Source organism: Bartonella florencae (genome assembly GCF_000312525.1).
Taxonomy (GTDB): Bacteria; Pseudomonadota; Alphaproteobacteria; order Rhizobiales; family Rhizobiaceae; genus Bartonella; species Bartonella florencae.
The window spans coordinates 414,779-511,159 of record NZ_HE997452.1 but is presented as its reverse complement, the minus strand read 5'-3'; the positions used below and the strand labels follow the sequence as shown (position 1 = coordinate 511,159).

The following is a 96,381-nucleotide window of genomic DNA, read 5'->3' as shown; positions in this document are numbered from 1 at the left end:
AGCCTTCTCTGCCGCACCACCTGCAGCTTTATTGACGGCATCAGCAGCCTTCTCCGCTGCACCATTTGCAGCTTTATTCACCGCATCAGCAGCCTTCTCTGCCGCACCATTTGCAGCTTTATTCACCGCATCAGAGGCCTTCTCTGCCGCACCAGAATTCGTATCATCCTTAGTATATTGTGCAAACCACCGCGCACCACTTTGAACAGAAGAAGTAGAACAGGCTACAAGAAGGGCCATGTAAAAGGCTGTTCTCCAATTTTTTTTAAGACATATCGACATATTTTCCTCCCCTAAAGAGTTCATTTTTAATAATTGTTCATGTTATTTCAATGTTGTAACAGCACGTCGATTTTGATTCCAACAGGAAATATCATCACATACTGCTACAGGTCTTTCTTTCCCATAAGAAATCGTTTGAATCCGTTGTAGAGACACACCAAGAGACGCCAAATAGTCACGCACAGCAACAGCACGACGTTGTCCCAGTGCCAAATTATATTCACGTGTTCCCCGCTCATCAGCATGTCCTTCAATCATAATAGAATAGTGAGGATAACGCAGCAACCATTCTGCTTGGCGCATAAGAATAGCTTCAGCATCAGAATTAAGAGAAGAAGAATCGAGACTAAAGAACACGCGGTCTCCAACATTCACAGTAAATTCTTGTCCCGATCCTGGTGCCACTTGATTAAATCCAGCATGATTTAAATAATCGCTATTCAATCCAGCACCATGCCTTTTGCCACAACCAACCAAAGACAATGAGAACAACAAGATCATCACTAAGGGATGAAGGATAATATTTGGGATAGAGCGCATGTATTGATTCTCCTTGAACGAGTAAACAGAACAATTGAAAAGATAGATTCTTTCAAAAGCGCTTCAAGAATAGTTGCAAATTCCTAACGAAGAAAAAACTTTTCCTAACATTTTTATTATTACCCTTCATTTTTAAGCCTTGATAACCTAGCCTTTCAGCACGCAGAAACAATAGCCTTTAGCATTGTTAAGTATCTTTTTCTGCATCATCATCCTGACAGCTTTTTTGTAGCGCATTGAGTTTTGCAAAAACTTTATCGGCATCAAAACTCTTATTAGGATCATCTTCCAGCGGCTCTTCGTGAAGATCAGCATTTTCTGTGACTGACGCAGGAAGCAAAGATCTATCTTCTTCCATAGCAATGGGACGATTTTTTGCCGCACGCTGGAGTTCAAAATCCAAATCGATTTGTGAACAGAGCCCCAATCCTACGGGATCCAAAGGCACCAAATTCGCACTATTCCAATGGGTTCTAAGGCGAATTTGTTCAATGGTTGCTTTAGTTGTCCCAATTAATCGTGCAATCTGTGCATCTTTCAACTCAGGATGATTGGTCACCAACCACAAGATACCATTTGGGCGATCTTGACGCCGAGACAGCGGGATATAGCGTGCTCCTTTACGTTTTTTTTCAGGAATGCGCACCTTTGACTCAGAAATTTTCAAGCGCGCATTTTTATCAGCTTCCACACGAGCGATTTCACTCCGTGTCAATTGTCCAGAATTAATGGGATTGAGACCTTTAATACCATGGGCAGCTTCACCATCAGCAATAGCTTTCACTTCTAACACATGTAATTTACAAAACTCTGCAATCTGATCAAAAGAAAGAGCAGTGTTATCAACCAGCCAAACAGCTGTGGCTTTTGGCATCAAAAGTTGCGTTGCCATCTCTATACTATCCTCTCACTTCGCCTCTCTTAATTTATTTGAGGCAGGTTATTGCCCACTCTTGAGCACTGGAGCCTTTATTCATATCTATACATTAGGTTCTCTTCACCCACTGTTATATTAAAGTGAGGGATGAAACAAACCACTTTTGCCATGAAATTATATTCCTTTATAGCCTGTTTTTTGTTGAACGACAAGATATCTCTCTTTTAATGATCTTTAAATAGAATATCTTTACCTTTAAAGTGAATTTTTTTATTAAAGGACTTATTTGATCACCTCATCTTGATATTTGGGCACATTTATTCTAGTGAAATACGTGTTTCATCCCCTAAAATGAGGGGTACGGCAACCGGAAAAAGCCCTCAAACTGGAAAGAAAACTATGGCAGGTCATTCACAATTTAAAAATATTATGCACCGTAAAGGACGCCAAGATGCAGTGCGTTCGAAAATATTTTCTAAACTTGCACGTGAAATTACCGTTGCAGCCAAACAAGGTGCCCCTGATCCAGCCATGAATCCGCGCTTAAGGCTTGCTGTTCAAAATGCCAAAGCACAATCGATGCCAAAAGACAATATTGAGCGTGCCATTAAGAAAGCTTCAGGGGGTGATGTCGAAAATTATGATGAAGTCCGCTATGAAGGCTATGGACCAGGGGGTGTTGCCGTCATTGTTGAGGCTTTAACAGATAACCGTAACCGTACCGCTTCAAATGTGCGTGCTGCTTTTACCAAATCCGGTGGAGCATTAGGTGAAACAGGCTCTGTCAGCTTCATGTTTAACCGTATTGGTGAAATCGTCTATAAACCAGAAGCAGGGACAGCAGACCACATCATGGATGCCGCCATCGAAGCAGGTGCAGACGATGTACAATCAGAAGAGACTGGACATCACATTACCTGTGCCTTTGAAGATATTGGTGAAGTTTCTAAAATGCTAGAAGCCAAACTTGGCGAAGCAGAATCGATTAAAACGATTTGGAAAGCCACCACCCTTGCCCCCATAGATGAAGAAAAAGCTTTATCCGTTTTACGGCTCATTTCGACACTAGAAGAAGATGATGACGTGCAAAATGTCTATGCCAACTTCGACGTCAGCGATGAGATTTTAGCAAAATTATCAAGTTAATTTTTCAGTAACCATCACTGCGCGCGCTCTTCCCATGAGAGCGCCACGCAACTGCCAAAATAGCAGTACCATCGTCTCCCATTTTTTCCCCAACAAAGACAAAACTCCGCTAAACAAAGTAAGGCATTCCACAGAGATTTTAGAATATTTTCCACAAAAATCATAAAGACTCTCTAGGAAATCTTTTCACAAGCATCTCTGCCCCAAGACCCAATACTCCCCTTAAAACCCAATTCTCTTATCAAATCTCACCAATGGCAAAACCAAGGAAAATGAGAAATCTTACTACAATTTCCGCTCAACCAATTATAAAGCAAAAAACCATCTCTCTCGAAATCGTAGAGGTGATCCTTATGCATAAGAACAACTGCCCTTTCCCATTGTTTGTTATTCTTGATCGCATCGCCTTTATTGCCTGTTGAGCAATGGCGACCACGCAGGATCAGAAGCATCATTGGGGGTCGGCAATTGACGTTCATTACGTCCCGTAATATCGATTGTATAAAGTTTAGGACCCATACCTGGATTTTTGCGAAAAAACATTAGGACACGTCCATTTGGCGCCCAAGTTGGTCCTTCATTGTGAAAACCCGTGGTTAAAATCCGTTCTCCTTTTCCATCAGGGTGCATGACACCAATAGAGAATTGTCCCTCTGATTGCTTTGTAAAGGCGATATAATCTCCACGTGGCGACCAAATAGGTGTAGAATAGCTTCCCTCATTTGAAGAAATACGCCGGATATTGTTCCCATCTGCATCCATTATATAAATTTGTGGCTTTCCACTGCGATCTGATGAAAAGACGATTTGTGTTCCATCAGGCGAATAAGAAGCGGATGTATCAATAGCAGAGGTTGTTGTAAGCCTTGTCATTGTGCGGGTTCGTAAATCCATAGTGTAAAGATTTGCACTTCCGTCATTTTGCAACAAACTCATGATCACTTTTTGTCCATCAGAGGAAAAACGCGGCGCAATGGTCATATTTTCAAAGGTCCCAATCAGTTCCCTTTGTCCCATTTCAATTTGTTGCAAATAAACATGAGGTATTTGCTTATCCTCATAAGCCATATAGGTAATTTCTTGCCGTATGGGTGAAAAGCGAGGGGTCAAAATCAATTCACTACCATCGGACATATAGATCAAATTTGCTCCATCTTGATCCATAATTGCTAAGCGTTTAACACGTGCATTTTGAGGACCTGTTTCATCTATAAAAACAATTCGTGTATCAAAATAGCCACTTTCTCCTGTCATTTCACTGTAGATCTCATCGGCGATCATATGCGCAACCCGTCTCCAATGTTCTGTAGCGGTATAAAAACGCCGTCCTTTAAGTTGTCGCTGTCCAAAAACATCCCATAAACGAAAATCAACTCTCAATCGCCCATCGGTTTCTCTTATCACTTGTCCGGTAATCAAACCTTGTGCTTTTATTTTTTGCCAACGAGCAAAAGACGGTGGCCGATTGGGATTAGAGATTTTTTCAAAAAAGCTTTCCTTATCAAGCGGTAAAAAAAGCCCTGACCGTTCAAGATCGGCTGTAATAACAGCGGCTATTTTTAAACCTATCGAATCATTAGAAATAAAATCAGTAATTGCAATGGGAATAGGATTAAAGTCAGCACTAGAAATCGTGCCCTTCAGTTGTGCATGAACCGATGAAAAACTCGCAAACCACAAACCGCAAGTGACAATAAACCAAGAAAAAAAATTATGTCTCGTCATAATCATCATGGCATGTATCCTTTATATATTTTGAGGGCTATTGAGAAAAAATATATTTTCATCTCATCGTGTTATTTCTTGAAGGGGATCAACATTAAAATCAAAGCCTTGGCCCCACAAATCATATTGATCGCGTGGCAGATCCCCGTAAGGCTGGCATGAAAAAACGGCTGCATAGACCTGCCTTATCATAATAGCCTGTTGGCTTTCTGCACCACTTAAGGGCTCAATGACCGGCTCTCCCATAACCATTCCTTCACGATTGAGAGTAAATCGCAACCGTACAACCGGACGGCTCTTTAAATCACCACCAAGTGCCACAAGTTTAAGCTTTTGTTGAATACACCCCCCAACAATAGTGACCAATGTTTGTGCCATTTTTGTGGTATCGTCAATATTTTTTTTGCCCCCAAAGCTGCTTGTGTACTGGAACGTTTTGCTCCTCCTCCTTGTGTACGTGCACGATTTAAGAGATTATTTTCTTCCATTGCCAAAATATCTTCAATGGTCTTATGATTCATTTGTTGATTTTTTTTATTGTGTGCTTGCGCAATTTGTATTTTTGTGTCTTTGGCAGGTTTTGGTTTCAACTGTGGCAGCAGAGGTTTTTCTGGCAAGACAATTTGGCGTTCCTGCGAATGTTTTGTTGCTTGCTCTACAGGCACTTTGTTGACCATCGGAGCCAATTTTTGTGGCGATATCACTTCTTCATTTTTGCGCACCTCTAAAGGATTCTCTCGCGGCTTCTCCGCTACTGCCTCCCTTTTCTCCCCTGACACCTCTCGCGGCTTCTCCGCTACTGCCTCCCTTTTCTCCTCTGGCACCTCTAGCGGCTTCTCTGCTACTGCCTCCCTCTTCTCCCCTAACACCTCTAGCGGCTTCTCCGCTACTGCCTCCCTTTTCTCCCCTAACACCTCTAGCGGCTTCTCCGCTACTGCCTCCCTCTTCTCCTCTGACACCTCTAGCGGCTTCTCCGCTACTGCCTCCCTTGTCTCCTCTAACACCTCTCGCGGCTTCTCCGCTACTGCCTCCCTTTTCTCCTCTGGCACCTCTCGCGGCTTCTCCGCTACTGCCTCCCTTGTCTCCTCTGGCACCTCTCGCGGCTTCTCCGCTACTGCCTCCCTCTTCTCCTCTGACACCTCTAGCGGCTTCTCCGCTACTGCCTCCCTTTTCTCCTCTGGCACCTCTCGCGGCTTCTCCGCTACTGCCTCCCTTGTCTCCTCTGGCACCTCTCGCGGCTTCTCCGCCACTGCCTCCCTTGTCTCCTCTGGCACCTCTCGCGGCTTCTCCGCCACTGCCTCCCTTTTCTCCCCTAACACCTCTAGCGGCTTCTCCGCCACTGCCTCCCTTTTCTCCTCTGGCACCTCTAAAGGTGGCTCTGTTTTTGTTTCCTCCTGTTCTGATAGCGAAGATGCTGTCTCAATGAGCCGAGGTTTTTCTTTTTCTTTAAAAGGCATAAGACTGTCTATTTTTCCTTCTCCAACATAGCGTGCATCTTCTTTTTCCTGTGGTTTAATAGTGGGTTTGACAGCAGGAATTGCCTGCACAGGTGCATCTACAGCACCCTTTTGAGAGGAAAGCTCGTCATCCACAGGTGCAAGAGTAATGGGAATGACTTCCAATTGTTGTGGTAAAGAGACGGGATTGATGAAAGTAACAGCCCCCCAGCTAAGAAAAATAACATGAATGACAAGGGATAAAGCCAAGCCTCGTTTCATGCTATGATAAGAGTCTTTGTTCATCTCCATGCTTTGCATTTTTTATTTTTAATCACTCTCTATTGTTTTGCATACAACATGTGACGGATTATCATCAATCTTTATTGTGCAAGACTTGCTAAAGCAACTTGTGAAAAACCTGCTTTTTGAATATCAGCAAGCAGCTTTAACACCTGTTGATATTCAACAGTTTTAGCAGCACGTACAAAAATACGTTGTTTTTTTTGTGCAGGCTCTTTTTCGAATTGGCTTTTAAGTTGTGCAATCAAAGCTTCCGACGTGTCGTAATAATCTTGATTAATGGCAAAACGCCCCTGCGCATCGAGTGAAACGGTAAGTGGAGGTTGCTGCGTTTGCACAGGACCGGCTTGACTATGTGGCAAATCGAGGGGAACCCCATTAACCAAAAGTGGCGCAGAGACCATAAAAATAATGAGCAACACCAACATAACATCCACAAAGGGTGTGACATTAATCTCGCTCATCAATTGACCGCGCGAATAGTGCCGTCTGCGTGTTTTTTTTCCAGAAGAAGCAACAGAAACGCCCATAAATACTCCCCTTATGATGCTGAATTAGCTGTACGTGTTTCATCAATACGCCGTGAGACAATTGTTGAAAATTCATCGGCAAAATTTTCTATTTGTGCAATAATTCGTGCACTTTCATTGATCAATTTGTTATAGGCAATAACGGCAGGAATTGCTGCAAACAAACCGATAGCGGTTGCCAAAAGTGCTTCGGCAATACCTGGCGCGACAATTGCCAGCGAAGTATTTTGAGAAGCTGAAATAGAAAGGAACGACCCCATAATACCAACAACTGTACCGAAAAGACCGATAAAAGGTCCAGCCGATCCAAGGGTTGCAAGGAAGCTTAGCTTTGATTCTATTTTTTCGCCCTCCCGCCCCAAGGTCAAATCCATTGCTTTATCAATTCTACTTTGCAAACTTGTTGATGTATGAATTCCTTTTTCAAGGGATTTTTTCCACTCCGCCATAGCAGCCATAAAAACGGCTGATATACTATTGGTACGCTGGCTTTTACATTCTGCGTAAAGATCTTCTAGCGCCTTTCCAGACCAAAAGGTGCGTTCAAATTTTTTTATTTCACGCCGTATTCTCCGATAGGTAAAGATTTTATCAAAAATAATTGCCCAGCTCCATACAGAGGCCAGTAGCAACAAAATCATCACAATTTTAACGACGAAACCCGCCTGCATAAACAAATGCAATATTCCAATTATCTCTGGATTTGTGAGTTCTACCTGCGGCATAATTTGGTTCCTCTAAACGACAAGGTTTATTTATTAAATGGAATAAAACAGATTGTTTTATAGTTTCTAAATTTACAAAAATAATTTCATCCTCTCTTTAACCAAAACGTCCATACAATATTATTCTTTTAACGAAAGTACAAATTTTAAAGCTTTAAAGCGCAATTGCTGAAAAAAGTCCTTTGGGCAAACGGCGCGGTTTTCCTGTTTCATTAATGAGAGCAATTTCCACTTTTGCTGTTACCAATACCCTCTCCTCATGGAGAATATATTGCTCCATAACAAAACGTGCCCCTTGGACACGATTGATACGTGTTCTAATTGTTAACAGATGATCGATTTGTGCTGGTCGTGAAAAATTGATATCCATGTTACGAACAACAAAAAACAATTTTTCGCCCTCCACACCTGATGCCAACATCTTGTTATTAAAACCTGTATTGCGTAAAAACTCTGAACGTCCACGTTCAAAAAACTCCAGATAGCGTGCATGATACACCACCCCAGAAAAATCTGTATCGGCCACATAAACCCGCAGTTGCAAATCATGAAAACCATTTGTATGGTTGTATTTAGAAGAGTTTGTTCCAGTCATCTGCCCATCCTATAAAATTGTTTAAAGTCTAAAGTTATCTATCGAGCAGTTGACAGCGCCTTTGTGGTAAAAGAGTGGAAGTGACAGCATAAAGTTCTCACTACCCCAAATTTTTTCTGTAGAGCTTTGCTTATAGACATCTCCTCATTACAGATATAAATCTCCCCATTTTAAAGAGATGAAGCTATTTTACGGTTTGTGTTTAAAAGAAGATATTTTAATCCTCTTCCCCATCCCATAAAGTTGCCTGAGTTGAATTTTCCTTTACATCAAACAATTGTGCACGTTTTTGTGGTGCAATCTGAGCAGGAGGAGGAGCAAGTGCTAGATGGCTCCAAGCTTTTTCTGTCAGCATTCGCCCACGGGCGGTACGCTGTATAAAACCTTGTTGGAGAAGATAGGGTTCAACAATATCTTCAAGAGCATCACGCGGTTCTGAGAGAGCAGCAGCCATGGTTTCAATGCCCACGGGTCCGCCTAAAAAAGTTTCGGCAATGAGCAACAAATAGCGACGATCAAGTGGATCGAGACCAAGATGATCCACTTCAAGGCGCGAAAGTGCTTCATCGGCGACTTTACAGTCAATTTTTTCTGCCCGTCTCACCAGTGCAAAATCGCACACCCGCCGTAAAAGTCGTCCGGCAATTCGCGGCGTCCCGCGTGCTCGGCGGGCAATTTCATGGGCACCATCCTCACTAATCTGTACGGAAAAAAGCCGCGCATTGCGTTGAACGATATATTCCAATTCTTCTATAGTATAAAAATTGAGACGGATTGGAATGCCAAAACGGTCCCGCAATGGTGTGGTTAAAAGCCCCAAACGTGTGGTTGCAGCAACCAAGGTAAATTTTGCAAGATCAATTTTCACCGAGCGCGCGGCAGGTCCCTCCCCAATGATGAGGTCCAGTTGATAATCCTCCATAGCTGGATAAAGAATTTCTTCAATTGCCGGATTTAAGCGATGAATTTCATCAATAAAAAGCACATCGCGTTCTTCTAAATTGGTCAAAAGAGCTGCTAAATCTCCTGCTTTGGCAATAACCGGTCCTGAGGTAGAGCGAAAATTAACCCCTAATTCTTTGGCCATAATTTGTGAGAGCGTGGTTTTTCCTAAACCGGGTGGTCCAACAAACAAAACATGATCGAGTGCTTCTTGGCGTGCTTTAGCAGCTTCAATAAATATTTTTAAATTGGCCCGCGCTGCCTCTTGCCCAATAAAGTCATCGAGCACTTGTGGTCTTAAGGAACGATCTGGATCGTTCGGCAAGGAAGCGGCACCCAAAAGGCGTTGATCTTCATCTTTATGCATTGTAACCTTTTATTCAAGTAGGAGGAGAAAGCAATTTAAGACTATGGCGAATAAGCAGTGCGGAAGAGACCGTTTCCCCTTCAAGAGCGTTCATAGCCAAAGCAAGAGCACGCGCTGCTTGTTCTCGTTCAAAACCAAGTTTGAGCAAAGCAGAAAGTGCTTCATTTGTAGGTTGATTGCTCACCTCCAAAGGAGGAAGTGCAGGACTCCGAAGTGCATTTTCATTAAAAGGCAAAGCTTTGCTTTTCAGTTCGCGGACAATTCTCTCACTGACTTTTTTACCAACGCCTGGAGCACGACTCATCATGGCAACATCATTGAGGGCAATTGCTTGTGCCAGTTCATCTGGCGATAAAGTGCCCAAAATTGCCAAAGCCACCTTAGCACCGACCCCAGGAACATTTTGCAGCATGCAAAACCACTCTTGTTCAGCTCTTGTTGCAAAACCAAAAAGGCGAAGAGCATCTTCACGCACATGGGTTTCGATAAAAAGGCTCAACGGCTCGCCAACAGCTGGTAAAGAAGAATGCAACCGATTTGACACAAAAACCACATAGCCCACCCCATGAACATCCACAAGGATATGATCATTAAAGATATGTTCAAGGGTACCTTTTAATTTTCCAATCATGCTGTAATCCCGATCATATCGCAACCTTTATACATAATAAGATTTATTGGTGCTCCCACCATGCACACGTGGACAGAGAACAAGTGCCAAAGCATTCACCCCATCACGGTTATAAAATTCAGCCCATAGCAGCAAAGTTTTTACCATCATAATAGAGAGCTTGCAAAGTTGTATTGAAAAAGACTTTGTAATGTGCCACTCATGCCATGACCTTTAAACGATGAGAAAGACTGGTGCGATGCATACTGTGGCATAAAGCAAGTGCCAAAGCATCTGCTGCATCGCTGCTATCAAATTCAGCGCGTGGCAGTAGAACTTTTACCATCATGTGAATTTGTTCTTTATCGCCGTGTCCAACCCCAATAACCGATTTTTTGACTTTATTGGGAGCATATTCAAAAACGGGGAGATTTGCTTGTGCAGGAACCAGCAGAGCGATAGCGCGCGCTTGTCCAAGTTTGAGAGTTGCCGTAGCATCTTTATTGACAAACACATGTTCCACAGCGGCTTCATGGGGCATAAATTGATGGACAATCTCTGAAAGTCCACTGTAAAGCTGGCATAATCTGGAAGCAAGGTCACGGCGTACATCAGAAGGAACCGTCCCTGCAGCAACGAATTGAAAGCGATTACCGGAGAGATCGATAACGCCCCACCCTGTACGCCGTAGTCCCGGATCAATGCCTATAATACGAATCGTCTCTGCCATAATTTCCAGTCTATAGAGTTTTTCCGTGCTTTAAAAGAGATGAAAAGGCAAAGAGAACAAAGCCGCCAGCCAGCAAAAGGAAGCAAAAATGGATGAAAGTGCCTCTCAAGAAATGCGCACATAGCAAAGAAATGACCAAGAGGCAGACAAATTTTCCCAACAAATTTTCCCAAAAAACTTCTTAAGAACGCTTAAATGCTGTATTGAGCAATTCGATTTGTTTGCCCACCGGATTACCTTCTTCCAAAACATCAGCATCATCATCTGGCTTGCCGATGCGCATATATTGTATACGCGCTTCCAGACGAAGAGAACGCGCAACAAAGTAGCGGAAAACTTCTGGCAACTCTTGCCAATGAGGATTTTCTAATTGCAAAGTTGGTGTATGGAGCGATATTTTGGCGATTTCTTTTTTTATTTGTTCTGGTGTCATTTCACCTTCACGCTCTGCACGAAGAAGGAGCAATTGAGAAGCGATTTGCATCAATCTTGTACTTAAATACATAGCTTCTTTTGCATAGATTGCAGAAATTTCTGTTGAGAGAGAACGGGCAGTATATTTGCCTTCTGTATCGATATAATGAGCTGTTTCTTCAATCAACGCCATTGTTTCTTCATAAAGGCGGTTAAAAGCATTTTCAAAAGCATCATGCTCGATCATGATAATGGGTTCATCATAGGGACGTTTATGTACGCTCACGCTTTTATACTCCAATACTCCAAATATCAGCATAAAGATTACGACATTCAACGAAATGACAATTAAAAAGTTTCTTGATCTCAAAAAGTTTCTTTAATCTCGTTGTATAGAATGCTTTTTTTACACTGAGTACCTCTTTTAAAACTTTCGTGCAACGCGCTTCTGATACTAAGGTTAACGTCTCAAAAGCATAAGCGTTAAGAACAGAAAGATCTGCTTGAAGAAAGCCGCTGCACAGTTCGACGCCTTTCCCAATAATAGGCGATACCAAATTGCAGAGCAATACCACTTATGATCAAGAGGCTATCGGAAAAAAAGGTTGCTGTCATCACTGTTTTTAAAATTTGTCCAAACATAGCGAAAACAGTGCCTGTTACAAAGACGGGAAGACTATGTTTGCCTAAAATTGCTAAGGGATTTTTCTTGGAGACATAAAACCAATTATGTAAGCGCGGCAAACAAAGGATAACGGTTGCCAATGCAAGAATATGGAACAAGCGTGGCAAACTCAAAAAGCTTTTATTAAAATTCAGCAACGGAGAAGACCAGCCAAGCCAGCCCAAAACGCCCCACCAATTCAAACGCACCCACAACAAGGACAACACAAGATAGAAAGCTGCCAAAACAACGAAAAAAGTCTGAAAAGGGATAGTTTTTCCTTGTTTGAGAGATAAAGTGGAAATCAACCCTATGACAAACAACAATTGCCAAGACAAAGGATTTAAAAACCACTGTCCCTGTATGGGATAAGAAGGGGGCGCAATTTCATAAAATCCGCAGATCAGATAGAGCATAAACGACCCCAAAAACAGTAATCCTTTATGTTTACAGCTGCAATAAAGGGCAAAAGGTGCAAACAGCATCAAAACCATATAAAGCGGCAGAATATTATTATAGCCCAATTGGTGCCCCAAACTTAAAGTGCTAAAAAATGCTGTGAGCGGCTGTGTAACAAAGAGCCTTATATTGTTCATCGATAACAGTGTTTCTGTTCTCCATAATAAAAAGGCGGTAAAAAAAAGGCTTAAAGTAACAAAGGTGGTAAAAAGATATGCGCTATAAAGCTGAAAGGCTCTATACCAAAGTTTACGCACAATGAAGGGAAAAGACTTCTGCTGTAAACGCGCATGAAAAATAAGCCCAAGAGAAATTCCTGAAAGCAAAACAAACACTTCTGCTGAATCAGAAAAGCCGAAATTTCTATGGGTAATAAACTCATAGAGCGTTCCAGGAATATGGTTGATGAAAATCGTCAACAAGGCTAAAGCACGAAAAACATCAATACGTGTATCACGATAAGAGGAATGCATATTATGGTTAGCGATGCTCTGAAATCCCATAAATAAAGCCCTATAAATCATAAAAACAGCCATTTATTTTAGTAAAAAACCCTTATAAGATGAAGCTTTAATTATAAGAGTCAAATTTCTTTCTTGAAGAATTGAGGATTTTTGCATGACAAAACAAGAGAACAAATCGGTTGATCGGCTTTCTTTTCCTCAATTGGTTTTAACATTAGACGTTCGGCGTGCTGTCACCCTGCCTTTTTTACAGCAAATTTTACAAACAAAGTCTTTTGCATGCGTGATTGTTTATGACTCTAAAGAGAATGAAGCTTTTTTACAAAAACAAGCGCAAATTTATGCGCAAGAGATTCAAAACAATGGCGCTGCTCTACTCATTGCTGGTGACAGCCGCATTGTTGGGCGCATTAAAGCCGATGGCTTACATATAGAGGGTGATCTTAACGCTCTTGAACAATTATACAATCAAAAAAAGGACCAAAAGATCATTGGCTTTGGCAATATTCGCAATCGCCATAGTGCCATGGTGGCGGGAGAAGCTGGTATTGACTATCTGCTATTTGGCAAACTCGGCGCTGATAAAAAGCCCCATGCCCACCCGCGCAATTTGCAACTGGCAAGTTGGTGGGCAGAGATCATGGAAATCCCTGCCATTGTTCAAGCAGGCAGCGACTTTGCAAGTTTTGATGAGGTGCTAAAGACCGCCTGTGAATTTATCGCCGTGGAAGAAGTCGTCTTTGCAACCGACAACCCCTTGTCTCTTCTTAAAAAAATGCACGAAAAATGTGCAAGCGCGCCCTTATAATATGGAGAAAGTAATAGAGGGGGCAGAATTCATAAATAAAGCATTAATAAAAATCCACACACACCGCTATATGATCTATAGAGAACACACAATGACAGACATAAGGGGATGAAAAAACAAGCACTTTTTTACATAAGAGAGAGAGAGAAGAACCATAAAAACTTTCTAGTTCAATGTTTTATAACAAAGAAGCCATTATGATTGGGGAAACTCATCATTGTTCATATTGGTCATGAATACCAACAACAAATGATAGAGATATGAAGGGGACATAAAAATGGATACAGAGGAACGTTCGAAGAACTTAAAAATATAATTTACAAATGTGTATATCAAAGCATAGAAGCCAAACCTCTACCACATAAATCCCCTAGAACATATGAGATCAAAACCACTACTGGATGTAGCATTAATTGGTATGAAAAAACAGGAAACATTGTCTTTCAAGGCAAAAAAAATATAAAACAAAAGCTCATAGAAGATTTAACTCCATATTTAGGAGAAACATCAACGACTCCTGCCCAAATAATTCTTTCCAGCATTCCCAAAACATCTTCTAATGTCTCAGAATCCCCCCCTAAAAAATTTTTATCGTTCACGTCCATGATCATATTGCCCTAGATCAACTTGAATTTATTCTTCGGAAGTTTTGGCTCGAACCATACCTTTTACAAAATACTAGCGGTAATGGTTTAACGATCATTGAGGCTTTGGAAAAAGAAATCTGTAAGCCAACCAGTTCTATAGGATTTGGTATTGTACTGCTTACTCCCGATGATATGGGCTATTTCAAAACTGCCAGTGCAAAAACGGCATAACCTGTGCACGACAAAATGTCATTCTCGAAATGGGCATGTTAATCACCGCGCTTTCTCGCAAAAATGCCGCTGGTTTTACTATTGATGGAGAGAAACTCGCTGATGTATTAAATTAAATTTACATAACCCTTATCTCTAGTCTCTAAACACACACCGTTTGCCTATAATTTTCTTGAGCAAACGATATGCAATGTGCAAAACAACAAGGTACATCCCAAAAATTCTGGGAGATTTTGCCATGTCCAAGTGCTCTCTAGCGCTAAAAGCAAAATGCTGATTTGAGTTCAGTTTTAGACTCTGGGAATACTCATGCGAGGGCTCTCGCAACCAGCGGAAGGGGGAAATGCAAACCAACAATCTTAATATTGATCTTTTTGTCGGCAAAAAAAATCGCTTCAGGCGAAACATGCTAAAAATGTCTCAAAAAAATTAGGGCAATCGCTAGGGGTAAGCTTTCAACAAATTCAAAAATATGAAAAAAGCTTAAACCGTGTCAGTGCAGGGCGTTTAATGGAAATTTTCGATATCCTCAATGTTCCGATTTCCTTGTTTTATGCCGATATTTCCACAAAACAACATGCCCCCGCCCTTCATGATGAAATCATCTCCAGCAGAAAAGAATATCTACTGCTTAAAGGATTTCGCGTCCTCACCACGCTAAAACGCAAAGCAATTTTACAATTGCTCTGTGAGCAAAATGAAAGCTTTTAACAGCATGCACGCCCCACAGGCTCTGTGCATTTGCAATCATTACACATTCTTGAAAAGCATCCCCCAAAAGCAACGCTTAAAAAATTTATTGGGTCAATCAGGAAAAGCCCCTCACACATTATTTTATTTTGTCTGTTAAACATAAACTTTAAGTAGCATGAAAGATGAGGGCAATTTTTCAAACAATGCATAAATATTGATGAATAAACATTTACTTAGATACCACTCTGCGGTAGTACAGTTATAGAAAAGTGGTTTTTCTTATCTTGTGTGAGAGCTTCCCAAAAGAAAGTACATCAGAGAAGGTAAAAATTAAAAGGGGAATGAAAATGTTAAAATATCTATTTTTGCCACCGCTTGTGTTGGCTGCTGGTTGCACATCTGTAGGGATTTATTCATCAAATTATGTTGGTCAAGGTATTACGAAGAATACTGCAAAATTCATTGCTAATGATTATCTTAGCGGTATCAAAAAACGTTTTCCACCAGCGACAACAACAATTCTTATAAAGAAAAGTAATACAGCAGACAACTTTACACCTTTATTTGTCGATTTGTTGCGGCGAACTGGATATAAGGTGATTTATACAGATCAACCCCAAAAGCATAAAGACATGGGAGTGGCTTTGTTTTACTCACTAACACCAAAGGATGATGGACGTATAAGTTCTATTCTTCAGTATGATTGGCTTGGAGAGCCAAGTTATTATCTACGTATTTATCAGAATAAATAAACCCGCTCTTTAAATAGGGGCATTCTCTCTATTTTAAACGTAAAGACTTAAAAGTTTTTGCGAAAGACAAAGAGATTTGTACCTCGTTTTAACGGCTTGAAAAAGTGCTCTACTACACCTGAAATGTGGAGAGCATTTAGCCTTTAAAAGGCATACTCTTGAAGGTAAGGCTACTATTCTCTATAGGTGAATAGAAATTGGCATGTTCCTTTTCGCTTTATAGGAACAGATCTGAAGCTTGCTAATGATCAAGACAACCATTGAGAAAAGCAACAAAAACAAAAGATGCATAATCCTGCGTATCTGAGCGAAATTCTAAAAGGAGCTCTCTTGGAAGAAATGGAGCTAACAATACAAAAGTGAGCCGATCATCTCCATATGACGAAGAGCTTCTCTCTCAAGAGTAATGAACGAACATGCCTCTATGAGGACTAAGCTTGCAGTTAAATGAGAATTCGCTGATTTTAGTAAAGCGTAATTTTGTTTGGATATGCAAACGAACCATAATGTCTGGCAAACAATACAACAGTCCCGCTATTTTTCCTCTAATTTCTGCTTCATCTCAAACACCGCTTGAATTTCATTCATCATTTTACCCATTGGCCCTCACCTGCTGCCACCCATTGCCCTCACCTTGCTCTGCCACCCATTACCCTCACCTGCTGCCACCCATTGGCCCTCACCTGCTGCCACCCCTTTGCTCTCACCTGCTGCCACCCCTTTGCCCTCACTTTTTATAGCTTTTAGAAATGCTTCTATTGCGAGGTATTTTTATCGGCTGTTTTAGTACAAAAGCGATACCATTTTACCTTCCTTCACCTTATTCAATAAGCACAGCAGCAAACAGAGATGATAAAAGCCTCACATTTGTTCAAAGGCAAAGCAATTTTATCCCCCTTGATGAGAGAATAAAGCCAGATGTCCATTTATGGTCTTTTTTCATAGGGATAACCCTTTGATCCTGCTTGAAATGATAAAAGAAAAATGTGAAACTTCTTAAAGTTATGATGAGGAGAAGACATCCATGATACAAAAAAGCATGAGACTGCTTATCGTGGGAGTGGTTTGCTTTGCAAGTGTCATCACTAACGCAAATTCCACCAAAATGGCTGAAGAATCCTCAGAACTTGAACGCTCTTTGAATACGATTCAACCCCCTTCAAACAAGCAAGAACCTTTCCACCCCTTACAAGCTGGAGAATATGATCAAGCCTATGACTATTACATCCAAGGCTATTATTTGAAAGCTTTTCGTGAAGCACTCCGGCGCGCTGAACAAAATGACCCCTTTGCCCAAACGCTGCTTGCGCGCATTTACATAGAAGGATGTGCCGTTCCCACAGATGGTGCACGCGCCGCTTTGTGGTTTGGGCGTGCCGCAAAACAAGGTGAACCCCAAGCACAACTGCGCTATGGACTGATGTTATTTGATGGCAATTTTATTTCCCAAAACCAAGAATTGGGGGAAGAATTTATTCGTAAAGCTGCAAATGCTGGCGTAAAAGAAGCCCATTTTTATTATGGGGAATTGCTGCTTTATAAAGCTGCACGGGAAAAGCAAGTTCTTGCTGGTGTTAGCGCACCAGATCGTGAAAATGAAGCAATCGAACAAGCCTTAAAATGGTTTTTAAAAGGTGCTGCCCTAGGTGATTCCGAAGCGGCCTTTTCTGCAGCAAAAATTCTCTCATTAGGAACCCTAACACGACCAAGGGACGATCACAACGCACGCAAACTGATAGAAGTTGCTGCCCAAAACAAACATTCCCCAGCACAAATTTTGTTAGCACAATGGCTTGTACAAGGTCGTGGTGGAGAAAAGGATTTTCCACGTGCATTTCAGTTACTTCTCAGCAATGCCAACAATATGGTAGCACCAGCACAAGTTTCTCTTGCCAGACTTTATCGCGATGGCATGGGCACAAAGGGCGATATGATCAAAGCAGCAGCATGGTATATGCTTGCAAAGCAGGCAAAACTACAAGCCCCCGATCTTGAACTCATGCTTGAAGGAATGGATAAAAAACAATTGGAACAAGCACGCAAACAAGCAGCAAATCTTCTTGCGGTTTTTTAAAAAAACACTCTACCAGAACAAATTTCCCTTACAACATTTTATCAGACACGACATCAAGAAAGCAGAGACACAACAAACAAGAGGATAAAGGGAGGCACACTGATATATGCTTACACAGCAAGAAAACAGGCAAGTGCCTAATCTTGATGTTTGCAGAATAAGACAAAATATCATTGGCAAAAGCGAGCAAAGAAGCAGACATGCTATCCTTTGCTTTTAAAGAAGTAAAATTCTCCAAACTCTCAAAAAAATCCCCAAAAAATCTTTACGAAAATTTTTAAAAAGCTTGCGTCTTGGTGCTTTTTATGGTCTTGCAAAGAATTGAAAAGCAAAAATCTACAAAGACTCTTTTTTTGCGATACTGACCTAGGCTTTTTTTCGGCAAAGCTTTTGAGAAAGCGCCTCTAGACAGAGCCAAGAGCAATGAAAGAGCATGAAAAAACCATAAAGGGGCAAAAACAACAAAAGAGCACGCAAGCAAGGATAACAAGGGATCATTAGGGGAACAAACAGAGAGCTCTTTTTGCAGGAATAGAATTGGATAGAAACGATGAAAATTAATGGCAATGAAATTCGTCCTGGGAATGTAATTGAACATCAAGGCAGCCTCTGGGTTGCTGTCAAATGCAACGCTGTAAAACCAGGAAAAGGTGGTGCATTTAACCAAGTTGAAATGAAAAATTTGCTTGATGGTACAAAACTCAATGAACGCTTTCGTGCTGCTGAAACGGTAGAGCGCGTACGCCTTGAACAAAAAGATTTTACCTTTCTTTATCAACAAGGTGATGCTTTGGTCTTTATGGATTCAGAATCTTATGAACAATTGGAATTGCAAAAGGATTTTGTTGGAGAACGCGCTGCTTTTCTCCAAGATGGGATGACTGTCACGGTTGAACTTTATCAAGAAAAGCCTATTGGCATCTCACTTCCTGATCAGGTGACGCTAACAATTTCTGAAGCGGATCCTGCCATTAAAGGGCAAACGGTTACCTCTTCTTATAAACCTGCCATTCTTGAAAACGGCATTCGTATTCTTGTACCACCTTTTATAAATGCCGGTGAACGTGTCATTGTTGATACCAACGAGTTGATTTATTTGCGTCGTGCAAATGATAAAGGATAAATAAAGGAAGAAAACATGGCCCATTCTGCAATCATGAATGTCATGGTGCAAGCTGCAATGAAAGCAGGACGCTCGCTTGTGCGTGATTACGGTGAAGTGCAAAATTTGCAAGTGTCTTTGAAAGGGCCGGCTGATTATGTAAGCCAAGCAGATCGTAAAGCGGAAAAAATTATTTTCAATGAGTTAAGCAAAGCGCGCCCCAAATTTGGTTTTCTAATGGAAGAATCTGAAGAGATCATTGGCGAAGATTCTCAACATCGTTTTATTGTCGACCCTTTAGATGGCACCACCAATTTTCTCCATGGCATTCCTTTTTTTGCTGTTTCCATTGCTTTAGAAAGCCAAGGCAAAATCGTTGCTGGTGTGATTTATAATCCCGTGGGTGATGAACTCTTTACCGCTGAACGTGGTGGTGGTGCTTTTTTTAATGACCGACGCTGCCGCGTTTCTGCGCGACGCAGATTAGAAGATTGTGTCATAGCCACGGGCATGCCGCATTTTGGTCGCCCAGATCATGGAACCTATCTCATTGAACTGCGCAATATGATGATCGAGGTTGCTGGACTTCGCCGTTTTGGTGCAGCAGCCCTTGATTTAGCCTATGTCGCGGCAGGCCGAACCGATGGCTATTGGGAAGACAACCTGCAAATTTGGGATATGGCTGCTGGAATCTTGATGGTTCGTGAAGCCGGTGGTTTTGTCACCGACAAAGAAGGTGGTGATGACATATTCCGCAAAAAAAATATCCTCGCCGGCAATGAACACATTCGCACTAAGCTAGAAAAAACTCTTAAAAAAGGCATTTAAACCTTATAGCCTTTTAAAAAGCCCATAGGGCTTAAACAAAGCCCCTTAAGACCAGTCCCCCTCCTTAAAGTTTTATAGAATCTGAAAAAAAGCAATCTGGAGGGAGGCTTTTCAACTTTCTTTACAGACACAACAGAAAACAACGCACGAGACAATGACAAAACACCATCACCAACCATCAAGCCACCCATACCCCCTAAAGATGCAATGACAGCTTAGCCAATATTATGAATGCTGCTTTTCTGCTCAATTCCCCTACAAACAAGCTAGCAAACGAAACAAAAAGCACCATCACAACAAACCGCTCTAGGAAACACCAACCATACCAGAAACAAGGCCCCCTACTTCTTTTAAGAGATCATCCCTACACAGTGCCAAAAGATTGGCTCCAAACACCTCTCTCCTCTGCTAAAAACTGTCACCTGTGCCTCTCAAGAGTTTTCACCCTTACAGAAGCAATAGAAACTTCAGTAAATTCATTGCAGGGCCCCCTTCATTTAATCGTCTTGTAAATAGCCTATGAAAGACGCACGGGATTTGTAATAACGGCAACTCTTTATTTTTAATAATTGCAGCCTGTATTTGATTTTCAAACTGTTCTTGATCTTCTTTAACAGCCTCTTCTATTCTCTTTCGCTGTTTCTCACCGAAGATAATTTTTAATTTTCTTGTGAATTGCTTATTCCAAGAAGCTTTTCCCAAAAAATCAACCGGTTATCATATTTCTCATTTGCTGCTTGCATCCATTCTCTGACACCTAATTTGTAAGCTTTTTCAAATGTTGGAGTCTTATAAATACAACAATTTGTATTTAGTTATACTGATTTCATCATTTATGCATTTTCAAAATAAGCCCTCAAAATGCATAATCCTGATATATTGGTTTTCAAAACAATAAAAAACTTATCCCCCGCAAACAGTAACACAGGCTTTCTGCTCTATTCGCCCTATTTATAACATCAACAAAAAGCGCATCTCTGCCCATTTATCAGCAGTTCTTCTTCAGCTTTTACAATAGAACTTTGCGCAGCATTGGGCGTCTTTAACTTGGCATCGTTTTATCTTTATACAGACAGGATATTCTGGGCACAAAGGAAGCGTTTTTATAAAAAATGCTCCATCTCACAGAGCAACAGAACAGCCAGAATTCAAAAAGAAAAACACCTAAAATTCCTGCTGTTCTTTTTCGCCTTAATTCTTTCCGCTTTTTTTCCCTGAGCCCTTAAAACTGGTAAGCATGGCTGTAAAGGGTGCTGTATGCTCTTAAAAGTACTGGTCTTGTATCAAGATTCCCTTATTCGGGTGAAAATTGCAATTTGGCGAGATAAGCATAAATCCCATTTTTTGCCACAAGTTCTGCATGGGTTCCTTCTTCCACAAGAACGCCTTTATCCATTACAAGAATACGATCGGCTTTTAAAATTGTTGCCAAACGGTGAGCGATCACCAATGTTGTGCGGTTTTGCATCAACCCTTCTAAGGCTTTTTGCACCAATTTTTCACTTTTTGCGTCTAAAGCAGATGTTGCTTCATCCAGCAGCAACAGGGGAGCATTTCTTAAAATTGCCCGAGCAATACCAACGCGTTGCTTTTGCCCACCAGAAAGCATGGTACCGCGTTCTCCTACTGGTGTATCCAAACCGTTTGGCAAGGCCTCAATAAATTCAAGGGCATTGGCTGCTTTAGCAGCGGCAATAATTTCCTTTTCCGTAATATTTTCAGTTCCAAAAGCAATATTATCGCGCAATGAGCCATCAAAAATGGCAACATCTTGGGAAACATAAGAGATTGCACCACGTAAATCTTGCAGAGTAAGGCGATTAATCTCCACGCCATCAAGCCGAACTTCCCCACTTGTTGGATCATAAAAACGAAGGATCAAAGAAAAAAGTGTACTTTTCCCGGCCCCTGAAGCACCAACAAAAGCAACTGTTTCACCTGCTTTGATAGAAAAGGAAAGCGCGTGTAAAATCTTTTTTTGTGGTCTAGAGGGATAGGTAAAATCAACCTTGTCAAAAATAAGCGCACCTTGAACAGGTTTTGCCAAAGAGACAGGATTTTTGGGTACTAAAATCATGGGCTGTTCTTGCAACAATTCGCCAAGCCGTTCAGCGGCACCTGCTGCTTGGATTAATTCAGCCCCCAATTCTGATAATTGCGCAAAAGTTGAAGCTCCAAAAACGGCATAGAGAACAAATTGACCTAAGGTTCCCGCTGTCATGATACCATTCAAAACATCTCGAGAGCCAATCCATAAAACAGCAACCACACTGCCAAAAACCAAAAAAATTGCAAAGCCGGTAAAAAAGGAACGCAAGATCACAGAAGCACGCGCTGTTTGAAAAGCACGCTCAATCAACTGTGAAAAACGTTTTACAACAAGTTTTTCAGCTGTAAAAGCTTGCACTGTGCGAATAGCGCTGACCTGTTCGGTTGCCAAAGCATTGGCATCTGCAACACAGTCTTGTGCCGCACGTGTACGTGTACGAACCTTGCGCCCAAAAATCACTAAGGGAAGTGCCACAAAGGGGATAGCAAGCAACACCAGAGCAGATAATTTGGCATTGGTAATCACCATCATTACGATTGCACCGATCACCACAATCAGATGACGCAAAGCCGTAGAGGCGGTTGAACCAACGGCTAGTTTTATTTGCGTTGTATCGGTGAGAAGCCTTGAAACAAGTTCACCAGAATGAGATTTATCAAAAAAAGCGGGTGAAAGTTTCATAATATGGATAAAAACATCACGCCGTAAATCGGCAACAATCCGTTCTCCCAAGGTGATAACACAATAATAACGGCACGCCGAAGCAAGTGCGAGCAGCAAGGCCAAAAGAAACAAAATAAAGAAATAAAAATTGATATAACCATGACTTGCAGATGAAAAACCATAATCAAACATTTTGCCGATAGCAACAGGCAAAATCAATGTGACAAGAGCAGCAACAGTCAAAGCAACAAAGGCAAAGATAAACAACCAGCGATAACGCACAAGATAAGGGCCAAAAGTTTTAAACGAAGAGAATGAAGATTTTTTTGCCAAAGATTTTGTAGATTGTTCTGAATGATTGAGGGGATTCATAAAGTTTCGCTCACTATATTAGGTTGTCTATAACACTTGATACAATGATGCATCTTGGACACTTGTTTTTTGATGCGTGCTAAGTTATAGAACAGAGTACTTTAATCAATTTATCAAAAAGACAAAGGAAGCGCACTTAAAAAAGTGAAAAAGTGCTATTTTATTCTATATATGTAAAAGGTTTAACGCATGAAAGCGAATATTCATCCCGACTATCATAAAATTACCGTCGTTATGACGGATGGTAGCCAATATACCACGCGCTCCACTTGGGGAAAAGAAGGGGATATCCTTAATTTGGATATTGATCCAAGAACCCATCCAGCGTGGACAGGTGGCTCTCAAACACTTGTAGACCGTGGTGGTCGTGTTTCTAAATTTAAAAATCGTTTTGGTAATCTTGGTATGTAAGAGTCTCTTTTTGCTTATAAAAAGCAAAAAGTGCCAATAATACTATTGAAGCATTCAAAAGAATAAAACAGCTTTAAATTGTAAAAAACACATAGTTTAGCAGTTTTGATCATTGGCTTTATCAAAAGCGCTGCTAAAGTTACCAAACCAATGAGATTGCCCCGCTTTACAGTGGGGTTTTTTGTCTGTCGGCCCATGCCTTTAAGGCAACCGCTTGCAGTGCGTGCCCATAAGAAAAGGTCAATTTCCAAGGCAATGTCCCCAAAGCATTCATAGCAAATAAATGGGGCAGACAAATGCGCTGTTGTTTCCTGATCAGATTGCCCTCGTGACAAGGAAAGCAATTCCTAGAACAGCAACAGGAACAGTCTGTTTAAGCACTTAGAATATCTTTTTCGCCACCTCGCCAACAGAAGCCTTGCGCGCATCTTTTCCGTCAATCACCCCACTGGCACCCCACTGGCTTCCCACTTGGCTCCCCACTTGGCGCCCTATTAGGCTTTAAAATCATTCCCTCCAAAACCACACGCGGCTCTCAAACAATTCTTGCCCCCTCAAAACAGCCTGCCTCACCTCAAAGCAGCGAGCAATTGAATGCGCCACGCGCCACCCCCGTGAAGGGCCATGCATCAGTGCTCCCAGTTCAACAATGGGCAAGCCCCTCACTTGCTTAGAGAAATCTGTGCTGACAAAATCGGTTGTTTTTAAGCCCAAGATTGCTCATGCTCTTTTGTCCAATGCCCCAAGGCAGCCAAATGGTTCATGCGAGCACGATGATGAAAAGCTTTTTGGGCAATAGGGATATTTTCACCTCTACCAGCCCATGCCTTTAAGGCAGCTGCTTGCAATGCGCGCCCATAAGAAAAGGTCAATTTCCAAGGCAATGTCCCCAAAGCATTCATAGCAGACAAATGCGCTGTTGCTTCCTGATCAGATTGCCCTCCAGAAAGGAAAGCAATTCCTGGAACAGCAGCAGGAACAGTCTGTTTAAGCACCTGAACTGTCTTTTCCGCCACCTCGCCAACAGAAGCCTTGCGCGCATCTTTTCCGTCAATCACCATATTGGGCTTTAAAATCATTCCCTCCAAAACCACACGCGCTTCAAACAATTCTTGAAATACCGCTGTTAAAACAGCCCGTGTCACCTCAAAGCAGCGGGCAATTGAATGCGCAGATGAAGGGCCATCCATCAGCACTTCTGGTTCAACAATGGGCACAATCTTGAGCTCCTGACACAATGCAGCATAACGCGCGAGAGCCTGTGCATTTTGCGTAATCGCCCCTCTTGTTGGCAGCGTATGTGCATCAATAGCAATCACCGCACGCCATTTAGCAAAACGTGCTCCCAAAGCATAATAGTCTTTTAACCGCTCACGCAGTCCATCCAATCCTTCGGTAATTGTTTCGCCAGGAAAAGCCGCCAAAGGTTTGGCACCGGTATCGACTTTAATTCCTGGCAAAGGACCTGCTTCACGGATAATATCTGTCAACATTTGCCCTGTTGATGCCTTTTGACGAATGGTTTCATCAAATAAGATGACACCAGAAATGGCAGTTTCCATAGCTTCTTTTGCACTAAAAAGCATCTCACGATAAGCACGGCGATTATCCTCATGACATTCAACACCAATGCTTGCAAAACGCTTACCAATGGTCGCGGTACTTTCATCTGCTGCCAAAATACCCTTACCGGCATACACCAGCGCAAGTGCTATATCTTCAAGACGTTCATTCATAAAAAATTCCTCTTTATTTTTTCTTATTTCCAAAACGAGCACTATGGCCACCCCATCTTACAAAACCCATGACCATACAATAAACTTTTCCTTTAAATAAAGCCTTTAAGCCTGCATGAGGGCGAAAATACCAGGAAGCACCTTGCCTTCCATCCATTCTAAAAAAGCCCCTCCTGCAGTGGAAAGGTAAGTAAAATCATCCGCAACACCAGCATGGTTAAGGGCAAAAACCGTATCTCCCCCGCCAGCAATTGAAACCAAATTTCCTGCCCGACTGCACTTTGCGGCATAGCGTGCTACTGCTGTTGTTCCCTGATCAAAGGGAGGCATTTCAAAAATACCAAGGGGGCCATTCCAGACAAGGGTAGCAGCTTTATCGATAACCGCATTGATATGAACAATAGAGCGTGTACCAATATCCAGAATCATCGCCTCCTCCGGAATATCTCCAATATCATAGAGACGATGCGGAGCATTTTTTTCAAAGCGAAATCCAACGATTGCATCCACAGGAAGCAAAATCTCACATTGGCACGCCCATGCTTTTTCGATAATCTTTTTGACCGTTTCTATCAGCGTATGTTCGCATAATGACTTACCAATTTGGATACCTTGCGCAGCCAAAAAACTGTTGGCCATGCCCCCACCAATCACCAAATAATCGACCTTTTCAACCAAATGATTGAGCACAAAAAGCTTACTAGAAACCTTTGCGCCTCCAACAAGAGCAACCACTGGATGCATTGGATTGCCAAGCCCTTTTTCTAATGTCTGCAATTCTCCCTGCATAGAGCGCCCCGCATAAGAAGGCAACAAATGCGTTATTCCCTCTACCGAAGCATGAGCACGATGAGAAACGGAAAAAGCATCATTAACATAGAGATCACCATTATGGGCGAGAGCCTCAGCAAAAGCACAATCATTTTTTTCCTCACCGAGATGAAAACGAACATTTTCAAGCAGCAAAACATCACCATTTTGCAAGTTATCAACCGCTGTCTGCGCTGTCCCACCAATACAATCTGCTGCAAAAGCCACTGGCTGATTGATGATTTTTTCCAGCACTTGTGCAACAGGGCGGAGTGAAAATTCTGGCTCCACTTTCCCCTTAGGGCGCCCACAATGGGAAAGAAGAATAAGCTTAGCACCACGCTTTTGCAATTCAACAAGTGTTTCTTTATGTCGTTTAAGACGCGTTTCATCACAAACTTTACCCAGCGCCATGGGTACGTTAAAATCCACCCGCACAAGGACATGTTTGCCCGAAACATCAACATCATCAAGTGTACGAAATCCCATAATTGCTCTCTTTTCACTTTCTGTTGTTTTAAATAAAAGGCACCACACTGCTTAATTTATCGTAGGCAATCCCTTCAAAGAAAGCCTTTCTGCACTTTCTCAACCATGAGACAAAAACACCTCATCTAAGCCCCAGCACCATCAATTCTCATATAAAACCCATCGCTGTTATCTCTTTGTTGTTTAAAACAAAACACATTGCTCTCACTCCCCCTTCACGTAACCTTTCCCACTTTTAAGCAAAAAAGAAACATACGACTGCATTTTCTCAAACGCTTTTACTTTTTCAAGCTTTGTCTCAATCAAAAGCACACTCTTGCAAATTTTACTCTTTCATGTAGCTTTCAAAAACACATCTCTCTGTATTAATGCACAACATATCATTAGGCACGCAAAGGTAGCTTTTCTTCCATTGCATAAAGAGCAATCATTAGATATTTTTACAGAACACGCTTTTATTTTTTATCATAAAACTTGACTTTTTAATATAAAAAAGGACCCGAAGGCCCTCATTTAGAGTGTTTTTGCAAAAGCCACTGCCGTATCACTCATGCGGTTTGAAAAACCCCATTCATTATCGTACCAAACCAAAACACGACAGAGCTGACCATCAATCACCTTCGTTTGATCATTATGAAAAATAGCGGAATGCGGATTATGATTAAAATCACAACTCACAAGCTTTTCCTCTGTGTAATCTAAAATTCCCTTGAGAGAACCTCTCGCAGCAGTACAAATGGCGCTATTAATTTCTTCAACTGTTGTGGAACGCTTAGCAGTAAATGTCAAATCCACTACGGAAACATTTGGCGTTGGAACGCGAATGGACACCCCATCGAGCAGCCCTTTTAATTCTGGCAAAACCAAACCCACGGCTTTTGCTGCCCCTGTTGAGGTAGGGATCATAGAAAGAGCTGCCGCGCGAGCCCGATAAAGATCACGATGCATAGTATCTAGCACCGGTTGATCACCGGTATAAGAATGGATTGTTGTCATAAAGCCTTTTTCAATGCCCACCGTATTATGCAAAACTTGTGCAACAGGTGCCAAACAGTTGGTTGTACAAGAAGCATTGGAAACCACGAGATGTTCTTTGTTTAACGTGTGATGGTTAACCCCATAAACCACGGTAAGATCTGCACCTTCAGAAGGCGCGGAAACAAGAACACGTTTTGCTCCCGCATCCAAATGGACACTTGCTTTTTCTCGTGCTGTAAAAATGCCGGTACATTCCAAAGCAATATCGATATCTAAAGCTTTCCATGGCAACTGTGCTGGATCACGCTCTGCCAACACCTTGATCAAACTGCCCCCAACATCGATGGCATCACCCACCACCTTAACATCACTTGGAAAACGCCCATGAACGGAATCATAGCGCAGCAAATGAGCATTGGTTTCCACCGATCCAAGATCATTAAGTGCGACAACTTCAATATCCTTTCGTTCACTCTCCACGAGTGCGCGTAAGATATTGCGGCCAATACGACCAAACCCATTAATTGCAACACGAACTGTCATTTTATATCCTTATCGTTTCAAAGCACAACACATGGGCACGTGTTCCCATCACCCCCCAAAATATCAACACCCATATCCGCAATCAACCCTTTCCTGAACAGTTGAGCACAAAATATTGTAGTCAATATGACCACCTCCATTCCTTGTAAAGTACAAGAGTTATTTTTCCCCTTTGATTTTTTCAAGTTCTTTTTCGACGGTAGCAATCACATTCTCACAAGTGATACCGAAATGTGCATAGAGTGCATCAATTGTTCCACTCGCCCCAAAGCCATCCATACCCATAAAAATACCATCACAACCAATAAAGCGCTCCCACCCTTGGGCAACAGCTGCTTCAAGAGCAATTTTAATGGGCGCATCACCGATGAGAGCACGTTGATAGGAGCGAGATTGTTGATCAAAGAGTTCAAAACAAGGCACAGAAACCACACGGGTTGGAATACCCTTTTCTTCTAACAACGCATGCGCTTGCACTGCAATTTGCAATTCTGAGCCAGAAGCAAACAGGGTCACCTTTGCATCATCACTGGCTGTGAGCAATTCATAAGCACCAAGCATACAGAGGTTTTCTTCTTCATACTCTTGACGCAACAGCGGTAAATTTTGTCGGCTCAAAGCCAAAGTAGAAGGCGTTCCACGTGCTTTCAAAGCCAATTGCCAACATTCGACTGTCTCCATAGCATCAGCGGGGCGGAACACGAAATGGTTGGGCATTGCGCGTAAAGAAGCCAAATGCTCGACGGGCTGATGCGTTGGTCCATCTTCCCCAAGACCAATAGAATCATGGGTCATGACATAAATCACCCGCAATCCCATAAGAGAAGAGAGGCGCATAGCAGGACGCATATAGTCAGAAAAGCATAAAAAGGTTCCCCCATAAGGAATAAAACCGCCATGAAGTGCAAGACCATTCATCACGGCTCCCATAGCATGTTCGCGAATTCCATAATGCAGATAGCGCCCTGAAAAATCTTCAGCAGAGATCGCTTTCATCTGGCTGCTTTTCGTATTATTAGAGCTGGTCAAATCAGCAGAGCCACCAATAGTCTCCACAACGACCTCGTTGATCACCTCAAGAGCCATTTCCGAAGCCTTACGGGTAGCAACCACAGGGTGCTCTTCAACGAGCTTCTGTTTATAAGCATCGATAGCACCGTCAAATCCACCCAACAGATCACCACGCATCAACCTTTCAAACTCCACGCGTTCTGACACGGGAAGCTCTGCCAATTTTGCTTCCCACTTTTGGCGCTTTTTAGCAGCATTAAGACTAGCCAAGCGCCAATTATCGAGAATATCAGCAGGAATAACGAAAGGCTGCGCCTCCCACCCTAAAGCGATACGGGTTTCCGTAATTTCCCGTGCTCCCAAAGGGGATCCATGAACTTTATTGCTTCCCGCTTTATTTGGTGCTCCAAAGCCAATGGTTGTTTTACAAGCGATCAACGTCGGTTTATCAGAATTTTGAGCCTCTTCAATAGCATGTGCAATTGCTTTTTGGTTATGTCCATCGATTTTATGTGTATTCCAACCAGATGCCTTAAAACGCGCTATCTGATCTGTACTATCAGCGAGGGAAATTTCACCATCGATAGAAATATTATTATCATCCCACAGCACAATAAGCTTATTGAGTTTCAAATGGCCAGCCAAGGAAAGTGCTTCCTGAGAAATTCCTTCCATCAAGCACCCATCGCCAACCAACGCATAAGTATAATGATTAATGAGATCACCAAAACGGGCATTTTGTAGGCGCTCAGCAATTGCCATTCCCACAGCATTTGCTAAACCTTGTCCGAGGGGTCCAGTGGTTGTTTCAATACCGGCAGCGTGTCCATATTCTGGATGTCCAGCAAGCTTTGACCCCAATTGGCGAAAATTTTTGAGATCTTCAAGAGAGATTTCTTCATAACCGGAAAGATAAAGCAAGGCGTAAAGCAACATCGACCCATGCCCTGCTGATAACACAAAGCGATCACGATCTGGCCAATGCGGATGTTTCGGATCATGGGCAAGGAACTTTGTATAAAGAACGGTAGCAATATCGGCAGCGCCCATTGGCAAACCAGGATGCCCAGAATTTGCTTTTTCAATCGCATCAATGGCAAGAAAACGAATAGCATTAGCCATCTGATTCTGTTGTTCAGTATTTGTCATAAATGATAGACCATTTCGTTAAACAGGTTATTTTATTGCTTTTTACGTATTCTTTTATAACTTTGAGAAAGATTTTTTCATCCTCAAGGTCAGACTTTTTCATCACGTAAGTAATTAATACATTCCCCTCACGCATCTTTTTAGACATAATCATTTATGCCAATACTCTCAAAAAATCCAGCTTTTAATTAACTTTTAATTAATGTGTATTTTCTGCCTTGCTTGCTAAAATATTCTACATACTTAAAAATAAAATTCACGCAAGAAAAGAAAATGAGTGATTCGTTTTTGTATAAAAAACTGTTATAAAGAGGCAATCACCCAAGGGATAGGAATATTATGAATCAAGAAACTACGGTTCTCCCCCATGCTTTGGAGCAATTAGAAAAAGCATTAAGAACCTTAGAAATCACCATTATAAACCGCAATGCCGTTATCGATAAAAACAACGAATGGGAAGAAGAAATACAAAGAACGAACGCTGATCGTAGCCATCTTGCCCAAGCGCTTGATAAAACAGAAGCCCAAGTTGAGCGTCTAGAGGCAGCAAACAAAGAAGTTTCCAAACGTTTAATTAAAGCGATGGAAACGATTCGTGTCGTCATTGATAGATAGAAGGTTTGAATATATGGAAACTGTTTCTGTCACCATTGATGGCAAAGTTTATCGCATGGCTTGCAATAAAGGACAAGAGGAGCATCTTATTGAACTTGCGGGGCGCTTAGACCAATATATCGCACATTTAAAGAAAAATTTTGGTGAAATTGGCGACCATCGTCTATCCGTCATGGCCGGTATTATGATTATCGATGAAATGGAAGAAATACAACGAGAAAATAAAAAACTCCAAGAAGATTACCAAGCTCTTTTGCGGCTACACAATGAAAGAGATCGCACTATGGGGAGAATTATACGAAACACCACAGAACGCATTGAAAAACTCACCAATCAATTGCTTCAGGACAACCAAACCAGCTTTGATGTTGAAGAACAAGAAAATTCATAAAGAGACATCAATTCTGATCTGCAATTGACCAGCGACACAAATCTTAAAAAGATCAGCATACCGAGAAAATGGTAAAAGCCTCGTGCACATTGCAAGAGCAGCAAATAAAAAATATTCTCCCCCTCAAAAAGCCCCTCTCATAAGTGGGATGAGGCAAAATTCATCCTTCCCACTTTACATACAATGAACAGCAACAGCAGCATCATGCTTTTGAGCTCTTGTCAATTTTGCTTCCCACACAGATGTAGCTCTAAATCAAAACCAAACACTGTGCGGTTTACACGAGAGGTAATAAGATATAATGAGGCCTATCTTTACGTTCCGGTAAAGCACACCCCCAGACTTCCTAAAGCGGTGCAAGCAACGATAGCGGCGAGCATCTGTTTCAGCGATCTATCACGCAAGCAAGAAAAATGACATACATTCGCGTCGACTCTGGAAAAGGAACCCAAACCTGAGCCGCATAGGTGTGATCTTATGCGATGTAGAGACAAATAGAGGATCGATCATCAGCCCACCTACTTAAGAACAAAGAGCGGCAGCGGATCCAGCAGACAATATCAGTGCACCATAACAGCAGCACTGAGCGCATAAAGGGTTTTTAAACATCAAAAAACTCTGCCTATCTCAAACAGCTGACAAATACAATGCAACGCAAAACATAAAGAAGTCCATGCCGAAACGTTTCTGTTAAAGCCCCTTTGTTCCATCTTGAGAAACTGTAGCAATACGCAAAAGATTTGTTGCACCAGGCGTACCAAGGGGCACACCTGCTGTTACAAGGAATTGGTCTCCTGCTTGGCAAAAGCCTTCTTGAAAAGCAATTGCTGCGGCACGATCAACCATATCCTCCAAATCGCGTGCATCTTCAGTTACCACACAATGCAGCCCCCAAACCAAAGCCAAACGCCGTGCTGTTTCAACAATAGGTGATAAAGCAATAATAGGTCTATTGGGACGCTCCCGTGAAGCACGCACACCCGTGGTGCCTGAAGTGGTGTAAGCAACAATAACTGCCAATGCAAGGGTTTCAGCAATTTGTCGTGCCGCCAGAGAAATGGCATCGGTTCCTGTTGTCTGGGGAGCAGGATGCGCTGCTCCAATCTGAGTCGCATAGGTGTGATCTTGTTCGATGTGCCGCGCAATACGATCCATCATCAACACGGCTTCTTCAGGATAAAGACCAGCAGCAGACTCAGCAGACAACATCACAGCATCACTGCCTGCATACACCGCTGTAGCAACATCCGAAACTTCTGCACGCGTTGGCACAGGAGAGCTAATCATAGATTCGAGCATTTGTGTTGCCACCACCACCGGTTTTCCTGCTAAACGACAGGCTCTGATCAATTCTATCTGCAGTGCAGGAATCTTTTCCAATGGCATTTCCACACCAAGATCTCCCCGTGCAATCATAATACCATCACAGATATCAATAATTTTTTCTATATGCTCTAAGGCTTGAGGTTTTTCAATTTTAGCCATCAACGACACTTTATTTTTCGTCAATTGGCGCACTGCCATAATATCTTCTGGGCGTTGAATAAAAGAAAGGGCTACCCAATCCACAGGTTGTTGCAAAACAGCCTGAAGATCAGTCTTATCCTTTTGTGTTATCGAACCAAAAGGTAAAACGGTATCGGGAAAACTCACACCTTTTCGATCAGAAATACGGGTTCCAGCAACCACGCGACACTCAACCAAATTCCCCTTACACAGCTGTGCACGCAGTTCCAACTTTCCATCATCAACCAAAAGCCGATCCCCTGGTTTCACAGCCGCTAAAACATCCTTATGTGGAAAATAAACGCGCTGTGCATCACCTGGCACATCACGATCATCCAAGGTAAAGCTTTGCCCAACACGCAAATCCTCATATCCTTTAGTAAAATGTCCGATACGCAATTTTGGTCCTTGCAAATCTACCAAAATACCGATGGGGCGTTGAACGATTTTTTCCACTTCGCGGATATGCCTGACCAACTCCCCCATTTTTTCTCGGTCCGTGTGGCTCATATTTAAGCGAAAAACATCTGCTCCCGCCCTAAAAAGCTTTTCGATCATAGCAAGAGAAAAAGAAGAAGGACCAAGAGTAGCAATAACTTTTACTTTACGAGCACGCTTCAAGGCTGCGTCCCTCCTGAAAAAGAAGAAGAAGAATTGATAACCGAATCATTTAACAAAGACTCATCCGTTAACTGTATCATCCAACTGGTTTGATTACCTGTATCAATTTCCTTAAACTCAGCCTTTTGATAGCCTCGAGGAAAACAATCATGAACCCCTTGAATAGTAAATTGGCTATCTTGCACACACATGGTTATAGAACCTGACCAGTTGCTTTTTTTCTGTGCACCTTCGGCATAAAAATAATAAAACCGTGAAGAAAGTGGCCCCTCAATTAAAGTTTTACACCCTGCCTCTGGTAGCACCCACCATCCCTCACTCACCCAACCTGCAAGCGTAGGATAGCCAAGAGCAACACCAACGGACTGTTGAGTGTTATTACAAACTCTAAAATCAGCTTTTGCAAAAACCACAAATGAGCACGACAGCAAAATGCTCACGAGAAAAACTTTTAGTTTCCCTCCTCTCCATTTTTGTTTTTTGACAACCACAAGACCTCCTTTATCATGCAAGTGATGAAAACAAAGCACACAGCCCTTTTCTTTTTTAAAAACCTTTCAATCTATAGAGGTGTATTTTTATCCTTTTTTACTTCTGAGTGTCTTTTTATCAATGCATAATTTTAAAATTTTACAAAATATTTAAAGTCAATTTGTAAAAAAACGATACAGCTTGATTAACTTTGTGTTTTTCAAGTTTTTCCAACAAAAATTTATCGCTGACAAAAACAGCTTACAATATAAAGTCCGGAGAAAAATGCAATGAACACAGTAACTGATGAAACACATGCTATATCCGTAAACCAATTGCGCGCTTTTATCGAGCGTATTGAACGATTAGAAGAAGAAAAAAAACCATTTCTGAGGATATTAAAGAGGTCTATGCCGAACTGAAAGGGTCTGGCTTTGATAGTAAAGCTGTTCGAAGTATTATACGGCTGCGTAAAAAAGAAGAACACGAACGCATGGAAGAGGAAGCTATCATCCAGCTTTATAAAGAAGCACTTGGTATGAGCTAATACCTTTTCCCATCTTCTCAAAATGAGAAAGAGAAAGAATCAGACAGAGAGACTTCTGCCAAAACAAAAATAGGCTATTATAAACTATTCATGTAACTTGTGAGGAGAAGAGAGCCAACACGTTGCATGAAGGGGGGGATACATTCCTAAGCAAAACAAAGTGCATAGAATAGAATGCCGCCATAAGATACCATTATATTGCTAACATGCGCTTATCTTAATAAAAACGCCTCGCGACAAACCTTAACCCATTTCATGCTAGGCCCAAATGTGTAAAGTGCCCCTAAATGATCTCATGCGTGCTCCTTGAAGAGTTGCTGAAGAATCTCATGAAAAGCGATAACACTAAAATCATGAGACGATCTTTACGTTGAATCAAAATATAAACCGGCACGCTCATGATACTTTCTCCAATAGTGCAAAAACTCTTAAGCCGTCTGAGAGTATTCACAACAGACATTTTTTTCCTTCTCTTCAAGATTTTTCACTCCCTTCTCCTTAATAATATGCAAGGAGAAGGGTTTTACTTGATTTACCATCAAGAGATTTGCAATAAGTCCTCTAATATTTGTGCTTCTTTACTCAAGATATGCATTTTTGCACAAATCAAATGGCAAAAGAGCTAATAAAGATCTCGCCATAAAATTCCACAAAACTCCCATAAAAAATTGACTCTAACAAGAAAGACACCGCCCATAAGCATAAAGAATTTACGCCCTAAAAGAGCACATCAAAGCTTCGCATTTTAGAGTAAGCACATAAGAGTTCTATACAGAGGAGTCATTTTAAAAGAAAACAATCACCGCAAAGTATAATTAAAAGCAATGATATATGATGAAAAGAATAGCCAATTATAACTTTTTCCTCTCATTTTATAGCCTTCTATAGTCTTCAATACCCTTTAGGCAAAATCGAGCGCCTTTAACAAAATCCCCCCTTAATTTCCTCGCCTTTTACCATAAATTTCCCGAAAACGAAAAAGACATATAAAAAGAGACACGAAAGAGATTAAGAAAACATATTTTCATGGAGAGATGGCGATGACAATTACAACAAAACGCACAATTTCCACCTTGATCCGTTTAGAGGATGCAGCTGAACTCTCTTCCTATCACCTGCGCAATGAAAACCATCTTCGTCCCTTTGAACCGGTAAGATCTGATGATTACCACACCCTAAAAGCTTGGGAAATACGTGCAAAGGCTTTTGCACATGAAAGCGTACAAGGATGCGCCTATCGCTATGTCACACGATTGAAAAATGACAGTACCATTATTGCCGTAGTGAATTTTACCAATGTGGTTCGCGGTGTTTTTCAAGCCTGCCATCTTGGTTTTTCTCTAGATGAAAAACAACAAGGCCAAGGTCTCATGTTCGAGATTTTATCTTCTCTCATACGCCATATCTTTGATGTTTACCATCTGCATAGAGTAATGGCCAATTATATGCCAGAAAATATCAAAAGCGAAAATTTATTGCAGCGCCTTGATTTTGAAAAAGAAGGCTACGCCAAAGACTATCTGATGATTTCTGGTCAATGGAGAGATCACATTCTCACCTCTCGCATTCATGCTCCTTATAACCCAAAAGAGCAGAATAAAGCATCATAAGGCATTTTTACCCGTTGCGTAAAGATATATTGCACCCCTCTTTAGGAGGATATTTTCTACATCTCTTCACCCTCCGCGCATTGATGTTCTTCGTATAAAAATTCAAGTTGCAATCATTGTTTTTTGCGCAACTTTTTTCCTCTCCAATGCACACACAGATCTTATAAAAAAGACAGAAAGGCAACCAAGACAAAGCATGAGCTCAATCTATAAAGATACTCTTGCAAAAGATTAACGCTAAAACGTTTTTATGATTGCATACACTCACTATCTTCACGCAACAATTCAAGTTCTAACCATTCTTCTTCTTTGGCTGTAAAACTTTTTTTCTTCTCTTCTAGTGTTTTTGATAAACGCTCAAAACGCTCCCTATCGCTGCAATAGAGTGCAGGATCAGAAAGTTCTTGTTCAATTTTTTTAATTTCATTCTGCAAAGCAGCGATTTGTTCAGGCAATTTTTCCAGCGCATAAACTTGCTTATAAGAAAGCTTACGCGGCCTTTTTTTCTCCTGCCCCATCAAGCCGCGATTTGTTGACGCATTAAGATCTTCACCCCCGCATGTACGAGGATTTTTTGGCACTTTACACTGTGATAATGCCTTATCTTTGCGCCGCAACAATGCAGCTTGCTTATTTTGTGCAGTCATATCACTATAGCCACCAGCATATAAAATCCACTGACCATCGCCTTGAGGCGCCAACATATGGGTCACGGTGCGATCTAAAAAGTCTCGGTCATGGCTTACCAACAACACTGTTCCAGCAAAATCAGCGATAAATTCCTGTAACAAATCCAATGTTTCCATATCCAAGTCATTGGTTGGTTCATCAAGAATCAAAAAATTTGCCGGACGTGAAAGCAGTCTGGCAAGCATAAGGCGTGCTCTTTCTCCCCCTGAAAATTCTTTGAGTGGAGTCCGTGCTTGTTCGGGTAAAAACAAAAAATCTTTCATATAAGAAACCACATGGCGCTCTTGCCCATTGATCACAAGAGTCTCTCCCCTCCCCTCTGTGAGATAATGCGCTAAAGTTTCTTCTTCATTGAGAATACGCTGTTGATCAAGCCAAGCCATAGAAAGGTTATATCCATGCCTCACCGTTCCACTATCCAGCGGTTCCTGCCCAATTAAAGTGGAAATCAGTGTTGTTTTTCCGATCCCATTAGGCCCCACCAAACCGATTCGATCGCCACGCTGAATACGTAAAGAAAAATCTTTAACAATCACGCGCTCACCATAGGATTTTGAAATTCTCTTTGCTTCTAGCACCAATTGGCCAGACTCATGACTTTTAGCGGCGCTCAACAGCGCCTTTCCCGGTTGCCCTTTATAGGTTTGATGACGCAGTCGCAGTCCTTTTAACTCTCCCAGACGGCGCACATTGCGTTTACGCCGTGCGCTCACCCCATAACGCAACCATTGTTCTTCACGAACAATCTGCCGCCCTAATTTATGCTGCTCGAGAACTTCTTCTTGCAATGCTTTATCGCGCCAATTTTCAAATTCTGAAAAACGCTTCTCCAGCCTTTTGGTGACACCTCGATCAAGCCATAGCGTTGAGTGGGTAACATTTTCCAAAAATCGCCGATCATGGGAAATCACTACAATGGCTGAACGTAAAGCACATAACACCCCCTCCAGCCATTCAATGGTTGGCAAATCAAGATGGTTTGTTGGTTCATCTAAGAGAAGAATATCGGGTTTTGCAGCAAGAGCGCGCAACAGAGAAAGGCGCCGCTTTTCTCCCCCAGAAAGGGTGGCTAATTTTTCAGTTCCCACAAATCCCAGATTTGTGCGAAGTTTGTGTACCCACGCAACATCAGGGTTATTATCCAGCCCCGCTTCTATATAAGCGTTAATATCTTCAAAACCTGCATAATCAGGACTTTGCGCGACATAACGCAGTGTGACATGAGGGTGGCGAAAAATTTCGCCACCACTAGGCTCTATCATTCCTGCAGCAATTTTTAACAGCGTTGATTTTCCACAACCATTACGTCCCACCAAGGCAATACGCGCTCCTTGCTCAACCGATAAGCAAGCTTGGTTGAGCAAAGGCGTTGTTCCAAAGGTTAGGAAAATGCGGTCAAGCCGCAGGAGCGGCACCACCATTAATGAGCATGGTAGGGACAAGGTGCCTTATACATCACACCTCTTCCATCACGATAAGTACACAATTGTGGAGCGTGCACTTTTTGCGCACAAGGCGCTTTGTAATAGTGACCTTTACGCCCACGATACGTGCACAATGGCTGCTGCTGAACAATAATCTGCCGTCTTTGTTGTCTTTTCTGGTTTACAGCAGCCCCTGTTACTGTTCCTGCCAAAGCACCAAATGCTGCTCCGGTCAAAGCTGCTCCAGGAGCACTTCCTCCAATTGCTGTTCCCGCCAAAGCACCTATTGCTGCTCCACCAACGCCGTAACGTGCAACGCGCTCATCATTTGCGGTACAAGCCACGGTACTTAAACCAATGGCTGAAACAACGGCCACTTTTAAAAATGATTTTAGCATATTAAAACCTCTCCTTAATCATACATAAATATATCATTCATGCCGGCACTTCATCACTTTGCCCCCCCTACCCTTACTCAAATATACCGGAAGAGCTTTATGAAATAGGTACAGACGCCAACAATATAGCTTTTCCAGAACCTAAATAGCAAGAAAAGGTTCCACAAATACGGTTAGAAAGTGTTAAAGAAGAACCAAAAGACACATTTTTATTACAAAGCGGCCATTTTACTCCTGAAAGCATTAAGCCTTGTAAATCAGAAAAACCGATAATACTAAACAAACAGCCATCAGGTAAATCATATGACATAAGCTTTGGTAAAATTGGCCATCCTTCCTCAAGGCCACTTGTCAACAACACTGTAAGACCTTTATCAGCCATTGCCAATGCCATTGTCATATGAGAAAGACTATGATCACTCCGCTCTCCTCCAAAAGCACCACACAAAATAAGTTTTTTGGCGCCCTTTTGCAGAGCTCTCTCACATGCCAAAGCACTATCAGTCATATCTTTATCAGAAGGAAAAACCTCACGCGCCACATGACGATATTGGCTTATCAAGGTCTGATCAGAGGAATCGAAATCTCCCAACCACAATTCCGGCATCACATGAAGTGCAGCGGCATGACGCATTCCACCATCAGCAGCAATCACCCGACTATTGTGAATTTGAGCGAGCAATCGATCAGTGATACAGACATCTCCATTTAACAATATTGTAAATGTTGTCATTCTATACTCTGCCTTCCGTAATGTTTTTCCTTATAGAGCATCTTTTTCTAAAAAAGAGCCATTTCTTGTCGACAATAACCATGCTATATCCAGAAGAATCCCAAGAGATCCTAAAAGAATCCTTATTAAAAAGTTTCTTCTTACCTGTAAAAAACACGTACAAAGATACAAATGAAATTTGCCAGAATACAGTCCAAAAACAAAGTATACAAGAGGCATCACCCTCCAATTTTTCAACGAAACTTTTGTTTTTGCACTGAGATTTATAGAGCATCTCTCATAGGCCTCACTGTTCTCCTTTCTGCTTGCCATACGCATTTTCCCAAAAATGATATGCTTTTTTCCGATTCTTCTGAAACGATCAAACGTGCCAGCAAGAACAATATCTATGTCACATTAAGCGCTCTACAACACCCACGTATTTTGCAAAAATATGGCGGAACCTATCATGAGGCAAAACTTGAACGTCTCTTGGCAAAGATTGTGCAAAAACTGGCAGCGGCAGCCGTTTCACAAAAAAATTCTCAGCCACACTATTCTGTCACAATCTTAAATTCAGAGAGCATCAATGCATTTGCTCTCCCCAATGGCTCTATCTACATCACCCGTGGCATGCTTGCATTGGCCAATGATTGTTCAGAAATTGCAGCAATTCTGGCCCATGAAATAGCCCATATTACTGCCAATCACGGAATTTTACGCCTGCAAAAGAAAGCCGAATTAAAAAGTGCACAGCATATATCGTCACACCTCTTCACCCATGATGCAAGCAAACTTTACAATCCCATAAAAGAGCAGCAACAATTGGCACAATTTTCACGCAATCAGGAACTTCAAGCCGATTCCATTGCCCTAGAGATGCTCAAACAAGCGGGCTATGATCCGTTTGCCTCCCCGCGCTTTCTCCAATCGATGGAAGCTTATAGCGCTTTTCGTCATTTCTCAGGCACGACAAGTAGCTCCTCAGACTTCCTAGCAAATCATCCAAGCACTCCACAACGAATTCGTCTAGCGAAAAAAAAAGCACATAAAATCAGTAGAGGATACAGAGGAAACACGGATTGTGATTCTTTTTTAAAAAGCATTGATGGCATGATCTTTGGTGGAAGCGCTCAAACAGGTTTTGTGCGAGAAAACCATTTTATCCACCCGCAATTGCGTGTAGCTTTTTCCGTTCCCCATAATTTCACAATAGAAAATTCAGCGCACACCGTTTGGGCCAGCGGACCAGAAAAAATTGCCATTCGTTTTGATTCTCTACCACGCGTTTTTGAAAGATCTGCCAGCAATTATTTGAAAAGTGGCTGGATTACAGGATTAGACGAATCATCTATTCACCCCATCACCCTTCAAGGGCTGTCTGGAGCACGTGGACGAGCAACCAATGAACAGTGGCAATTTGATGTGGTTGTCATTTTGTTCAACAACCATATTTTTCGTTTTTTAACTGCAGCACCACATGATTCTCAACATTTTGCAGCGATTGCCGCACAAACGGTACAAGGCTTTCAGACCCTTTCATCCTCACAGTTAAAAAAGCTGAAACCCTTGAGAATCCGTATTGTGCAGGTTAAGCGGGGAGAAAGCGTTACAACCCTTGCCAATAAAATGCAAAACACCCTGCATAAAGAAAAGCTCTTTCGCATACTCAATGGGCTTTCCCCCACGCAAACGATACGCGAAGGGACAAATGTCAAAATCATCATAGAATAAGAGCAACTTTTTATCATTTTCTGCTTCTGCTCTTTTGATTCTCTTCGATGCTGTGCTTTCTGAAATTTTTTCTGCAGCAAGCAATCCAGCTTTGCGCTCATAACGGGACGCAACACGCCTTCTCATTGCCAAGTAGCTTGCCCCCTCAACGCTTATATTTCGTAAGCATCTTCTGAATGAACGGTAAGGAGAGCAGAACGGAGCTTTTGCAAAGCGCGTGCTTCAATTTGGCGCACACGTTCTTTCGAGATTCCCAACTTTTCGCCCAAAACTTCGAGCGTTGCTCCCTCTTCATTTAGGCGACGAAACCGAATAATTTCAAGCTCTCGTTCATTGAGAATTTGCAAAGCATCATACAGCCATTGTGTCCGTCTTTGACCGTCAATTGTTTGCTCAATTAAAGCATCAGGCAGGGGATTCTCGTCCACCAGAACATCCATTTTAGCAATGGGATTATCACTGTTTTCAGAAATAGAAACACTTAAAGAATTATCAGAACTGGAAAAACGAAAATCCATTGTTTCCACATCACGCACAGAAACGCCAAGCTTTTCAGCAATTGTGCGAAACATATCTTGCTTTGAAAGAGCATTATCATCCTGCACCAATTTTGCCCGCAGACGGCGAAGATTAAAGAAAAGGGCTTTTTGCGAAGAACTGGTTCCCCCTCGAACAATAGACCAATTTCGTAAAATATAATCTTGAATAGAAGCACGTATCCACCATGTTGCATAAGTTGAAAAACGCACTTCGCGATCAGGTTCAAAACGTGCAGCAGCTTCCAATAACCCCACATAACCTTCTTGTACCAGATCCCCCAACGGCATTTTGAAACGTTTAAAACGGTTAGCAATCGCAATCACCAAACGCATATGAGCAGCTGCAATTTGATGCATAGCATCATCATCACGTTTATCTTTCCACCGCAGAGCCAAATCATGCTCTTTTTGTCGTTCAAGATAAGGCGCTTGCATAGCAGAACGCATCATATCACGTCCCAAGCTTTTATCTGCGTCGCTATAATTTTTGCTGCCTTTGTAAACAGCATTTGAAAGATTACCCATAATAACCCCTTGCGATTAAAATTATCAAAATTGATTTGGTAACGACATCACTGTTCTTTCTTAAAAAAAGAACGTTAAAGTTGTTTATTCATATATCACTACTTTAACGTGTAATTTTATAATCGCAACGGTTTTTTTTATAATCATCGTAAAACTTATTCACATTAAAAGATAATTTTACTTACAAAACAGCAGACAATAGGCCTGTTATCAGCAAAAGATGTCCAAGAAAACTTCCCTTCTCATATTTTTCGACAAAACAGAAAAAGGAAAAAGATCAGAAAAAACGAATGCTGTTTTTTTAACTATCGGCTTACTTAATCGCTTAAATAAAGATCTTATTATATGCTTTTATCTTTACAATGCAACCAATACGTGTAATTACCCTCTATGAAATATTGCAAGATAAACGAAAAAATGAAAATATTTAAAGCTAAGGGAGCAAAAAGAAACGTCAAAAAGCGACAAGAATGATTGAAGCAAAGGCAACAAACGTGTTAAAGGAAAAGCATAATGATGGAATTATCAAGAATAAGCTTTTTACCAGTCTAGTACTGAGAAAGAAAATACCCATGGATAGCAAGATTGTTCAACAGAATACTATTTTTCAGGATGATATTCTTATTGAAAAACATGGCAATGGCAAATTTGAAGGTTTTCGTTTTTATGCCAACAAGACCAAGAGTGATCAAGCAACAGATATGCAAAATTCCATAGAGAATGAAAATTTGATTCTTGCTTTTTCCAAACGTGCAATGCGTTTTTCTGCTTGTGCCAATAAAGATTTTACCCTTAGTTCTGATGGGATTGTGCGCTGGATTGGTCAACCCGTAGGGCAACTTGTTGCAGCAGAAGATTTTTTAAAACCCAAGCTGATTGTTTTAGCAGATGCGCAATTAACCGGAGAAGCTCGCGATAGCGTGGTAAAACGCTTAGAGCGTTTTGTGACCTTTCATTTTGAAACAGCTCTCCAACCACTGTTTGATTTGCGCAATGCTGATAATTTGACGGATTCAACGAGCACTCTTGCTTCAAAACTTATTGATTCTTTAGGCATTTTACCGCGCCGAGAAGTTGCCGAAATTGTTAAAAATCTTGACCAAGAATCACGTTCTGTGCTGAGACGGCTAGGTGTGCGTTTTGGGGCTTTTCATATTTATATTGCAGGAATGTTAAAACCAGTTCCCGTTCAAGCTGTTACACTGTTATGGAATCTTCAAAATGAGGGTCATGACCAAACGGGTTTAGGAGAAATTTTTGCAGCGTTATCTGTTGGACGAACCTCTTTGGCTGTTGATTCTAGTTATAATCAGCAATTTTATCAGTTAGCGGGTTACCGAATTTTAGGACAACGTGCTGTACGCATTGATATTTTGGAACGTCTTGCCAACCTCATCCGCCCTACCCTTCATTGGAAACAAGGCAGCGACCCCAGACCTGAAGGTGCCTATGATGGAAAAAGCTTTTTTGTCACGCCAACCATGATGTCGATTCTTGGAGCCAATGGAACGGATATGGAAGAAATTCTCAAAGGACTTGGCTATCAATCGCGTGCCATAAGCAGTACTGCCTTTGAAGAACATCTCTTGACACATAAGACTTCGGCTCATAGCTGCACAACAGCACAAAATATTCCAGCGGCAGAATGCGTTGGCGCTCAATGGCAAACAATGCCTACCCCACAAGAAGAAACAAATACTGCTTCTCCTTATTTTGAAACACAATCCCATACCATAGATACTTTACCAGCAGCAGAACCTGTTGGCGATTTTGCCAAACAAAAACACATTGCAGCAGAAGAAAAAGTTGTTTTACTATGGCGCTATAATTACCACTTTCAGCACAACACACAAAAAAAGCGTGATAAATCTGGCTATAAGTGGCAAAATAAACCAAAAAAAGCTTTCAAAAAAGGGGAAAGTGCAAATGAAAAGAGTCCTCAAGAGACCACATCACAGAGGAAAGTTTCTTATAAATTTCACAAACATCACAACAAACGTGTGAATAATAAATCACTTCAAAGAGAAAAACTCCCTAATCCGGATTCACCTTTTGCAAAATTAGCAGCACTTCGTGATCAACTCAAAAATAGCAAAGACATAGTTTCCTCCAAAGATCACTAAAATAAAAACGGAGTTCGATCTTGGCCCACGTAGTAACCGACAACTGCATTCACTGCAAATATACGGATTGCGTTGAAGTCTGCCCCGTTGATTGTTTTTATGAAGGTGAAAACATGCTTGTCATTCACCCCGATGAATGCATCGATTGTGGTGTTTGTGTGCCAGAATGCCCAGCAGAAGCCATTTTACCTGATACGGAGCCAGGATTAGAAAAGTGGTTAGAACTTAATCTTCTTTATGCCACCAAATGGCCCAATTTAACCACAAAAAAAGACCCTCTACCTCAAGCAAAAGAATTGGATGGCGTTCCAAATAAATTAGAACAGTATTTTTCAGAAAATCCAGGAAGCGGCGACAAATAATAATACAGTGTATATCACATGCTTGCAGAATAATACTCAGCACAAGGCATTGTATCTGATACAGAGCTAAGTGTAGAAAAATGGTTAAAATTTAAATTTCATTATGCAAATAAATCTCCTCATTGAACGACACAAAAAGATTCAGAGGTTCACTGCCTCCAAATTCACTGCCTCCAAATTCACTGCCTCCAAATTCACTGCCTCCAAATTCACTGCCTCCAAATTCACTGCCTCCAAATTCACTGCCTCCAAATTCATTGCCTCCAAATTCATTGCCTCCAAATTCATTGCCTCCAAATTCATTGCCTCCAAATTCATTGCCTCCAAAGAAGAGATAGATAACGTTTAAAATAAATTAAGAAAGTTCTTTTGTAACAATAAAAATTCTTAAGCGAAATGATTGATTCTTTTGAATTTTGATGTTAGTGTTCTCTTTATAAGACTATCTTTCTAAGTATTGTTCATTGCTTTTTTTAGAAAGCAATGTATTTTTTGTTGAATTTAAAAGTACTCAACTTTTATGCTCATTCAATTAGTGTAATATACTTGGTTAAAGAACACTCAACCCTCAGGTTTATAGCCTGTTTTCCGATACATTTGTTGGTCATAAAGGGAGTAAACTAAGATATGGCATCCCAACACGGAACATCCTCCAAGGCTAAAGGTTTTACAACTTCTGAATATATCGTCTATCCAACCCATGGAGTGGGGCAAATTATAGCAATTGAAGATCAAGAGGTTGCAGGACATAAATTAAAACTTTTTGTCATTCATTTTGCGAAAGATAAAATGGATGTTAAAGTCCCCATTGCAAAAGCTATTTCTGTTGGAATGCGCAAATTATCTGCTGTTGACTCTGTTGAACGCGCATTAAAAGTCCTACACGGAAAAGCACGCGTTAAACGCACTATGTGGTCACGTCGTGCTCAAGAATATGATGCTAAAATCAATTCTGGAGATCTCATTTGTATTGCTGAAGTAGTACGCGATCTTTTTCGCTCTAACCTACAGCCTGAACAATCTTACTCTGAGCGTCAACTTTATACTGCTGCACTTGAAAGAATGGCCCGTGAAATTGCTGTGATCAATAGTCTTTCTGAAACAGAAACTATCAATCTCATAGAGATGCATCTCTCAAACAAACCAAAGCGTGAATTTAAAGCGAAAAGAGATGAAGCAACAACAAGTGATGAAGCTGTTTATGCTGTGTAAGAAATAGTTTTTCCATACCATAAAAATGAAACAAAACCGGCATATTGCCGGTTTTTTCATGCCATCAAGTTTTTCATGAAAAAAAATTTCAAAAAATCTACCCAATATCTCCATCCGATAATATATTGCTAAAATGAACAGAACATAAGTATTATTGCAATTTTATATTTGCAAAAAAATTACAATATCAATTTTTCTTGAATTCTTTTATCTTGTGCCTTTAACCCATTCTTTAAGGGAAAGATTTCTCACAAAGCGCACTTATTCAGTCCAAAAGAAAATGATTTCACGCCTCTCTCACAAGCAACAGGGCACACAAAACGCATAGAGAAGCAACCAACTTATCTATCAAGATAACAAGATTGCTCTCATCCACTGCATGAGAAGAAAATTTTATATTTTAATATTCACATTGATAAAAATAACCAAGAATCGCATCAGACTCGTGAACACACAAGTCTGCGCATAAGATGGGTCTTATCACTTCATAAAAAGATAAAACACTCAATCTTTAGGTGTCAAAACCACACGGCCACGATACATCCCTGTTTTCAAATCAACATGATGAGGGCGGCGTAGTTCACCAGAATTTTTATCCTCGATATAAGTTGGCGCCTTCAAGGCATCAGCCGAACGGCGCATACCCCGCTTTGAAGGAGAGGTTTTTCGTTTAGGTACAGCCATAAAGAGACACTCCAAATCCACTAAAACAGAAAAAGCAATGCCAAGAATGACAATGCTTTTATCAAAAACACTATAAAATTTGACTGTCTTATACACTGATTAAACAGAAGAGGCAATGTCAAAAATGACAATACTATTACCACAATGACCAAGATTGATGTCATAAAAGACAATAGCATGACTCAGACTTGAAAGTTTTATACACTGATTAAAAATCTCTCATTGAAGTCTTTCATGCAATTTTTGTTTGGCTTTAGCAGAGACTCTCGCATAGAGTGAGAATAAGGAGCAAAAGGGCAATTGATTTTTTCATAAATGTTAAAGCAAATTGATAAAAACAAGAAAAAGCAACAGCCTTTTTTGTCAGTTCCAAGATTTTATTTTGCTAAACCAAAGGAAGCAAGAATGCACGAATTTACCACCCTTCTTGCAAAGCACGGCCAAAGCGTTGAAAGTCGGCTTAACACACTGCTGAGTGCTCAAACTCAAAAGGGTGAAATTTCCCGCCCTGAGATGTTGATGAAAGCCATGCGTTATGGGGTATTGAATGGTGGAAAACGCCTACGTCCTTTTCTTGTACTTCAAAGCAGTGCCCTTTTTGATATTCCTGCAGAAAACGCTCTTGATGTTGCCTGTGCTTTAGAGTGTGTTCACTGTTATTCGCTTATACATGATGATCTTCCCGCCATGGATAACGACATACTCCGACGTGGCAAACCCACTGTCCACAAAGCATTTGATGAAGCAACAGCGATTCTGGCAGGCAATGCTCTTCTGACATTTGCCTTTGAAATCATTGCCCATAAAACTCACGCAGTTTCTTTTGACAACAGAATAAAGCTGATCACAGCACTTGCACAAGCATCAGGGCTTGGTGGGATGATAGGCGGTCAAATGCTTGACATTGAAGCAGAAAAAAAACCGCAAGAAAGCGATGATATTATCACACTACAACGCATGAAAACGGCTGCTCTTATAAGCTTTGCTTGCCAAGCAGGAGCAATCATCGCCAATGCTTCGCAAGAATTGACAGAAAAACTTACTACTTTTGGCACCTATCTTGGTTTAGCCTTTCAATTAACCGATGACCTTCTTGATGTCACCACCAGCAGCGAAATTCTGGGCAAAACTGCTGGCAAAGATGAATCTGCACAAAAAGCCACTTTTGTTCGTCTTTATGGCATTGAAGAAACACAAAAAAAGCGAGACGAACTGATTGCTAAAGCAGAAACGCTTCTTCTCCCTTTTGGTCCCAAAGCAAAACCACTCCAACAAGCTGCTCGCTTTAGTGCAACACGTAAGAATTAACTCCCCATCCACCACTAAAAACACTCAAAACAAAGCATAAGAAGAGAAACAAACGGGACGTCTGTTACCCTTTTGGCACCATAATATACCTCCAATAAACGCCCCGCTTTAAGACAACAGACAGAAAGGAAAAGCGCACCAACGCACACAACAAAGAACACCAGCAACAGAACATGCAAAGCTTTTCTTTTTTCAAGCTTGCCCAAAGCGTGTATGGATATACTCACTCAAAAGTGTTTCAAATTCTTCCGCAATGTGCTCCCCACGCAAAGTTTTTACTTTCTGTCCCTCAATAAAAACAGGTGCTGCTGGATTTTCGCCCACTCCGGGCAATGAAATACCAATATCAGCATGTTTTGATTCTCCCGGTCCATTGACGATACAGCCCATCACAGCAACCTTTAAACTTTCAACCCCAGGATATTTTTCACGCCAAACAGGCATATTTTTGTGTAAATCTGCTTCAATTTTTTGTGCCAATTGCTGAAACACTGTCGAGGTTGTGCGACCACATCCAGGACAAGCAGTAACAACAGGCAAAAATTGCTGAAACCCCATCGCCTGCAAAAGTTCTTGCCCCACCTTTACTTCCCGTGTCCGATCTCCACCAGGTTCAGGCGTTAAGGAAATACGGATGGTATCGCCAATTCCTTGCTGTAACAAAATTCCCAAAGCCACAGAAGAAGCAACAACACCCTTTGTTCCCATTCCTGCTTCGGTCAATCCCAAATGGAGCGCATAATCACAACGCTCTGCCAAACTGCTACAGACAGCAATAAGATCTTGCACATCACTCACCTTAGCAGAAAGAATAATTTTATCCCGCCCCAATCCAAGCTCTTCTGCGAAAGCAGCCGAAAGCAAAGCCGATTGCACAACCGTTTCTCGCATGACTTCAGCAACCGATAAGGGATTTTCCTGTTTTGCATTTTCATTCATAAGCTGTGTCAACAATGCATTATCAAGAGACCCCCAATTCACCCCAATGCGAATAGCTTTGCCATATTGGCAAGCGATCTCGATAATTTCTGCAAACTGGCGATCCTTCTTTGCACCAAAACCGACATTTCCAGGATTAATCCGATATTTTGCCAGCGCCTGTGCACAAGCAGGATGTTCTGCTAAAAGTTTATGCCCAATATAATGAAAATCTCCCACCAATGGTACAAAAAAGCCCAATCGCTCCAATCGCTCACGTATTTTAGGCACAGCAGCAGCAGCTTCATCACGATCAACGGTGATGCGCACCAATCGGGAACCAGCTTGCCAAAGAGCTGCAACTTGCGAAACGGTTGCATCGACATCAGCAGTATCGGTATTGGTCATTGACTGAACAACAATTGGATGATGACCACCAACCATCACATCACCAACAGCAACAGCAACAGAGCGACGACGCTCAAGGGGTTTAGATAAAAAATACGCAGTGCTCATCGAGTCCTCAAATTTTCAAAATCCAGCGCTTATCGACCATCATTTTGGTCTCATCTTCCCCCTTAAGGATCAAAATTCCTTCAAAATCACCAACCTCATTACAGATGAGGCTCTCGCGGGAGCCCTCACCTCATCATCACTTTTGTGATGGACCTGACAGGTTTCATTCATTTCAAGAAACCATTGGATAAGTCCTATCCTAAATATCTCGTTCAATTTTATACTTTTACACCTGGTTCATTCAAAAGAAAACAGAAATCAAACAAAGACAAGGCCGTATGCTTAGTATCTTATATCCCCCTTAAAAGACAATTTTTACAGCATGACAAAAAATGCTTATTGCAATCTCATGTAAAAAGATACCGTTTCATTCAACCAAAGCATCTACCTTACCCTTTTACATGAACAACAAAAAGCGCCATTAATGCAACCTTTCAATTTTCAAGCCGTTATAGCAAAACACCACACAAAATTCCAATTTTCGTAAAACAATATAACACATGAAGGAGTCAACAAATGTGGTTATTTTCAACCAACACCCAAAATGCTAAAATTAAAAAACGCATCGCACAATTAAAAAATGAACTTGTCCCTGTAAGCCGTGGAGGTTTTCATAATGATAGCTTTGAAAATATCTCTGACCTCCTTGACACATGGAAACAAAAAGGGCGTCACGCGCTTGTTCATCTCAACGAGCACGCTACAGAATTAAAGAAAAAAGTAAAAGAGCACCCTAAAACAACCCTTGCCTTAGCAGCAGGATTGGTCTTGGCTGGCTTTTTTCTAGTACGCAAACATTAACAACACAACCAGCCCTTTTAATGCCCGTTTTACATCGGGCATTTTTTTATATCTTAAAAATCATAACATTAAAAATGTGACAGAACGGCACAATCAGCTCGATAAAAGATATATTCCATCTTCACCGATGAGAGCTCCTCCACATCATCAATCTGATAACAGATTGCTTTTCTCGAGAACACATGAATGAAGCTTAATCAGCACTTTGAAGAATAATATTTTACAACAGAGCAGATATAAGCTTAAAGAGGTGCATCATGACAAACCAAATGAAATCCTCCAAAGTGAATGTCCACTTGCTATAAGAAAAAGGTATAAAAATCAAACTCAAGAAACCCAAAATTCTAACCTCCAGAATTGGCGCGTTGCGAAGTATCTACATATGTGACAACAGACATACCAGGAATGAGCTTTTCAACCCCCTCCTGTCCGGGATCTATTGCAATACGAACAGAAATGCGCTGCGCAATTTTAATAAAATTGCCAATTGTTGTATCCGTTTTTAACAAAGAAAATTCTGAACCTGTTGCAGGTGCGAATCGAAGCACGCGTCCTTTTAATTTTTTATTGTTCAATGCATCAACAGAAAAAATAACCGGTTGTCCCACACGCATCTGAGAAAGTTGCGTTTCCTTATAATTAGCAATAATCCAAATATCATCAGAAATAACCGATACCAATTGTGCCCCTGGCAAAACATATTGCCCTACTCTGGCCCCCACAAAGCCGATATAGCCTGTTTTAGGAGATAAAATCTTGGTATGGTCGAGATTAATTTTAGCCAATTCAACACCAACCTTTGCGCTTACTACGTCTGACTGTAAACTTTGCCGCTCAAGATCCAACTGTTTTTGCAATTGGCGTTTTGTTTCAAGTGCTGTCAACAATTGCGAAAGAGGCCGAAAAACAGCATTGGAAGCACTACCAAAGCCCAGCTTTTTGTTTTCAGGCAGAGCATTGGAAAACGCTTTTGAGCGTGCTAATTCTGCTTCTGCAGCATTCACTTCTCCTTGTAAAATCTGAGCTTGCAACATAATACTTGCAAGTTTTGCATTTTTTGAATCAAGAACAGCCTGTGCTCGTGCCAACTGTTGGCGAAACAAAGCATCATCGAGTTCAAATAAGAGCATTCCCTTTTCAACGCGTTGATAATCTTGCACATAAATCCGTGAAACGACACCTGAAATCCGTGAACTAACCAAAGTTACATTGCCCTTAATGGAAGCATTATCGGTTATTTGAATGGTACTGACAAAAGGAGGAAGCCTCCACGCCCATAAAATCAGCAAAATACCAGTAACACCAGAAAGGAATGCAACAAGCGTTGCTTTTGATCGTAATGCTTTTATCACTTTCTACACCCCTTTTCACGAACATGAAATTGCTTTTTGAATGTATGAAAAGAACATAACTTTATAAATATTTTGACAAGAAAAACAGCAAATACAACTATAGCAATATAAAAATACAGCCGAAAGACATCACCATAAGCAAAAATATTCGCTGTTAACTTAAACTTTTCAATCAATCTAGATGTTCCTTGCTCATTTCCCAAAAAGTGAGAAACAGAAACATCATAAGAAGGAGAAAATAAGCTATTAATCTCCCCTGAAATAAGCGGGTCGGTGACAACAATATTTTGTGTTAAAATCTCAAAGTTTTTATGAGCGAAAAAAAATTGCAAACTGCCAAACAAAGCTGCCCCCATTAATCCGCCCGTTACTTGCGTCAACAGAAAAACAGCAATAAAACTAAGAACGTAACGCGGCCCTCGCTCACCCGATATCACAAATCCTCGACAAAGAGCAGGCGGTAAAAAAAGTGCATAACTAAAACTCACCAATCCTTGACTGAGCATCATATCTTGAGGATTGGTTAAATGGTTTACATGGCTGTCTAAATATGCCCCAAGAGCCAAACAGCCCAAAGAGATAAGATAAAAATAATCTTCACGCCCAACACGTAAAAAAAACACACAAACCGCTCCCCCTAAAAGAGTCCCCAATATAATCGCCAAATACATGGGTGTCATTTCACGATTTAATAAACCAAAAAGATTAAAAAAACCGACTGCTAAAGTTGAGCGTTCTAACAAAAAAACATGAAAGATAAATAAAATGAGAACAGAGTACACCATTTCTTTACTGAAAAGCCAACGCAGATCAATCAAAGGATTTTCTCTATTAAGTTCAATCATAATGGCAAGAGTCAAAGAGAAAACGGCAAGAGCAAGTCCCCAACCAATCCAAGGCGCTTCATACCACCAATATAAGATACCAACAGACATAATCACTGCATTGAGTCCAAGGCCCAGAGCAATCAGACCATAGCTCAACCAGTCTAATTTCTGAATGACCTTGTTGCGTACCACAGGGGTTAGTGGAAGAGCATAGATACATCCCAAACTGATAAGAACCAGCCCCATCTCCAATGCTGAAAGACTCGAAAATCCACCATTTTCCAATAAATCCGGCGAAATCAAACGCGATAAGGGTGCTGCTAGGGCAGCATTCATATAATTCAAACTCAGAGCAACGGTAAACTTCTTTGCTGGTGCAAAAGCCTCCATCATATAAAGAAATGCGAGTGAAGCCATGGGGGCAGCAGCAATCCCAGCAAAGAAGCGAATGATCAGTGCGGAACGCAAATCCGTAACAAAGAGCTGCAAAACACAAACCAACACGAAGCCAAGGATTGATAATTCAGCAAAAGCACGCAGCCCAAACTGGTAGCGAATTTTGATCAACATAATGGCAACGCTCACATTGGGTGCCATATAAGCTGCAACCAACCATGTTGTTTCGGTGAGCGTTGCGTGGAAGCCACCGGTAAGATGAACAATGTTAGACTGAACAACATTTGCCCCTAAGCCATAAGCCCACTGCAAAATAAAAGAGGCAAAAATATACACCAAACATTTTGGCAAAGGCCCTGCGAAAACAAGACCAGGATTGGGAAAAGGTTTTCCTCCTCTTTTAGCAGACATAACCGTACTCTTTTTTCCGCCCATGTCGCTTTATTCCTGTATAATCCTTTACGCCTCTGTTACCCCAAGATCTTCAGCCATTAATTGATGAAAAAACGCTTTGACCTTATGACTTGTCTCATCACTTGTTCCCCCTTCCAAGGTTGCTTGCACTTGCAAAATTTTCTGCTCCAGCGCATCAAAAGAAAGCTTTTCGACAGCAACAACATGCTCCACCAAAAGAGAACAACCTGAAGCAGTAATATTTGCAACACCACCGCAAACAGCAAAGAGCTTTTCCCCTGCAGAGCTATGAATACGAACACTGCCCAATACAATACTTGCCACCAGCGGTGCATGATGCGCCATCACTGTCAGAGCACCTGACGCTGAAGGAAGAACAACGGATTTCACTTGCTCTGAAAAGACAATTTTTTCAGGCGAGACCAGTTCAAACAAAAAATGCTCTTCTCTATTGTGTTCCACAAAAATCTCCACGAGGCTGTATTAAGACCTCTTGCTGTGTTTACTTACCAACAAGCATTCATTGACGGATATCTTCTTATGAAGAAGCCTCTGCAATGAGACGCTTTCCTTTTTCAATGGCTTCATCAATGGAACCAACCATATAAAAAGCGGATTCTGGTAAATCATCATAATCACCAGCACAAAGCCCCTTAAAGCCCTTAATTGTTTCTTCCAAAGATACCAGTTTACCTGGTGAACCGGTAAAAGCTTCTGCCACATGGAAGGGTTGCGAAAGGAAACGTTCAATTTTACGCGCCCGCCCCACCAACAACTTATCATCTTCAGAAAGTTCATCCATTCCAAGAATAGCGATAATATCCTGCAGTGCTCTATAGCGTTGCAAAATGGTTTGCACTTGACAAGCCACAGTATAATGCTCCTCACCCACAACCAATGGGTCAAGCATGCGTGAGAAAGAATCAAGTGGATCAACGGCTGGATAAATTCCCTTTTCGGCAATTGAACGAGAAAGAACAGTTGTTGCATCCAAATGGGCAAAAGATGTTGCAGGAGCTGGATCGGTCAAGTCATCAGCTGGAACATAAATCGCCTGAACTGAGGTAATGGAGCCAGTTTTTGTACTGGTAATACGTTCTTGCAAAGCTCCCATATCGGTTGCCAAAGTTGGCTGATATCCCACAGCAGAAGGAATACGCCCCAAAAGAGCAGAGACTTCGGCCCCTGCTTGGGTAAAACGGAAAATATTATCCACGAAAAAGAGAACATCTTGCCCCTCATCACGGAAACTTTCTGCAATAGTCAAGCCAGAAAGCGCCACACGTGCACGAGCTCCTGGTGGTTCATTCATTTGCCCATAAACGAGTGCACATTTTGAACCTTCTGTTGAACCATTATTCTCTTTTGGATTTACATTCACACGACTTTCGATCATTTCATAATAAAGATCATTTCCCTCACGTGTGCGTTCTCCAACCCCAGCAAACACGGAATATCCACCATGCGCCTTTGCAATATTGTTGATAAGTTCCATAATAAGCACGGTTTTACCAACCCCAGCACCACCAAACAAACCAATCTTACCACCTTTAGAATAAGGTGCTAACAAATCAACGACTTTAATCCCAGTGACAAGAATTTCTGAAACGGTTGATTGTTCGACATATTCAGGAGCATTTTGGTGAATAGAGCGCGTTTTGGTTGTTGCAATTGGCCCCACATTATCAACGGGTTCTCCAATAACATTCATAATCCGCCCAAGAGTTGCTTCACCAACGGGCACACTAATCTGTGTTCCTGTATCAAAAACCTTTTGACCACGAACAAGCCCATCAGTGGTATCCATAGCAATGGTACGCACAGTATTTTCACCCAAATGCTGCGCAACTTCCAAAACCAATCGATTGCCTAAATTATCGGTTTCCAATGCATTAAGAATATTTGGCAAATGGCCTTCAAACTTCACATCGACAACAGCACCAATAACCTGTTTGATCTCACCAACAGCACCTTTAGCATAGGCATTTTTCTTTACAGGGGTATTTCCAGAAGCACTCTGCACAGGCGTAGGAGAATCCTTTACACTTGTTTGAGATTTCGAGGCGGCTTTTTTCACGCCTGAACGAGCAGCTGGTTTCTTTTTTTCAACTTTTGCTGCTTCCTTACTTGACGTCACTGCTTTTACCATCAATCCTTACCTTTTCAATTTACAGCGCTTCAGCGCCCGCAATAATTTCGATCAATTCTGTTGTGATCTGTGCCTGACGCTGACGATTATAAGCCACCGTCAATTTATTAATCATTTCACCTGCATTGCGCGATGCATTGTCCATGGCCGTCATCTTCGCACCCATTTCGCCAGCGATATTTTCCAGCAAAGCCCGAAAGATTTGCACAGAAAGATTACGTGGAACAAGTTCATCCAAAAGAGAGACAGCATCGGGTTCATATTCATAAACAATTTGCTGTGAAACATCGCCTTTATCTGCTTTTCCCACAACATCATTTTTCTCCATCGCCTCTTTTGGGGAAAGCGTTGGAATTAAACAAAAAGCCATCGGGCGCTGATTAATCACGGAAACAAATTCAGAATAAAACAGCGTACAAACATCAAATACCCCTTCATTGAATAAATCAATGATTCGTTGGCTAATCATGGCTGCCTCAGCAAAACCAATGCGTTTTACAGCATGCAAATCGATGTGATCAATCATCAAAGCTTTGTAATCACGCGATAAAATATCAGCACCCTTTTTTCCCACGGTCAAAATCTTAACAACTTTACCAGCAGCAAGCAGTGCCTTAATCTGTTCACGGGCACGGCGTGCAATCTGCACATTAAAAGCACCACAAAGCCCGCGCTCAGCAGTAAAGACCACCAAAAGATGGACATCATCTCGTCCTGTTCCTCGCATAAGAGGCGGAGCATCAATTCCATCAACATCGGCGGCAACACTGGCTAAAACATCAGCCATACGCTGTGCATAAGGACGTGCAGAACGCGCCGCTTCTTGTGCACGGTGCAACTTTGCTGCCGCCACCATTTGCATGGCTTTGGTAATCTTCTGTGTTGCCTTAACCGAGGCGATACGGTCTCTAAGATCCTTCAACGACGCCATTTAAGCATTCCATCACTTCATCACGAAAAATTCTTCGCATAAGACTTAAGAACAGTAAGCAACTTCTTCTTAAGTTCATCGGTTAGCTGTTTTTGCTCAGCAATTGCCTGTAAGAGGTCTTGATAATCGCTACGTAAAAGTGTCAAAAGCCCTTGTTCAAAGCGCGCGACATCCCCAACAGCCAAAGAATCAAGGTAACCATTCACCCCAGCGAAAATGACAGCAACCTGCTCTTCTGTTTTAAGAGGAGAAAATTGTGGTTGCTTTAAAAGCTCCGTCAAACGCGCACCACGATTTAAAAGACGCTGCGTTGAAGCATCCAAATCAGAACCAAACTGCGCAAAAGCAGCCATTTCACGATATTGTGCCAGTTCCCCCTTAATCGAACCAGCCACTTGCTTCATCGCTTTAATTTGTGCAGCAGAACCAACACGGGACACGGAAAGACCAACATTCACAGCAGGACGAATCCCTTGATAAAACAAATTGGTTTCCAAGAAAATCTGTCCATCGGTAATGGAAATCACATTTGTAGGAATATAAGCAGAAACGTCATTTGCTTGCGTTTCAATGACAGGCAAAGCCGTCAAAGATCCAGAACCATTTTCTGCATTGAGTTTTGCCGCGCGCTCTAAAAGGCGTGAATGAAGATAGAAAACATCACCAGGATAAGCCTCACGCCCAGGAGGACGACGAAGCAAAAGGGACATCTGACGATAAGCCACCGCCTGTTTTGACAGATCATCATAACCGATCAAAGCATGTTGGCCATTGTCACGAAAATATTCTCCCATTGCACATCCAGCAAGAGGTGCAATAAACTGCAAGGGAGCAGGATCAGAAGCAGTTGCCGCAACAATAATGGAATATTCAAGGGCACCGCGTTCTTCTAGAATTTTAACAAACTGTGCCACCGTTGAACGTTTTTGACCGATAGCCACATAAATACAATAGACCTTATCCTGTTCTTGCCCTGAATTTTTTTCATGGAAAGGCCTCTGGTTTAAAAATGTATCGAGCAAAATCGCTGTTTTTCCTGTCTGCCGATCACCGATTACCAACTCACGCTGTCCACGCCCAATAGGAATGAGAGCATCAATAGCTTTTAATCCAGTTGACATTGGTTCATGCACAGATTGACGTGGAATAATTCCCGGCGCCTTAACATCAACACGACGGCGTTCTGTTGCCTTAAGAGGACCCTTACCATCTATAGGATTTCCCAATGCATCGACAACACGCCCAAGTAAAGCTGGTCCCACAGGAACATCGACAATAGCGCCCAACCGTTTAACGGTATCTCCTTCACGGATATCACGATCAGAGCCAAAGATCACCACCCCGACATTATCGACTTCCAGATTGAGCGCCATACCACGCACGCCATTTGAAAAGGCAACCATTTCACCTGCTTGAACATTATCCAAGCCATAAACGCGGGCGATACCATCTCCTACAGAGAGGACCCAACCAATTTCTGAAACTTCAGCCTTTTGGTCAAAGTCTCTGATTTGTTCTTTTAAAATTTTTGAAATTTCAGATGGTCTAATATCCATCAGCTGACCTCTTTTTTCAATGCAAGCTTAAGCGAAGATAATTTTGTTAAAAGAGACGTATCAATCTGACACGCCCCCACACGAACGATCAATCCACCAAGAAGTGTTGGATCAACAAGGATATGTAGCAAAATCTTTCCCCCAACAACGCCTTCCAAAGCCACGCGCAATTCTTTTTCCTGCTGTGCACTTAAAGGGCGAGCAGAAATAATCTGCGCTGAAATTTCTCTACGAGAGAGAGCGACACGACACTGGAAAGCACGTAAAATACCAGACAAGGCAGAAAGCCGACGATTTAGCGCAATAACACACAAAAAATTACCAACAATTTGACCAGCATTCTTATCAGCAAATTTGATGCTATCACAAACAGAACGCATCACTTTAACCTGCTCTTTTACTGAAAAGAATGGGCTGGCAACAAAGCGTTTTAAATCTTTATTTTTATCCAAGACAAGCAAAAATGATGCCACTGCCTTTTCAACCTTTTCAACGTTTCCAACTTCTTGAACGAAGTCAAAAAGCGCTTGCGCATAGCGTTGATCCACCAATGGCAGCGGTATAAGAGAAAATGAATCCGACACGAAATACCGCCTCTTTCCCTTGAGCGACTCTCTGATAATTATCAGATGAAATAAAACAGATATTCCAAATTTTAAGAGTCTCTTTCTTAAAACCCAGAACAAAAAACTTTTGGATTTCTAGCATAGACATCACCGACTCGCAACACCACAAACCTACGCTTTTTGAAAATTTTAACGAAAATATTAAAAATATTTTTAAACAAGAATTTTTCAGAGAACCATCAGTTTTTCTATATTTCTTTTTGCCATTCTCTGACAAATTTTTCAAGTTTTTTCTTTGCTTCATAATAATGCATAAGCAAACACAAAAAGCGCTCTTATTTATTAAGATTCTCTTTTGCCAAGGGCTTTTTGCTCTTACTATCGAAAAAGCTGTTTTATTTCAAACTGATCGGCAAAAAATAACAACAAATCTTCACCTTAAAATAAGAAGGAAGCTGATTTCCCCCTTTTAAGAACATTTCATCAAATACATTTCTTTTTAAAACGTCCCTTTTAAATAAATCCCGCATACTATGCCGCCCTTCATTTTACACCGTGTTTCTAAAGAAAGCTTTGCGGATCAATATCAATTTGAACGCGCACAGAACTAGGCATTTTAGGAGCATTGGCAAGCATCGCACCAATAAAGCCCTGTATATCAAAAGAACGCTGACCTTGTAATAAAAGCCGAAAACGATAACGCCCCCGAATGAGTGCTAATGGCGCCTCTGCTGGCCCCATGACCGAGATATTTTTCACTCTTGGAGCAATTTGACGCAACGACCGCGCATAATTTTCTGCTGCTTGGCGTTTTTCTGAAGACACAATCAAAGAAGCAAGTCGCCCATAGGGAGGCAAATGATACTGTTGACGCATCGCAATCTCATAAGCATAAAAATCTTCACCTTTTTGCGAAAGGAGGGCTTTTATCACGGGATGATCGGGTTGATAGGTCTGCAAAAGACCTAAACTTTCTATTCCCATTCGCCCTGCCCTACCCGTCACCTGAGAGAGAAGCTGGAAGGTACGCTCACTCGCACGCAAATCGCCATTGGCAAGGCCGAGATCGGCATCAATGACCCCCACGAGGGATAATCCGGGGAAATGATGTCCTTTAGCAACCAGCTGTGTCCCGATAATAATGTCAACATCGCCATTAGCAATAGCTTGCAATTCGCTTCGCAACTGACCAATGCCCCCTTTAAGATCTGTCGAGAGAATCAAGGACCGCGTCTGTGGAAAAAGCACGCCTATTTCTTCGGCAATTCTTTCCACACCAGGTCCGCAAGCCACAAGATGGTCTAATGTGCCACATTCAGGACAAGCTTCTGGAAGCGGCTGATGATAACCGCAATGATGGCATTTAAGCTGCCCTTGCGCACGATGCTCCACCAACCAGCTCGAACAATCATTACAATGAAAGCGATGTCCGCAAACACGGCACAAGGTTAAAGGTGCATAACCGCGACGATTGAGAAAAAGCAATGCCTGTTCGCCTTTCTCAAGCGTTTGTTTTAAAGCCTTCTCAAGAACAGAGGAAATAAAACGTCCCTTTTCTACACCGCCTTTACGCATATCAACCACCCGTAACTGTGGCAGCTCAGCCGCTTGAAAGCGCGTTGGCAAATGCACCTTTTGATAACGTCCCCACAAAACATTTGCCTGGCTTTCAATCGAAGGTGTTGCTGAGGATAAGATCACAGGAAAATTCTCAAAAGAGCCCCGTGCAACCGCCATATCACGCGCGTGATAAAAAACACGTTCCTCTTGTTTATAAGCAGCATCATGTTCTTCATCAACAACAATCAACCCAAGATCATGAAAGGGCAGAAAAAGTGCCGAACGTGCTCCCGCCACAACCCGCACACGCCCTTCTGCCACCTGTCGCCACACGCGTTCCCGACGACGTGGTGCCAAGTCAGAATGCCATTCCGCAGCTCCCGCTCCAAAGCGTGCATGAAAGCGATCTAAAAATTGTTGTGTTAAAGCAATTTCGGGCAATAAGATCAAAACCTGTTTGCCATCTGTGAGTGCCTGAGCAACCGCTTCAAAATAAACTTCTGTTTTTCCAGACCCCGTCACACCATCCAGCAAAAAAACTTGAAACTGAGAAGACAACACACCTTTCCGCAAAACTTTTGCTGCTTCACTCTGTGCCCCTTCCAACTGAGGAGGACAAAAATCAGGATTAGGCAGCCCCACAAGAGCTGGCGGTGGCAGCATAACCTCTTCAAAAATCCCAAGTACTTTTAAGCCTTCAACCACAGAAACAGAAGTTCCTGCCGCATGCGCAAGCCCAGAGCGTGTCCAAACCTCACCACCATGTGCCAACTCCAAAACCCGTGACCGTGCTGGTGTTAAACGCTCCACCCCCCCCCCACAATAGCGCAAGCCTTGTAGTTGTGCTTCTGGCTCTAAAGCAGCAGGGACCCCTAAAACCAATCGCGCAACAAGCCCCACGGGGGTCATCGTATATCGGCTAACAAACTGCAAAAATGCAATCATTTCTCCCTTTAATGGGGGACAATCAAAAACATGAAGCAGAGAGCGTAATTTTTTACCTGCCACGGGCTTGAGAGTTTGCCCATCTTTTGCTGTCTGCTCTCCCACATCAACGACAATGCCACAAACTTGCCGCCCCATCACCGGAACACGAACAAAAGAACCAACCGCACATTCCATAAAAGAGGGAACCTCATAACTATAAGCATGCGCAACAGGAAGAGGCACCAATACTGCAACAATTTTTCTCTCCCTCACATCTTCTGTCACATCTGATTTCATCTTTTGTCTCAAATTTTATATGAATCTTTTATACCAACAACATCTCTATTACAGATCTTTTTATAAAGAATCTTTTGTTGGTCTTACCATTTCAGCTCTACCGTCACCCTTTGACCTCTGTATCATCCACCATCAAATCACAAAAAAAGCCACAACGCTTGCAAAGAGTTATGCTTCCTCCATAGCAGATAAAATACAAAAACGATAAGCACACACAGCAAAAATACCCCAATGAAAATAATTCCCCTCCCATTACATATCCTATTATTTTCTAGAGCAACTTTATACCAGTCCTGTTATAAAACCAGTATTCTTGCATTTAATATTTTCTCAGCCAGCCTTTTGATATGGATGTAGAAAATGATTGATTCAATTTATTCTACTCTTAAGTCTCTTACCCACAATAAGCTTTTTCATAAGCCTACCATCACCACAACACACACAAAAAAGAGCCAACTTCACACTCCATAAAGCCACAGCTCTATAATGATAAGCATTCTATAAGAACACACGGCGCGCGCGCTCGTAGCACTTCCCCACATTTATTCGCTTCTCTTATTTTCGCCTTCACTTAATTTTCCTTTTCCAACAGCAAATTCTTACCCCCTTACCCCCTTACCCCCTTACCCCCTTACCCCCTTACCCCCTTACCCCCTTACCCCATTGCCCATTGCCCATTGCCCATTGCCCATTGCCCATTGATATCATAGCTTATCCTATAAGGGTGCAACCCACCCCCTTGCTTTTGCCATAAACAATAGCGCATAACAAAAACAGACGATAACAATGAGAGACTTTAAATAACAAATTACAACTAAGGAGATAGGATATGAAATTTTTTGTGGACAGCGCCAATATTGAAGAAATCCGAGAATTACAAAATTTAAATCTCGTTGATGGTGTGACCACCAATCCCTCACTCATCTTAAAATCAGGACGCAATATTCTTGAAGTGACAAAAGAAATTTGTAACCTTGTTAACGGACCTGTTTCTGCTGAAGTTGCGGCAACAAAATTCGAAGATATGATGAAAGAAGCTGCTGTTTTAGCAAAAATTGCCGACAATATTTGCATCAAGCTTCCCTTAACATTTGATGGATTAAAAGCTTGTAGCGCGCTGACAGCACAAGGATTAAAAACCAATCTCACCCTCTGCTTTTCTGCCAATCAAGCCTTACTTGCTGCCAAAGCAGGCGCAACATTTGTTTCACCATTTATTGGCAGAATCGAAGATTGTGGAAGTGATGGCATTGCACTACTACATGAAATTCGCACAGTTTATGACAACTACAGCTTTGCAACGCAAATTTTGGCAGCTTCCATTCGCACCGTTAATCACGTTAAAGAAGCAGCATTAAGCGGCGCCGATGTTGCAACCATCCCGCCAGCAGTCTTAAAAGCACTGGTGGAACATCCTCTAACCGATAAAGGATTACAAATCTTTCTCAAAGATTGGCAAAAAACCGGACAAAATATCGCTTAATATTTTGCTAGATTTCAAAACAACACAAAAGTCCGTTCCACTGGCTTTGCCAACAAAGCGTCTCTATGCGCTTTGCACATGATATATCTTGTAAAATCGTTCATAAAGCTGCACACAGTTTCCGTGCTTTTAGAGCTCTTTTGCAACCTTCTTCACCAAATATCCCCCCAACTATTCCACCAGCAATCTTAGAAGCGCTGGTATCGCAACTCCTCACCGATAAAGGATTACAAATCTTTATCCAAAACGATTAAATAAAAGAGCACTTAATGTTTTGCCAGATCTCGTGAAAGCAACATGAGAATCTGCTCCGCTAATTCTTCCGCCACACGCCTCCTAGCATTCTCTTCTGCTTGCATTGTTGCATATTCTTGGCGAAGCCGTTCAAAAGATGCACTCATAGTTCCCATGCCATTGGTAACAGGCATATTTTTCATATCCTGCAAGATATAGGAAGCTTTCCCCACAACGGTTCCAACAGAAGGCCGGCCCTCTCTTTTTCTATCGCGATCAATCTCTATCTGTACAGAATCTCTTGTAAACAGAGATGTTTGCAATATTAATTGGTAAGCTGGAGCAGAAGGTTTTCTACCACCTCCATAAAGAAGAAACAACAGATGATTACGCACCATTTGCCCAAAACGATCTGAAGGTTCAGCAATGACAATACTTGCCAGCTTTTTGGAAAGCCCCAAAGATTCTGCTCCTGCAAATCGACGAGAAGAAACAAAATCCATTGAACTTATTTTGGGTGAAATTTGCGAGACCTCATGATAAAGTGGTTCAATTTTGCACCCACAAAAAAGGGGGAATAAAGCTGCTAAACTGACCAGAAGAAAACTTTTAAAGAACGACATTAACAATCCTTTGTGGAACAACAATCATTTTTTTCACCGATTTTTCGCCCAAATGCATCTTGACAAAATCAAGAGCCAAAACAGCTTCTTCAATCATCGCCGCAGTAGCTGTTGCTGCCACAGTGACCTCACCGCGTTTTTTACCATTAATCTGTACTGGCAAAGTATAGCATTCTGCAACGGTTAATGCGGGATCATAAATGGGCCAAGCAAGTTCAGACACTAAAGTTTTCTCCCCTAAAGCAGCATGGCATTCTTCGGCCAAATGCGGCATGATAGGTGCAATCATAGCAAGGAAAAAATCCACTGCTTGGCGCAAAGCCGCCTTCATTTCATCCTCAACATCTGCCACCTTATTTAATAAAGGTGCCATAATATTCAAGAATTCATAAAGACGTGCAATAGCCCGATTAAAGGCAAATTTTTCCAAATCATCTTCCACGGCATAGAGCGTTCGATGCGCTACCTTTGACAGTTCCAAAGCCGCCCCTTGATGTCCAGCACGAGGTGCCACTTCCCTTAACAGCGGAGCACTCAAAGCCACATGGCGCCAGACGCGTTGCACAAAACGATGTGCTCCCTCAACGCCCGCTTCTGTCCAAATAACATCCCGCTCAGGAGGAGAATCCGACAACACAAACCAGCGCACAGTATCGGCACCATAGGAGGCAATAATATCATCAGGATCAACGACATTCTTTTTTGATTTGGACATTTTTTCAATCAAACCAATCGTCACTTCGCTTTGATCTGTTAATTTATAAGCCTGCCGCTTTCCATCCTTTTCAACAATGGTAATTTCTTCTGGTGAAATCCATCCCTTATCATCCCGATAAGTTTCATGCACCACCATGCCTTGGGTAAACAGCCCCTTAAAAGGCTCATCCACCGACACATAACCGATCAACTTCATGGCACGCATAAAAAAGCGCGCATAAAGAAGATGGAGAATGGCATGCTCAATTCCACCAATATACTGTTGCACGGGCAACCATTCTTTTGTCGCTTGCCGATCAACAGGCTCCTGGGCAAAAGGAGCAGTAAAACGCGCATAATACCAAGAAGAGTCCACAAAGGTATCCATGGTATCGGTTTCGCGCTTGGCAGGTTGACCGCAAACAGGACAAGCAACAGCTTGCCACCTTTCATGGCGCACAAGAGGATTGCCCAGCTGATCAAAAGTAACATCATCAGGCAACACAACAGGCAAATCCGCACGCGGAACAGGTACCACCCCACAAGATGTACAATGGATCATGGGGATCGGGCATCCCCAATAACGTTGACGTGAAATTCCCCAATCACGCAAACGAAATTGCACTGTTTTTTCTCCCTGTGGCTGCCCATGCAGCACTTGCCCCTCCAACCTTTTGGCAGCTTCTTCAAAAGCTTGTTGAGGTGTTAAACCATCCAAAAAGCTAGAATTAATCATCACGCCATCACCAACATAAGCGGTTTCAGCAATAACAAAATCTTCTTTCTCAACCGCGCAAGGCAAAACCACAGGACGCACAGGAAGATCATATTTACGAGCAAAATCCAAATCTCTCTGATCATGGGCAGGACAGCCAAAAACAACTCCCGTTCCGTAGTCCATAAGCACAAAATTAGCAATATAAACAGGAATATGCACCTTAACATCAAAGGGATGAACAGCCCAAAAGGGGGTGAGAAAACCTTGTTTTTCAGCGGTTTCAAGTGCAGCAGTTGTTGTTCCACCACTCCGACAATTTTCGATAAAAGCCTCTAGCTTCTTATCCTTTTTTGCGAGATCTTGCGCAATAGGATGATCCACAGACAGAGCCAAAAAGGAAGCGCCAAACAGCGTGTCAGGTCGTGTTGAATAACAAACAACCTCATCAAAGGACTTACAAACCTCATCCGCTCCCTCTCTTGGCTTCAAAGCCCAACGAATCAGCAAGCCTTGTGACTTACCGATCCAATTTTTTTGCATAGTGCGCACTTTTTCAGGCCACTGATCAAGCTTTTCAAGCCCTGCCAAAAGATCTTCACTAAAGTCACTAATTTTGAAAAACCACTGGGTCAATTCACGCTGTTCAACCAACGCACCAGAACGCCAACCCCGCCCATCGACAACCTGCTCATTTGCCAAAACAGTCTGATCAACGGGATCCCAATTCACCTTAGCCACTTTACGCGCCACCAATCCCTTTTGATAAAAATCAAGGAATAGCATTTGCTGGCGATGATAATAATCCACATCACAAGTGGCGAACTCTCGTGTCCAATCGAGTGAGAGCCCTAATTGCTTTAATTGCCCACGCATCACCGCAATATTTTGATAAGTCCAAGTTTTGGGATGCACTTTATTTTGCATAGCAGCATTTTCAGCCGGCATACCAAAAGCATCCCACCCCATAGGGTGAAGCACATTAAAGCCCTTTGCACGTTTATAGCGCGCAACCACATCTCCCATGGTATAATTGCGTACATGCCCCATATGAATGCGTCCTGAAGGATAAGGAAACATTTCTAAAACATAATATTTTTCACGACCATCCTCCACCACAGTCTGAAAAATCTTCTTTTCATCCCAAATCGCTTGCCATTTTTGTTCACGGGCACGTGGATTATAGCGTTCACCTAACTTATAACGTTCAATCGTCATTTCTATGATACTCTTTTACAAAATTGAACTAAAAAATTGTTTTATTATGCTTGACCATGGATTAACCTCATCGTCAACATTTTCCATAAATATTTCACGAAGTATTTTACAAATAACGACTAAAATCACGGAATAAAGATGACAAAGTACGAAAAGATGAACCCACACACCACCCCACTTGAACCTTCCCTTGAAGCATGGCAAAATCTACAAAAGGACATTGCTGAAACATGTAAAGAATACCATCGCGCTGCAGAAGAGGTGCAACTCATTGCTGTTTCAAAAACCGTTGCCATAGAGGATATACGCCCTCTTTTACAAGCGGGTCAGACTGTCTTTGCAGAAAACCGCGTGCAAGAAGCAGCTGCAAAATGGCCTGACTTGCGTCAACAGTTTGAAAATATTGAACTTCACCTTATCGGTCCCCTACAATCGAATAAAACAGCACAAGCTGTCAAAATTTTTGATGTCATTCAAACGGTTGACCGTGAAAAAATAGCCAAAAGTTTAGCCGAAGAAATGCAAAAACAACAAAAACATCTCCCCTGCTATGTTCAGGTCAATATCGGCTTAGAACCGCAAAAAACCGGCATTGCCCCACAAGAAGTGATCCCTTTTGTAGCCCTGTGTAAAAACAACTATGGACTTAATATCATTGGTCTGATGGCCATACCCCCCGCTGAGGAAAACCCTGGTCCCTATTTCGCACTCTTAGCAAAGCTAGCAAAAAAAGCTGAACTTCCAAAGCTTTCCATGGGCATGTCCAATGATTTTAAAACAGCCCTGCAATTTGGCTCAAATATCCTTCGCATTGGCTCTGCTTTATTTGGAAAACGCCCTGTATAAAGCAATTTGCCTTTATATAAATTTCCCCCTCCATATTAAACTCCCATTGAAAACTCTACAAACAAGCTAAAAACAACAGACATGAGAAAAAATATTCCCCTCAACAAAAGAGCAGTTCTAGCAGAAGCAAGCCCCAAGCTTCATTTTGTGCTGTTAGCAAAATGAGCAAAAAAGTTGGGCTTCCAAAACTTTTCATCAGCATGTCTCCAACATATCCCCAGTATGTCCAACGACTTCAAAACAACCCTGCTTTGTCTTTCATATTCTCACACCTTGACTTCACGTCGCTTCCCCTCTGATCAGCTCTCCACCAAAAGCACCCAAAAAGAAATCCTGAATATAAAGGCAAAATGATAGAAATCGATATATTACCCCCCCATGAAAAAACTGTCGCCAAACAAATAATTGAAAAAGAACATTCAATAGGATTATCGCGATGATTTCTATTAAGAACCACGTATTCTCTCAACCCCTCCGATATGTATAAACAATTCCCTCACCTGCCAATGGCATAAAGCAAAAAAGAAAAGGCTTATGGCTATCAATACGGCACTTCAATTTTCGTGTAAGCTTAGCGAAATAAACATTCCAAAACCAAAGTGAACATAGAAAATCGTACTCAACAACATAAGAATAAAGGCAGCATAGAAGCTTTCCATATACCGAAAAGATAAGATGCACACGACAATCGCTAAAAAAACATTCCCCCAATGGTATGCGTACAAACAATAAAAACGTATCTGATTTCAATTAGAAATATATTTTTTATTATTTTCGTAAATCAAAATAAAAAACCAATTTTCAGATAAAAAATTCTTCTAGTTTAAATTTTAAACTTAAATTAAGCAAAAATATGGTGTAATTTCTTATATTTTAAAATATTACAAAATAATACTATTATCTTATTAAGAATAAAATTTCATATATACATAATGTATATATGATTTATACAGTATTTTTATTATTATTTTTAAAGTTTATCTTTGACATTTTTCTAAAAATACGCGATAGCCATTTGAAATGTATCATTGTGATACTACTTTTAATGTAGAGAATTAATATGTTTGGTTCATTCAACACATTCGGTCATATGGCGACAAAGCCTTCTTTTGGTCATTCGCACAATTCAAGACCTACTCATGGAAATGCATGTTGTCCTAGTGCTTTTATGTCTCACATGAATGCAAGAAGTAGGAGTTTCGTCAGGAATAGTTAGTGCAATTCAAGGTGGTATAACTGGGGGAGCAGTGGGTGCATTTACAGGTGGAATGGGGGCTTTTGCATTAGGATTCGCAGGAGGTGCTGCTTGGGGTTTTATAGATAAAACTCGTGAATGTTGGTTCTAATTTATAAAAAGTAGCAACAAAGATATCTCTGAAATTAATAGTTTTATAAGTATATTTAAAATAATATACCAAAGTTAAATATCTACATCTGTGGATAAAATAGTTTTCAGAGATATCTATTTGTTTGTAACTTTTGCACATTTTAGTTTGGATTTTTTTATAATGGATATTTATCCTAAATTCTTGGAATCATTGTTTCAAACAATCATATTCGGATTAGTACTTATATTTATTTGTATATTTAAAAAATATAATAATAAAAATATTATAATGCAAATATCATTTATACTAATTATACATTTTTCTATTATATTTTTATTTAAATGTATTAAATAACTGCAAAATTAAATATTTATATATATGGACAAAATAATTTTCAGAGGTATATACTATATAAAATATTATAATAAGGATTTTTATATAATTGATATTCTTTATAAAATTGCAAGATTGTTATTAATAATTGTTGTATTTATCCCTATATATGCTACTTTTGTTAAAACATTCGGTGGTTGGAGTTGGAAACTATCTATAATAACAGGATTATTTGTAGGAATTCTATTTTTTATTTCTGATAGTTTATGTAGATATTTTGGTTGCTATTAATATTTAGTAAATTTATTCTTTTAAAACGAGTAAGTACAAAATAAAAATATTCTCATCAAAAAAGCACTCTCATTCCCTCTCCTAGGGTATTTTTTAATGTCTTTATGCGTTTATAAAAAGCTCTATATCGCAATAGGTTTTGCCGCATTTGAGTATCCTAAAAACATAAAATACTCTCTTTAATATCATCACATCAGATTTTAAAAATTGACTATTCCAATATTTGTCATTTAGTATAACCTCAAAATGAAGATTTTTATTTAAGAAAAAAATTGGAAAAACTCTGCCAAAATATAAAACTAAAATGGCTGATTTTTCTAAAAATAAATTAAAATGGGGAACTTATGTCTGAAAAAATCTATCCAATACCACATGATATTAAAAAAAATGCTTTCATCAATGAGGAGACCTATAAACAATGGTATCAGGAAAGCATCAATGATCCAGAAAGTTTCTGGGCAAAACACGGTCAATGCATTGAATGGTTTAAACCTTTCACAAAAGTAAGAAATACTTCCTTTTATGATAATGTACCAATTCAGTGGTACGAGGATGGAATAACAAATGTTGCCTATAATTGCATTGATCGCCACCTAAAAACCCATGGTGATAAAATCGCCCTCATTTGGGAAGGGGATAATCCCTATCATGATAAAAAAATCACCTATAACGAACTTCATGAACATGTTTGCCGTTTTGCCAATATCTTAAAAAACCACGGCGTCAAAAAAGGTGACAAAGTCACCATTTACTTAACCATGATTCCTGAAGCAGCTTATGCCATGCTCGCTTGCGCTCGGATTGGTGCTATTCATTCGGTGATTTTCGCTGGCTTTTCTCCTGAGGCAATAGCAGGACGCATTGTTGACTGTGAATCGACCTTTATCATTACCGCAGATCACGGATTACGTGGTGGCAAACGAATTAATTTAAAAGAGAATGTTGATCATGCTATTGAGATTGCAGCGCGCCAAAATGTGCATGTAGACCAAGTCATGGTTATACGGCGGACCTGTGGACCAATTGAATGGGTAGAGGGACGTGATTTTTGGTACCATAAAGAAATAGCGCATACCAAAACAGATTGTCCAGCAGAACCAATGAACGCTGAAGATCCCCTTTTTATCCTTTATACTTCAGGTTCAACGGGAAAACCCAAAGGTGTTTTGCATACCACAGCAGGCTATCTTGTTTATGTAGCCATGACCCATCAATATGTTTTTGATTATCATCCCGGTGAAATTTATTGGTGCACGGCCGATATTGGCTGGATTACGGGGCATTCTTACTTGGTTTATGGGCCTTTATGCAATGGTGCGACCACTTTAATGTTTGAAGGCACCCCCACTTTTCCTGATAAGGGAAGATTCTGGGAAATTGTCGACAAACACCAAGTCAATACATTCTACACCGCACCAACAGCTATTCGCGCTTTAATGGGTGCGGGCAATTCCTTTGTTGAGCACTCGAAAAGAACATCCTTGCGTCTTTTAGCGACCGTAGGTGAACCCATTAATCCAGAAGCATGGGAATGGTTTTATCATACGGTTGGAAACAGTCACTGCCCCATTCTTGATACATGGTGGCAAACAGAAACGGGAGGGCATATAATTACACCCTTGCCCGGTGCAACACCGCTTAAAGCAGGATCAGCTACACGTCCTTTCTTTGGGGTTCAACTGCAAATCGTAGATGATCAAGGAAATGTTCTTGAAGGTGAAGCAGAAGGCAATCTTTGCATCGTTGACTCATGGCCAGGACAAATGCGCACGCTCTATAAGGATCACGAGCGCTTTATTGAAACTTATTTTTCCACCTATAAAGGGAAATATTTTACAGGCGATGGCTGTAGACGCGATAGGGATGGCTATTACTGGATTACAGGACGGGTTGATGACACTCTCAATGTCTCCGGACACAGGCTAGGAACAGCTGAAATTGAATCAGCACTTGTTTTGCATCCTGCTGTTTCAGAAGCCGCTATTGTTGATTACCCTCACCCCATTAAAGGACAAGGAATTTATAGTTTTGTCACTCTCATGGAAGGGGCAACCCCAAGTGAAGAATTGCGCAACGAGCTGATTAAGCATGTGAGAAAAGAAATAGGCTCCATTGCCATATTGGATAAAGTTCAGTTTGCCCCTCAGCTTCCCAAAACGCGATCGGGGAAAATTATGAGACGTATTTTGCGAAAAATTGCTGAAAATAATTTTGATAATTTAGGAGATATTTCAACTCTTTCCGAACCACAAGTGGTTGAAGACCTTATTGCCAACCGCCAAAATAAAGAAACCACGGTTTAGGGCACAATACCACCGGTGGGCTTTAGCCTTTTTGCTAAAACAATCCCAGCAGTTTTGCTAAAGCCACCGATAAAGATCTCACCTCATACCGCGCTTCCATTTACCAACGCAAAATCTTCTATTTCCCAAAGCAAAATATTGTCACTGCTCCCAATATTGAGAGCACTTATAAGAAAGATATTAGCACTTCTCTTAAGATATTTATCCACACGCACATTTCTCATGAAGCGCAAATGCATATCATAAAAGGCTTGCCATGGGTAAATTTTACTGTCTGCAAAACTTTCTTATCAAATTGCAAAATGATAAATTATCTTTATAAATAAATGTCTTGCAAAAGAAAAAACAAGCAACATTTAAAATTATAAAAGATGAATTTTAACACACACCAAAGTAATCAAATACATCATGCACCTTATCGACCACCAAACGAATAAGATCAGCACTATGCCCAAAAACAGTGAGGAACAATTCTCATGTTTCTGCTAGAAACACCTTGGAATTCCTGCTAAAATCGTAAATAAAGATAAAATAAAGAAATATAAGAGATATTTTATAGATAATATTTCTCAAAAAATAAGAAATATTGCAAGCTATAGAGTATGAACAAGAGCTAAAGTAGTAGGAGCTAAAGTTCTAAAAGTGATACACTATAAAAGCAGAAAAAGCAGAAGTGGTAACGAAAAGTGATTCATTTTGAAAACGTCGGTCTACGCTATGGAATGGGCCCTGAAGTTCTTCGTGATATTAGTTTTCATATTCCTGCTGGCTCATTTCAATTTCTCACGGGTGCCTCGGGGGCGGGTAAAACATCGTTAATGCGTCTGATGTTTTTAGCACTCAAACCAACGCGTGGTCATATTGATCTCTTTGGCAAGGATACGGCATTGCTCAAAAGGCAAGAGCTTCCGGCACTACGAAGACGTATTGGCGTGGTTTTTCAAGATTTTCGTCTCCTTGATCATATGACCACTTATGAAAATGTCTCTCTCCCCTTACGCATTAAAGGACAAGAAGAAGCAACTTATCGCAGCGAAGTAGAAGATCTTCTCTGTTGGGTAGGTCTTGGCGATCATATTCACGTTTTACCACCGGTTCTCTCTGGAGGAGAAAAACAAAGGGTAGCCATTGCCCGCGCACTCATTGATCAACCTGAAATTTTGCTTGCGGATGAACCGACAGGAAATGTTGATCCACCACTGGCAAAACGCCTGCTCCGTTTGTTTATTGAATTAAACCGTTTTGGGACAGCGGTCGTCATTGCCACCCATGATATAGCTCTGATGGAACAAGTCGCCGCACGACGTATGCTTCTCCATAATGGACGGATGACAATTCATGAATAAGTCTTTCCCTATTTTCACCAGAAATCAAAAAAACACAACGGCGATTATTCCCAGAAGCAATATTTCTGGGCAAGCGTTGGTTGCCGTGATTGCTATTATGACATTTCTCTCAAGTCTCACCTTAATTGGTGTTGATTTAGTTCACCGTGCAGCACAGAATTGGAGTCGTGAAATTAGCTATGAAGCAACCATTCAAATACGCCCCATGGAGAATGTTGATATTGAAAAATCTCTTCATGATGCCGTAGAATTGGTAAAAACCTTTCCTGGTGTAGAAGATGCGAAAATTGTTGACCAAACGGCCACTGAAAAACTGCTCGAGCCATGGCTTGGAACGGGTTTTAATTTAAATGAATTGCCCCTTCCCCGCCTCATCATCGTCACCCTAAAGGATAGGGAAGAAATTGATTTTCATGCCATCAGTCAGGCAATAAAAGCACAAATCCCGGGAGGTCAGTTTGACGATCACCGTGTTTGGGTCAAGCGTTTTACAACCATGGCACACACCACTGTTTTGATTGGTTTTTCAATTTTAATACTGGTTTTAGGCTCATTGATACTCACAATTATCTTTGCCACACGCAATGCACTGGCGGAAAATGCACATATTATCAATGTGTTATATTTTCTTGGCACAGAAACCATTTTCATTGCGCGACAATTCGACTGGCATTTTTTAAAAACTGCCCTTCGTGGTGCATTATATGGTGGTATTGCAAGTGCATTTCTGTTTGCTATTTTTGTCTTTTGGACAAACTATAACTTAGGGAAAGTAGAGGCGAGTCAAATAACCGCCTTATTCGGACACCTTTCCGCACACTCTTTTCCCTATGGAAAAATCATTGGCCTTATCGTTTTTGTTTCTTTTCTCACCACACTTACAAACCGCATGACTATTTTAGCGCAGCTCAAAAAAATTGATCAATGCGAAAACGGTTTATTTTAATTTTATGATTCACGATTCATACAATCCTCAATCACTGATGGAAGACAGCCCAAAACGCTCTTTAAAAAAATGGAGCATATGCCACCCATGGCGTCGCTTGTTTCGCTATTTCCCCCCGACCGCACTTGCTCTTTCGATAATCGTTCTTCTTTTCTGTATTGGTTTTATTATTTTTTCTGAAAAAACCGAACGGCTTCAACCACCAAATCCTCTCCCCAAAGCCGATGCCATCATTGTTCTGACAGGAGGAGAAAATAGAATAGAGACAGGGCTTAACCTTTTACAAAAGGGGCTTGGTTCGCGGCTTTTGATCAGTGGCGTCAACACAAAAACCAAGCTAAAAAGTTTCATGCACAGCCCCCATATTACCCCCCAACTCTTCACCTGTTGCGTTGACATTGGACACAAAGCAATTAACACAAGAGGAAATGCGGAAGAAAGTGCGGTTTGGATCAAAAAACACCGTTATAAAACAGTGTACATCGTCACCCATGATTACCACATATGGCGCTCGCTACGTGAACTTAAATACTTAATGCCTAATATCAATTTCATTGCTTATCCTGTTAAAAAGAGCGGTGATGAAAGCATGATACAACAGATCAACCAAATCCGTATTCTTGCATTTCAATACATCAAAACAATTCAAGTCTATATCAGAACCGCATTCTGAATTTTCCCCACTGTTTTTCTGAAAATCTTGCCACCTGCTGATCGAATCATGCGTTGCACTCCATAAAACTCAACAAGCAAACCTTGCTCTCATAGAAAGCAAAACGCCCCAAAGATAAGACACTTGTGTTACACACACACATATCTGATGTCTGTATTAAAAAGATATTTCTGAAAACATCTCAAGCTCATCTCACAGCACTATTCATGTATATATCCCCCCTAAAATAATAGCTCTCCAAACCACTATAAAATTCCTCCTACGTTTCATAAAAAAAACCCATAAGCCACACTCTCAAACGATAACACCCCTCATCTTGCAATATCTTGCCTCTTAAGAACATAAAAGGCATTTCTCACCTCTCCTAAACAAAAACATCTCGATCTCACTAGTACCATGCAAGAACATGATTTTAATTACTTCACTCTCAACAGATTTAAAATAAGAGACTCCCACACATCAACCTGAAGCCTCAGCCCATAGTTTTACAAAAAATCTCACATATAAAAGAACACCAACGGCTCAAAGGATAATATTTTTCGATGCTCTAGGACCATACTGTGAAATTCCTCTCTGCAATGAAACGACATCTCATAGAGAAAGTTTCAGGTGCGCTCGACCCTCAAAAATGCTGTTTACAACCACGCGAGAGGCTGTTTTACCGCACAATGGACAACTGAACCTTTTCAGTTTCTCGCACTTCCAATTTTGGCAGATTACGCACAATTTTCATGGTTTCTAAGCTTACCGTAATAACCCGTTGAAACAATTCCAAAGGATAAGCTGGATTACCCACCGTCTCAACAGCATAGCTATTAGCATCATTCACAATGCCACTCGCTTTATCGGTTTTGACAATCTGCCGTTCCATTACCCATTCAAGAGCGGGTCTACCATTCACCACATATTCATACGCTTCAAGAGGAATATTCTGCATCGTGATATTGCTATTATAAACCACACGACTTTTATCAATAGCACCGCGCTTACCCGCAAATTTCATCGCTTGAACACGATAGAAACTCTCCGCGTCAGCAATCACCCAAGTTTTCGGATCCCCCTGCTTATAGCTAACCGGATAGGGCTCAACCTCTTCATAATTCATATGCAAATCGCCAAGCTTTCGCCCCGCTGTTACAAAAGCCCAAAAATCTTCTCCCTTTTTAACCGTTGGAATCCGTGGCAATTCTTTGACCAGATTATGCGCATAACGCGCACGATAATCCTCAGAATGCAAAATTCCATAGACATAATAAAACAAATCATCTTTTGTAATTACTTCACTAGGATAGGCAGCCTTAAAATGCGCCAACCCTTCATCTGTCAATGCATCACGCCGCTGCAGACCAGCTTTTTTACTTTCCTCCCCAAAATTTGCAAACAAATGAACCTGACCCTCCTCTTTATTCTCTGAAAATTCAGCACTTTCATAAACATACCGTGGAAAAAATTGTCCATTATCTATTGCATAGTAATCTGGCAGACTTTTAGTCATTAAGACAGAAAAACCACTTCTTGCTCCAGTTCCCGTAATTTGTATGACTCTGTTTTCAACCACTTGCCCTATCGGAAAGATACGCGGCATTTGGTAAACACTATCATTAAGAGCTCGATTATAATAGAGCCACTGCTTTGTAAAAGGACGATAAAGACTTTGCGTTAAGCAATCTCTCTCAAAGCTAAAAGACTTTCCTTTGATTAAATCTTGTTTGAGAGAATAATTCCAACTGATCTTTTTAGCATCTGCATCAACAAAATCATTTACAGCATTTGCACGCACCTTACGATCAGAATGCAGATGCATAACATTAAAATGTTCTACTTCGCTATTATAAAAAGCAACCATATCGCTCATATTTTTTAATAAATCTTTATGACTAGAGTTATAGGCCCAAGCATCACGACTAGTTTTTACACCACAAGAAAAATTTTCAAAAAGCTTTTTATCACTGCCCTTCTTATCACCTAAAGCTAAAAATTTTTCAAAATCACTATTGCGTTGATCCAGCCAATCACCATGCGCGTCCGGTGTGATCACCTGCCAACCATATTCACGCTTGATACCACCAACACTGCCCAAATACTGAATTTCATGCAGTTTCTCTTTTGTTGTGAGATTATCACCAATATCATGATAGTAAATTTTACAAGATCCCGTAGCATCAGGATTTTTAACAAACAGTGTCACAGCAATTCCTGTCATGCTGCCACTGCCGAAAACATTTTGCCCTTCTTGCGCGCGCCCTTTGCTCAACATATTTTTACGAATATCTCCCCGCAAATTGAGAACATAAAGACTCGAGAACTCTTTACTCAAATTTTTTCTGAGACCATCCATTGCTAATTTTTCAACATAACCTGACCCCGTTACAAAACCAATCACACCGCAGTCTTTTATGCGATCACTTGCCCAACGAATGGCACGAATATAACTATCATAAAGTTTATTAAAATTGCTCGCACTAGATTGAGCAGCATAGGTTTCACGGATACGATGATCCAATTTAGGATAGCCAATATTTTTTGCATTATCGTTTTCGCTTTTTTGCCCTACCGAATAAGGAGGGTTGCCAACAATAACACGAATATCCAGTTCCTTCTGGCGCGACCTGCGGGTGCTATTATCCACCAACAAATCACTAATCAAATCTTTTTCCTGCTCATAAAGCTGAAAGGTATCGGTCAGACAAATTCCTTCAAAGGGAACATAATCACCCCCCATCAACCCATGATAAGTCGTCTCAATATTAATAGCTGCAATGTAATAGGCTAAAAGCACAATTTCATTGGCATGAATTTCATGACAAAATTTGTGTTTCATTTCTTCTGGTTTTATCAAGCCTGATTGCAAAAGGCGCGTGATAAAGGTGCCCGTTCCGGTAAAGGGATCCATAATGTGCACCCCAGATGAGCCAAGCGTTTGGCCAAATTCTTGTTTTAACACATCATTGACAGAATGAATGATAAAATCCACCACCTCCACGGGGGTATAAACAATGCCGAGTTTTTCGACCGTGCGTGGAAAAGCATAACGAAAAAATTTATCGTAAAGCTCTATAATTAATCTCTGCTTTGCTTGTGGATCTGTAATGCCACTAGCGCGTAACTTTACACTGGCATAAAATTTCTCAAGATCTTTGGATTCCTTATCAAGATTGGCCTCATCAAGCACATCAAGCATCTGTTGCATAGCACGCGAAACAGGGTTCTCACGCGTAAACTGATAGCCTTCAAACAACACCTGAAAAACAGGACGCGTAATGATATGTTGTGCCAACATCTCAATCGCATCAGCTTCTGTCACCGCATTATTTAAATCATCACGCAGTTCTGCTAAAAACTGGTCAAAGGCTTGACGAGACCTCGTGTCTGGCTCTGCTAGAATAGCTGTTAAGCGCGTGATATGATTTTTAGCAATCTCCGCAATATTGCTTGCCCAATCTTCCCAATAATCACGCGTCCCACATTTTTTAACAATCTTTGCCATGATCGCACGCGAAAGCTGATCCACAGAGAAGGAAAGTTGCCCTTGACCACCTGTAAAAAGGAGATCACGCTCAGGACTTCCAATGTTCGATCGTGCCGGTTGTGCCCGTATAGGAAGTTGATCTACAACAGCCGTCACAGCCTGTAACTCAGTACTTTTCGTCACCCCAATAATCTCAATCACATTGCTGATATCTTGCCCCAACGATGCCTTATTAATCGTCGCATCAAAACGATCATCATGTGCGCGCAAAGCATTTAAAATTTGCCAAACAACCCGATATTTATCATTGTTGTTCAAAGCCTGTTCCGCTGGCGTATCAAAAGGAACACCAATTGGCAAAATGACATACCCCATCTTTTTGCCCTCACTGCGACGCATCACCCGCCCAACCGCTTGCACAACATCAATCTGACTCTTACGTGGATTTAAAAACATAATGGCATCAAGAGCCGGAACATCCACCCCCTCCGATAAACAACGAGCATTGGTCAAAACACGACAAACATCATCATCGCACTCCGCTTTCAACCAATCAAGCAGTGCACCACGGTCCTTCGCATTAAAAGTACCATCAACATGTTCAACTTCACATTTCAAAAATGGTGCATTTTCCGCATTCTCTTGCGTATACTCAAGATATTCTTCCACAACCGCAGAAAATTCATCACGAACCAGTTTAGAACTGCGAATATCTTTACAAAATGCCAAAGCACGCTGCATGGGATACAGATCAGCCCCAACATCAGCCTTCATATTTTGTTTTGTGAGCGCCTTATAACAGCCGATAATCTTCGTGGCATCATCAAGAATAAGCCCAGACTCACTATCACTCAGGCGCTTTTGAACAGCGGAACTCACGAGTTTTTCATCCATGGCTAAGACAATAACCTTATAGTCTGTTAAAAGGTCATGCTGTACAGCCCAAGAAAACCCCCGATAAAAAAGTGTTTTGCCAAAAAGCTTTTCATCATCCATCGAAGCGAGAACAGCATTGGCTTCATTCGCGCGGCTTTTTGCGTTATCCCCAAAAATGCGGGGCGTTGCTGTCATATAAAGGCGCTTCTTGGCACGAATAACATCATTGGAATGCACCTTTACAAAATTAGATTCATCCTCTCCCTCCAGCGTTGCCCCTGTTGTACGATGCGCTTCATCACAAATGATCAGATCAAAGGTTGGAAAACCATAGTTTTTTTGAGCATCCGCAATCACCTGAATGGATTGATAGGTTGCAAACACAACACTCATCTCATCTGCAACACTCTTACCCGCCTGTTCTGCCAGTTTTGCTGCATCGGTTGTCGCTGGAAAAGCAAGATCACACACATCAATTTCTGCAACATCATCACTATTTTTACGACGCTTTCCTACTTGTGTATCAGAACAGACCGCAAAGGAACGCAACCCGATTTCTGCATCCGTTGTCCATTCACGCACCGTCTGTGACATCAATGCCAAAGAGGGTACAAGAAACAAAACAAACTTGCCCTTACCAGCTAAATCCTCAGCAATTTTAAGACTGGTAAATGTCTTACCGGTTCCACAAGCCATAATGAGCTTACCCCGATCAGCCTCAGCCAATCCCGCACGCACAAAACGCAATGCCTCCCCCTGATGGGGACGAATTTTCTTTTTACTCTCCAGCACAATTGTGCCTTTGGCTGCAAAAGTCTCCCAACGGATTGGACTTTTTTGCAAATCGGAAAGACTAATCCGGTTAACAGGAATATCCTGTCCCCGTATCATTGTTTCAGCGTTATCACTCCAAGCATTAATGGTACTGTCTATTACAACACGACGCTTGAATGGCGCCTTACCTGACGCTGAAATAAAACTATCAATATCTGCTTTCCTAATCCGATAGGATTCATCATAAAATTTACATTGGATTGCCGCAAAACCATCTTCATGACGAAGCTTTGCCACCAGATCAATACCGGTATCACGACCATCATGGCCATTTTCATGTGCCCAATCTTTAAAAGTCTGAACCTTTTCATAACACTGAGACTGGAGAGGGTCATGGGTCAGATAAGCAAGAACAAAACGCTCAAAATACGTGCCCTTATCCCGTTCGGTACGCGCTTCATCACGATAGATCTGTAAAAGCGATTGTAGCGTCGTCATGCTTCCCCCCCCCCAATTTAAAATACCTTCAATTATCGCATCTCAACAAACTCATCAATGTCTATTACGCTTGCTAAAAAACTTTAGACTGCTACATCTATTGAATCGACTCATTATTTACAATGAAATATTTTCTAAACAGAATAAAATAAATGAATAAAATTTCACTCTAAGCCCAAGGAGTATAGCTTATTGTTCCCCTGCATCCCTGTTCAATACAGCATTCCATTCACACCGCGCTCGCTTTTCAATTTGTATGGCTATATCTTTCTTACAAAGATGATCTAAACAGCTTAAAAATCCTATCTTTTTACAACTTTACACTTTTTAATACATCTAAGTACACACAGAAAACAAACCTACAAATACTATAAACAATTTCACACTCTTTATCTATCAAACACCACCGGCTGCACAAAACCGTTTGGCATAAATTAACAGGCATTTTAGACATCTGAATGTCCTTGTAAAAACTTCAGCACAACAAAATGCACCACCTATCATCACTTTTAAAATCAACACAAAAGTTACAATTGTTTTAAGCCTTTGCAGAATACAGGATTCTAGAAAATCTAGAAATTCGACCACCTCCTGCTTTTATATGGATATCTTACCCTCATGCATAAAACAACTTCTATACATCGGAGAAAAAATGCCTAACTTCAAAGAGAACCGAATGTTTTTTTCATACAAAACCCATAAGCTTTAATTTTTAAGGCAAAAGTCCCCTGCAGTTTTTTAATGTCATCTTTAACCCATAAAACGGCTTATTTTTCTTTCTTACGCAGTTCTAACATCATGATAATTCACGGCCTAAACATGAGCTTCAATACTTCACACAGCATACCTCGCCATATTTCTCTTCGCAAACACTCCATTCCCTATGAACAGCAACAACAAACATGCCTTAGGTTGATAACCCACTTAATCACGCGAGAGAGCAACAACAGGGTCAAGCCGTGAAGCTTGCCGTGCAGGCGAAAAGCCAAAACATATCCCGATGAGAGTGGAAAAAGTAAGAGATATAATGATCGAATCCAACGTATAGACGAGGTGAATAGGTGCCTTAAAGAGCAAAAACAAACCACCGATAGAAAGACCAAAGAGAATTCCAAGTCCACCCCCAATGACACACACCAAGATTGCTTCAATGAGAAATTGCTGCAAAATATCACTCTGACGCGCCCCCACTGCCATACGCACCCCAATTTCATTGATCCGCTCCGAAACAGTCACCAGCATAATATTCATCACCCCAATACCACCCACAATCAATGAAATAGCAGCAATAGAAGACACCAAAAGCGTTAAAATATGTGTGCTTTCCGTGATACGATCACGAAAGAATTGAGAATTTCTAATGAAAAAATCCTCTCCACCGTGGCGCATAATAAGGAAACGCTTTACCATCTTCTCCGCTAAATTTGAATCAATATGATCAGCAATCTTCACGGTAATAGCCCGAACTTGTGTTGTGCCAAGAAAACGTGTTTGTAAGGTTGTATAAGGCAAATAAACCTGCAACGTACTTGAGGTACCTCCTCCCATATGTTGCGGATCTACCACACCAATGATGCGCGCAGGAACATTACCCAAATGAACAATTTTTCCTATGGGACTCCCATGACCATGAGGAAAAAGCGCTGCCAGTGCTTCTTTTTCAATGACGAGTTCAACCGCCCGCTCATGCACACTTTTTTGATCAAACAGCTGCCCTTGAACAGCTTTAAGTCCCTGTGTTTGAAAATATTGTTCCCCTACCCCAGAAATTACAGCATTAACTTCAACAGAACCAAAACGAATCGTAGAGTTTGCTGAAATCTGAGGCGTTACACCAGCAACATAGAACAACCCAGACAGAGCTTCTGCATCTGCTTCCACCAAACTGGTTATTTTCTCTGCTTGTGGATCAGAGAGGCTTTTTCCAGGCAAAATTGTTAACGTGTTAGACCCCAAACTCTTAAAATTTTCCAGTATTTTTTCCCGTGTACCATTTCCCAAAGCAACCATAGCAATAATCGCCCCAATACCGATAATGACCCCAAGCATTGTTAAAAAAGTCCGCATTCGGTGCGCATTCATTGCCAACAACGCCATAACAAATGCTTCACGAAACCGTTCAGCAAAAGAACGAAAAAAACCAAGTGTTTTGGGATCTTGTAGATTTTTTTTCTCTTGAAGAGGTTGAGCATTCGCTTTCGTTTTTACATCTTTTGAGGACTTATCAGCAATAATTTCTCCATCACTGATTTCAATAATACGATTTGCTCTTTTAGCTACCTCCATATCATGGGTAACAATGATAATGGTGCGCCCTTCTTGATGCAGTTCATCGAGAATACGCAAGACTTCTTGCCCACTTTTTTTGTCTAGTGCTCCTGTTGGCTCATCAGCAAGAATAACCTCAGCATTATTCATGAGTGCCCGAGCAATTGACACACGTTGTTGCTGTCCTCCTGAAAGCTGGTTTGGACGATGATGGATGCGGTCTCCCATACCCAAGCGTATTAAAAGGTCCCTTGCACGTTTTTTTCTCACACTTGGTGCATATCCTGCATAAATAGCTGGAATTTCCACATTGCCAAGCGCTGTCAATTCATTAAGCAAATGATAGCGCTGGAAAATAAATCCAAAACGATTACGCCGCAAAGCAGATAATTCATCAGTAGAAAGGATGGCTATTTCTTTTCCTGAAATCCAATAACGACCAGAAGTTGGACGATCAAGACAGCCCAAAATATTCATCAACGTGGATTTTCCTGAACCAGAAGCTCCCACAATCGCTACCATTTCACCGCATTTAATGGTAAGATTGATATTTTTCAAAACAGTAACAAATGTCTCACCAGCAGGAAACGTGCGCGCAATATTTTCTAAAACGAGAACAGCATCTTCTTTCTCTGTCTTCATGGTTTAATTCTCATTCTCGCTATATTCATGAGGAACATTTGGCATAACTCCATTAGGCGAACCTGTAATAACCACATCACCCTCATGAAGCCCTGAAACAATCTCTGCCATAATTTTGTTATTAAGCCCAACGGTCACTTGTCTTGCCACCACTTTATCTTTCCCGACCAAAACAGAAACCCATGCTGTACGCTCCTTTGTCTCATCACGCAAAGCGTCACTTGGTACCAACAAAACATTCTGAGCACGCCCTAAGATAATATGCACTTGCGCGGTCATATAAGTCCGCAAAAAATTATCTTTATTATCCACATGCACAATTCCATTATAATAAATAGCCGATGATGTGAGAGAATTAGACTCTCTCATACTAGGATTGATACTCACATCGGCACGAATGGATTCAGGAGCTGGTTCTACCTTTTCTAGAACGCCTTCATAACGACGTTGTACACTCCCCAAAACCGTAAAATAAAGAGGTTGCCCCACCTGAACTTTAAGAATATCAGCTTCTGAAATTTGTGCTTTGATTGTCATTTTTGACAAATCACCTAAAATAACAATTGTTGGCGCAGATTGCACCGCATTCACGTTCTGTCCTTCTTCAACAACCGTTGCCAAAACCGTTCCAGCTGAAGGGGCGGTTATCCGTGTATACCCTAGATTGACCTCTGCACTCTCCACATCAATTTGTGCCTGTATAATCTGCTGACGCAGCTGAGCAATTTGCGCTTCGCGTATTTTTACCTGTGTTACAGCATCATCGAGATTTGCTCGTGAAATCGCCCGTGCTTCGATCATTTTTTTCTGACGTTCTAAGTTTTTCTGTGCAAGAGCGAGATAGGCTTCTTGTTCCACCAAACTTGCATGATAGTGAGATAAAGCAGCTTTTTTTCTTTTCAGATCATTTTCTTGATCTGTAGGATCAATTTCTGCCAAGAGATCGCCTTCTTTAACAACACTTCCAGGGGCAACACGCATAGACACCACACGCCCTGTTGCGCGCGCACCAACAGCCACTAACCGATAAGGACGCACAAGACCAGAAGTCAAAACACTTTCCTCGATATCACCACGTTTTACCACTGCTGTCATATAAGCCGGCGTTGATGTTCCAAAAAAAACAGAACGCAACCATAATAAGATGATAAAGAACAGAACAGTTAAAAAGAGGGAAAGTTTTTTGCGTTTTTTTATAAAATCTTTTATGGTATTTTTTTTCATTGCCCTACCTTTGTACGTGAACGGTGTACAGCATCGACAACTTCTGGACGCGACACATCAACGACACCATCCCAACCACCACCCAACGCCTTCATCAACGCAATATATTGAGTAACCAAAGAAACACGACTATCTTTAAGTGCCATTTGCGCAGAATAATAGGAACGATTAGCATTTAATAATTCAAGGAAGCTAGTATTTCCATTTTCAAAAAGGCGGCGTGAAAGCTGTAAAGAATGCAAAGAAGCTCTATCTGCGATGATAAGCTTTTCTAAACGCTGATGTTCTTTGGTTAATCTTACCAGCGCATTTTCCACATCTTCTAAAGCACCCAACACAGCAGAACGATAAGCAATAAAAGCCTGATCACGCTGTGCGCGCGCCACTTCAACAGAAGCCATAATCTGCCCTCCATTAAACAAAGGAAAACGAAGCCCAGGTCCAAAAGACCAGCCAATTGTTGAATTTTTCCACAATTGATTTATTGTCTCTGCTGCGGTTGAAATATTACCGGTTAAAGTCAATGATGGATAAAGATCTGCTTGACGTTGACCAATCCGCGCTGTTGCCTGCGCATATTGACGCTCAGCTCGTCGCAAATCGGGACGTGTTAACAAAATATCAGCTGGAATTCCTGCTGGTATTGGCCATTTTGGTTGCGGAATTTTCGCGTGTTTTGCATTTTTTTGTAAAAGATCTTGCAATGCTGTAGGCACACGACCTGTTAAGACAGACAAGCGATGAATGCTCATTGCCAAATTTGCTTCCATTTGCGATATATCTGCCTCTGTATTTGCCACTTGTGCCTCTGCATTTGAAACATCAAGCTCTGAAGCATCACCAGCCGTTAATCTGCTCCGTATTAATTCATATGTTTTACGTTGTGATGAAGCAATTTGCCGTACAAGCAACAGTTTTTGCTGCCAACCGCGTAACTGAACATAATTTGTTGCCACATCTCCAAGCAACGTCACCATGGTCGCACGCATATCTTCCACAGAAGCTTCAAGACCATAACGTGCTGCCTCAACAGCCCGCTTATGCCCACCAAAAAAATCAAGTTCCCAGCTGGCATCAAAACCACCACGATATTGCGTGAAATATTTTCCTATCCCCCCATCAGATGATGCAGAATTGCTACGCGTTCCTGAAACTGAATTTGCCACATTTGGCAAAAGAGAACCGACAGTTTGCCCTAAAGTGGCACGTGCCTCGCGCACCCGTGCTTTGGCAATAGCAACATTATTATTTTCAGCAATTGCATCATTCATTAAGGCATTCAAAACAGGATCATTCAAACTCCGCCACCAACCAGCAATTGTGACCGCATGCCCAGCAGTCTGCGCAGACTGTTGCCCCCAATGTGCAGGAACACGAAAAGATGTTTTCTGGTAATTAGGCCCAACCATACATCCTGATAATATAAAAAAACACAACAAAATACTATAAAGTAATCTGCTAGAAACAACCCCTTTGAGATTTCTGATATACATCGAGTCTCCCATATTTCTTCAGAATCAATTACGAATATTAATATTTTATTTACCTGTTATTTCAAAATTGATGCAAAAAATCAAATACAGTTTGCACTGGCACATGATCTGAAGGTTGCTTCCACCCCCGTGCAGCACGAAAAACTGACAGATCAGCCATAAAAGGCGCTAAATCTGGAGAAGACCAAATATGATCCAGCCGCCGTCCACGATCAGCAAGCTCCCAATCACGAGCACGATAACTCCACCATGTATAAAGCTTAGTAGGAACGGGAAACTGCAACCGCATCAAATCAACCCAGCCCCCTTGATGGCATAAAGCCTGTAAACGTTCTGTTTCAATGGGTGTATGGCTTACAACCTTCAGCAACTGTTGATGAGACCAAACATCATCAACCAGAGGAGCAATATTCAAATCCCCCAGCAAAAGAGAAGAAAGGCCATTTCCTTGATCTGCACGGATAGCAAACATTTCTTCTAGGAAATCAAGTTTATGGCGAAATTTTTCATTGACATCAGCATCAGGCACGTCTCCCCCAGCAGGAACGTAAAAATTATGAATTTGTATCTCTCTGCCACAGACTTCAACAATGACTGAAATATAACGACAATCTTCCTTTTGACAAAAGGAACGCTTTTCAACACTTTTAAAAGGCAAACGCGACACAATTGCCACACCATTGTAGGATTTTTGTCCACTGAATGCGATATGCTTATATCCAATAGCTCTAAAAGCCTCCACTGGAAAGAAAGCATCTGGACATTTTGTCTCCTGTAGACACAGGATATCAGCTGGAAAGAGTTCCAAATACTGAAAAACCTGTGCAAGACGCAAACGAATAGAGTTAATATTCCAAGTTGCAATACGAAAGACCATCTTTTTCCCCAATGAAAAACAACTCTCTATTTCTTCGAGGGAAGTGTAAACATCCCATCGACAAACCGCACACCTGTACGTACATTCATAATTTGAACAGTGGTCTCTAAATTCTGTTGATCAACAATTGTCCATTGCCGTAAATCAGCGCTTTTGGAATCAAAAACCATCCTAATTTGCCCTGGCCCCATGCTTTTATCCTGCAAAACAATCGTCACTGCTCCTGGATCCTCACGAAATGCAAATAAACGTCCAGATGATATATTAACTTTATCATCTAAGAGAAATTTCATTGGCGTTTGAGAAAGCTGTGAAAAATTCCAAGTATTCAGCGCGCGGTTATTAATTCCTATAAATCGGCCATCTGCAATAATTTGTAGAGGTATTTTTTTGTAAATAAAACGAATTTTTCCTGGCCGCTCTAGATAAAACGTTCCTTGAGACATTTTCCCCTGTGGACTAAATTGAATAAAGTCACCTGTCATTGTTTTCATTGCCGCAAATTGATTAACAATGTTCTGCGCCTTTACCACCTTATTGGATGCCACCTTATTAGATGATTGAGAAAAAGCAGGAGAAATGAAACACAAAAAGATAATAATTCCAACAAACCCAAAGACTTTTCTTTGTGTTTGTGGCAAAAAAGACGTTTTCATAGAAAATGCTCCCAAGCAATATATTTATTTTCTAATTTAAGTAGAATAATGGATAAATACCCTTCTCTCAAAGAAAAAGATATTCTTTAAAAAAACTATTAAAAGATTTTATTTCAAAAACGCTCTTCTTGGGCAGACATCACAACCTCTCGTTTCCCCGCATCATTTGCTGAACTCAATCATACCTTCTTCTTCCATTTGCTCAATCAATGAAGCTGCACGATTATAGCCAATACCTAAACGGCGTTGAATATAAGACGTGAAGCCTTACGGTCACCAAGAACGAGGGCAACAGCTTGATTATAGAAATGATCTACTAAAGCAGAAGTCAAAGAAAAATCCCCCTCTTCTTTGCGATCTCTTGCGTAACGCTCGCCAAATAATCAATTTGCCTTTGAGCTTTAAAAGTCATTAAATTTTCCCCTTTTCCCCGTACTATTTGCTGAACTTATGATATTTTTTCTCCCTACACTTAATGAGCGAAGAAGTACAAATGATCATAAATCCTCAAAGAGAAATGAAGTACCAAAAGACTCATTTTTGCTCACTGAGAGGCTCTTTTCATTTCATTAAGAGAAAAAATAGAAAATGTTTTTATAATAATACACGAAAGCAAGGGCTATTTATTGTATAACTAAACGACAATTGATGAAGAAACATCCTTTTAAAAAAATCTTGTTTGAAAAGACTCTCCAAGTTTTCATTTTAAAAGCGCTCTTCTTCGGCAGGAACCAAAATTTCCCGCTTCCCTGCATGATTTGCCGCACTAATAATACCTTCTTCTTCCATTCGTTCAATCAAAGAAGCCGCACGGTTATAGCCAATACCTAAACGGCGTTGAATATAAGAGGTTGATGCCTTACGATCGCGAAGAACAATTGCCACGGCTTGGCTATAAGGATCATCTGCAGGAGAAGTCAGCGATGTATCCGCATCATTTTCTGCCACCTCCTGCGTAATGGTCTCTAAATAATCAGGAAGTGCTTGCGCTTTGAGATGCCCTACAACCTGTTCCACTTCATCATCAGCCACAAAAGGTCCATGAACACGTTGGACACGCCCTCCTCCCATCATAAAGAGCATATCTCCCTGTCCCAACAATTGCTCAGCACCCTGTTCTCCAAGAATTGTTCGACTATCAATTTTTGAACTCACCGAAAAAGAAATACGTGTAGGAAAATTGGCTTTAATGGTCCCTGTGATCACATCCACCGAAGGACGCTGTGTTGCCATAATCACATGGATACCGGCAGCACGCGCCATTTGTGCTAAGCGTTGTACTGCTCCCTCAATATCTTTACCAGCAACCATCATCAAATCGGCCATTTCATCAATAATAACAACGATATATGGCATAGGACTAAAATCAAGTGTTTCTGTTTCATAAAGAGGCTCACCAGTCTCATGATCAAAACCAACTTGAATGGTACGCACCATTGTCTCTCCCTGACTTTCGGCTTCTTTAAGACGTGCATTAAATCCATCAATATTGCGCACATTCAGTTTTGACATTTTACTGTAGCGCTCTTCCATTTCACGCACAGCCCATTTAAGTGCAATCACTGCTTTTTTAGGATCTGTCACCACCGGTGTTAACAAATGGGGAATGCCATCATAAACCGAAAGTTCAAGCATTTTCGGATCCACCATGATGAGGCGACATTGCTCAGGCGTCATACGATAAAGAAGCGATAAAATCATGGTATTAATGGCAACAGATTTTCCCGATCCTGTTGTACCTGCCACCAAAAGATGAGGCATTTTTGCTAAATCCGCAATAACCGTCTCACCCCCGATTGTCTTACCCAAAGCAAGTCCCAATTTTGCTTTGCTGTCAATAAATTCTTGCGCTTGTAACATTTCTCGTAAATAAACCATCTCACGCTTTGCATTGGGTAATTCTATTCCAATGACATTGCGTCCTGGTACCACAGCAACACGTGCTGAAATCGCACGCATTGAGCGTGCAATATCATCTGCCAGACCAATAATACGAGAAGATTTAATACCGGCTGCAGGTTCAAATTCATACAAAGTGACCACCGGACCAGGACGTGCATCAATAATCTTTCCCTTCACACCAAAATCTAACAAGACCCCCTCAAGTTCCTGAGAATTGGCTTTCAAAACAGCAGGAGAAAGTTTTGCATCCCGAACCGAAGGGGGGGGAACCGAAAGATAGTCTAAATGGGGAAGGAGAAAACCACCATTTGCAGAAGTTGTGAAGGATTTCAAAGCACGCTTTTTAACAGGAAAAACGCGTGTTTCATCTTGATTTTCCTGACATTGTGTTTTTTCATCTCCAAAAATTGGTTCAATCCTCTCCAGTGACTTTCCCAATGACTTTGACTTTTCTCGCCCCTGAGAGCGATTTTTGAAGGAAAAAAGACGCAAGAAACGTGCTTGTAAAAAATAAAAAAGATGTAAAATAGCTCCAAAAGTTGTCACAAAAAAACTATGCTGTACTTCATCTGCAGCATGCTCTGCATCTTCTAATTCATCGAAGAGAGGTTCAACAATTTCATTTTTGTGGACATTTTTTACTTTACTTTTTTTTATCCGGCGCCGCCATACCACATTACCGGAAAAAGCAGCCATTAAAAAACCCAACACTATAACAACAAGACTCAAGAGTACATTCTGAAATGGAGAAAGAAAAATAGGAAAAATGGAATAAAGGATACTTAAAAGCTTATCCCCCAAAACCCCACCCAATCCTATTGGCAATGGCCAATAGGTAAAAGAAGCAACAGGTGTCATAAGGGCAAAAGAAATTAAAAAACAAATCGTTGAGACCACCCACAAAAAAAGGCGGAACAATAAATTGTAGATATTTTTTTGTGCCAACAAAAGAAACGACCAAAACAACGGTGGCAACAACACACCAAGACCAGCCAAACCAAAAAACTGCATGACAAAATCTGCAAAAATTGCCCCTGGCCATCCCATAAAATTTGTAATTCTATTTGTACTTGCATGCGTTAATGAGGGATCTGCAACATTCCAAGTTGCCAAAGCGAAAACGCAAAAAATAAGAAAGCCCAAAAGCCCAAGTCCAATGAAAACACCAATCTGACGCAAAAACATTTCAAGAAGTCTTGAACTGTAAGATTTTTGCACTTCTAATGAATCATAAGAAAAAGAACTTTGATGCATCTATCAATTCCAAATACCGAACCTTCACATTAACAGAGTTATAAAATTATGACCGCAAAATATTAACACAGTTTTAACCATCACAATCATAACCATTTTTTTAACCTTTGAGAGCTGAAAAATATTTTTCTCATAAGACTCATAAGGCATATTCATACAACTTAAAAATATCATATCATCTTTATCTGATTTCAGTTTTCTTTTGCATATAGTGAAGTATAAAATGATAAAATCAAATAAAATGCTCCAGATATTTGCCCTGTCAAATTATCAAATTGAAGTTTAGAGTGGACGACACAAATGATCAACAAGAGGAGAAAACCATTAAAAAACAGCCTTTTTATCCACCAGCAAGCGCAAAAAGACAAATATATCTGTTAAAGCAAAAAAGAAATGAAAATAAAACGTGAAATATTGTACAATTATATAAAAGGGAATGTTAAAGTTATCCTATTGAAGACCGAATAAATAATCAACAATGGAATGAAGCGTTGTGTATTTTGACCCTGATAAAAATGTAAAACCCAATAAAGCACTACAACAATGCGATCTTCTCATTGCGGGGGGAGCAGTTGTTGGATTAACGCTAGCGGTAGCACTCAAACAAGCAGCCCCTGAACTGAAAATCAATATCGTTGATGCTGCCCCTCAAGAAGATACCCCCATTTCCAATATACGAACCATCGCCCTTGCTGCTGCTTCTATTCGTATGTTAAAACAATTGCACTGTTGGGAACATATAAAATCCTCTGCCCAACCTATTCACTCAATGATCATCACTGATGCATACATAAATGATCCCGTTAAACCAACTCTTTTAACCTTTGAAGGAGATATTGCTCCCGATGAGCCTTTCGCTACCATGGTAGAACACAGAGAACTCATCCACACTCTAAAAAAACGTGTAAAAGATCTTGCTATCCCTATCATTGCAAACGCGCGTGTTGTTGATTTTCACCAAGAAGAGCAACAAACAACCGTCACTTTAAGCAATGCACAAATTTGGCAAACCAAATTGCTTATTGCAGCCGATGGTGCCCATTCGAAATTACGCGAAAAAGCAAACCTTAAAAATTTTTCTCATCCCTATAAACAAACAGCCATCATTTGCACCATCGAACATGAAAAACCCCATCATGGACAAGCAATTCAACATTTTTTCCCCGCGGGTCCTTTCGCACTTCTCCCTCTCAAAGGTAACCGATCCGCCATTGTATGGAATGAATCCCATAAAACCGCACAATATTACCTCAAAGCTGATGCCCTTATTTTTGAAACAGAACTCGAAAAACGCATTGGTCATAAACTTGGAAAACTCTCTTGGAATGGCGAACGTCAAGCTTTTCCTTTGCAGCTCTCTTTAACACGTCAATGCATTAAACCTCGTTTTGCTCTCGTTGGTGATGCCGCCCACACAATCCACCCCCTTGCAGGACAAGGACTCAATTTAGGATTACGCGATAGCGCCGCACTCACCGAAGTAATCATTGAAACGGCACGATTAGGTCTTGATATTGGCTCTCTCACTGCTTTAGAGCGCTATCAAAGTTGGAGACGTTTTGAAACCACACGTATGGCTTTAAGCAATGATTGGCTTAATAAACTCTTTTCTAACGATAATCTTTTCTTACGAATGCTACGTGATACTGGTCTTGGAATTGTCAATCAAACGCCAAAACTAAAAAAATATTTTATTCAAGAAGCTTCTGGTCTCACCCCTCATGCACCACGTCTGCTACACGGCCTCCCCCTTTAAGCAAAATAAAAACCGCACCATTGCACTTTTGCAACCTTTGAATAAAACTTCCTTTCTTAAAGTTTAAACCCTTTGCTTATTGTGCCACAACAAATTCTTAGAAAAACCACGAGAGAAATATTTACAACACTTTGATTTATAACAATTCATTGTTTTGCCTATTGAAGTAAAAAACAAAATATCGTAAGATTTTCTCAATTTCAAATCTGTTTATATTAAATCAGTCAAAACTCTTTCCTTGCACATCAAAACGGCATGAACATGTGCATAAAAACACTTAAAGGCAAGAAATCAAGACACCTCCTATGAGAGCTTTCAAATAGAAGAGCTATCGCAACATTGGCTAATAAAGAGTATGATACTGCCAGCTTACGCCTTCATAAGCATAAAGATATTGGTACACAATGGACTTTACATAATGCCATGAAAAGATTTTACATGACACTATAAAGTTCCTACCATCACCGTTTGATAAATTATACACGTCCCCCTCGCTTTCTGTACTGTAAAAAAACAAACAGAGGCTGAAAAATGATCCTATCTTTTTATTTTCAATAAGCTCTGTATTCAGCGATGCATAGAATGCATTTTAATAATAAATATCTTGAACAGATATCACAGGATCCTATCAAAATATCAAAACCAACACGCATTATGGAAATTTTATCCCCCAAAACCATTTTTCATCATCATCATACAAATGATAAAAAAATAAAGCAAAGATTTAAGAGAGCAAAAAATCACAAAAACATCAATCTACTGTTCTAGAAACCAACATTCGAAAAATAAGAGCATGCATATAACAATACAGCTTTTTCACTTAAAATGAATTGATGCTTTCTATGGTTTTATTTGGAACTCAGGATACGAATATCCCAATCTTTTATACATCGTATCATCCCAAAGAACACACAGCTTGTATTGATCTCTCTTGTGATTCTCCTTCTTTGTAAATGGTGCATATGTATTATGTGACTTCTAGCTCTTCAAGCGCATAACCACTCTCCAGCCATTCCTTAATCCATTTAGGTCTCCGTCCACGCCCATTCCATAACTCCCATTGATTATTGGGGTTTCTATAATGACGTTCTTTACTCACAAGATCAGCAATATCGATTCCATGTGCATTAGCAATTTCAAGAATTTTTCGCCGTGCATTCTGTTTTTCTTTTGCTTGCCGCCTTTTCAATTCCACATCAATTTGGGCACGCATTTCCTGTAGCTCATCAAAATTCATATTTTTGAGATCATTCACCTTAATTACTCCCCTTGCAAAAAAATAATTGCATCTCGCCATATTTTTAACACAATTATAGCCGATTTTCTTCCATTTGTTATCGAAATTAAAATTATGATGAATATATCACTTTAATGGAGATGTGTCTTGAACCACAAAGAACTATTTATTGGTGTGTCAACTGTTACAGCTGCATCCTTTTTCAGCTCAATAGCTGGGGTTAATAGCCGGTGTATGCAAACACCACCACATCTCCCTGATTTTCATAAATCAGAGATTAAAAGTGAATATAAATCACAACTTTATAAACTATGGCAATATGTAGCAAAGAACAAGCCCTCTCTGTGTAATGATGAGATGCTTTATTCTGGTGGGAAAAAACATTCACAGTTACAATGCCTTTTTACTACACATCAATATTCTTCAGAAAAATTTCAACGGTTAGAAAATTGTACCAAACAATCAATCTCAAGAACTTCTCAAAATTGGTTTTCATGTGGGAAGATTTTCTTTTTCCGAAAATATAAAAACAATAACATCGATTGGCGTAATGTGCCCTGTTTTATTCTGCAAATTTGCTTAATTTATTGGATGTTCTCGTACGTTAAAAATATTCTTAAAAGAGGCTATATCTATAATTGCAACGGATATTTTGAGCTAAAAAATCTTATTCCGCAAATTTATAGAAAAGCCACAGAACAATCTTGCAAAAAATCACATGGAATTGATGTTTGTATCAACAAAAATTTTCATCATAAGGTGTGTATTTTATGATTGTTTCAAATTTCATAATGCTTTCTGTTGCATGTACACCATTCCAAAATCCTACGGCATTTTCAACTGTCGTCATGCAGGAATCTTTAGATGGTATCTGTGTAGTAAATGATAGTGCGTTACTACACCAGCCTTTGCTATTTGAAAAAGCAATCGCAAAGCCTGAATATGAACAGAATAGGCATAATTTTGGCAAATATTGGCAACAAACTGACCACGAAGATTTAAAATATTTCCATTCCTTTTTTTCTACTGTTGTTCCTTTTAAGAACTTTAAGGTTGTGCAAGCTGCTTTAACACATTGTTGTGAGCAATCGATTTCACACTACAATATTAAACGGGCTGTGCTCAATTTTTACAACACAGAGAATTTCAAAAATGATTTTGTCAATGCTTCTGTACAGAAAGTTGCTTCACAAACCAAAGTAAAGGCTCCTGTTGTAGATGGAGAATCACAAGAAGCTATAAAGCTTCAGACGAGAGATGCAGAGCAGATAATTAAACTAGAGTCTCCTCCTCTCTTCTCAGCAGAGGATGCTTTTACACATAAAGCAAGTGGTGTTTTTGATGCTTTTACAGAAAAGGATTCTTCGTTTGAAAAACTACAGGAGTAATGATTATTACATTTGTCAATTAGAATGACAATTTTGATGAGATGCCGTGTAAAAGGTAGATAAAAAAATATTAAAGCTCTAATTAGTAAGATTGGATAAAATCTTTTCTAATTGAGGGCCAAAATAATGAAAATGATAGAACAAAACAGTGTTGATAGAGCATTTAATCAAAGAGTAGCGCGTGAAATTACCATTGTAATGCGCTCAGAAAGAGAGTGGTATTTTACATTTGTTGCAGATGATCCAGTAACCGGTAAACCAAATAAATATACACTTCTTACGCAAAGAGGAAAATTGAGAACTTGGGCTGATCCGAAATATCTTTTTAAATTCCTTCATGAAAGAGGGGTTATCTGTGGCAGCTTTAATCTTAATGAGGACAAAGAAAATGAAACAAACAAATATTTTTCAAAAAACAATCCATAACGGAATCATCACAGCTGCCGCAGCTGTAACTGTATTTTTTGTAAATCATCCAGTATATGCCCAAGCAAAAACTTTAGACAAGGCAAAAACAGCTTTAGACACACTTAAAACAGAATTAGGTAAAATTATTCCTGTTGCTGCTGCCGTTATCCTTTTGTGCTTAGCAATTGGTTATGCTGGGCGTTACATCGAAAAAGATACTTTTGTACGTTGGGCAGTTGGCGTTGTTATCGCTGGTTCAGCAGCTGAACTTGTTAACATGTTCTTTGCAAATGCATAAAGCAGAGAGTTGTAAAAAAATATGATACTCATAAGAAAAACTTTAATAAGAGAAGAAAATGAAACAATTAAGTAATTTCCGATCAAAAAATAATAATCAGGTCATTGTAGTTTTTGCAGCTATAACTGCATTTTTTATAACTCACCCTGCATATGCTAAGCTAGATAAGGCTGCAAAAGCATTAAGTGATCTAAAAACAGATCTTATTACTAAAATTATTCCTGTTGCTGCTGCCGTTATCCTTTTATGCTTAGCAATTGGCTATGCAGGACGTTACATCGAAAAAGATACTTTTGTACGATGGGCAGTTGGCGTTGTCATCGCTGGTTCAGCAACTGAACTTGCTACTTTATTATTTAGCGGCCAATAATAAATCCATTGAAATATAAAACGTTAAACATGAAATATTCTTTTCGTTGCAAAAAAGAAGTTTGCTAGCAGTGTTTTTACACCAACTACAATCTAATTAGGCTAAACAATATGAAACGATTACCCCTTTTTCAATCGCAAAAAAATAATAGAATTGACGCAATCTCCACAGCTTTAATTCTATTCTTTATGAATAAACCAGTTTATGCTCAAAAAACTTTAGCTAATGCAAAAAAAGCCTTAGAAAGTTTGCAGCGAGATCTTACGACTAACATTATTCCTATCGCTGCTGCTGTCATACTTTTATGTTTAGCAATTAGCTATGCAGGACGTTACATCGAAAAGATACTTTTGTGCGCTAGGCAGTTGATGTTGTCATCGCTGGTTCAGCTGCTGAACTTGTTAAAATGTTGTTTGGCCCATAAAGTCTCTAACACGAAATGCTTTTCTTCAAGAAGAGTCTGTGTTCAGTAATAACCTCTAATTATACCGCGAAGAGATAAACATTATTAAATAATTTAATGAGAATAGAATATGAAACAACTAAAGAACCTCCAATCAAAAAATAATACTCCAATTATTGCAATTTCTGCAGCTATAACCGCATTTTTTATAACTCACCCTGCGTATGCTGCATTGGATAAAGCAAAAACTGCTTTAGAAACTTTGCAGCAAGATCTTACGACTAAAATTATTCCTGTTGCTGCTGCCGTTATTCTTTTGTGTTTAGCAATTGGTTATGCAGGGCGTTTTATCGAAAAAGATACGTTTGTACGCTGGGCAGTTGGCGTTATTATAGCCGGTTCAGCAACTCAGCTTGTCACAATGTTCTTTCAACAATAATGGATTTATATAATACAATTTTAACAAAACGGATTTTATTGATTGGTTATAAATAAATTTGTCATGATATCCCTTAATATTAAAAAGTAGAAACAGCCTTTATAAAAATTTCAATGAGAATAAAAGATGAAACAACTAAAGAACCTTCGATCAAAAAATAGTACTCCAATTACTGCAATTTCTACAGCTATAACTGCATTTTTTTTAAATTATCCTGTATATGTTCAAGCGCAAAATTTAGACAAAGCAAAAACTGCTTTAGAAACTTTGCAGCGAGATCTTATCAACAACATTATCCCTGTTGCTGCTGCCGTTATTCTTTTGTGCTTAGCAATT

83 protein-coding genes and 6 pseudogenes are annotated in these 96,381 nt (G+C 40.8%); 37 read left to right on the top strand and 52 right to left on the bottom strand.

Annotation, left to right across the window (positions count from 1 at the left end; all coding sequences use genetic code 11):
• The 3 genes and pseudogenes from BN202_RS09930 to BN202_RS04970 form a co-directional block, all read right to left on the bottom strand.
• Positions 1-240: pseudogene (locus tag BN202_RS09930) on the bottom strand (hypothetical protein); the annotation flags it as partial.
• An 84-nt stretch (positions 241-324) separates the two neighbouring features.
• Entirely contained in the window at positions 325-822 is a 498-nt protein-coding gene (gene pal, locus BN202_RS04975; RefSeq protein ID WP_019219469.1) for a peptidoglycan-associated lipoprotein Pal, read from the bottom strand.
• A gap of 187 nt (positions 823-1,009) precedes the next feature.
• On the bottom strand, positions 1,010-1,714 hold the full coding sequence (locus tag BN202_RS04970) for a DUF1013 domain-containing protein (RefSeq protein WP_019219468.1): 705 nt from the start codon (positions 1,712-1,714) through the stop codon (positions 1,010-1,012).
• Between the two features lie 384 nt (positions 1,715-2,098).
• Here BN202_RS04970 and BN202_RS04965 point away from each other — a divergent pair, with 384 nt between their 5' ends.
• Positions 2,099-2,845 (top strand): YebC/PmpR family DNA-binding transcriptional regulator, encoded by a 747-nt coding sequence (locus BN202_RS04965; RefSeq protein ID WP_034987328.1) that lies wholly within the window; start codon positions 2,099-2,101, stop codon positions 2,843-2,845.
• Positions 2,846-3,253: 408 nt separating this feature from the next.
• Here the strand turns inward: BN202_RS04965 and tolB are convergent, their stop codons facing one another.
• From tolB to BN202_RS04915, 12 genes are all read right to left on the bottom strand, one after another.
• Positions 3,254-4,576, bottom strand: coding sequence for a Tol-Pal system beta propeller repeat protein TolB (gene tolB / locus BN202_RS04960; RefSeq protein ID WP_198005543.1), 1,323 nt, complete (start codon positions 4,574-4,576; stop codon positions 3,254-3,256).
• Between the two features lie 57 nt (positions 4,577-4,633).
• Complete coding sequence (locus BN202_RS10500) at positions 4,634-4,891, bottom strand: hypothetical protein (RefSeq protein ID WP_341871762.1); 258 nt, start codon at positions 4,889-4,891, stop codon at positions 4,634-4,636.
• Positions 4,870-6,312, bottom strand: a complete 1,443-nt coding sequence (locus BN202_RS04955) for a cell envelope biogenesis protein TolA (protein ID WP_341871761.1) — start codon at positions 6,310-6,312, stop codon at positions 4,870-4,872. Before BN202_RS04955 ends, BN202_RS10500 begins: the two co-directional genes overlap by 22 nt.
• A 77-nt stretch (positions 6,313-6,389) precedes the next feature.
• Positions 6,390-6,839, bottom strand: coding sequence for a protein TolR (gene tolR, locus BN202_RS04950; protein ID WP_019219465.1), 450 nt, complete (start codon positions 6,837-6,839; stop codon positions 6,390-6,392).
• 11 nt (positions 6,840-6,850) lie between these two features.
• Positions 6,851-7,564, bottom strand: coding sequence for a protein TolQ (gene tolQ, locus BN202_RS04945; protein WP_019219464.1), 714 nt, complete (start codon positions 7,562-7,564; stop codon positions 6,851-6,853).
• Positions 7,565-7,718: 154 nt separating this feature from the next.
• A complete protein-coding gene (gene ybgC, locus BN202_RS04940) occupies positions 7,719-8,159 on the bottom strand; it encodes a tol-pal system-associated acyl-CoA thioesterase (protein WP_019219463.1) in 441 nt (146 codons plus the stop codon).
• Between the two features lie 217 nt (positions 8,160-8,376).
• Positions 8,377-9,468 carry a Holliday junction branch migration DNA helicase RuvB gene (ruvB, locus tag BN202_RS04935; RefSeq protein WP_019219462.1) on the bottom strand — a complete coding sequence of 364 codons (1,092 nt, stop codon included), beginning with the start codon at positions 9,466-9,468 and terminating at the stop codon, positions 8,377-8,379.
• A 13-nt stretch (positions 9,469-9,481) separates the two neighbouring features.
• Positions 9,482-10,099: a Holliday junction branch migration protein RuvA gene (ruvA, locus tag BN202_RS04930; protein ID WP_019219461.1), complete on the bottom strand. Its 618-nt coding sequence runs from the start codon at positions 10,097-10,099 to the stop codon at positions 9,482-9,484.
• Between the two features lie 27 nt (positions 10,100-10,126).
• Entirely contained in the window at positions 10,127-10,249 is a 123-nt protein-coding gene (locus BN202_RS10435) for a hypothetical protein (RefSeq protein WP_019219460.1), read from the bottom strand.
• A gap of 49 nt (positions 10,250-10,298) precedes the next feature.
• Positions 10,299-10,808 carry a crossover junction endodeoxyribonuclease RuvC gene (gene ruvC / locus BN202_RS04925; RefSeq protein ID WP_019219459.1) on the bottom strand — a complete coding sequence of 170 codons (510 nt, stop codon included), beginning with the start codon at positions 10,806-10,808 and terminating at the stop codon, positions 10,299-10,301.
• A gap of 181 nt (positions 10,809-10,989) precedes the next feature.
• Positions 10,990-11,508: a DUF1465 family protein gene (locus BN202_RS04920; protein ID WP_019219458.1), complete on the bottom strand. Its 519-nt coding sequence runs from the start codon at positions 11,506-11,508 to the stop codon at positions 10,990-10,992.
• A 197-nt stretch (positions 11,509-11,705) separates the two neighbouring features.
• Positions 11,706-12,848, bottom strand: coding sequence for an OpgC family protein (locus BN202_RS04915; protein WP_034987464.1), 1,143 nt, complete (start codon positions 12,846-12,848; stop codon positions 11,706-11,708).
• A 115-nt stretch (positions 12,849-12,963) separates the two neighbouring features.
• On the opposite strand from BN202_RS04915, the gene BN202_RS04910 reads away from it, so the two are divergent.
• Positions 12,964-13,617 (top strand): thiamine phosphate synthase, encoded by a 654-nt coding sequence (locus BN202_RS04910; RefSeq protein WP_019219456.1) that lies wholly within the window; start codon positions 12,964-12,966, stop codon positions 13,615-13,617.
• Positions 13,618-14,060: 443 nt separating this feature from the next.
• Here BN202_RS04910 and BN202_RS10295 read toward each other — a convergent pair whose 3' ends face one another.
• The gene (locus BN202_RS10295; protein WP_019219455.1) at positions 14,061-14,222 is read right to left on the bottom strand and encodes a hypothetical protein; all 162 of its coding nucleotides are present in this window, start codon (positions 14,220-14,222) and stop codon (positions 14,061-14,063) included.
• On the opposite strand from BN202_RS10295, the gene BN202_RS10430 reads away from it, so the two are divergent.
• The 7 genes and pseudogenes from BN202_RS10430 to BN202_RS04880 all read left to right on the top strand — a co-directional run bounded on the left by BN202_RS10430 (position 14,202) and on the right by BN202_RS04880 (position 19,884).
• A complete protein-coding gene (locus tag BN202_RS10430; protein WP_341871764.1) occupies positions 14,202-14,435 on the top strand; it encodes a TIR domain-containing protein in 234 nt (77 codons plus the stop codon). The genes BN202_RS10295 and BN202_RS10430 overlap by 21 nt on opposite strands.
• Positions 14,436-14,464: 29 nt before the next feature.
• A complete protein-coding gene (locus tag BN202_RS10495; RefSeq protein WP_341871763.1) occupies positions 14,465-14,551 on the top strand; it encodes a hypothetical protein in 87 nt (28 codons plus the stop codon).
• Positions 14,552-14,778: 227 nt separating this feature from the next.
• Positions 14,779-15,146: pseudogene (locus tag BN202_RS04905) on the top strand (helix-turn-helix domain-containing protein).
• Between the two features lie 329 nt (positions 15,147-15,475).
• Positions 15,476-15,880, top strand: coding sequence for a hypothetical protein (locus BN202_RS04900; protein WP_019219453.1), 405 nt, complete (start codon positions 15,476-15,478; stop codon positions 15,878-15,880).
• 1,024 nt (positions 15,881-16,904) lie between these two features.
• A complete protein-coding gene (locus BN202_RS04895; RefSeq protein WP_019219449.1) occupies positions 16,905-17,954 on the top strand; it encodes a tetratricopeptide repeat protein in 1,050 nt (349 codons plus the stop codon).
• Between the two features lie 550 nt (positions 17,955-18,504).
• Positions 18,505-19,077 carry an elongation factor P gene (gene efp / locus BN202_RS04885; RefSeq protein ID WP_019219447.1) on the top strand — a complete coding sequence of 191 codons (573 nt, stop codon included), beginning with the start codon at positions 18,505-18,507 and terminating at the stop codon, positions 19,075-19,077.
• Positions 19,078-19,092: 15 nt separating this feature from the next.
• Positions 19,093-19,884, top strand: coding sequence for an inositol monophosphatase family protein (locus BN202_RS04880; protein ID WP_019219446.1), 792 nt, complete (start codon positions 19,093-19,095; stop codon positions 19,882-19,884).
• On the opposite strand, the gene BN202_RS04875 is transcribed toward BN202_RS04880, so the two are convergent.
• The 3 genes from BN202_RS04875 to BN202_RS04865 all read right to left on the bottom strand — a co-directional run bounded on the left by BN202_RS04875 (position 19,881) and on the right by BN202_RS04865 (position 22,969).
• Positions 19,881-20,075 carry a hypothetical protein gene (locus BN202_RS04875; protein ID WP_019219445.1) on the bottom strand — a complete coding sequence of 65 codons (195 nt, stop codon included), beginning with the start codon at positions 20,073-20,075 and terminating at the stop codon, positions 19,881-19,883. The genes BN202_RS04880 and BN202_RS04875 overlap by 4 nt on opposite strands.
• Positions 20,076-20,331: 256 nt before the next feature.
• Entirely contained in the window at positions 20,332-20,586 is a 255-nt protein-coding gene (locus BN202_RS04870) for a hypothetical protein (protein WP_019219443.1), read from the bottom strand.
• Positions 20,587-21,178: 592 nt separating this feature from the next.
• Positions 21,179-22,969 (bottom strand): ABC transporter transmembrane domain-containing protein, encoded by a 1,791-nt coding sequence (locus BN202_RS04865; RefSeq protein ID WP_019219442.1) that lies wholly within the window; start codon positions 22,967-22,969, stop codon positions 21,179-21,181.
• A gap of 189 nt (positions 22,970-23,158) precedes the next feature.
• On the opposite strand from BN202_RS04865, the gene rpmE reads away from it, so the two are divergent.
• Positions 23,159-23,380, top strand: coding sequence for a 50S ribosomal protein L31 (gene rpmE / locus BN202_RS04860; protein ID WP_006589823.1), 222 nt, complete (start codon positions 23,159-23,161; stop codon positions 23,378-23,380).
• Positions 23,381-23,558: 178 nt separating this feature from the next.
• Here the strand turns inward: rpmE and BN202_RS09465 are convergent.
• The 5 genes and pseudogenes from BN202_RS09465 to tkt form a co-directional block, all read right to left on the bottom strand.
• A pseudogene (locus BN202_RS09465) lies at positions 23,559-24,037 on the bottom strand (class I fructose-bisphosphate aldolase); the annotation flags it as partial.
• A 47-nt stretch (positions 24,038-24,084) separates the two neighbouring features.
• Positions 24,085-25,116 carry a class I fructose-bisphosphate aldolase gene (locus BN202_RS04850; protein ID WP_034987461.1) on the bottom strand — a complete coding sequence of 344 codons (1,032 nt, stop codon included), beginning with the start codon at positions 25,114-25,116 and terminating at the stop codon, positions 24,085-24,087.
• A gap of 105 nt (positions 25,117-25,221) precedes the next feature.
• Positions 25,222-26,415 carry a phosphoglycerate kinase gene (locus tag BN202_RS04845; RefSeq protein ID WP_019219438.1) on the bottom strand — a complete coding sequence of 398 codons (1,194 nt, stop codon included), beginning with the start codon at positions 26,413-26,415 and terminating at the stop codon, positions 25,222-25,224.
• A gap of 513 nt (positions 26,416-26,928) precedes the next feature.
• Positions 26,929-27,936, bottom strand: a complete 1,008-nt coding sequence (gene gap, locus BN202_RS04840; RefSeq protein ID WP_019219435.1) for a type I glyceraldehyde-3-phosphate dehydrogenase — start codon at positions 27,934-27,936, stop codon at positions 26,929-26,931.
• 159 nt (positions 27,937-28,095) lie between these two features.
• The gene (gene tkt / locus BN202_RS04835; protein ID WP_019219433.1) at positions 28,096-30,096 is read right to left on the bottom strand and encodes a transketolase; all 2,001 of its coding nucleotides are present in this window, start codon (positions 30,094-30,096) and stop codon (positions 28,096-28,098) included.
• A 339-nt stretch (positions 30,097-30,435) separates the two neighbouring features.
• Here tkt and BN202_RS04830 point away from each other — a divergent pair, with 339 nt between their 5' ends.
• Together BN202_RS04830 and BN202_RS04825 are read left to right on the top strand one after the other, a co-directional pair.
• Positions 30,436-30,711 (top strand): DUF4164 family protein, encoded by a 276-nt coding sequence (locus BN202_RS04830; protein WP_019219431.1) that lies wholly within the window; start codon positions 30,436-30,438, stop codon positions 30,709-30,711.
• A 13-nt stretch (positions 30,712-30,724) separates the two neighbouring features.
• On the top strand, positions 30,725-31,102 hold the full coding sequence (locus BN202_RS04825) for a cell division protein ZapA (RefSeq protein WP_019219430.1): 378 nt from the start codon (positions 30,725-30,727) through the stop codon (positions 31,100-31,102).
• Between the two features lie 690 nt (positions 31,103-31,792).
• Here the strand turns inward: BN202_RS04825 and pyk are convergent.
• Both pyk and BN202_RS04815 read right to left on the bottom strand, forming a co-directional pair.
• The gene (gene pyk, locus BN202_RS04820) at positions 31,793-33,229 is read right to left on the bottom strand and encodes a pyruvate kinase (RefSeq protein ID WP_019219429.1); all 1,437 of its coding nucleotides are present in this window, start codon (positions 33,227-33,229) and stop codon (positions 31,793-31,795) included.
• A complete protein-coding gene (locus tag BN202_RS04815) occupies positions 33,226-33,759 on the bottom strand; it encodes a DUF1036 domain-containing protein (RefSeq protein WP_019219428.1) in 534 nt (177 codons plus the stop codon). The genes pyk and BN202_RS04815 overlap by 4 nt, the downstream gene beginning before the upstream one ends.
• 231 nt (positions 33,760-33,990) lie before the next feature.
• Here BN202_RS04815 and BN202_RS09460 point away from each other — a divergent pair.
• Positions 33,991-34,247, top strand: a pseudogene (locus BN202_RS09460) (DUF2312 domain-containing protein).
• A gap of 1,040 nt (positions 34,248-35,287) precedes the next feature.
• Positions 35,288-35,857, top strand: a complete 570-nt coding sequence (gene rimJ, locus BN202_RS04810; protein WP_019219427.1) for a ribosomal protein S5-alanine N-acetyltransferase — start codon at positions 35,288-35,290, stop codon at positions 35,855-35,857.
• 248 nt (positions 35,858-36,105) lie between these two features.
• Here rimJ and BN202_RS04805 read toward each other — a convergent pair whose 3' ends face one another.
• The 3 genes from BN202_RS04805 to BN202_RS04795 all read right to left on the bottom strand — a co-directional run bounded on the left by BN202_RS04805 (position 36,106) and on the right by BN202_RS04795 (position 39,102).
• Entirely contained in the window at positions 36,106-37,968 is a 1,863-nt protein-coding gene (locus BN202_RS04805) for an ABC-F family ATP-binding cassette domain-containing protein (protein ID WP_019219426.1), read from the bottom strand.
• On the bottom strand, positions 37,968-38,369 hold the full coding sequence (locus BN202_RS04800) for a hypothetical protein (RefSeq protein ID WP_019219425.1): 402 nt from the start codon (positions 38,367-38,369) through the stop codon (positions 37,968-37,970). Before BN202_RS04800 ends, BN202_RS04805 begins: the two co-directional genes overlap by 1 nt.
• Positions 38,370-38,466: 97 nt before the next feature.
• On the bottom strand, positions 38,467-39,102 hold the full coding sequence (locus BN202_RS04795; RefSeq protein WP_019219424.1) for a thiamine diphosphokinase: 636 nt from the start codon (positions 39,100-39,102) through the stop codon (positions 38,467-38,469).
• Positions 39,103-39,273: 171 nt separating this feature from the next.
• Here BN202_RS04795 and BN202_RS04790 point away from each other — a divergent pair, with 171 nt between their 5' ends.
• A complete protein-coding gene (locus tag BN202_RS04790; RefSeq protein ID WP_034987311.1) occupies positions 39,274-40,815 on the top strand; it encodes a M48 family metalloprotease in 1,542 nt (513 codons plus the stop codon).
• Positions 40,816-40,967: 152 nt separating this feature from the next.
• Here the strand turns inward: BN202_RS04790 and BN202_RS04785 are convergent, their stop codons facing one another.
• The gene (locus tag BN202_RS04785; RefSeq protein ID WP_019219421.1) at positions 40,968-41,879 is read right to left on the bottom strand and encodes an RNA polymerase factor sigma-32; all 912 of its coding nucleotides are present in this window, start codon (positions 41,877-41,879) and stop codon (positions 40,968-40,970) included.
• A 572-nt stretch (positions 41,880-42,451) separates the two neighbouring features.
• Here BN202_RS04785 and BN202_RS04780 point away from each other — a divergent pair.
• Together BN202_RS04780 and fdxA are read left to right on the top strand one after the other, a co-directional pair.
• Positions 42,452-44,002: a hypothetical protein gene (locus BN202_RS04780; RefSeq protein WP_034987457.1), complete on the top strand. Its 1,551-nt coding sequence runs from the start codon at positions 42,452-42,454 to the stop codon at positions 44,000-44,002.
• Positions 44,003-44,022: 20 nt separating this feature from the next.
• Positions 44,023-44,364, top strand: coding sequence for a ferredoxin FdxA (fdxA, locus tag BN202_RS04775; RefSeq protein WP_034987307.1), 342 nt, complete (start codon positions 44,023-44,025; stop codon positions 44,362-44,364).
• A 141-nt stretch (positions 44,365-44,505) separates the two neighbouring features.
• Here the strand turns inward: fdxA and BN202_RS09455 are convergent, their stop codons facing one another.
• Positions 44,506-44,682: a pentapeptide repeat-containing protein gene (locus BN202_RS09455; protein ID WP_019219418.1), complete on the bottom strand. Its 177-nt coding sequence runs from the start codon at positions 44,680-44,682 to the stop codon at positions 44,506-44,508.
• Between the two features lie 309 nt (positions 44,683-44,991).
• Between BN202_RS09455 and BN202_RS04770 the strand changes: the two genes are divergently transcribed.
• Entirely contained in the window at positions 44,992-45,576 is a 585-nt protein-coding gene (locus tag BN202_RS04770; protein WP_019219417.1) for a CarD family transcriptional regulator, read from the top strand.
• A gap of 504 nt (positions 45,577-46,080) precedes the next feature.
• Here BN202_RS04770 and rpmF read toward each other — a convergent pair.
• Positions 46,081-46,260, bottom strand: coding sequence for a 50S ribosomal protein L32 (gene rpmF / locus BN202_RS04765; protein ID WP_034987453.1), 180 nt, complete (start codon positions 46,258-46,260; stop codon positions 46,081-46,083).
• Between the two features lie 405 nt (positions 46,261-46,665).
• Here rpmF and BN202_RS04760 point away from each other — a divergent pair, with 405 nt between their 5' ends.
• Entirely contained in the window at positions 46,666-47,568 is a 903-nt protein-coding gene (locus tag BN202_RS04760) for a polyprenyl synthetase family protein (RefSeq protein ID WP_034987450.1), read from the top strand.
• 192 nt (positions 47,569-47,760) lie between these two features.
• On the opposite strand, the gene ispG is transcribed toward BN202_RS04760, so the two are convergent.
• Positions 47,761-49,002 (bottom strand): flavodoxin-dependent (E)-4-hydroxy-3-methylbut-2-enyl-diphosphate synthase, encoded by a 1,242-nt coding sequence (gene ispG / locus BN202_RS04755; protein ID WP_019219413.1) that lies wholly within the window; start codon positions 49,000-49,002, stop codon positions 47,761-47,763.
• 516 nt (positions 49,003-49,518) lie between these two features.
• On the opposite strand from ispG, the gene BN202_RS04750 reads away from it, so the two are divergent.
• Positions 49,519-49,803, top strand: a complete 285-nt coding sequence (locus BN202_RS04750; protein ID WP_019219412.1) for a hypothetical protein — start codon at positions 49,519-49,521, stop codon at positions 49,801-49,803.
• Positions 49,804-50,147: 344 nt separating this feature from the next.
• On the opposite strand, the gene BN202_RS04745 is transcribed toward BN202_RS04750, so the two are convergent.
• The 8 genes from BN202_RS04745 to BN202_RS04710 form a co-directional block, all read right to left on the bottom strand.
• Positions 50,148-51,155, bottom strand: coding sequence for an HlyD family secretion protein (locus BN202_RS04745; protein ID WP_019219411.1), 1,008 nt, complete (start codon positions 51,153-51,155; stop codon positions 50,148-50,150).
• Positions 51,152-52,813 carry an MFS transporter gene (locus BN202_RS04740; protein WP_034987304.1) on the bottom strand — a complete coding sequence of 554 codons (1,662 nt, stop codon included), beginning with the start codon at positions 52,811-52,813 and terminating at the stop codon, positions 51,152-51,154. The genes BN202_RS04745 and BN202_RS04740 overlap by 4 nt, the downstream gene beginning before the upstream one ends.
• A gap of 24 nt (positions 52,814-52,837) precedes the next feature.
• Positions 52,838-53,254, bottom strand: coding sequence for an ATP synthase F1 subunit epsilon (gene atpC / locus BN202_RS04735; RefSeq protein WP_019219409.1), 417 nt, complete (start codon positions 53,252-53,254; stop codon positions 52,838-52,840).
• Between the two features lie 76 nt (positions 53,255-53,330).
• On the bottom strand, positions 53,331-54,941 hold the full coding sequence (gene atpD / locus BN202_RS04730; RefSeq protein ID WP_019219408.1) for a F0F1 ATP synthase subunit beta: 1,611 nt from the start codon (positions 54,939-54,941) through the stop codon (positions 53,331-53,333).
• 19 nt (positions 54,942-54,960) lie between these two features.
• On the bottom strand, positions 54,961-55,872 hold the full coding sequence (locus BN202_RS04725; RefSeq protein ID WP_019219407.1) for a F0F1 ATP synthase subunit gamma: 912 nt from the start codon (positions 55,870-55,872) through the stop codon (positions 54,961-54,963).
• A 20-nt stretch (positions 55,873-55,892) separates the two neighbouring features.
• Positions 55,893-57,428, bottom strand: coding sequence for a F0F1 ATP synthase subunit alpha (gene atpA / locus BN202_RS04720; RefSeq protein WP_019219406.1), 1,536 nt, complete (start codon positions 57,426-57,428; stop codon positions 55,893-55,895).
• On the bottom strand, positions 57,428-58,012 hold the full coding sequence (atpH, locus tag BN202_RS04715) for an ATP synthase F1 subunit delta (RefSeq protein ID WP_019219405.1): 585 nt from the start codon (positions 58,010-58,012) through the stop codon (positions 57,428-57,430). The genes atpA and atpH overlap by 1 nt, the downstream gene beginning before the upstream one ends.
• A gap of 543 nt (positions 58,013-58,555) precedes the next feature.
• Positions 58,556-60,778, bottom strand: a complete 2,223-nt coding sequence (locus BN202_RS04710) for a primosomal protein N' (protein ID WP_019219404.1) — start codon at positions 60,776-60,778, stop codon at positions 58,556-58,558.
• An 829-nt stretch (positions 60,779-61,607) separates the two neighbouring features.
• Here BN202_RS04710 and fsa point away from each other — a divergent pair.
• Together fsa and BN202_RS10285 are read left to right on the top strand one after the other, a co-directional pair.
• Positions 61,608-62,261 (top strand): fructose-6-phosphate aldolase, encoded by a 654-nt coding sequence (gene fsa / locus BN202_RS04705; protein ID WP_019219402.1) that lies wholly within the window; start codon positions 61,608-61,610, stop codon positions 62,259-62,261.
• Between the two features lie 65 nt (positions 62,262-62,326).
• Positions 62,327-62,515, top strand: a complete 189-nt coding sequence (locus tag BN202_RS10285; RefSeq protein WP_019219401.1) for a hypothetical protein — start codon at positions 62,327-62,329, stop codon at positions 62,513-62,515.
• Positions 62,516-62,527: 12 nt separating this feature from the next.
• Here the strand turns inward: BN202_RS10285 and lptE are convergent, their stop codons facing one another.
• Together lptE and leuS are read right to left on the bottom strand one after the other, a co-directional pair.
• Positions 62,528-63,118, bottom strand: coding sequence for an LPS assembly lipoprotein LptE (lptE, locus tag BN202_RS04695; protein ID WP_019219400.1), 591 nt, complete (start codon positions 63,116-63,118; stop codon positions 62,528-62,530).
• A complete protein-coding gene (gene leuS, locus BN202_RS04690; RefSeq protein ID WP_019219399.1) occupies positions 63,105-65,747 on the bottom strand; it encodes a leucine--tRNA ligase in 2,643 nt (880 codons plus the stop codon). Before leuS ends, lptE begins: the two co-directional genes overlap by 14 nt.
• A gap of 156 nt (positions 65,748-65,903) precedes the next feature.
• Here leuS and BN202_RS04685 point away from each other — a divergent pair, with 156 nt between their 5' ends.
• From BN202_RS04685 to BN202_RS04655, 6 genes are all read left to right on the top strand, one after another.
• Complete coding sequence (locus BN202_RS04685; RefSeq protein ID WP_019219398.1) at positions 65,904-66,593, top strand: YggS family pyridoxal phosphate-dependent enzyme; 690 nt, start codon at positions 65,904-65,906, stop codon at positions 66,591-66,593.
• Positions 66,594-67,774: 1,181 nt separating this feature from the next.
• The gene (locus tag BN202_RS09705) at positions 67,775-67,939 is read left to right on the top strand and encodes a hypothetical protein (protein WP_019219395.1); all 165 of its coding nucleotides are present in this window, start codon (positions 67,775-67,777) and stop codon (positions 67,937-67,939) included.
• Positions 67,940-68,889: 950 nt separating this feature from the next.
• Positions 68,890-70,848, top strand: coding sequence for an acetate--CoA ligase (acs, locus tag BN202_RS04670; RefSeq protein ID WP_019219394.1), 1,959 nt, complete (start codon positions 68,890-68,892; stop codon positions 70,846-70,848).
• Between the two features lie 686 nt (positions 70,849-71,534).
• A complete protein-coding gene (gene ftsE, locus BN202_RS04665; protein WP_019219392.1) occupies positions 71,535-72,194 on the top strand; it encodes a cell division ATP-binding protein FtsE in 660 nt (219 codons plus the stop codon).
• Positions 72,187-73,140: a cell division protein FtsX gene (locus tag BN202_RS04660; RefSeq protein WP_019219391.1), complete on the top strand. Its 954-nt coding sequence runs from the start codon at positions 72,187-72,189 to the stop codon at positions 73,138-73,140. Before ftsE ends, BN202_RS04660 begins: the two co-directional genes overlap by 8 nt.
• Before the next feature lie 4 nt (positions 73,141-73,144).
• Complete coding sequence (locus tag BN202_RS04655) at positions 73,145-73,813, top strand: YdcF family protein (protein ID WP_034987299.1); 669 nt, start codon at positions 73,145-73,147, stop codon at positions 73,811-73,813.
• Between the two features lie 658 nt (positions 73,814-74,471).
• Here BN202_RS04655 and BN202_RS04650 read toward each other — a convergent pair.
• The 8 genes and pseudogenes from BN202_RS04650 to BN202_RS04620 all read right to left on the bottom strand — a co-directional run bounded on the left by BN202_RS04650 (position 74,472) and on the right by BN202_RS04620 (position 89,746).
• Positions 74,472-79,430: a DEAD/DEAH box helicase gene (locus BN202_RS04650; RefSeq protein ID WP_019219389.1), complete on the bottom strand. Its 4,959-nt coding sequence runs from the start codon at positions 79,428-79,430 to the stop codon at positions 74,472-74,474.
• 924 nt (positions 79,431-80,354) lie between these two features.
• A complete protein-coding gene (locus BN202_RS04645) occupies positions 80,355-82,340 on the bottom strand; it encodes a MacB family efflux pump subunit (RefSeq protein ID WP_019219388.1) in 1,986 nt (661 codons plus the stop codon).
• A 3-nt stretch (positions 82,341-82,343) separates the two neighbouring features.
• Positions 82,344-83,564, bottom strand: a complete 1,221-nt coding sequence (locus BN202_RS04640) for an efflux RND transporter periplasmic adaptor subunit (protein ID WP_019219387.1) — start codon at positions 83,562-83,564, stop codon at positions 82,344-82,346.
• Positions 83,561-85,057, bottom strand: a complete 1,497-nt coding sequence (locus tag BN202_RS04635; RefSeq protein ID WP_019219386.1) for an efflux transporter outer membrane subunit — start codon at positions 85,055-85,057, stop codon at positions 83,561-83,563. Before BN202_RS04635 ends, BN202_RS04640 begins: the two co-directional genes overlap by 4 nt.
• A gap of 61 nt (positions 85,058-85,118) precedes the next feature.
• Positions 85,119-85,934, bottom strand: a complete 816-nt coding sequence (locus tag BN202_RS04630) for an exodeoxyribonuclease III (protein WP_019219385.1) — start codon at positions 85,932-85,934, stop codon at positions 85,119-85,121.
• 26 nt (positions 85,935-85,960) lie between these two features.
• Positions 85,961-86,590, bottom strand: coding sequence for a LolA family protein (locus BN202_RS04625; protein ID WP_019219384.1), 630 nt, complete (start codon positions 86,588-86,590; stop codon positions 85,961-85,963).
• A gap of 113 nt (positions 86,591-86,703) precedes the next feature.
• A pseudogene (locus BN202_RS09700) lies at positions 86,704-86,993 on the bottom strand (DNA translocase FtsK); the annotation flags it as partial.
• A 302-nt stretch (positions 86,994-87,295) separates the two neighbouring features.
• Positions 87,296-89,746, bottom strand: a complete 2,451-nt coding sequence (locus BN202_RS04620; protein ID WP_019219383.1) for an FtsK/SpoIIIE family DNA translocase — start codon at positions 89,744-89,746, stop codon at positions 87,296-87,298.
• A gap of 493 nt (positions 89,747-90,239) precedes the next feature.
• Here BN202_RS04620 and BN202_RS04615 point away from each other — a divergent pair, with 493 nt between their 5' ends.
• A complete protein-coding gene (locus tag BN202_RS04615; protein WP_019219380.1) occupies positions 90,240-91,502 on the top strand; it encodes a ubiquinone biosynthesis hydroxylase in 1,263 nt (420 codons plus the stop codon).
• A gap of 967 nt (positions 91,503-92,469) precedes the next feature.
• Here the strand turns inward: BN202_RS04615 and BN202_RS04610 are convergent.
• Entirely contained in the window at positions 92,470-92,757 is a 288-nt protein-coding gene (locus BN202_RS04610) for an H-NS histone family protein (protein WP_019219379.1), read from the bottom strand.
• A 129-nt stretch (positions 92,758-92,886) separates the two neighbouring features.
• On the opposite strand from BN202_RS04610, the gene BN202_RS09925 reads away from it, so the two are divergent.
• The 8 genes and pseudogenes from BN202_RS09925 to BN202_RS04570 all read left to right on the top strand — a co-directional run.
• A complete protein-coding gene (locus BN202_RS09925) occupies positions 92,887-93,513 on the top strand; it encodes a hypothetical protein (RefSeq protein ID WP_019219378.1) in 627 nt (208 codons plus the stop codon).
• Positions 93,510-94,127: a lysozyme family protein gene (locus tag BN202_RS04600; protein ID WP_019219377.1), complete on the top strand. Its 618-nt coding sequence runs from the start codon at positions 93,510-93,512 to the stop codon at positions 94,125-94,127. The genes BN202_RS09925 and BN202_RS04600 overlap by 4 nt, the downstream gene beginning before the upstream one ends.
• Before the next feature lie 126 nt (positions 94,128-94,253).
• Positions 94,254-94,553: a KorA family transcriptional regulator gene (gene korA / locus BN202_RS04595; RefSeq protein WP_019219376.1), complete on the top strand. Its 300-nt coding sequence runs from the start codon at positions 94,254-94,256 to the stop codon at positions 94,551-94,553.
• The gene (trwL, locus tag BN202_RS04590; RefSeq protein ID WP_019219375.1) at positions 94,516-94,833 is read left to right on the top strand and encodes a VirB2 family type IV secretion system major pilin TrwL; all 318 of its coding nucleotides are present in this window, start codon (positions 94,516-94,518) and stop codon (positions 94,831-94,833) included. The genes korA and trwL (BN202_RS04590) overlap by 38 nt, the downstream gene beginning before the upstream one ends.
• 58 nt (positions 94,834-94,891) lie before the next feature.
• Positions 94,892-95,203, top strand: a complete 312-nt coding sequence (gene trwL / locus BN202_RS04585; protein WP_019219374.1) for a VirB2 family type IV secretion system major pilin TrwL — start codon at positions 94,892-94,894, stop codon at positions 95,201-95,203.
• 110 nt (positions 95,204-95,313) lie between these two features.
• Positions 95,314-95,561, top strand: a pseudogene (trwL, locus tag BN202_RS04580) (VirB2 family type IV secretion system major pilin TrwL); the annotation flags it as partial.
• Between the two features lie 175 nt (positions 95,562-95,736).
• Complete coding sequence (trwL, locus tag BN202_RS04575; RefSeq protein WP_019219373.1) at positions 95,737-96,045, top strand: VirB2 family type IV secretion system major pilin TrwL; 309 nt, start codon at positions 95,737-95,739, stop codon at positions 96,043-96,045.
• Positions 96,046-96,171: 126 nt separating this feature from the next.
• On the top strand, positions 96,172-96,381 hold a 210-nt coding region (locus BN202_RS04570), incomplete at its 3' end, for a TrbC/VirB2 family protein (protein ID WP_019219372.1).

Excerpts from the sequence above, each read along its gene's own strand:
- pal (WP_019219469.1), bottom strand. The coding sequence starts at position 822 with ATGCGCTCTATCCCAAATATTATCCTTCATCCCTTAGTGATGATCTTG.
- BN202_RS04970 (WP_019219468.1), bottom strand. The coding sequence starts at position 1,714 with ATGGCAACGCAACTTTTGATGCCAAAAGCCACAGCTGTTTGGCTGGTT.
- BN202_RS04965 (WP_034987328.1), top strand. The coding sequence starts at position 2,099 with ATGGCAGGTCATTCACAATTTAAAAATATTATGCACCGTAAAGGACGC.
- tolB (WP_198005543.1), bottom strand. The coding sequence starts at position 4,576 with ATGATTATGACGAGACATAATTTTTTTTCTTGGTTTATTGTCACTTGC.
- BN202_RS04955 (WP_341871761.1), bottom strand. The coding sequence starts at position 6,312 with ATGAACAAAGACTCTTATCATAGCATGAAACGAGGCTTGGCTTTATCC.
- tolR (WP_019219465.1), bottom strand. The coding sequence starts at position 6,839 with ATGGGCGTTTCTGTTGCTTCTTCTGGAAAAAAAACACGCAGACGGCAC.
- tolQ (WP_019219464.1), bottom strand. The coding sequence starts at position 7,564 with ATGCCGCAGGTAGAACTCACAAATCCAGAGATAATTGGAATATTGCAT.
- ybgC (WP_019219463.1), bottom strand. The coding sequence starts at position 8,159 with ATGACTGGAACAAACTCTTCTAAATACAACCATACAAATGGTTTTCAT.
- ruvB (WP_019219462.1), bottom strand. The coding sequence starts at position 9,468 with ATGCATAAAGATGAAGATCAACGCCTTTTGGGTGCCGCTTCCTTGCCG.
- ruvA (WP_019219461.1), bottom strand. The coding sequence starts at position 10,099 with ATGATTGGAAAATTAAAAGGTACCCTTGAACATATCTTTAATGATCAT.
- BN202_RS10435 (WP_019219460.1), bottom strand. The coding sequence starts at position 10,249 with ATGATGGTAAAAACTTTGCTGCTATGGGCTGAATTTTATAACCGTGAT.
- ruvC (WP_019219459.1), bottom strand. The coding sequence starts at position 10,808 with ATGGCAGAGACGATTCGTATTATAGGCATTGATCCGGGACTACGGCGT.
- BN202_RS04915 (WP_034987464.1), bottom strand. The coding sequence starts at position 12,848 with ATGGGATTTCAGAGCATCGCTAACCATAATATGCATTCCTCTTATCGT.
- BN202_RS04910 (WP_019219456.1), top strand. The coding sequence starts at position 12,964 with ATGACAAAACAAGAGAACAAATCGGTTGATCGGCTTTCTTTTCCTCAA.
- BN202_RS10295 (WP_019219455.1), bottom strand. The coding sequence starts at position 14,222 with ATGGACGTGAACGATAAAAATTTTTTAGGGGGGGATTCTGAGACATTA.
- BN202_RS10495 (WP_341871763.1), top strand. The coding sequence starts at position 14,465 with ATGGGCATGTTAATCACCGCGCTTTCTCGCAAAAATGCCGCTGGTTTT.
- BN202_RS04900 (WP_019219453.1), top strand. The coding sequence starts at position 15,476 with ATGTTAAAATATCTATTTTTGCCACCGCTTGTGTTGGCTGCTGGTTGC.
- BN202_RS04895 (WP_019219449.1), top strand. The coding sequence starts at position 16,905 with ATGATACAAAAAAGCATGAGACTGCTTATCGTGGGAGTGGTTTGCTTT.
- efp (WP_019219447.1), top strand. The coding sequence starts at position 18,505 with ATGAAAATTAATGGCAATGAAATTCGTCCTGGGAATGTAATTGAACAT.
- BN202_RS04880 (WP_019219446.1), top strand. The coding sequence starts at position 19,093 with ATGGCCCATTCTGCAATCATGAATGTCATGGTGCAAGCTGCAATGAAA.
- BN202_RS04875 (WP_019219445.1), bottom strand. The coding sequence starts at position 20,075 with ATGGGTGGCTTGATGGTTGGTGATGGTGTTTTGTCATTGTCTCGTGCG.
- BN202_RS04865 (WP_019219442.1), bottom strand. The coding sequence starts at position 22,969 with ATGAATCCCCTCAATCATTCAGAACAATCTACAAAATCTTTGGCAAAA.
- rpmE (WP_006589823.1), top strand. The coding sequence starts at position 23,159 with ATGAAAGCGAATATTCATCCCGACTATCATAAAATTACCGTCGTTATG.
- BN202_RS04850 (WP_034987461.1), bottom strand. The coding sequence starts at position 25,116 with ATGAATGAACGTCTTGAAGATATAGCACTTGCGCTGGTGTATGCCGGT.
- BN202_RS04845 (WP_019219438.1), bottom strand. The coding sequence starts at position 26,415 with ATGGGATTTCGTACACTTGATGATGTTGATGTTTCGGGCAAACATGTC.
- gap (WP_019219435.1), bottom strand. The coding sequence starts at position 27,936 with ATGACAGTTCGTGTTGCAATTAATGGGTTTGGTCGTATTGGCCGCAAT.
- tkt (WP_019219433.1), bottom strand. The coding sequence starts at position 30,096 with ATGACAAATACTGAACAACAGAATCAGATGGCTAATGCTATTCGTTTT.
- BN202_RS04830 (WP_019219431.1), top strand. The coding sequence starts at position 30,436 with ATGAATCAAGAAACTACGGTTCTCCCCCATGCTTTGGAGCAATTAGAA.
- BN202_RS04825 (WP_019219430.1), top strand. The coding sequence starts at position 30,725 with ATGGAAACTGTTTCTGTCACCATTGATGGCAAAGTTTATCGCATGGCT.
- rimJ (WP_019219427.1), top strand. The coding sequence starts at position 35,288 with ATGACAATTACAACAAAACGCACAATTTCCACCTTGATCCGTTTAGAG.
- BN202_RS04805 (WP_019219426.1), bottom strand. The coding sequence starts at position 37,968 with ATGGTGGTGCCGCTCCTGCGGCTTGACCGCATTTTCCTAACCTTTGGA.
- BN202_RS04800 (WP_019219425.1), bottom strand. The coding sequence starts at position 38,369 with ATGCTAAAATCATTTTTAAAAGTGGCCGTTGTTTCAGCCATTGGTTTA.
- BN202_RS04795 (WP_019219424.1), bottom strand. The coding sequence starts at position 39,102 with ATGACAACATTTACAATATTGTTAAATGGAGATGTCTGTATCACTGAT.
- BN202_RS04790 (WP_034987311.1), top strand. The coding sequence starts at position 39,274 with ATGAAATTTGCCAGAATACAGTCCAAAAACAAAGTATACAAGAGGCAT.
- BN202_RS04785 (WP_019219421.1), bottom strand. The coding sequence starts at position 41,879 with ATGGGTAATCTTTCAAATGCTGTTTACAAAGGCAGCAAAAATTATAGC.
- BN202_RS04780 (WP_034987457.1), top strand. The coding sequence starts at position 42,452 with ATGGATAGCAAGATTGTTCAACAGAATACTATTTTTCAGGATGATATT.
- BN202_RS09455 (WP_019219418.1), bottom strand. The coding sequence starts at position 44,682 with ATGAATTTGGAGGCAATGAATTTGGAGGCAATGAATTTGGAGGCAATG.
- BN202_RS04770 (WP_019219417.1), top strand. The coding sequence starts at position 44,992 with ATGGCATCCCAACACGGAACATCCTCCAAGGCTAAAGGTTTTACAACT.
- rpmF (WP_034987453.1), bottom strand. The coding sequence starts at position 46,260 with ATGGCTGTACCTAAACGAAAAACCTCTCCTTCAAAGCGGGGTATGCGC.
- BN202_RS04760 (WP_034987450.1), top strand. The coding sequence starts at position 46,666 with ATGCACGAATTTACCACCCTTCTTGCAAAGCACGGCCAAAGCGTTGAA.
- ispG (WP_019219413.1), bottom strand. The coding sequence starts at position 49,002 with ATGAGCACTGCGTATTTTTTATCTAAACCCCTTGAGCGTCGTCGCTCT.
- BN202_RS04750 (WP_019219412.1), top strand. The coding sequence starts at position 49,519 with ATGTGGTTATTTTCAACCAACACCCAAAATGCTAAAATTAAAAAACGC.
- BN202_RS04740 (WP_034987304.1), bottom strand. The coding sequence starts at position 52,813 with ATGGGCGGAAAAAAGAGTACGGTTATGTCTGCTAAAAGAGGAGGAAAA.
- atpD (WP_019219408.1), bottom strand. The coding sequence starts at position 54,941 with ATGGTAAAAGCAGTGACGTCAAGTAAGGAAGCAGCAAAAGTTGAAAAA.
- BN202_RS04725 (WP_019219407.1), bottom strand. The coding sequence starts at position 55,872 with ATGGCGTCGTTGAAGGATCTTAGAGACCGTATCGCCTCGGTTAAGGCA.
- atpA (WP_019219406.1), bottom strand. The coding sequence starts at position 57,428 with ATGGATATTAGACCATCTGAAATTTCAAAAATTTTAAAAGAACAAATC.
- BN202_RS04710 (WP_019219404.1), bottom strand. The coding sequence starts at position 60,778 with ATGAAATCAGATGTGACAGAAGATGTGAGGGAGAGAAAAATTGTTGCA.
- fsa (WP_019219402.1), top strand. The coding sequence starts at position 61,608 with ATGAAATTTTTTGTGGACAGCGCCAATATTGAAGAAATCCGAGAATTA.
- BN202_RS10285 (WP_019219401.1), top strand. The coding sequence starts at position 62,327 with ATGCGCTTTGCACATGATATATCTTGTAAAATCGTTCATAAAGCTGCA.
- lptE (WP_019219400.1), bottom strand. The coding sequence starts at position 63,118 with ATGTCGTTCTTTAAAAGTTTTCTTCTGGTCAGTTTAGCAGCTTTATTC.
- leuS (WP_019219399.1), bottom strand. The coding sequence starts at position 65,747 with ATGACGATTGAACGTTATAAGTTAGGTGAACGCTATAATCCACGTGCC.
- BN202_RS04685 (WP_019219398.1), top strand. The coding sequence starts at position 65,904 with ATGAACCCACACACCACCCCACTTGAACCTTCCCTTGAAGCATGGCAA.
- BN202_RS09705 (WP_019219395.1), top strand. The coding sequence starts at position 67,775 with ATGCAAGAAGTAGGAGTTTCGTCAGGAATAGTTAGTGCAATTCAAGGT.
- acs (WP_019219394.1), top strand. The coding sequence starts at position 68,890 with ATGTCTGAAAAAATCTATCCAATACCACATGATATTAAAAAAAATGCT.
- BN202_RS04660 (WP_019219391.1), top strand. The coding sequence starts at position 72,187 with ATGAATAAGTCTTTCCCTATTTTCACCAGAAATCAAAAAAACACAACG.
- BN202_RS04655 (WP_034987299.1), top strand. The coding sequence starts at position 73,145 with ATGATTCACGATTCATACAATCCTCAATCACTGATGGAAGACAGCCCA.
- BN202_RS04650 (WP_019219389.1), bottom strand. The coding sequence starts at position 79,430 with ATGACGACGCTACAATCGCTTTTACAGATCTATCGTGATGAAGCGCGT.
- BN202_RS04645 (WP_019219388.1), bottom strand. The coding sequence starts at position 82,340 with ATGAAGACAGAGAAAGAAGATGCTGTTCTCGTTTTAGAAAATATTGCG.
- BN202_RS04640 (WP_019219387.1), bottom strand. The coding sequence starts at position 83,564 with ATGAAAAAAAATACCATAAAAGATTTTATAAAAAAACGCAAAAAACTT.
- BN202_RS04635 (WP_019219386.1), bottom strand. The coding sequence starts at position 85,057 with ATGTATATCAGAAATCTCAAAGGGGTTGTTTCTAGCAGATTACTTTAT.
- BN202_RS04630 (WP_019219385.1), bottom strand. The coding sequence starts at position 85,934 with ATGGTCTTTCGTATTGCAACTTGGAATATTAACTCTATTCGTTTGCGT.
- BN202_RS04625 (WP_019219384.1), bottom strand. The coding sequence starts at position 86,590 with ATGAAAACGTCTTTTTTGCCACAAACACAAAGAAAAGTCTTTGGGTTT.
- BN202_RS04620 (WP_019219383.1), bottom strand. The coding sequence starts at position 89,746 with ATGCATCAAAGTTCTTTTTCTTATGATTCATTAGAAGTGCAAAAATCT.
- BN202_RS04600 (WP_019219377.1), top strand. The coding sequence starts at position 93,510 with ATGATTGTTTCAAATTTCATAATGCTTTCTGTTGCATGTACACCATTC.
- korA (WP_019219376.1), top strand. The coding sequence starts at position 94,254 with ATGAAAATGATAGAACAAAACAGTGTTGATAGAGCATTTAATCAAAGA.
- trwL (WP_019219375.1), top strand. The coding sequence starts at position 94,516 with ATGAAACAAACAAATATTTTTCAAAAAACAATCCATAACGGAATCATC.
- trwL (WP_019219374.1), top strand. The coding sequence starts at position 94,892 with ATGAAACAATTAAGTAATTTCCGATCAAAAAATAATAATCAGGTCATT.
- trwL (WP_019219373.1), top strand. The coding sequence starts at position 95,737 with ATGAAACAACTAAAGAACCTCCAATCAAAAAATAATACTCCAATTATT.